Annotated in this window: 106 protein-coding genes (2 of these 106 cut by a window edge); 67 read left to right on the top strand and 39 right to left on the bottom strand. The window is 45.3% G+C overall.

Going from position 1 to position 115,343, the window contains the following annotated elements:
* Window positions 1-1,052 carry the 3' end of an ABC transporter permease gene (locus GV030_RS01890; protein ID WP_159579247.1) on the top strand. It extends 1,576 nt beyond the left edge of the window, so the window shows 1,052 of its 2,628 coding nt (coding positions 1,577-2,628); its start codon lies off the left edge, out of view; the stop codon is at window positions 1,050-1,052.
* 18 nt (window positions 1,053-1,070) lie between these two features.
* Here the strand turns inward: GV030_RS01890 and GV030_RS01885 are convergent, their stop codons facing one another.
* The 10 genes from GV030_RS01885 to GV030_RS01840 form a co-directional block, all read right to left on the bottom strand.
* Window positions 1,071-2,213: an alpha/beta hydrolase-fold protein gene (locus tag GV030_RS01885; RefSeq protein ID WP_159579245.1), complete on the bottom strand. Its 1,143-nt coding sequence runs from the start codon at window positions 2,211-2,213 to the stop codon at window positions 1,071-1,073.
* A 14-nt stretch (window positions 2,214-2,227) separates the two neighbouring features.
* A complete protein-coding gene (hisB, locus tag GV030_RS01880) occupies window positions 2,228-3,322 on the bottom strand; it encodes a bifunctional histidinol-phosphatase/imidazoleglycerol-phosphate dehydratase HisB (RefSeq protein WP_159579243.1) in 1,095 nt (364 codons plus the stop codon).
* A gap of 68 nt (window positions 3,323-3,390) precedes the next feature.
* Window positions 3,391-4,437, bottom strand: coding sequence for a histidinol-phosphate transaminase (gene hisC, locus GV030_RS01875; RefSeq protein ID WP_159579241.1), 1,047 nt, complete (start codon window positions 4,435-4,437; stop codon window positions 3,391-3,393).
* Window positions 4,367-5,722: a histidinol dehydrogenase gene (hisD, locus tag GV030_RS01870; RefSeq protein ID WP_255465462.1), complete on the bottom strand. Its 1,356-nt coding sequence runs from the start codon at window positions 5,720-5,722 to the stop codon at window positions 4,367-4,369. Before hisD ends, hisC begins: the two co-directional genes overlap by 71 nt.
* Window positions 5,722-6,579: an ATP phosphoribosyltransferase gene (gene hisG / locus GV030_RS01865; RefSeq protein WP_159579237.1), complete on the bottom strand. Its 858-nt coding sequence runs from the start codon at window positions 6,577-6,579 to the stop codon at window positions 5,722-5,724. The genes hisD and hisG overlap by 1 nt, the downstream gene beginning before the upstream one ends.
* A gap of 201 nt (window positions 6,580-6,780) precedes the next feature.
* Entirely contained in the window at window positions 6,781-7,632 is an 852-nt protein-coding gene (locus tag GV030_RS01860; RefSeq protein WP_159579235.1) for a universal stress protein, read from the bottom strand.
* Between the two features lie 76 nt (window positions 7,633-7,708).
* Entirely contained in the window at window positions 7,709-8,614 is a 906-nt protein-coding gene (locus GV030_RS01855; protein WP_159579233.1) for a 1,4-dihydroxy-2-naphthoate polyprenyltransferase, read from the bottom strand.
* Window positions 8,615-8,630: 16 nt separating this feature from the next.
* Window positions 8,631-10,418: an arginine--tRNA ligase gene (gene argS, locus GV030_RS01850; protein WP_159579231.1), complete on the bottom strand. Its 1,788-nt coding sequence runs from the start codon at window positions 10,416-10,418 to the stop codon at window positions 8,631-8,633.
* Between the two features lie 9 nt (window positions 10,419-10,427).
* Window positions 10,428-11,363 (bottom strand): citrulline utilization hydrolase CtlX, encoded by a 936-nt coding sequence (gene ctlX, locus GV030_RS01845; RefSeq protein WP_221413269.1) that lies wholly within the window; start codon window positions 11,361-11,363, stop codon window positions 10,428-10,430.
* Entirely contained in the window at window positions 11,360-12,274 is a 915-nt protein-coding gene (locus tag GV030_RS01840; RefSeq protein ID WP_159579229.1) for a dimethylarginine dimethylaminohydrolase family protein, read from the bottom strand. Before GV030_RS01840 ends, ctlX begins: the two co-directional genes overlap by 4 nt.
* A gap of 144 nt (window positions 12,275-12,418) precedes the next feature.
* Here GV030_RS01840 and GV030_RS01835 point away from each other — a divergent pair, with 144 nt between their 5' ends.
* Both GV030_RS01835 and GV030_RS01830 read left to right on the top strand, forming a co-directional pair.
* Complete coding sequence (locus GV030_RS01835) at window positions 12,419-13,813, top strand: arginine decarboxylase (RefSeq protein WP_159579227.1); 1,395 nt, start codon at window positions 12,419-12,421, stop codon at window positions 13,811-13,813.
* Between the two features lie 96 nt (window positions 13,814-13,909).
* Window positions 13,910-14,659 carry a polyprenol monophosphomannose synthase gene (locus GV030_RS01830; protein ID WP_159579225.1) on the top strand — a complete coding sequence of 250 codons (750 nt, stop codon included), beginning with the start codon at window positions 13,910-13,912 and terminating at the stop codon, window positions 14,657-14,659.
* A 4-nt stretch (window positions 14,660-14,663) separates the two neighbouring features.
* Here GV030_RS01830 and GV030_RS01825 read toward each other — a convergent pair whose 3' ends face one another.
* On the bottom strand, window positions 14,664-15,881 hold the full coding sequence (locus tag GV030_RS01825; protein WP_159579223.1) for an FtsX-like permease family protein: 1,218 nt from the start codon (window positions 15,879-15,881) through the stop codon (window positions 14,664-14,666).
* Between the two features lie 39 nt (window positions 15,882-15,920).
* Between GV030_RS01825 and GV030_RS01820 the strand changes: the two genes are divergently transcribed.
* Window positions 15,921-17,081, top strand: a complete 1,161-nt coding sequence (locus GV030_RS01820; protein WP_159579221.1) for an exo-beta-N-acetylmuramidase NamZ domain-containing protein — start codon at window positions 15,921-15,923, stop codon at window positions 17,079-17,081.
* A gap of 3 nt (window positions 17,082-17,084) precedes the next feature.
* On the opposite strand, the gene GV030_RS01815 is transcribed toward GV030_RS01820, so the two are convergent.
* From GV030_RS01815 to GV030_RS01805, 3 genes are read right to left on the bottom strand one after another with little or no spacing between them, the layout of a single operon-like run.
* Window positions 17,085-17,708: a hypothetical protein gene (locus GV030_RS01815; protein WP_159579219.1), complete on the bottom strand. Its 624-nt coding sequence runs from the start codon at window positions 17,706-17,708 to the stop codon at window positions 17,085-17,087.
* Window positions 17,705-18,316 (bottom strand): hypothetical protein, encoded by a 612-nt coding sequence (locus GV030_RS01810; RefSeq protein ID WP_159579217.1) that lies wholly within the window; start codon window positions 18,314-18,316, stop codon window positions 17,705-17,707. The genes GV030_RS01815 and GV030_RS01810 overlap by 4 nt, the downstream gene beginning before the upstream one ends.
* Window positions 18,313-18,660, bottom strand: a complete 348-nt coding sequence (locus GV030_RS01805) for a PadR family transcriptional regulator (protein WP_159579215.1) — start codon at window positions 18,658-18,660, stop codon at window positions 18,313-18,315. Before GV030_RS01805 ends, GV030_RS01810 begins: the two co-directional genes overlap by 4 nt.
* A 78-nt stretch (window positions 18,661-18,738) precedes the next feature.
* Here GV030_RS01805 and fmt point away from each other — a divergent pair, with 78 nt between their 5' ends.
* The 6 genes from fmt (at window position 18,739) to GV030_RS01775 (ending at window position 26,906) form a co-directional block, all read left to right on the top strand.
* A complete protein-coding gene (gene fmt / locus GV030_RS01800) occupies window positions 18,739-19,677 on the top strand; it encodes a methionyl-tRNA formyltransferase (protein WP_185155822.1) in 939 nt (312 codons plus the stop codon).
* Between the two features lie 96 nt (window positions 19,678-19,773).
* Window positions 19,774-20,274 carry a dihydrofolate reductase gene (locus tag GV030_RS01795; protein WP_159579213.1) on the top strand — a complete coding sequence of 167 codons (501 nt, stop codon included), beginning with the start codon at window positions 19,774-19,776 and terminating at the stop codon, window positions 20,272-20,274.
* A gap of 4 nt (window positions 20,275-20,278) precedes the next feature.
* Window positions 20,279-20,659: a hypothetical protein gene (locus tag GV030_RS01790; protein WP_221413268.1), complete on the top strand. Its 381-nt coding sequence runs from the start codon at window positions 20,279-20,281 to the stop codon at window positions 20,657-20,659.
* The gene (locus tag GV030_RS01785) at window positions 20,656-21,453 is read left to right on the top strand and encodes an SDR family oxidoreductase (protein WP_159579209.1); all 798 of its coding nucleotides are present in this window, start codon (window positions 20,656-20,658) and stop codon (window positions 21,451-21,453) included. Before GV030_RS01790 ends, GV030_RS01785 begins: the two co-directional genes overlap by 4 nt.
* 166 nt (window positions 21,454-21,619) lie before the next feature.
* The gene (locus tag GV030_RS01780) at window positions 21,620-25,606 is read left to right on the top strand and encodes a S8 family serine peptidase (RefSeq protein ID WP_159579207.1); all 3,987 of its coding nucleotides are present in this window, start codon (window positions 21,620-21,622) and stop codon (window positions 25,604-25,606) included.
* A 127-nt stretch (window positions 25,607-25,733) separates the two neighbouring features.
* Window positions 25,734-26,906, top strand: a complete 1,173-nt coding sequence (locus GV030_RS01775; protein WP_159579205.1) for a T9SS type A sorting domain-containing protein — start codon at window positions 25,734-25,736, stop codon at window positions 26,904-26,906.
* Window positions 26,907-26,916: 10 nt separating this feature from the next.
* Here GV030_RS01775 and GV030_RS01770 read toward each other — a convergent pair whose 3' ends face one another.
* Window positions 26,917-28,008 carry a T9SS type A sorting domain-containing protein gene (locus GV030_RS01770; protein ID WP_159579203.1) on the bottom strand — a complete coding sequence of 364 codons (1,092 nt, stop codon included), beginning with the start codon at window positions 28,006-28,008 and terminating at the stop codon, window positions 26,917-26,919.
* A 296-nt stretch (window positions 28,009-28,304) separates the two neighbouring features.
* Between GV030_RS01770 and GV030_RS01765 the strand changes: the two genes are divergently transcribed.
* Window positions 28,305-29,330 carry an MBL fold metallo-hydrolase gene (locus GV030_RS01765; RefSeq protein ID WP_255465030.1) on the top strand — a complete coding sequence of 342 codons (1,026 nt, stop codon included), beginning with the start codon at window positions 28,305-28,307 and terminating at the stop codon, window positions 29,328-29,330.
* Here GV030_RS01765 and GV030_RS01760 read toward each other — a convergent pair.
* Together GV030_RS01760 and GV030_RS01755 are read right to left on the bottom strand one after the other, a co-directional pair.
* Entirely contained in the window at window positions 29,327-29,899 is a 573-nt protein-coding gene (locus GV030_RS01760) for an EF-hand domain-containing protein (protein WP_159579201.1), read from the bottom strand. The two genes, GV030_RS01765 and GV030_RS01760, sit on opposite strands and share 4 nt — an antisense overlap.
* Window positions 29,900-29,912: 13 nt before the next feature.
* Complete coding sequence (locus GV030_RS01755) at window positions 29,913-30,620, bottom strand: DUF4197 domain-containing protein (RefSeq protein ID WP_159579199.1); 708 nt, start codon at window positions 30,618-30,620, stop codon at window positions 29,913-29,915.
* A 76-nt stretch (window positions 30,621-30,696) separates the two neighbouring features.
* Between GV030_RS01755 and GV030_RS01750 the strand changes: the two genes are divergently transcribed.
* From GV030_RS01750 to GV030_RS01740, 3 genes are all read left to right on the top strand, one after another.
* Window positions 30,697-31,944 (top strand): competence/damage-inducible protein A, encoded by a 1,248-nt coding sequence (locus GV030_RS01750; RefSeq protein WP_159579197.1) that lies wholly within the window; start codon window positions 30,697-30,699, stop codon window positions 31,942-31,944.
* Window positions 31,945-31,997: 53 nt separating this feature from the next.
* Entirely contained in the window at window positions 31,998-33,308 is a 1,311-nt protein-coding gene (locus tag GV030_RS01745) for a dihydrolipoamide acetyltransferase family protein (protein ID WP_159579195.1), read from the top strand.
* Window positions 33,309-33,473: 165 nt separating this feature from the next.
* Complete coding sequence (locus GV030_RS01740) at window positions 33,474-34,397, top strand: acyl-CoA desaturase (RefSeq protein ID WP_159579193.1); 924 nt, start codon at window positions 33,474-33,476, stop codon at window positions 34,395-34,397.
* A gap of 104 nt (window positions 34,398-34,501) precedes the next feature.
* On the opposite strand, the gene GV030_RS01735 is transcribed toward GV030_RS01740, so the two are convergent.
* Entirely contained in the window at window positions 34,502-35,239 is a 738-nt protein-coding gene (locus tag GV030_RS01735; RefSeq protein ID WP_159579191.1) for a DUF4493 domain-containing protein, read from the bottom strand.
* A gap of 163 nt (window positions 35,240-35,402) precedes the next feature.
* Here GV030_RS01735 and GV030_RS01730 point away from each other — a divergent pair, with 163 nt between their 5' ends.
* The 6 genes from GV030_RS01730 (at window position 35,403) to GV030_RS01705 (ending at window position 45,121) form a co-directional block, all read left to right on the top strand.
* Window positions 35,403-36,287, top strand: a complete 885-nt coding sequence (locus GV030_RS01730) for a cation diffusion facilitator family transporter (RefSeq protein WP_159579189.1) — start codon at window positions 35,403-35,405, stop codon at window positions 36,285-36,287.
* Window positions 36,288-36,420: 133 nt separating this feature from the next.
* Window positions 36,421-37,629, top strand: a complete 1,209-nt coding sequence (locus GV030_RS01725) for an oxygenase MpaB family protein (protein WP_159579187.1) — start codon at window positions 36,421-36,423, stop codon at window positions 37,627-37,629.
* Window positions 37,630-37,642: 13 nt separating this feature from the next.
* Entirely contained in the window at window positions 37,643-38,305 is a 663-nt protein-coding gene (locus tag GV030_RS01720; protein ID WP_159579185.1) for a hypothetical protein, read from the top strand.
* 9 nt (window positions 38,306-38,314) lie between these two features.
* The gene (locus GV030_RS01715; protein WP_159579183.1) at window positions 38,315-43,567 is read left to right on the top strand and encodes an ATP-binding sensor histidine kinase; all 5,253 of its coding nucleotides are present in this window, start codon (window positions 38,315-38,317) and stop codon (window positions 43,565-43,567) included.
* 163 nt (window positions 43,568-43,730) lie between these two features.
* A complete protein-coding gene (locus GV030_RS01710) occupies window positions 43,731-44,336 on the top strand; it encodes a YkgJ family cysteine cluster protein (RefSeq protein WP_159579181.1) in 606 nt (201 codons plus the stop codon).
* Window positions 44,337-44,419: 83 nt separating this feature from the next.
* Complete coding sequence (locus tag GV030_RS01705) at window positions 44,420-45,121, top strand: hypothetical protein (protein ID WP_159579179.1); 702 nt, start codon at window positions 44,420-44,422, stop codon at window positions 45,119-45,121.
* A 26-nt stretch (window positions 45,122-45,147) separates the two neighbouring features.
* On the opposite strand, the gene GV030_RS01700 is transcribed toward GV030_RS01705, so the two are convergent.
* The gene (locus GV030_RS01700) at window positions 45,148-47,751 is read right to left on the bottom strand and encodes a T9SS type A sorting domain-containing protein (RefSeq protein WP_159579177.1); all 2,604 of its coding nucleotides are present in this window, start codon (window positions 47,749-47,751) and stop codon (window positions 45,148-45,150) included.
* A 515-nt stretch (window positions 47,752-48,266) separates the two neighbouring features.
* Between GV030_RS01700 and GV030_RS01695 the strand changes: the two genes are divergently transcribed.
* Entirely contained in the window at window positions 48,267-49,250 is a 984-nt protein-coding gene (locus tag GV030_RS01695) for an aldo/keto reductase (RefSeq protein WP_159579175.1), read from the top strand.
* Window positions 49,251-49,297: 47 nt separating this feature from the next.
* Here GV030_RS01695 and GV030_RS01690 read toward each other — a convergent pair whose 3' ends face one another.
* Complete coding sequence (locus GV030_RS01690; protein ID WP_221413267.1) at window positions 49,298-49,957, bottom strand: metalloregulator ArsR/SmtB family transcription factor; 660 nt, start codon at window positions 49,955-49,957, stop codon at window positions 49,298-49,300.
* A 120-nt stretch (window positions 49,958-50,077) separates the two neighbouring features.
* Here GV030_RS01690 and GV030_RS01685 point away from each other — a divergent pair, with 120 nt between their 5' ends.
* From GV030_RS01685 to GV030_RS01675, 3 genes are all read left to right on the top strand, one after another.
* On the top strand, window positions 50,078-50,689 hold the full coding sequence (locus GV030_RS01685) for a superoxide dismutase (protein ID WP_221413266.1): 612 nt from the start codon (window positions 50,078-50,080) through the stop codon (window positions 50,687-50,689).
* 130 nt (window positions 50,690-50,819) lie between these two features.
* A complete protein-coding gene (locus tag GV030_RS01680; protein ID WP_159579173.1) occupies window positions 50,820-51,377 on the top strand; it encodes an NADPH-dependent FMN reductase in 558 nt (185 codons plus the stop codon).
* A gap of 152 nt (window positions 51,378-51,529) precedes the next feature.
* Window positions 51,530-52,003, top strand: coding sequence for a hypothetical protein (locus GV030_RS01675; protein ID WP_159579171.1), 474 nt, complete (start codon window positions 51,530-51,532; stop codon window positions 52,001-52,003).
* A 112-nt stretch (window positions 52,004-52,115) separates the two neighbouring features.
* On the opposite strand, the gene GV030_RS01670 is transcribed toward GV030_RS01675, so the two are convergent.
* Window positions 52,116-53,489, bottom strand: coding sequence for a TlpA family protein disulfide reductase (locus tag GV030_RS01670; RefSeq protein WP_159579169.1), 1,374 nt, complete (start codon window positions 53,487-53,489; stop codon window positions 52,116-52,118).
* 358 nt (window positions 53,490-53,847) lie between these two features.
* Here GV030_RS01670 and gltB point away from each other — a divergent pair, with 358 nt between their 5' ends.
* Together gltB and GV030_RS01660 are read left to right on the top strand one after the other, a co-directional pair.
* Window positions 53,848-58,326 carry a glutamate synthase large subunit gene (gltB, locus tag GV030_RS01665; protein WP_159579167.1) on the top strand — a complete coding sequence of 1,493 codons (4,479 nt, stop codon included), beginning with the start codon at window positions 53,848-53,850 and terminating at the stop codon, window positions 58,324-58,326.
* Window positions 58,326-59,801 carry a glutamate synthase subunit beta gene (locus tag GV030_RS01660; RefSeq protein ID WP_159579165.1) on the top strand — a complete coding sequence of 492 codons (1,476 nt, stop codon included), beginning with the start codon at window positions 58,326-58,328 and terminating at the stop codon, window positions 59,799-59,801. Before gltB ends, GV030_RS01660 begins: the two co-directional genes overlap by 1 nt.
* Here GV030_RS01660 and GV030_RS01655 read toward each other — a convergent pair.
* The gene (locus tag GV030_RS01655) at window positions 59,793-59,999 is read right to left on the bottom strand and encodes a hypothetical protein (protein ID WP_159579163.1); all 207 of its coding nucleotides are present in this window, start codon (window positions 59,997-59,999) and stop codon (window positions 59,793-59,795) included. The two genes, GV030_RS01660 and GV030_RS01655, sit on opposite strands and share 9 nt — an antisense overlap.
* 112 nt (window positions 60,000-60,111) lie before the next feature.
* Here GV030_RS01655 and GV030_RS01650 point away from each other — a divergent pair, with 112 nt between their 5' ends.
* The 3 genes from GV030_RS01650 (at window position 60,112) to GV030_RS01640 (ending at window position 64,880) form a co-directional block, all read left to right on the top strand.
* Window positions 60,112-61,017 carry a hypothetical protein gene (locus tag GV030_RS01650; RefSeq protein WP_159579161.1) on the top strand — a complete coding sequence of 302 codons (906 nt, stop codon included), beginning with the start codon at window positions 60,112-60,114 and terminating at the stop codon, window positions 61,015-61,017.
* Window positions 61,018-61,110: 93 nt separating this feature from the next.
* Entirely contained in the window at window positions 61,111-64,107 is a 2,997-nt protein-coding gene (locus GV030_RS01645) for an ATP-binding cassette domain-containing protein (protein ID WP_159579159.1), read from the top strand.
* Window positions 64,108-64,112: 5 nt separating this feature from the next.
* Window positions 64,113-64,880, top strand: a complete 768-nt coding sequence (locus tag GV030_RS01640; protein ID WP_159579157.1) for a YdcF family protein — start codon at window positions 64,113-64,115, stop codon at window positions 64,878-64,880.
* 63 nt (window positions 64,881-64,943) lie between these two features.
* Here the strand turns inward: GV030_RS01640 and GV030_RS21465 are convergent, their stop codons facing one another.
* Window positions 64,944-65,258: a hypothetical protein gene (locus GV030_RS21465; RefSeq protein ID WP_185155828.1), complete on the bottom strand. Its 315-nt coding sequence runs from the start codon at window positions 65,256-65,258 to the stop codon at window positions 64,944-64,946.
* 68 nt (window positions 65,259-65,326) lie between these two features.
* Between GV030_RS21465 and hisS the strand changes: the two genes are divergently transcribed.
* Genes hisS through GV030_RS01615 form a run of 4 tightly spaced genes read left to right on the top strand, consistent with a single transcriptional unit; the run spans window position 65,327 to window position 69,694 of the window.
* Window positions 65,327-66,691, top strand: a complete 1,365-nt coding sequence (gene hisS / locus GV030_RS01630; RefSeq protein WP_159579155.1) for a histidine--tRNA ligase — start codon at window positions 65,327-65,329, stop codon at window positions 66,689-66,691.
* Window positions 66,692-66,731: 40 nt separating this feature from the next.
* Window positions 66,732-68,345, top strand: a complete 1,614-nt coding sequence (locus tag GV030_RS01625; RefSeq protein WP_159579153.1) for a gliding motility-associated C-terminal domain-containing protein — start codon at window positions 66,732-66,734, stop codon at window positions 68,343-68,345.
* Window positions 68,346-68,357: 12 nt separating this feature from the next.
* Window positions 68,358-68,690: a YbaB/EbfC family nucleoid-associated protein gene (locus GV030_RS01620; protein ID WP_159579151.1), complete on the top strand. Its 333-nt coding sequence runs from the start codon at window positions 68,358-68,360 to the stop codon at window positions 68,688-68,690.
* Window positions 68,690-69,694 carry a glycosyltransferase family 2 protein gene (locus GV030_RS01615; RefSeq protein WP_159579149.1) on the top strand — a complete coding sequence of 335 codons (1,005 nt, stop codon included), beginning with the start codon at window positions 68,690-68,692 and terminating at the stop codon, window positions 69,692-69,694. The genes GV030_RS01620 and GV030_RS01615 overlap by 1 nt, the downstream gene beginning before the upstream one ends.
* Here the strand turns inward: GV030_RS01615 and GV030_RS01610 are convergent.
* Window positions 69,678-69,887 (bottom strand): PspC domain-containing protein, encoded by a 210-nt coding sequence (locus GV030_RS01610; RefSeq protein WP_159579147.1) that lies wholly within the window; start codon window positions 69,885-69,887, stop codon window positions 69,678-69,680. The genes GV030_RS01615 and GV030_RS01610 overlap by 17 nt on opposite strands.
* Window positions 69,888-70,037: 150 nt before the next feature.
* Here GV030_RS01610 and GV030_RS01605 point away from each other — a divergent pair, with 150 nt between their 5' ends.
* Both GV030_RS01605 and GV030_RS01600 read left to right on the top strand, forming a co-directional pair.
* The gene (locus GV030_RS01605) at window positions 70,038-71,828 is read left to right on the top strand and encodes a hypothetical protein (RefSeq protein ID WP_159579145.1); all 1,791 of its coding nucleotides are present in this window, start codon (window positions 70,038-70,040) and stop codon (window positions 71,826-71,828) included.
* 105 nt (window positions 71,829-71,933) lie between these two features.
* On the top strand, window positions 71,934-72,911 hold the full coding sequence (locus tag GV030_RS01600) for a pyruvate dehydrogenase complex E1 component subunit beta (protein WP_159579143.1): 978 nt from the start codon (window positions 71,934-71,936) through the stop codon (window positions 72,909-72,911).
* A 79-nt stretch (window positions 72,912-72,990) separates the two neighbouring features.
* Here the strand turns inward: GV030_RS01600 and ffh are convergent, their stop codons facing one another.
* Entirely contained in the window at window positions 72,991-74,310 is a 1,320-nt protein-coding gene (gene ffh / locus GV030_RS01595) for a signal recognition particle protein (RefSeq protein ID WP_159579141.1), read from the bottom strand.
* Between the two features lie 122 nt (window positions 74,311-74,432).
* On the opposite strand from ffh, the gene GV030_RS01590 reads away from it, so the two are divergent.
* On the top strand, window positions 74,433-74,912 hold the full coding sequence (locus tag GV030_RS01590; protein ID WP_159579139.1) for a hypothetical protein: 480 nt from the start codon (window positions 74,433-74,435) through the stop codon (window positions 74,910-74,912).
* 136 nt (window positions 74,913-75,048) lie between these two features.
* On the opposite strand, the gene GV030_RS21550 is transcribed toward GV030_RS01590, so the two are convergent.
* From GV030_RS21550 to GV030_RS01560, 7 genes are all read right to left on the bottom strand, one after another.
* Window positions 75,049-75,171 carry a hypothetical protein gene (locus GV030_RS21550; protein ID WP_255465029.1) on the bottom strand — a complete coding sequence of 41 codons (123 nt, stop codon included), beginning with the start codon at window positions 75,169-75,171 and terminating at the stop codon, window positions 75,049-75,051.
* Window positions 75,161-75,634 (bottom strand): nucleoside triphosphate pyrophosphohydrolase family protein, encoded by a 474-nt coding sequence (locus GV030_RS01585; protein ID WP_159579137.1) that lies wholly within the window; start codon window positions 75,632-75,634, stop codon window positions 75,161-75,163. Before GV030_RS01585 ends, GV030_RS21550 begins: the two co-directional genes overlap by 11 nt.
* Complete coding sequence (locus GV030_RS01580; protein WP_255465461.1) at window positions 75,634-75,714, bottom strand: hypothetical protein; 81 nt, start codon at window positions 75,712-75,714, stop codon at window positions 75,634-75,636. The genes GV030_RS01585 and GV030_RS01580 overlap by 1 nt, the downstream gene beginning before the upstream one ends.
* Before the next feature lie 20 nt (window positions 75,715-75,734).
* Window positions 75,735-77,240 (bottom strand): sodium-dependent transporter, encoded by a 1,506-nt coding sequence (locus GV030_RS01575; protein ID WP_159579133.1) that lies wholly within the window; start codon window positions 77,238-77,240, stop codon window positions 75,735-75,737.
* A complete protein-coding gene (locus tag GV030_RS01570) occupies window positions 77,237-79,213 on the bottom strand; it encodes an OPT family oligopeptide transporter (RefSeq protein ID WP_159579131.1) in 1,977 nt (658 codons plus the stop codon). The genes GV030_RS01575 and GV030_RS01570 overlap by 4 nt, the downstream gene beginning before the upstream one ends.
* A gap of 146 nt (window positions 79,214-79,359) precedes the next feature.
* A complete protein-coding gene (locus GV030_RS01565; RefSeq protein ID WP_159579129.1) occupies window positions 79,360-80,271 on the bottom strand; it encodes a DUF4097 family beta strand repeat-containing protein in 912 nt (303 codons plus the stop codon).
* A 50-nt stretch (window positions 80,272-80,321) separates the two neighbouring features.
* Entirely contained in the window at window positions 80,322-82,388 is a 2,067-nt protein-coding gene (locus GV030_RS01560) for a carboxy terminal-processing peptidase (RefSeq protein WP_159579127.1), read from the bottom strand.
* A gap of 358 nt (window positions 82,389-82,746) precedes the next feature.
* Here GV030_RS01560 and can point away from each other — a divergent pair, with 358 nt between their 5' ends.
* The gene (can, locus tag GV030_RS01555; RefSeq protein ID WP_159579125.1) at window positions 82,747-83,379 is read left to right on the top strand and encodes a carbonate dehydratase; all 633 of its coding nucleotides are present in this window, start codon (window positions 82,747-82,749) and stop codon (window positions 83,377-83,379) included.
* Window positions 83,380-83,471: 92 nt separating this feature from the next.
* On the opposite strand, the gene GV030_RS01550 is transcribed toward can, so the two are convergent.
* Complete coding sequence (locus GV030_RS01550; RefSeq protein ID WP_159579123.1) at window positions 83,472-84,434, bottom strand: ROK family protein; 963 nt, start codon at window positions 84,432-84,434, stop codon at window positions 83,472-83,474.
* Between the two features lie 173 nt (window positions 84,435-84,607).
* Between GV030_RS01550 and GV030_RS01545 the strand changes: the two genes are divergently transcribed.
* From GV030_RS01545 to trxA, 6 genes are all read left to right on the top strand, one after another.
* A complete protein-coding gene (locus tag GV030_RS01545) occupies window positions 84,608-84,862 on the top strand; it encodes a hypothetical protein (RefSeq protein ID WP_159579121.1) in 255 nt (84 codons plus the stop codon).
* On the top strand, window positions 84,859-85,116 hold the full coding sequence (locus tag GV030_RS01540; protein ID WP_159579119.1) for a hypothetical protein: 258 nt from the start codon (window positions 84,859-84,861) through the stop codon (window positions 85,114-85,116). The genes GV030_RS01545 and GV030_RS01540 overlap by 4 nt, the downstream gene beginning before the upstream one ends.
* Complete coding sequence (locus GV030_RS01535; protein WP_159579117.1) at window positions 85,113-85,499, top strand: gamma-glutamylcyclotransferase; 387 nt, start codon at window positions 85,113-85,115, stop codon at window positions 85,497-85,499. The genes GV030_RS01540 and GV030_RS01535 overlap by 4 nt, the downstream gene beginning before the upstream one ends.
* A gap of 86 nt (window positions 85,500-85,585) precedes the next feature.
* A complete protein-coding gene (locus GV030_RS01530; protein ID WP_159579115.1) occupies window positions 85,586-86,011 on the top strand; it encodes a VOC family protein in 426 nt (141 codons plus the stop codon).
* 70 nt (window positions 86,012-86,081) lie between these two features.
* Complete coding sequence (locus GV030_RS01525; RefSeq protein ID WP_159579113.1) at window positions 86,082-86,429, top strand: hypothetical protein; 348 nt, start codon at window positions 86,082-86,084, stop codon at window positions 86,427-86,429.
* A 43-nt stretch (window positions 86,430-86,472) separates the two neighbouring features.
* Complete coding sequence (trxA, locus tag GV030_RS01520; protein WP_159579111.1) at window positions 86,473-86,769, top strand: thioredoxin; 297 nt, start codon at window positions 86,473-86,475, stop codon at window positions 86,767-86,769.
* Here the strand turns inward: trxA and GV030_RS01515 are convergent, their stop codons facing one another.
* Window positions 86,770-88,827, bottom strand: coding sequence for a penicillin acylase family protein (locus GV030_RS01515; protein ID WP_159579109.1), 2,058 nt, complete (start codon window positions 88,825-88,827; stop codon window positions 86,770-86,772).
* A gap of 21 nt (window positions 88,828-88,848) precedes the next feature.
* Here GV030_RS01515 and GV030_RS01510 point away from each other — a divergent pair, with 21 nt between their 5' ends.
* Genes GV030_RS01510 through GV030_RS01500 form a run of 3 tightly spaced genes read left to right on the top strand, consistent with a single transcriptional unit; the run spans window position 88,849 to window position 90,195 of the window.
* Window positions 88,849-89,295 (top strand): patatin-like phospholipase family protein, encoded by a 447-nt coding sequence (locus tag GV030_RS01510; RefSeq protein WP_159579107.1) that lies wholly within the window; start codon window positions 88,849-88,851, stop codon window positions 89,293-89,295.
* On the top strand, window positions 89,292-89,621 hold the full coding sequence (locus tag GV030_RS01505) for a patatin-like phospholipase family protein (protein ID WP_159579105.1): 330 nt from the start codon (window positions 89,292-89,294) through the stop codon (window positions 89,619-89,621). Before GV030_RS01510 ends, GV030_RS01505 begins: the two co-directional genes overlap by 4 nt.
* A 43-nt stretch (window positions 89,622-89,664) precedes the next feature.
* Complete coding sequence (locus tag GV030_RS01500; RefSeq protein ID WP_185155802.1) at window positions 89,665-90,195, top strand: inorganic diphosphatase; 531 nt, start codon at window positions 89,665-89,667, stop codon at window positions 90,193-90,195.
* Here GV030_RS01500 and GV030_RS01495 read toward each other — a convergent pair.
* Together GV030_RS01495 and GV030_RS01490 are read right to left on the bottom strand one after the other, a co-directional pair.
* Window positions 90,192-90,518, bottom strand: a complete 327-nt coding sequence (locus tag GV030_RS01495) for a hypothetical protein (RefSeq protein WP_159579103.1) — start codon at window positions 90,516-90,518, stop codon at window positions 90,192-90,194. The genes GV030_RS01500 and GV030_RS01495 overlap by 4 nt on opposite strands.
* Complete coding sequence (locus GV030_RS01490; RefSeq protein ID WP_159579101.1) at window positions 90,515-91,066, bottom strand: RNA polymerase sigma factor; 552 nt, start codon at window positions 91,064-91,066, stop codon at window positions 90,515-90,517. The genes GV030_RS01495 and GV030_RS01490 overlap by 4 nt, the downstream gene beginning before the upstream one ends.
* A gap of 141 nt (window positions 91,067-91,207) precedes the next feature.
* On the opposite strand from GV030_RS01490, the gene GV030_RS01485 reads away from it, so the two are divergent.
* Both GV030_RS01485 and GV030_RS01480 read left to right on the top strand, forming a co-directional pair.
* Entirely contained in the window at window positions 91,208-91,564 is a 357-nt protein-coding gene (locus tag GV030_RS01485) for a DUF6249 domain-containing protein (RefSeq protein WP_159579099.1), read from the top strand.
* A 7-nt stretch (window positions 91,565-91,571) separates the two neighbouring features.
* Window positions 91,572-94,007 (top strand): ABC transporter permease, encoded by a 2,436-nt coding sequence (locus tag GV030_RS01480; protein WP_159579097.1) that lies wholly within the window; start codon window positions 91,572-91,574, stop codon window positions 94,005-94,007.
* On the opposite strand, the gene GV030_RS01475 is transcribed toward GV030_RS01480, so the two are convergent.
* A complete protein-coding gene (locus GV030_RS01475) occupies window positions 94,008-94,331 on the bottom strand; it encodes a DUF2614 family zinc ribbon-containing protein (protein ID WP_159579095.1) in 324 nt (107 codons plus the stop codon).
* A 55-nt stretch (window positions 94,332-94,386) separates the two neighbouring features.
* Between GV030_RS01475 and GV030_RS01470 the strand changes: the two genes are divergently transcribed.
* From GV030_RS01470 to GV030_RS01460, 3 genes are all read left to right on the top strand, one after another.
* Window positions 94,387-95,337 carry a hypothetical protein gene (locus tag GV030_RS01470; RefSeq protein WP_159579093.1) on the top strand — a complete coding sequence of 317 codons (951 nt, stop codon included), beginning with the start codon at window positions 94,387-94,389 and terminating at the stop codon, window positions 95,335-95,337.
* Window positions 95,338-95,505: 168 nt separating this feature from the next.
* On the top strand, window positions 95,506-95,961 hold the full coding sequence (locus tag GV030_RS01465) for a GNAT family N-acetyltransferase (RefSeq protein WP_159579091.1): 456 nt from the start codon (window positions 95,506-95,508) through the stop codon (window positions 95,959-95,961).
* 120 nt (window positions 95,962-96,081) lie between these two features.
* Window positions 96,082-96,945: a protein-glutamine glutaminase family protein gene (locus GV030_RS01460; protein ID WP_159579089.1), complete on the top strand. Its 864-nt coding sequence runs from the start codon at window positions 96,082-96,084 to the stop codon at window positions 96,943-96,945.
* A gap of 6 nt (window positions 96,946-96,951) precedes the next feature.
* Here GV030_RS01460 and GV030_RS01455 read toward each other — a convergent pair whose 3' ends face one another.
* Window positions 96,952-97,947, bottom strand: coding sequence for a hypothetical protein (locus GV030_RS01455; protein WP_159579087.1), 996 nt, complete (start codon window positions 97,945-97,947; stop codon window positions 96,952-96,954).
* A 141-nt stretch (window positions 97,948-98,088) separates the two neighbouring features.
* On the opposite strand from GV030_RS01455, the gene GV030_RS01450 reads away from it, so the two are divergent.
* The 14 genes from GV030_RS01450 (at window position 98,089) to GV030_RS01385 (ending at window position 112,767) form a co-directional block, all read left to right on the top strand.
* The gene (locus GV030_RS01450; protein WP_159579085.1) at window positions 98,089-100,275 is read left to right on the top strand and encodes a radical SAM protein; all 2,187 of its coding nucleotides are present in this window, start codon (window positions 98,089-98,091) and stop codon (window positions 100,273-100,275) included.
* A 235-nt stretch (window positions 100,276-100,510) separates the two neighbouring features.
* Window positions 100,511-101,431, top strand: a complete 921-nt coding sequence (locus tag GV030_RS01445; RefSeq protein ID WP_159579083.1) for a hypothetical protein — start codon at window positions 100,511-100,513, stop codon at window positions 101,429-101,431.
* Between the two features lie 112 nt (window positions 101,432-101,543).
* Window positions 101,544-102,602, top strand: a complete 1,059-nt coding sequence (locus GV030_RS01440) for a hypothetical protein (RefSeq protein WP_159579081.1) — start codon at window positions 101,544-101,546, stop codon at window positions 102,600-102,602.
* 154 nt (window positions 102,603-102,756) lie between these two features.
* Window positions 102,757-103,923: a hypothetical protein gene (locus GV030_RS01435; RefSeq protein WP_159579079.1), complete on the top strand. Its 1,167-nt coding sequence runs from the start codon at window positions 102,757-102,759 to the stop codon at window positions 103,921-103,923.
* Window positions 103,924-104,522: 599 nt separating this feature from the next.
* The gene (locus tag GV030_RS01430; protein ID WP_159579077.1) at window positions 104,523-105,344 is read left to right on the top strand and encodes a hypothetical protein; all 822 of its coding nucleotides are present in this window, start codon (window positions 104,523-104,525) and stop codon (window positions 105,342-105,344) included.
* Between the two features lie 370 nt (window positions 105,345-105,714).
* Window positions 105,715-106,656, top strand: coding sequence for a hypothetical protein (locus GV030_RS01425; RefSeq protein ID WP_159579075.1), 942 nt, complete (start codon window positions 105,715-105,717; stop codon window positions 106,654-106,656).
* 94 nt (window positions 106,657-106,750) lie between these two features.
* Window positions 106,751-107,620: a hypothetical protein gene (locus tag GV030_RS01420; RefSeq protein WP_159579073.1), complete on the top strand. Its 870-nt coding sequence runs from the start codon at window positions 106,751-106,753 to the stop codon at window positions 107,618-107,620.
* Between the two features lie 131 nt (window positions 107,621-107,751).
* On the top strand, window positions 107,752-108,318 hold the full coding sequence (locus tag GV030_RS01415) for a hypothetical protein (RefSeq protein ID WP_159579071.1): 567 nt from the start codon (window positions 107,752-107,754) through the stop codon (window positions 108,316-108,318).
* Window positions 108,319-108,872: 554 nt separating this feature from the next.
* Window positions 108,873-109,313: a hypothetical protein gene (locus GV030_RS01410; RefSeq protein WP_159579069.1), complete on the top strand. Its 441-nt coding sequence runs from the start codon at window positions 108,873-108,875 to the stop codon at window positions 109,311-109,313.
* Window positions 109,314-109,589: 276 nt separating this feature from the next.
* Entirely contained in the window at window positions 109,590-110,324 is a 735-nt protein-coding gene (locus tag GV030_RS01405) for a hypothetical protein (protein ID WP_159579067.1), read from the top strand.
* Window positions 110,325-110,600: 276 nt separating this feature from the next.
* Window positions 110,601-111,206: a hypothetical protein gene (locus GV030_RS01400; RefSeq protein WP_221413265.1), complete on the top strand. Its 606-nt coding sequence runs from the start codon at window positions 110,601-110,603 to the stop codon at window positions 111,204-111,206.
* Window positions 111,207-111,307: 101 nt separating this feature from the next.
* The gene (locus GV030_RS01395; RefSeq protein ID WP_159579063.1) at window positions 111,308-111,688 is read left to right on the top strand and encodes a glyoxalase; all 381 of its coding nucleotides are present in this window, start codon (window positions 111,308-111,310) and stop codon (window positions 111,686-111,688) included.
* A gap of 24 nt (window positions 111,689-111,712) precedes the next feature.
* A complete protein-coding gene (locus tag GV030_RS01390; RefSeq protein ID WP_159579061.1) occupies window positions 111,713-112,153 on the top strand; it encodes a DinB family protein in 441 nt (146 codons plus the stop codon).
* Between the two features lie 185 nt (window positions 112,154-112,338).
* Window positions 112,339-112,767, top strand: coding sequence for a VOC family protein (locus tag GV030_RS01385; RefSeq protein ID WP_159579059.1), 429 nt, complete (start codon window positions 112,339-112,341; stop codon window positions 112,765-112,767).
* A gap of 55 nt (window positions 112,768-112,822) precedes the next feature.
* Here GV030_RS01385 and GV030_RS01380 read toward each other — a convergent pair whose 3' ends face one another.
* Window positions 112,823-113,692 carry a hypothetical protein gene (locus GV030_RS01380; protein ID WP_159579057.1) on the bottom strand — a complete coding sequence of 290 codons (870 nt, stop codon included), beginning with the start codon at window positions 113,690-113,692 and terminating at the stop codon, window positions 112,823-112,825.
* A 190-nt stretch (window positions 113,693-113,882) separates the two neighbouring features.
* Here GV030_RS01380 and GV030_RS01375 point away from each other — a divergent pair, with 190 nt between their 5' ends.
* A complete protein-coding gene (locus GV030_RS01375) occupies window positions 113,883-114,827 on the top strand; it encodes a hypothetical protein (RefSeq protein ID WP_159579055.1) in 945 nt (314 codons plus the stop codon).
* Window positions 114,828-115,343, top strand: the 5' end (the start) of a protein-coding gene (locus GV030_RS01370; protein WP_159579053.1) for a CHAT domain-containing protein. 2,169 nt of this gene lie beyond the right edge of the window; 516 of the gene's 2,685 nt are visible here — the first part of the coding sequence; it begins with the start codon at window positions 114,828-114,830; the stop codon falls past the right edge of the window. It abuts the gene before it with no gap.

Below are 115,343 nucleotides of genomic sequence, written 5' to 3'. Positions count from 1 at the left end.
TGGGTGCCATTACTAAGCAATATGCCTATGTCCTCAACTACAACCACGGGTTTCAGTCAGACAACATTTTGGCGGTCCCTTTTCAAAACATTGACAAACAAGTGGTCATCAATGAGTTCAAAACTCACCCGGATGTAAAGGCGGTTACTGCTGCCTCCAACCTACCCGGACTCCCACTCCCCATCATGGTGGACATCACACCTAATGAAATAGACACCCTCACCGTCCATCAGGTATTCATAGGTGAGGATTTTATTGAGAATATGGGCATGACCCTCACATGGGGAGAAAGTGGCAACCAACAACGGTCTACTCGAAACGAGGAGCTGGTGCTGGTGAATGAGCAGTTTCTCAGGTCCATGGCCGTGTTTGGTGCTCAGCAAGATTCACTTGTTTTTTCCCTGGGTGATGGCACCAGGTGCCGCATTGTAGGGGTGCTCAAAGATTTCAATTTTGAACCGCTGAATGAACTCATTCAACCTCTGGTTTTCCTATATTCACTCGCAGAAAGCAACTTCGCTCTCCTTACTGTTCACTCCAAAGACATCAAGAAAACAATCAATGACCTGGACGCCATCTGGACGGGCATCGACCAAAAAGTCTCATTTGAGGCCTCCTTTCTGGATGACAAAATTGAACAGGCCTACTACTTTCTGGTCATCCAGATCAAAATTTTTGGGTTTCTAAGCGCTTTAGCCATCGTCATTTCCTGCCTGGGCCTACTGGGGATGGTCTCCTACACTACCGAGAACCGTACCAAGGAGATTGCCATCAGGAAAATCATGGGTGCTTCCAATAACAGCCTCTACTACACCCTGACAAAAGATTTCGTGAAACTCATCCTGATCGCCGCAGTGATCGCTATTCCCTTCTCCTACTTCTTTTATGACATGGTCTTACTAAGAGTCTTTTTGAGCTATAGTGATGGGTTGGGCCTACCGGAAATGGTGCTCAGCATCGCTTTCCTTTTCCTAGTTGGTTTTGCGGCTATCTACTGGCAAACCTTTCGGGTAACCAGGGAAAATCCTGCATCCAATCTGAGGCATGAGTAGGTGTTTGAAATCGCAACTTTAATTCGAATTGTCCATCAACCACCTCACCATCTCTGCAACAATCGACTGCCAGTAGGATTCGTTGTGCTGCATATCGGGGTGCACCGCGGTATGAATCTGATCCTTTGGGAAGTCCCGCGAAACGAGCTGATCAGCTATCCTGGTCATATTGGTGGCTGTGGAAGCCTCCTCAGCTCCTCCAGCCGAGAGGTATAGTCGGGTCTTGGGATGAAGTGCTACCGTATCTGTAAAATCAAAAATCTCCGGATTAAACCAAAAAGCTGGTGATGGAGCTCCTACCCTGCCAAATACTTCCGGATATTTCATGCCGGCATAGTAGGAAATCAATCCACCCAATGAGCTCCCCACAATGGCCGTATGAGCAGCCTCCGGCCTTGTTCTGTAATGATCATCTATAAGTGGCTTGAGTGTTTTTATCAGAAAATCGACATAAGCTACACCTTCTCCACCTCCATAATCTGCGTTGGACCATGGGGCGTATTCATCAATTCTTTTGTCACCACCATTGTCTACAGCCACCACCATCGCTGTGAAACCTTCCTGCTCATAAAGTTCATTGAGCGCTTCATCCACACCCCATTCCCCGGAGAAGGAACTCGCCGCGTCAAAAACGTTTTGTCCATCGTGCATGTAGATAACCGGATACCGATCATCGCTCTCTGTATAATCCGGGGGTAAGTAAATCCAAATCCTTCTGGACCTATTGAGCTGAGGTATTTCAAACTGGTCAATAGTCGTCACATTTGACGCACGTGTAGAACTCACTGGATTGGCTGTGCCTGACAAGTCTTCCCATGAGGCAATACTCACGATGACGGTATCAGGCAACCCGGTAAAGGAATAACTCCGATTTTCGATCTTCTCACCAGATGCATTCCCCTCTACGGTTGCCCAGCTTCCCCTTGTAAACTTAAATGCAATGGGAGCATCGCCATCGAGGGTGATGTAGGGTTGGTCACCTTTCTGCAATAAGAAATCACCGTCCGCCGGATTCCACCCATTGAACGAACCCGCTATATAAATAGAATCCCCTTCGGGATGATTATCCGGCAGGCTTTCAATGAGAAACGTTACCTGTCCCGAGCTTGCAAAACTCACAGTCAGGGCAATCAGGAATAGCGCGCATTTTACCAGCATCATTTCAAGTGACATGTTCAAAGCACTCCTTTAGTACTTGGGAGGCTGCTCATCTCATCCGGGTTCCGCTTAATGGCCATTTTGATGGCCTTAGCCCATGCCTTGAAGATCCCTTCGATTTTATGGTGTTCGTTGTCTCCCTCAGCTTTGATGTTGAGGTTACATTTGGCGGTATCTGAGAAGGATTTGAAAAAATGCATGAACATCTCAGTAGGCATCTCTCCTATTTTTTCTCTTTTGAACTCCGGCTCCCATACGAGCCAGGGACGACCGCCAAAATCAATGGCTACCTGAGCCAACACATCGTCCATGGGCAGTAAAAACCCATACCGGTTGATTCCCTTTTTATCACCCAGGGCCTTCAAAAAGCATTCACCCAGCGCAAGCGCCGTATCTTCTATGGTGTGGTGCTCATCTATGTGCAAATCACCCTTTACCTTCACAGTCAGGTCAATGCCGCCATGCTTACCCAGCTGATCCAGCATGTGATCAAAAAAACCAAGCCCGGTCTCTATGGAAGTATTCCCGGCACCATCCAAATTCACCGCTATGGCGATATCAGTCTCTTTGGTGGTTCGCTGTACCGAAGCTTTTCTGGGATGCAAAATCAAATATTCATAGATCTCCTTCCAACTGGCGGTGGTCAACTCAGCATCGGTTACGGCCTCTTCAGCTATGTGGATGGCTTTACACCCCAGGTTTCTTGCCAGCTGCACATCAGTGGCCCTATCTCCCAGGACATAGCTGTTTTTGAGATCAAAAGTACCATCCTGATATTGCGTGAGCATGCCCGTACCCGGTTTCCTATTGGGGTGGTTGTCCTTTGGGAAATGTTCGTCTATGTGCACAGAATCAAACTTGATCCCCTCACTCTCCAGGGTCCTCATGATCAGATTATGCACCGGCCAGAAGGTATCCTCAGGAAAAGCATCTGTACCAAGACCATCCTGATTGGTGACCATAGCTAACACATAGTTGGATTCAGCCTGAATTTTTCTCAGGTAAAAAAACACATCGGGTAGGAAATTGAGCTTGTCAATGTGATCGATTTGTTCGTCTGCTGTCTCGGCATTGATAGTGCCGTCACGGTCTATAAAAAGGATTGGTCTCATGGATACAAATTAAATGAACTAAACTAAAACTACCGTGAGGCAGTGCTTTTCAATAAGTGAAATAGCTTTTACTCAAAAGAATGAAGCAAGCCCACGAGCCTGCTGTTTTCAGCTGGTGTGCCTACAGTAATCCTCAGGCAACCTTTGCAATGCAATTCTTTGGTTCGATTTCTCACAATGACCTTGTGCCCTATCAGGTAGTCAAAGAGTTCGTCAGACCTTTCAAATCGCACGAGCAGGAAATTGGCATGACTTGACACCACTTCCTGTACCAGCAATAGGTCAGCCAGCACTGCTTTTAGTTTGTCCCGCTCCTCCAGCAATATCTTTACCTGATCTATTTTCTTCGTCTCATGCGACAAAGCCTCCAGCGCCAGGGTCTGATTGGCCAAACTGAGGTTATAAGGTGGTTTGATTTTTTCAAGCATACTGATCACGAAAGGATCACCCATGGCCACCCCCACTCTGATACCCGCCATTCCCCACGCCTTGCTCAAAGTTTGGAGAACCACCAGGTTTCGGTAATGCTCCAGCTCGGCAATCCAGCTTGGTTCAGAAGAAAAGTCGATATAGGCTTCATCCACCACCACTATCCCCGGGAAGCTCTTAAGGATATCCAGAATAATTTCTCTGGAAAGCAGATTTCCGGTGGGGTTATTGGGCGAACACAAAAACAAGAGCTTGGAGCTACCGTTCCAAACCTCTTTGAGTTCCTTAAAGTCAATGCGAAAATCGGGCGTAAGTGGCACCAATACGTTCTCTACAGCATTGATAGCCGCACTCACACTGTACATCCCATACGTAGGAGGCATGGTGATAATGTGATCTTGTCTGGGCTCACAAAATAGTCTAATCAATAAATCAATCGGCTCATCACTGCCATTTCCAAAAAATATCCGATCCGTGCTGATGCCTTTGATTTCAGACCATCGCTGCTTCAGCGCCTTATGGTGTGGATCTGGGTAGCGATTGTACAGCACTTCGGTGGCGGAGCCCAATGAATTCTCATTGGCATCCAGGAAGACCTCAGCTTCCCCTTCAAATTCATCTCTTGCCGAAGAGTAAGCTTTCACCTCCTTCAGGTGATCCCTTATCAGGTTTTCCGGTGATCCCATCTTCTCTTAATTTGTTTAGTCTGACAGTAACTGCATTTTTGTGTGCATCGAGCAGTTCGGCTTCCGCCATGCGCTCAATGGTGGGGCCTAAAAGTAAAAGTCCCTCTTTGGTAATCCGCTGGTATGTAATGTTTTTCACAAAACTATCCAGAGACACCCCGCTAAATGACCTGGCCCACCCATTGGTAGGCAAGGTGTGATTGGTCCCTGAGGCATAATCCCCTGCCGACTCTGGGGTGTATTCTCCCACAAATACAGAGCCTGCATTCACCACTTTTTCGGCCATTTTTTCGGCCTTTTCAATACTTATGATCAAATGCTCAGGGCCATAATCATTCACAATCTTCAACGCCTCCTTCTTGCCTTCCACCACAATAATGGCACTCTTGGACAAGGCCTTCTCCGCAATTTTCTTCCTGCTCAAACCTGCCAACTGCCTGACCACCTCATTATTGATTTCCTCTGCTTTCTTCAGGCTGGTCGACACCAAAATCACCTGACTATCAGGGCCATGCTCTGCCTGTGCCAATAGGTCGGACGCCGCGTATACAGCATCTGAGTTCTTATCCACTACCACCATGACCTCTGAAGGACCGGCGGGCATGTCAATGGCTACATCCTGCTTGGCCAGCATTTGTTTGGCTACCGTCACATACTGGTTTCCCGGGCCAAATATCTTATCTACCTTAGGAACAGAGGCAGTACCATACCCCATCGCTGCGATGGCCTGGGCACCTCCAAGCTTCAGCACCTTACTCACCCCTACCAGCTGTGCCGTATAGAGCACCACCGGATTAATCTTACCCAATCTGTTGGTCGGAGAGGAAATGATAATCTCTTCGCATCCTGCTATTTTCGCAGGAATGGCCAACATGAGCACCGTAGAAAACAAAGGTGCTGATCCGCCGGGTACATAGAGCCCTACTTTCTGAATGGGAACAGAACGACGGCTGCACACCACCCCCGGCATCACCTCCATCACCAACTGCTGCTGGCGTTGGGCTTCATGAAATTTCTTCACATTCTGATAAGCAATCTGAATGGCTTCCTTGAGGGTGGCGGGCACTTCGTCAGCGGCAGAGGCAAACTCCTCCTCCGAAATCCAAAGATCCTCCAACTCTACGTGATCATACTCCAGAGCCAGTTTTCGCAGGGCTTTGTCGCCACCTCGCTTTACCTTTTCGAGAATAGGTTCGACCACCTTTTCTATTTTAGAAAAATCATAGGAAGGTCGCTGAAGTATTTCTACCAACTGCTCGCCTTCCGGGTTTTCGTAAACGGGGATCATTTGATCATTTTTTCAATTGGAACGACTAATATACCTTCGGCTCCTGCCTCCCGGAGCTTCTCTATGTTTTCCCAAAAATCATCCTCATTGATCACCGAATGAATGCTGCTCCAACCCTCCTGTGCCAACGGCAAAACGGTCGGGCTCCGCATTCCAGGCAGCAGACTAATGATTTTGTCCAGTGAATCATTGGGCGCATTGAGCAAAACATACTTATTGTTTTTCCCTTCCAGTACCGAGTTGATTCTGAAAATGAGCTGATTCAGCAACACTCTTTTTTCGTCGCTCAGCTTGCTATCGGCTACCATCACGGCCTCCGATTTCATCACGGTCTCCACTTCTTTGAGCCCATTGCTGAGTAAGGTACTGCCGGAACTCACAATATCGCAGATTCCTTCTGCCAACCCAATGCCCGGTGCGATCTCCACTGATCCGCTGATCTGATGGATCTCAGCGGTGATCCCTTTCGTATCCAAAAACTTCTTGAGGATATTAGGATAGGAAGTAGCGATATTTTTGCCTTCAAAAAATGAAATATCACTGTATTTCTCCTCTCTGGGTACAGCCAAAGAAAGACGGCACCTGGAGAACCCCAGATGTTTGACCACCTCTATCTGCTTCTGATACTCTTCATGAACATTCTGACCAACAATACCAATATCGGCGATTCCATCCTCTACATACCCCGGAATATCATCATCCCTGAGGAAAAGGAATTCGATGGGAAAATTGGAAGATTGTGCCTTCAGCTTTTTGGCACCATTGTTAAACTTAATACCACATTCTTTGAAGAGCCTCAATGAGTCTTCGCTTAGTCTGCCAGATTTTTGAATGGCTACTTTTAGATTCGACATAAGGGAAATTATGAAATGAAATGAGATTTGTATGAGAGATATATGCGCAATTGATCTTATTTACTCAGAGAGAGTATGCCTTAAGAGCAATGATGGGGGTGATGATGCAGCGCGTATGTCATGTCAGCAAATGTATAACTGAAATCTTGATAAAATCAATAGTATATAAAAAAACCCCGTCGATGCGGGGTTATTTTTTTGTTATGCGTTGTCCAATCCAAAGGTCCAAACTGGCACCTGAGAGTGATTGACCACATCTTCAGCAATACTTCCTGCCAGAAAATGCCCCACTCCTCTTCTTTGCTTGGTTCCAATAGCAATCAGATCTGCCCCGATATCCTCTGCATAAGCGATCACTCCATCTTCTTCATTAGAGAAGTTGTAGCTCTCGTGAGTATAGTTTTCAATTCCAAACTTGGAGATAAACTCTTCCATCTGTTTGCGGTCGTGGCGAGTAGATGTAAAACTCGCCGGAGTATTGATTTTTACCATTCTCAGTTTTGCTCCGAATATTTTCTGCAGCTTCTTCACATGCTCCACAAAGGAAGTTGGCACATCATGATAGTTGGATGCCAACACGATATCCTTCACATCGCTCGCACTGGTAGCCTTGGCTATGGTGATCACGGGACATTTGGAATAACGTACCATCCGCTCAGCATTGGATCCTACCAAAAACTCTTCAGCGCCAGAAGAACCAGATGTACCCATTACTACCAATTCGATACCAGAAGTTTTTATTTCTTCAGAGATCTCCTTGAAAGGCTGACCAAGGACTATCTTATATTTCAACGTAATGTCCTTATAGCTGGAATCTGCCATGATGGCCTCCATTTTTCCCTTTGCGGTATCAATCAGCATTTTGATGTAAAGGCTCTGCATTGGGTCGTGCCCCACGATCCCCATGGTCTTGATGGTGTCAGGAGTGGGTTGTTCTATGACATTGATCAGTGTGACCTTGCAATCACTACCCTTTCGGGCAAGATCTGTAGCGAAGTTAAGTGCATGGTGAGCTACATCTGAAAAGTCATATGGTACTAGAATATTCTTCATGGCCTTTTGATTATTTTAAAATTTTGGATTTGATTCTAAGTTAATCAAATCTGTGTGTTTTACAATTTGATATTTGTCAGCCAAACAGCACCTGACCTATACCAAATAGTATGACAAAAATCAGTGTAGTCAAAGCCAACTGCTTCAAAAACGGGTCAAGGCCCTCAGATGTTTTCTTTATTTTGACTGCCCGTGCATTGGAAAAGAGCATAGGAAGCACCACAAGGAAAAGAAAGGAAAACCCTCTGGGATTCACAATAGACACATAAACACAGCTGGATACCATGGCCAGACTCAGCAAAATCCAATGGTATACAATGGCATTGACCCTGCCTATCCTTACAGGGATGCTGTGCTTGCCTGCCAGCTTATCAGATTCAATGTCGCGGATGTTGTTCACATTGAGAACGCCCACGGCCAGCAGACCACAGCTCAATGCCGGCAGCAATATCAAAAGGTTCAACGTATGGGCATACAGATAATAACTACCTCCCACGCCCACCAATCCGAAGAAAATGAGCACAAACAAATCCCCAAACCCCGCATATCCATAGGGCCGCTTACCCACAGTATATTTGATGGCCGCAACGATGGCGCCTAATCCCAGAACCAGGAAAACAATGATTTCAGTCCATCTGTCTCCAAAAGACAGAAAGATCAACCACAGACCCGAACACAACGAAAGCAGAGAGAAGACAATCAAAGCCTTCTTCATAGCACTCTGAGAGATGAGGCCCGCTGATACCGTACGTTTCGGGCCGGTACGATGCTCCCCGTCCACACCGGATGTAGCATCACCATAATCATTGGCCAGATTGGAAAGTACCTGAAGAAACAATGTGGTAACAAGACTCCATATGAGAATAGGCCAGTTGAAAAAGCCATTGGACGCGGCAAGGAAAGCCCCCATGAAAATACAGGAAAATGCCAACGGCAAGGTTCGGAATCTGAATGCCTGTATCCAGGCTTTAATCTTTTTCATGCTGGGTACAAATTCATCACATGCGATCAGGTACGGCGATACCCAGGAGCCCCATGGATCGTTTGATCACCTGAGCCACCGCTTTAGACAGTGCTATCCTCAGTCCGACCACCTCTTTTTGTTCTTCATTGAAAATAGGCACCTCCTGATAAAACCCATTATACTCCTTGGCCAGGTCATACACATACTGAGCTACCAGTGCGGGAGAATAGTCCCTCGCGGCGGCTGCAATGGTCTTGGGAAAGTCGGTGAGTTTGTGAATAAGTTCTAGCTCTCTGGGGTGCAGCGTAATACCTGTAGTATCAAACTCTGCTGGCACCTCAAGTGTCCGGGCCCGGCGTAAGATCGCAGATATACGCGCATGTGTGTATTGAATAAAAGGGCCCGTGTTTCCCTGAAACTCGATAGACTCCTGTGGATCAAACAGCATTCGCTTTTTCGGGTCTACTTTCAACAGGAAGTATTTGATCGCTCCCAACCCTAGGGTACGGTAAAGCGCTTCGGCTTCTTCCTCTGTGAGTCCTTCTATTTTGCCCAATTCGCGGGTTTGGCGCTCAGCAGTATCAAACATCTCCTGCATGATATCGTCAGCATCCACCACGGTGCCTTCGCGGGATTTCATTTTGCCCGATGGCAGGTCCACCATTCCGTATGACAGGTGGTAGAGTCCGTCTGCATAAGGTCTTCCCAGCTTCTTCATGATGTTAAAAAGCACCTTGAAGTGATAATCCTGCTCATTACCCACTACATAAACAGATTTTTCGAAAGGAAAATCATCATGCTTGAGCTCACAGGTACCAATGTCCTGAGTGATGTACACAGAAGTACCATCTCCCCGTTGTACGAGCTTTTCATCCAGCTTTTCGGCCGTCAGGTCCACCCACACAGAGCCGTCTTCCTTTTCAAAAAAGACCCCCTTTTCCAGGCCTTCCTGGATGATATCCTTGCCCAGCAGGTAGGTTTGTGACTCATGATATATCTTATCAAACGTGATGCCCATGGTCTGATACGAAGCATCAAAACCTTCAAACACCCAGTCATTCAGTTTCTGCCAAAGCGCAACGGTCTTCTCCTCTCCATCTTCCCACTTTTTGAGCATCTCCTGAGCTTCCAGAATCAGTGGCGCCTGTTTTTTGGCCTCCTCAGGATCCATACCCTGATGTACCAACCCCTCTATTTCCTTTTTGTATTCTTTATCAAAAAGCACATAATACTTACCTATGAGGTGGTCCCCCTTCAATCCCGAGCTGGCCGGTGTCTCTCCATTGCCAAACTTCTCATAAGCCAACATGGACTTACAAATGTGGATTCCCCGATCGTTCACCAGATTCACCTTCATCACCTCACACCCACTGGCTTCCAGTATTTTAGCCACAGAGTCTCCCAGGAAGTTGTTTCTCAGGTGCCCCAGGTGGAGCGGCTTGTTGGTATTGGGTGAGCTGAATTCCACCATCACCTTTTGCCCGTTTCGGGAGAACGTACCAAAGTGCTCATCCTGATGAATCTTATCGAAAGCCGACAGCCAGGTGGAATCTGAAATGGACAGGTTCAGAAACCCTTTCACCACATTGTAATCACTTACAAGCGAAGTATGGCTTTTGAGGTACTCACCGATCAACTGACCAGATTCTTCAGGTCCTTTTTTAGTCTGTTTCAGATAAGAAAAAGTGACCAAAGTGTGTGTTCCTTCAAATTCCTTCCGGGTTGGCTGCAATGAAAAACTATCGGCGTCCAACTCGAAATCAAATAAGCTTTTAAATGCTGCTACGATTTCCTGCTTTAATTCCTTCTCAATTAACTCCATGCTTATGTTTTATTTCTTAGGCAAAAAAACCTCTGCCATCATACATCTGGCACTACCACCACCCAGACACTCAATGGTATCCAGAGAGCTATACAGCAGTTTACCATGTTTGCTCAACTGATCTTTTTGGGCTTCGTCCAGAGACTTAAAAGCGGACTCTGACATGACGATGTACCGTTCATTTTTATCATTTAATACCTGCAGCATGTTTCCGGCGAAGCGCTCCTTTTGCTCCTCAGTGATAAAAATGACTTCCTTCCCAGTGTTTTCAAAAGAACGGATCACCGCACTTTTTTCCAACTCATCATCTATACTCTGAGCGCATATAAGGGCAAACTCCTCTCCCAGGCACATCATCACATTGGTATGGTAAATCGGCAATCGCTCACCATTAACAGTTTGATTGGCCTGAAACGACACAATATCAAATCCGGTGTGTTTCTGAAACTCCTTCAGCACCTCCGGATGGGTGCGCTCAGAAAGGGCCGCATAGGCGATTTTATGCTGTCGGTCGAGAATTAAACTTCCCGTCCCTTCCAAAAATTTGTTTTTAGCCTCCCAGTCCACATAGCCTGAGATGGTCGTGATATTAAAGTTTTTACCAAGATCAGCCAGCAGGTCATCCCGGCGCTCTAGTCGCCGATTCTCTGCATACATAGGGTAAAGAATTACCTCACCTGACTCATGAAAGCTCACCCAGTTGTTGGGAAAGATAGAATCGGGAGTTTCAGGCTCCAGCGTATCATCAAAGACCAGCACCTCCACACCTTCTGCACGGAGCTTTTTAACAAAGCCATCAAACTCCGACAGGGCATTCTCCTGAATCTCCTCCTTTGACAGTCCGGCTATGGTTTTTTGATAATAATTATTCACCGCTGTCTGCTCATTCATATGAAAGGCAACCGGTCGTATCATCATCAGGGTATTTGTGATCTGCTTGCTCATTTTCTTCTCAGGGGTAAAGTAGAACATCTCAACAGCCCTTCCTGCTTGGCGATCTCGGCATAGGGTATCTCCTCCACCGTGATCCCATGACTTCTCAGCCACTCATTGAGTCGGGTGAAATTTCGCTCCGACACCACCACATCCGGGGCGATCGAGAACACATTGCTCATCATATGGTACATCTCACGCTTGGTGATGTGAAAGAGATTTTCCATGCCAAACAAATCTACCAAATACTGATAGTCGGATTCCTGTCGGAAACCTTCTTTGTGGATAATAGCCTTGTCCTTCCCTACGGGCTGAAAACAGCAATCCAGATGCAGGGCGTTGTCCTCTGCAATGGTATTAGACTTATTCAAATCAAATTCCCTGACGGTCTTCTGAGGGAAAAAATCCTTTAGAAACTGAACACCTTCCATGTTGGTGCGAGCTGTGATGAAGCCGGGGTAATCCGGCCCCTTGTAAGTACCTACAAATAGATAATCACCATGAACCATCACATCTCCTCCCTCCACATGTACCTGGTCTGGAGGTTTGATGACCTTATCGGGGTCCATCTGGCTGATTACGTAATCAATGGCTTCCAACTCAGGCTCCCTGTCGGGAAGGATGTTGGATTTGAAAAAATAGTCATCAATCACAAACGCGATATCTCGTGCAAAAATCTGATTGAGATCGGTTCGTAATTCAGGGCGGTAAACCTGCACATCGTACTTTTCAAATACGCGGTTAAAGGCCTCCATCTCAGGGATCATATCAGACTCCTTTGGATAGGTACCTGCCTTGATATGCTCTGCAGACTTGGGGTCATATGCGTCTGCTAAATCTGGGGTGCCGCCGAAACTATCTGCTATGCCTAATATCACAGCTTCAAGGGGTGAAGTTTCGTCTTTAATGTTTAGCTTGATCATTTGGTCATGTTGTTAAACAAGACGGCAAAGCTAAATGATCGAAAACATATTCGGCAGACATCAATTATTAATATTGTAAGGGGTGAGAATTGTGATTTTTTTGTGATCATTGTGCCTCTTTGTAACAGACTGAATTAATCCGAAATGAAAAGCTACTCTGATCTAATTGAGCAAACCTTCTATTTTCCCACCAAAGAATTTCGTGTGGAAAATAATCTACTTTGGTTTCATGATGTAAACCTCATGGAGATCATCAAAGAATATGGCACGCCTCTGAAGCTGTCATACCTTCCTAAGATCAGTGAGAACATTCAGTTCGCAAAGAAGATCTTTACTGATGCCATTCAGAAAAATAGCTACGATGGTACCTATCGCTATTGTTACTGTACCAAATCTTCCCATTTTCAGTTTGTATTGGAGGAAGCACTGAAAAACGACATTCACATTGAGACCTCCAGTGCCTATGACATTCCGATCGTCCGAAACCTCAATAAGTCAGGGCTCCTGAGTAAGGATAGAATGATCGTTTGCAATGGATTTAAGAGACCACTTTATCTGCAGTACATTTCCGACCTGATCAATGATGGTTTTACAAACACCATCCCTGTACTAGACAACCTCAATGAACTGGCTCATTATCATCAAAATATCAAGGGAGATTTCAAGGTGGGCATACGCATTGCAGCGGATGAAGAGCCCAACTTTGCTTTTTATACCTCCCGACTGGGCATCAGGTATCACGACATTGTGCCACACTATAAGGAAATGATTGCCGGGTCAAAGGCCAAGCTGAAGATGCTGCATTTTTTCATTAATACCGGCATCAAGGACAGTGCTTACTACTGGAGTGAACTCAGCAGGTTTATTTACAAATACTGCGAACTGAAAAAGATTTGTCCTGACCTGGATACTGTGGATATCGGTGGGGGCTTTCCGATCAAAAACTCACTTGGTTTCGAATTTGACTATGCCTACATGGCTGATCAGATTGTGGCCAACATCAAATGGATTTGCCAGAAAAATCATGTGCCGGTACCCAACATCGTGACGGAATTTGGCTCATTTACCGTGGGCGAGAGTGGAGCTACCCTCTACTCCATCCTCGATCAGAAACTTCAGAACGACAAAGAGCTCTGGTATATGATGGATGGCTCCTTCATCACGCATATGCCTGATGTGTGGGGACTGAATGAAAAATTCATCATGCTCCCAATCAACCATTGGGATAACCCTCATCATCGGGTAAACATCGGCGGGCTCACCTGCGATAGCCAGGACTACTACGATTCTGAAGCTCATATCGGTGAAGTCTTCCTCCCACGCATTGATGATGAGGAGACGCTGCATTTTGGTTTTTTCCACACTGGAGCCTACCAGGAGTCTCTGGGTGGCTATGGTGGTATCCAGCACTGTCTGATTCCTGCTCCAAAACATGTCATCATCAGAAAGGATGCTAATGGACAAGTCAGTTCGGAGCTCTTCGCACCAGAGCAGGAAAGTGAATCTATGATGAAAATTTTAGGGTACACGAAGGGGTAGTTCCTCTATATTTTGTTTTATTTGAGTAAAGTGTTTTTGCCTCAATGCATTTATTGAGACATGGCGCTATGTTGTCCCCTCTAATCAATTCGTAACGTGCACAAGAATCTGGTCATTATACCAACCTACAATGAGAAAGATAACATCCGTGAAATCACTGCTGCAGTGATGGGTTTGGCTGTTCCTTTTGATTTGTTGATTATTGATGACGGATCACCGGATGGCACTGCGGAGATTGTGAAGGAACTACAGACACAGTGGCCTGAAAAACTACATCTGATAGAGCGTGCAGGGAAACTGGGGCTTGGTACTGCCTACATCAGGGGGTTTCAGTACGCTTTGGAACATGGTTACGACTATGTCTTTGAGATGGATGCAGACTTCTCACACAACCCTCAGGATCTCATCTCCCTGTACCAGACCTGTGCAGATGAGGGTGCCGACTTGGCCATAGGTTCGCGATACATCAAAGGAGTGAATGTGGTCAACTGGCCTATGGGCAGGGTACTGATGTCGTATTTTGCCAGCATCTATGTACGCCTGGTCACCGGTATACCTATCATGGATACCACCGCCGGATTTAAATGTTACCATCGGTCTGTCCTGGAAACCATCGACCCTGAGAAAATCAGCTTTATAGGCTACGCCTTTCAGATAGAAATGAAGTTTACGGCCTGGAAGCATGGCTTCAAAATAGTGGAGGTGCCCATCATCTTTACCGAACGAGCCAAAGGCAGCTCAAAAATGTCAAAAGGAATCTTTAAGGAAGCCGTTTTCGGGGTACTGGAAATGAAAATCAGAAGTCTTTTCAGAAAGTACGAGCCACATCAAAGCTTAATCCGGTAGTTTCTCAGTCGAATCGAATGGATTTGATCGGATTGATCCTTGAAATCACCGAAAGTGGAATGAACAAGGCTATGGCTGTCATCACAATCACAAATAGGTTAAGCAAAATCACCGCTGTAGGGTCAAACTGAATAGGGACATGATTCATGTAGTAATTAGCAGGATCCAATGGAATGAGTTTGTATCGATCCTGTATCCAGCAAAACGAGAGTCCAAGTAAATTCCCCCAAAACACTCCCCTCACAATCAGACCAAGCCCATTGACGAAGAATATTCGTCGGAGCAAGCCATTAGCTGCGCCCAGGGACTTCAGAACACCTATCATCTGGGTGCGCTCCATAATGAGGATCAGAAGGATAGACACCATGTTGAAGGCGGCCACAAACAGCACCAGGCTGAAAAATATGACCACATTCCTGTTGAGCAATCTCAGCCAGTCAAATATCTGCACATACTTATCACTGACTTTATCTACATACAGGTCAGAACTTGTCGCCTCAAAAACCATCGTTTCAGCTTCGTCCATGGTCTCTGGATCATTCAGAAAAACCTCAATCCCTCCAATGGTATTTTCTCCCCACCCATTGATCCGACGGACCAGGTTAATATCACCCAGGATCACCTTTTCATCAAAATCCTCGAGCCCGGTCTCATAGATACCGGTGATTTTCAGGTTGCGGTAGCGGGGTGGATTTTGAATGAAGAACACCAGCACCTCATCGCCCACTTTTAAACTTAAATAATTAGCGATTTTAGTACTCAGCGCCACCTCTGTGCCGTAGCCCTCCTCAGGAAATTTAGGAAAATGCCCATCCACCATGTGCATTGCAAATGCAGTGGTATCAAAGCTCTGGTCGAGCCCTTTCAGGATCACTCCCTGTACCTCATCGTTGGTCTTGAGTAGACCCGCCTTATATGCATAGGTCTGGAGATAATCCACTCCCGGAAGCGCCCTCAGTCCATTCATCAAGGAATCTTCCACCACTATCGACGAGTTTTCAAAAGAAGTGGAAAGTGTGTATTTGCTGATAATCAAATGTCCGCTGAAGCTGTAAATCTTCTGCTTGATGGTATCCTCAAACCCTTTCAAAATCATAAAGGTGCAGATCAACGCTGCCAGAGCCACTGCAATACTCACCACAGCTATCTTATTGATCACCGTGGAGAAGGATCCGGTCTTATTTTTGGAGATACGTCGGGATATGAAATACGGAAGACTCAAAGATGACTATTTTTGACTGTGCAATATTACAAGATATCTATGGTCAAGCAGTTTTTGATACCGATCTTTTTACTTTTCTTCCTTTCATGCGAAACAAAGTCACAAGAGAACGTACAGATTCTGCCCGGAGCCAGTCAGTTGGATCAATACCTACCGCAGCTTAAGGGCAAAAAAATTGGCCTTTTTGCGAACCACACCTCATTGGTTGGTCAGACACATCTTGCAGATACGCTCCTTTCTCTGGGTATTCAAATCAGCACAGCCTTCAGTCCGGAGCATGGTTTTTTGGGCAACAAACCCGATGGTGAAAAAATCGAGGGTGAATACACCGAACGTTTCAAACTAATCTCGCTTTATGGGGCACATCGCAAGCCTACCCCAGAACAAGTAGCATCGTTGGATCTGCTGGTAGTGGACATTCAGGACGTGGGTGCACGATTTTATACCTATGCCAGCACCATGACTTACCTGATGGAAGCCTGTGCCCGGGAAAAGGTGCCTGTACTCATTCTGGACAGACCCAATCCCAATGGAAGCTACATCGATGGTCCTGTGCTGGATATCGCGTTTACTTCTTTCGTGGGGGCTCACCCCATCCCTATTGTGCATGGTCTCACCCTGGGAGAATTGGCCGGTATGATTAATGGTGAAGGCTGGCTAGGCAATGGACTCCAATGCGATCTGAGTATCATTCCGGTAGCCAACTGGGATCACAGCATGCCCTACACTCTTCCTGTCAGACCGTCCCCTAACCTCCCCAATGAATTGGCTGTGGCGCTTTATCCTTCGTTGGCCCTATTTGAAGGCACAGTGGTTTCTGTCGGTAGAGGCACCGATTTTCCATTTCAAATCATTGGGCACCCACTCTATAGTGACTCCAGCTTCTCTTTCACACCCACTCCCAACGAAGGTTCCAAATACCCTCCACTGGAAGGGGAGCGATGCTTTGGACTCGACCTGACCCATCAGCCAATCAACTATGGGTTTACTTTGAAATACCTGATCCAGTTTTATCAGGACCTGAAGGGAAAAACCGAAAACTCTTTCTTTAATGACTACTTTCTGAAGCTGGCAGGAACGGGTTCGCTTCAAGAACAAATAGAAGCAGGCTGGTCTGAACAGGAGATAAAGGCCAGTTGGGAGAAAGATCTGGAGGCCTACAGGAAGCTTAGAAAAAACTATCTCCTGTATGCCGAGTGAGCGCTAGTGATAGCGCTCCCATGTTTTGTCACGTATGGCCACTCCATGGCCATCAATCAGATCCAGCCAGTATTTATCCGCATCCACACGCTGAGCAATAGACAAGGCCTTTTCAGAAGCCTGGAGTGATTCGTCCGCCCGCTCATCCAGATAAAGCATCCAACTATACTTGTCCCAAGTGATGAAATCCGTGCTCTGCTCAACACTGTACTTGAGGTTAAGAATGAAATAGCGATCGCTTCTATCCACACCAAACCTGAAAAACACCGTGAAAGCAAGTGCCAAAAGCGAAACGTAGTGGATGGCATTTAATTTCACCTTCTTACCAACGAGCAAATACACCGTCCATAAAAAGGCCAAAGCAGCAAGCAGGAGCATATAATCATTGACCGGAAAAAACTTGATTACACATAGCAGCGCTGCTAATGACAGTATAACAGATAGCCTGGTAACCGGACGCTTTTGGGCACCTTCTCCTCCCATCAACGCACCCATCAACGACAACAAAAGACACAACAGGCCTAATAGCATCAGGACGGCATTGTGAGGTATGTGGAAGAACTTCAAACCAAATCCCAGCGAAAACATCAAAATACCGGGTACCTCCATTCGCATCAGAATCATCATGGCTTTTCAATTGAAGCTTTGTACATTCTAAAAAAAAGAAAAGGGAGAAACCCAAAACCAAACACGAAGAAGCTCAACCCCAGCATCACTCCTGCGCCCATCAGGTGGGTCAGTTTCATCCAGGAAGCCACCATAAAGAGCACAAAGGAGAGCACCCCAAAAATCCACTTCAATCGCTCAGAGAGCACCTGAACGGCGAGCTGTTTGTATCGAAGCACAATGAGCATAGGCAGAAATACGAATAGTATACCGCACATCCCTATCGCCAGCAAAGCAGGTGCCCCAGGGAAATGCAACAGTTTTAAAAAAACTCCAGCAGTCAGAGACAGTGTAAAAGTAAACCCCGAAATGTAAGTGAGTCGTTTCATGTTCATGATTTTGTTATAGTTAAGTAAAAAGACAGTTTCTTGTTGTATCTCTCCATAGCCATTAGGCGAGGTTTGATGGTAGGCACGCTGGTAAGCCTCATCAAAAGGCACCCCCCGATCCATGTCAATCTCCACCAGGCAGCACATATGATCAATCAAATCATCACGCAATGCTTCGTTTTTCACGTTCGCCTTTCTGATTTCCTCTGCGATAAAATCTACTTGTTCATCACTGATCATGGTACTAGTCCCGGGTTAAATTCATTAAAAATTACTTTCTGGATGGTCAGAATGAAATCCTTCATCTCAGCCATCAAAACATCCTTCTCCTTTTTTCCCTTGCTGGTGAGGAAATAGTACTTGCGCACCCGCTTCCCTATACGCTGCTCCTCGTATCCGAGTATTCCATCCTTGAGGAGCTTGTGCAGCGCCGGATACAATGAACCATCCTTGAGGAGGATTTTACCATCCGTCAGCGCCTTTACCCGCTGAGAAATTTCATACCCATACATCCGGTCATTTTCTTCGAGCAACTTCAATACCATCACCCCTATTGTTCCTTTCAGCAATTCTTTTGAATACATAGAGCTAATATACATAGATATATGATGTATCAAAACATGATTTATAAAGATTTAATGAATCCACTAGCTTTGCCAGCAATGAAGGAAAAGTTGAGAATTGTATTCATGGGTACGCCGGAGTTTGCCGTACCCTGCCTGAAAAGGCTCGTTGAAGAAGGCTGCGAAGTGGTGGCGGTGGTCACCGCACCTGACAAACCTCAGGGAAGAGGCAAAAAACTGGGCACTTCTCCCGTTAAAGACTATGCCGTCAGTCAGGGGATCCCATTGCTGCAGCCTACCAATCTCAAGGATCAGACCTTTCAGGAGGAGTTAAAGCACTACAATGCCGATATACAAATAGTGGTAGCCTTCAGAATGCTTCCTGAAACCGTGTGGAGTATGCCCCCTCTGGGCTCCTACAACCTACATGCATCGCTCCTCCCCGATTATCGTGGTGCTGCTCCTATCAACTGGGCCATTATCAATGGAGAAACCGAGACTGGTGTGACCACCTTCAAACTCCAGCACGAAATAGATACCGGAAACATCCTTTTCCAGGTGAAAGAACCCATCCATCAAGAGGATAATGTGGGCACACTCTACGAACGCCTGATGAACATTGGCGCTGAGTTAGTGGTAAAAACAGTACGCGCACTTGAAACAGGTGATTACCAGCTGGCAGCACAAAAGACTCCCACAGAAGCCAAGCATGCACCCAAAATCTTCAGGGAACATTGTGAAATTGACTGGAACAGACCAACTGAGCAGGTTCGAAACTTCATTCGGGGACTGAGCCCATACCCCGCCGCTTGGACCACGTTGGATGGACTGACGTTCAAAGTATATGGTGCGGAGAAATCGCCAAGGAACCATCAATCCTCACCTGGGACTTTTCATTCCGATGGCAAAACCTACCTGGATGTGGGTACTGCCAATGGCTCTCTCAACCTTACCGAAGTACAGCTACAGGGGAAAAAGCGCATGACGGTGGGTGAGTTCCTGAGGGGCTACCACTGGAATCCTCCGGCTGTCCAATAATCTCAACGAGCAATTCCAACAAACCGTCGATAAGAAGTGCGGTTATCCCTGGGTTTACTTTTCTTTGAAGCTGAGTCACACAACATTAAGTTATTTATGATCATATCCATGATAGCCGCCATGGGCACCAACAGAGCAATAGGGAAAGACAATGACATTCCCTGGCACCTGCCGGATGATTTTCAGTATTTCAAACAAACCACTGAAGGTCATCATGTGATCATGGGCCGGAAGAATTTCGAATCCCTTCCGCCAAGGTTTCGCCCCTTACCCAACCGGCCAAATGTTGTAATCACAAGGAAAGATTTTTTTGATGCTGAAGGATCTCAGGTAGTCAACAGCCTGGAAGCAGCACTGCAGATAGCCAGGGAAAACAACGAACCTGAAGCATTCATCATTGGAGGAGGTCAGATCTATCAGATGGGGCTTGAGGTAGCCGATAAGATCTACCTTACGGAGATCGACGGTACCTTTGACGGTGATACTTTTTTTCCTGAGTTTGATCATCAACTCTGGAAAGAAACATCCAGACTACATCATCCGGTGGACGAAAAGCACAAGTTTGCTTTCGATTTTGTAATTTATGAGAAAAAGTAACGTCATGGACGCACACAAAAGACTACTCGCCATCCTTCACATCATATATGGAACTTTCCACATTCTCATCTTTACGTTTATTAGCCTATTGGCCAATACCCTCCTGCCTTTCATCATGGCAGAGATAGAAGACAACAGTGATGAAACAATGCTTTTGGTGAAAGGGATTATGCTGATCATTAGGAGCGTGATGTTTGTACTCTTTGTGATCGTACCACTACCCTCCATCATAGGTGGTATAGCACAACTCAACAACAAGAAATGGGGATTGACGACTATGATGGTTTCCGGTTGTCTTTCACTATTCAACATCCCCATCGGAACTACCCTTGGGGTATACACCATCTGGGTATATCTGGAAAACAAAAAGCCTAAAACGGAATGACCAAAATAGCGGACAAGGTAATCATGATCACCGGAGCTTCCTCTGGTATTGGTGAGGCATTGGCCTATCAAATGGCAGAGGCGGGCGCCAGGCTGATCCTTTCTGCCCGAAGAAAAGAAGAGCTGGATCGTGTAAAATCTGCATGTAGCCATCAGGAAAACATCCGCATTCTACCCTTGGATCTGGCCGATGCATTTGCCATCTCCCAAAAGGCCAAAGAGGCAGAATCTTTTTTCGATCGGGTCGATATTCTGGTCAGTTGCGGTGGGATCAGCCAGCGTGACAAAGTCATCCACACCAAGATGGAAGTAGACCGCCAAATCATGGAGGTCAATTACTTTGGGACCATAGCCCTGACGAAAGCACTGCTACCCGGAATGGTCAAAAGAAAGTCAGGCCATCAGGTGGTTATCACCTCGGCCGTTGGGATCGTCAGTACTCCTTTTCGATCATCATATGCCGCTTCCAAACATGCACTACATGGTTTTTATGATGCCCTCAGGGCGGAACACCATGCAGACGGGCTCAAAGTGAGCATCATTTTGCCTGGTTATGTGAAAACCAAAATCAGCTTCAATGCATTGATGGGTGACGGTAGCAAACAAGATAAAATGGACAATGCTCAGGACAATGGCCTGTCACCAGAGGAATGTGCTGCCAAAATAATCAGAGCCGTAGAGCGCGACAAGGAAGAAGTCTATATTGGTGGCTTCCGGGAGGTCACCGGCATTTACCTGAAACGCTTTGTACCAGGGCTTTTCTCTAAAATCATCAGGAAAACTGCCGTCACTTAATACTTTGATAAAACGCCCTACATACTGGTTAACGCTTCTCCTTATCCTGATTTCCACCTACGGTCAGGCTCAGGATAGTCATGTATTGCCGGGGGTCTTGTATGTCAAAATAAAGTCCAGCCCGTCAACAGCTGACGCATCCACGGAGCTATTTCAGTTTTCTGAAATGGAAAATCTCAAATCTTATACTCCACTGAGAAAAAACGCAAACGGGAATCGTCAAAAAGCCTCTGTGTTGGATGGACTCTTCAAGGTGGTGGTGGACCCATCCACGGACATAGCGGCATTATGTGCATCACTTCACAAGTACGCAAACGTGAGCTATGCCGAACCTATTTACGCAGCGCAACTCCTGTATGTCCCCGATGATCCTGAATCCACCACTCCCAATCAGGAATATCTGAGTGTAATCAGGGCGTTTGAAGCCTGGGACGTCACCAAGGGATCGTCAGATATCGTGATTGGCATCTCAGACACCGGACTTAACCTGACCCATGATGACATCAAAAGCAAGCTCTACACCAATACCAATGACCCGATGAACGGTCTGGATGATGACGAAAATGGCTATGTTGATGATTTTCAGGGCTACGATTTCGCTGACAATGATAGCTTACCGAAATGTGATGACAGCTTCCATGGCAACCGAGTGGGAGGCCTGGCTGGCGCTGCCACCGACAATGGATTTGGGATGGCCGGAGTAGGTTTCAATACCATGATAAGTCCTCTTAAGGTCTACAGTACAGCTTTAAAGTTCATCAATTCTGGCTATGAGTCCATTCTATATGCTGCTGATAATGGCTATGATGTCATTAATCTTTCATGGGGTGGCCCCAATAGCTACAGTCAGGCCAATCAGGACATCATCACTTACGCTGCAGTGGAAAAAAATGTGGTTATTGTAGCCGCCGCAGGCAATACCCCGGAAGACATTCGCTTCTACCCTGCCAGTTATGATCATGTATTATCAGTCGCTGCCAGCAATCTCAATGACACCAAAGCTTCCTTTTCAACTTACAATTATGATGTAGACCTGATGGCCCCAGGCAACACCATCTATTCCACCGATAGTGGCAATGGTTTTGCAAAAGACAATGGCACTTCCTATAGTGCACCTATGGTGGCGGGTGCTGCAGCTTTGGTTAAGAGTGTTTTTCCTGATTTGAACTCCCTTCAGATCATGCAGCAACTCAGAGTAACCTCAGATCCCGTTTACACTACTGGCACCAATCAAACCTATGAAGGCAAGTTGGGATATGGTCGACTGAACGTCAGCAACGCGGTGCGCGAGGACAGCGCCAAATCCATCAGGCTCGAGAATTTAGTATACGACAATGGAAATGGGAATTATGCCTTCTACGGTGACACTATAGTCCTTAGCTTTGAGGCCAAAAATTACCTTTTCCCTACGGATAGCGCTACCCTCTCATTTACTTCTGCATCTTCACATGTAGAAATTATTCGGGAAACCATTTATCTGGGAGCGATGAATACCCTTGAATCAGACTCTATTCAAGAAAAGATTTTTGTGATCGCTAAAGACACTCCTCCGGGCACAGACCTGGAAATTAAGGTCAGCATTACAGATGGAAGCTATATCGATTTTCAATACATTGAATTAACAACCGACCCGGATCGCCTTGACCTGAATAATGACCAATTTTCCATTACCCTCAGCGGTAATGGTGATCTTGGTTTTATCTCAGATGGCTATTACAATGGTGTGGGGTTTCAGTGGGATGACCAACTGATCGCCGCAAAAATGGGCGTTGCGGTATCTCTGGATAGAAGTCACGTTTCTGATAACTTCCCTGACAGCATCTACACCAACACCAAAGCGAGTGATTTCGTGGCCATAAGCCCGATAAGGTTTGCCCACCATACAACTCCCGATTTACACGCCACCAGCGTATTCAGGGATGATTCTGCCGCTACTCCACTGGAGATCGTCATGGAGCAAAACACCCTAACCAATAGGGGCGCCAATTTTCTGATTCAGGAGTATCGGCTCATGAATAATGCAACTGAATCAAGGGAAGGACTGGCCTGTAGTTTCTATCTGGACTGGGAAATATTTAATACCATGCAAAACCGATCCTTTTATGATACTGAGTCCAAAACCCTCATTACGTATAATCTGGATAGCTCAGTGGTAGTTGGCCTCCTTACCTATTACGATAGCTTACCCCGGGCTCAATCTCTGGATTTGGATGTCTATAATGGGAACGAGCAAGATGTACAGATGCATTACACCGATAGTGTAAAATATGCTTTGGCCAGAGAGGTTCGCTTTGACAGTGCCGGATGGCAGGGCAATGGAAACAATGTCTCGGTGATGCTCACACATGACTCCATAGCACTCGCTCCTTCCAAAAGTCGCAGAGTGGCCTACTTTATGGGGCTCTCACATAGTTTTGAGGGCTTGGCTGCTGTCATGGATAGTGCCAGACAAGTCTATGAAGAATATCTAAATCTACCAGTGCTCTTGGAGCGATATGTGAGTTGCCAGGGGGCTTCGGTGTCTATTGCTCCAGCATCTGGTGAGGTCTTTCGCTTTTTCAGTGATCCCCTTGGGGAAAACATCATTGGAGAGGGGGACACCCTCAAAACCGGCGCCATTGTTAGTGACACCACTTTTTATGTTGCCAACCTGGATTCAGGCTATGAAGGAAGCATTCAGCGAATAGAAATTGCTCTTCTGGCTCAAATCGCTGACTTTCAGATGTCTACCGACACGCTTTTTCTTGACAACTCCGTCAACTCCGTCACCTTTACAGATTTGAGCTTCGACCCTGCCTCCTGGTATTGGGATTTTGACAATGGAAGCCAGATCACAACACAAAATGCTACAGTCTATTTCAGGGACCCCGGTGTATATACTATTTCGCTAACCATTGAGACCAACTCTGGTTGTACGCAAACCATCACCAAAGAATTGCTGGTGGCCAATAGACCTCCGTTACCTGACATTGAAGATCAGCAGGTTTGCGCTGATCAGGATTTCACGGTAAGTGCTCCAAATGCAGATAGCATTGCCGTATACCTTGACGGCAGCAGCCCTACTCCTTTGCAGGAGGGCCCATCTATCACCCTGGAAGGAATTTCTTCAGACACCGCCTACTATTTCACCAACACCTCAGGCCCTTTTGAAAGTTTAAGAAAGCGAGTGTATTTCAGTATTAACCACGCCAATGCAACATTTGAGTATCTTCCGGATACCCTGAATGAAGCAACCGGTGTCCTCTTCATCAACACCTCACCGGAATCTGCCTCAGCTCAATGGTATGTGGATGGCCTGCTGAAATCTGAGTTAGACACTTTTTATATGGAAGTACGAAAAGCCAGTTATGAAATAACGCTGAGTATCACCAATACTACGGGTTGTGCGAACGCTACCACACAGTCTGTCACCTTTGCCACTTCTCCCCTGCCTATGGCAGAAAATCAGTTGATCTGTACAGGAAGTAATCTTCTATTGGAGCCCAATAACGGAGAATGGTTTGCGTTTTACGCAAACGAAGCACTTTCCCATTTGATCAAAAAAGGTCGAAATCTGACGATTGCGGAGCTTAAGAAAGACACAACGATTTACGTTACCGGTCTGGACAGCATACTTCCCTCAGCAGCGATCCCGGTGGAAATAACTGTAGCCCTTCCTCAGTTTAGTATTGTTGCTACTCCTGACACGCTATACCTTTCTGAGCAAAGTACCACCTCATTTAGCACCAACAATGATGAATTGATCGGTTGGGATTGGTACATCGACAATACCCCAACTGAAACCACAAGTCACCCCATACTGTATTTCGACACTGAGGGTGTTTATGATATCGTATTAAATGCAACAGGCCCTATGGGATGTACCAATAGCGATACGCTGAAGTATCCGGTATATCAATCCAGGCCAGAAGTCCTTCTCGGTGTGGACGACTCCCAGCAGGTGATCTACCCTAACCCTACAACAGGAGATCTTTTTATAGTGGTGACCGCTCCTACCGAGGTAACGATCAGTGATGTCTCAGGAAGGATTATGCAAAAGATCTACCTGGAAGAAAGTGCCCTGATTGACTTAAATCACCTCCCAAAGGATATTTACCTCCTAACACTCAAATCACAAAAAGAGATAAGTAACCATCGAGTGATCTTTAAATAATCATATTAAATATGATTAAAGTATTAAAAATAACCACTCAGCGAGCGGAGCAACTCACTCATCGAGTTTAGCCCCCTTCTCACCTACTATTTCATTTTCCGGCTCTTAGATAGAGGATATTTGTTCTATGAAAAGACATATTCTCAGCATTCTGATCATCATTTTAGTTTCCTTTACTGCTTTGGCACAAACCCGCACAATCACCGGATCGGGTGACTGGAGTGACATTACCAACTGGAATGGATTGCTGGTAGGTGGAGCTATAGATGATAATGATGATGTGGTAATGAACGACAACATCGACATCACGATAAAAAATGGTGAGTCTTATACGATTGCTTCATTAGATGTTTCTAAAGATGGGTCATTGACCATTGAAGTTGGCGGTATACTCATTGTCACGGGAACTGTGAACGTAGACAAGGATTTTACGATCAATGTTCTTGGAGATTTCACTATTGAGAATGACCTGATCGTTGCCAAAGATCTGGTGATGAATGTGGGAACCGATAGCAACTTCAATGTAGGGGGTGATGTTACTCTGGATAAGGATGCAACATTGGACATTCTAGGGGAAATGTCCGTGGCGGGGAGTCTTAGCTCCGCAAAAGATGCTACCATCAATGTTGGATCATCTGGAGTTTTAGGAGTGGCCGAAGAACTCAACCTGGGTGCTGGATCTGTAATTACAGGAGCTGGACCGGTGATCGCTGGTAGTTGCACCGGAGCTGCTTGTGAGGATGGTCAGCTAAACCAACCTGTCTTACCTATCACTCTAGGCGCTTTTGAGCTGGAAGTTCAGAACACCTCCATATTACTCACCTGGACTACACTGAGCGAACTCAACTTTGAATATTTCGAAATTCAGCGGGCAGACGCATCCGGAACATTTGAGACCATCGACGAGGTGAACGGACATGGAGATTCCAAAGTGGCCATTGACTACCACTGGGTGGATGAAAATCCTCAAATAGGGATCAATTACTACCGGTTAGTCTCTAAGGATTATGATGGATATACCGAAGTATTCCCTGCTAGCCAAACTATTTTTGAACATGCCTATCAGGATTTGTCTATTTACCCTAACCCTGCAAGAGCGGGTGAACAAATTAACATATCAGGAATATCAACGGAGCTCGTCAACGTGAAGCTCTACAGCTCTACCGGAAACATGATCAAGGAAATATCAACTAACGCGGGATCTTTCGAAACCCCCACCGATGTGAAATCTGGAATATATCTTGTTAATCTCGAGGTGAATGGTCTTCAGAAAAGAATGAGGCTTATCATTAGACAGTAGGTCTCAGCCCCTACTTTACCACAAATCTACTGGTAAAGGTTTCTCCTTCAGTCGTCTGAACCTTCAGTACATATAAACCTGAAGCCAATTGATCTACAGCAAGCGAATAAGCATTGTCAGTGCTTCTCTGGGAGTTACCTACAGATATCATGTCCCCACCCTTCATACTATACACAGACAGGTCATGGATATAAAGAGACTGATCCGAAACAATGTTCAATTGACCATTTTCAACAACAGATGGGTACAATGAGATCTTATGCTTAGGCATAACACTGGAAGTTTCCACCCGGATTGGCTGAAAGGTTTCTGAAACACCATCAAAGTCCACCTGCTTTAATCTATAATACTCTACCACGGACTGTGGTTTCTCATCAATGAATTCATATTCCAATAGCCCATCATAAGTACCATTTCCCATGAGAGTAGCTATTTGGTAAAAATCGATGCCATTTTCTGATCGCTCAACAGAAAAATAATCATTGTCAATTTCGGAAGCCGTAGCCCAACGCAGGGTTACAAATGAAGAAACTTCTGCTCTGAAGTACAGCAACTTTACAGGAAGAGGCACGTCTTTGTCTCCATTCACATATTTAGCCACTTCTTCAAACTGAGTGCTATTTTGAAGCGCAGTGAGGTCTCCACTCTCACCTGAGTTATTTCCGGTCATATTACTGGTTCCAGAAGTGAATACACTACCAGGTCCAGTGATTACTCCATTGTTACCATCCGCTGTGATGTTTCCGGTAACGACCAAAACACCCCCTGTACCAACATCTACCCCTGCATTGTTCTTACCCATTTCCAGGTCTCCAAAAATGATCAGAACCTTTCCTGCCCCGATAGTCACAGCAGCATTGTTTTTGGTTATATTGAAAGTAACATCTCCGAACACGATCAGAGTATCATTCACAGTCAGCGTTCTCCCATTGGAATTGGCGAAAGTCAAACTCTGATTAGCAGCATCGGACCCCACGGTCACGTATGAGTTAATAATAGGATTATTTAGGCCTGTAAACCCCGGGGAAGACCCACCCCAGGTAGCTCCATTTCCCCATGGACCGTCTGCCACACTGGTTTGGGCAAACGCGGTGTTGAACATTGCAAAACTGATGCATATGCAACAGATGTAGTATCTCATAACAGTCGGTGGACTAGTGCTTTCCCTAGGTGATTCACTTAGGCATCACTAAGTGATACTCGCAAAACGTCTAGGTACTTCACGCAATCTACGATTAAAACGGTCTTCCTGGATTTTCTTGATTAATATTTTCGACGAAAACCTCTATTTAGGGTACAGAATAACAGAAATTCTCAAAAATCACATACCAATTTAGAATTCAATTCTATAAATTAACAAGTTATTCACTTTCAAGCCTAAACAAATCGCCATCATAAATGCTCTTTTGGATCTTCCCTGCCCTCATGGTCTTCGTCATCTTTGCCTTGAGTCTTGGCAAAGTCATAAGCGCTCCTGGTCACTCAGGTCCTCAAACCAAACACTTCAATGGTAAGAAATTTTTAAACACCTCAGGGTCACAAGCCAAAGGCGTTACAGAAGCCCTCAAATGGATCGCTCGCAGAGATCAGGGTCCATGGGCCAAAAACTATGAAACTGAAGTAGGACCAAAGCCATCCAATTCCTCAGAAAGCTTGCTGATTACGTTTGTCAACCACAGTACCTTTTTGATACAATGGAACCACCTGAATATCCTCACTGACCCCATCTGGAGTGAGCGGTGCAGCCCGTTTTCCTTTGTGGGGCCCCAGCGTATGCGCCCTCCCGGTATTGACTTTGAGGAGTTACCCCATATAGATGCCGTTCTGATCAGTCACAATCACTATGATCACCTCGACATTCCTACCATTAGACAAATTGAAGCGAAATGGTCCCCCGTATTCATTGTTCCACTTGGGGTAAAGGCCTATTTGGATCAGTTGGGAATACAAAATACGATAGAGCTTGATTGGTGGAATGAAACCAACATGGGTATCACCATACGCTCCTTACCGGCACAGCATTTTAGTGGACGAGGTATGTTCGATCGTGACCGAACACTTTGGGCCGGGTATCTGCTGGAGCACGGTGGTAAAAAAGTCTACTTTGCGGGAGATTCGGGATATGGTGACCTCTTTAAGGAAATTGGAAAAAAAGTGGGTCCGGTGGATGTATCTCTGATACCTATAGGTGCTTACCTCCCTAAATGGTTTATGTCACCGATACACATTTCTCCTGCAGAAGCTGTAAAAGTGCATCAGGATGTGAAATCGGCAGTGAGCGTCGGAATGCACTTTGGTACCTTCCCGCTTGCCGACGAAGGGCAAGGAAAAGCCGAAGAAGACCTGATCCTTGCACTAGAAGCGGCTGGAGTCAAACAGGGAGCTTTCATCATCCCAGAAGAGGGCAAAGCAATGCGCTTTTAATCTTCCTTGAGATAGGTTTCCCAAAAACCAAAGAGCCAGTTTCCTGCAGCTTCCCTGTCATCGCTTCTAAAAAACTCCTTGATCCCACTGAGTAATTCATCTCTGCTGATCAGATCATCCTGATTGAGGTCAAGTTTAGTGAAGGCTCTGGCCGAATAGCGAATCTCAATCCGGTAGGCCATAAAAAGATCGATGTATTCGTTCAGAGAAATGTAGCCATCTCCATCCAGATCAAAAAGATTGAAAATCTCACGCATCACCTTATTGACATGCTTTTCGTAGAGTTCTTCGTCACCATTCACCACTATCTGATCCGCAAACTGAATCCATTCTTCAATGGTGGCATGGCTCTCATCAGACTTTCCAATGAAATTGCGAAATCCAGCCCAGGTACCCCGGCACCGATCAATACTCGCCTCATATTCCGGAGTACCTTCCTTGAAACCCCATAGGATACTGAGGTTTTCTCCAATATTGAGAAAATCTGCCTTTTCGAGTGTGCCACTTTTATCAAAGTCCAACACGTTGAAATAGTGCAGCAATTTCTTTTTCTGCAGGGGGGTGAGCATAGCTGTTTCTTTTTTAATCTTGTTGAGCAAAAACTTTTTTCAGGAGCTCCGTAGTTCTGGCTCGCGGATTTGCCCGAATCTCTCTTTCCTCTTCGGCCACCAGGGTAAACAGACCTTCCAATGCCAAAGAAGTGGCATATGATTCCAGATCCGGGTTTACTTTATCCACAAATGGTATTTTGTTATAAGTACTGATGATATCACCATAATACTTAGTTGCGCTGGTTTTGTCCAAAGCTTGCTTAATGACAGGTTGGAACTTAGCGGTTAACTGGGCGGATGTTTTGGCCTTTAGGTATTGTGTAGCTTCATTGTCTGTTCCTTTCAAAATGCCCCAGGCATCCTGCACGGTCATCCCTTTTATCGCTTCCACAAAAATGGGCTTGGCTTCTTTAGCCGCTTCTTCTGCGCCCCTATTTAGTGTCTCCACAAATTTATCAACCTCACCGCCGAGCCCAATACTCCTCAACTTATCCTCCACTCGCTGCACATCAGGAGGAAAGGGAATTTTTATTTTGGGGTTGCCAAAATAGCCATTGAGACTGGAAGCTTTGCTCGTGCCGGTGGTTACTCCTTTTACCAAGGCTTCCTTCAGACCTGCTGTCACCTGCTCTGTAGTCAGCTCGTCTGTCTCCAAATAATCCCCCAGTGTCTGCTGGATCTGCTGGACGGTACATCCCGCCAGAAAAATAAATACGATGTATAAACAAACAAGTCTCATTGATCAAAGATTATATATTTTGCGTCCTTAAAAGTAACTGAATAAGCCACAATATATTGGTACAAAACGATTCCCTATGTCAAAATATGCAGAAATCATCTCAATCGGTGATGAAATCCTCTACGGCCAGACGTTAGATACCAATTCACACTGGATCAGCGGGCGCCTGGATGAAATCGGCATTAAAGTAAGAAGGAAAATCACCATCGGTGACGAACGCGAAGAAATTCTCAACACGCTGAAAGAATCAACAGAAAGGGCTGACATCATTTTGATCACAGGTGGTCTGGGGCCAACACGGGATGATCTCACCAAACCCCTGCTGGCAGAGTACTTCGGAGTAGGTCTCAAGATGAATGATGAAGCTTTCGAGCATATACGGACTATTTTCGAAAAAAGAGGCCGGGAAGTCACAGAACTCAATAGAATGCAAGCTGAGTTGCCTGAAAATTGCATCAAAATAGACAATAAACTTGGCACAGCCCCGGGCATGTGGTTTGAAGAGAATGAGACGGTCTATGTCTCCATGCCAGGTGTCCCTTATGAAATGGAAGGGATGATGAACGATATCATCTTACCCAAACTCAAAGAAAAATTTACAGGTGGGGTCATTTATCACAAAATTGTGAAGACCGTGGGGATCGGTGAATCAGCTCTGGCTGAGAAAATCACAGATTGGGAAGATCACCTACCCAAAAGTATCAAACTGGCTTATCTACCTACTTTTGGACAAGTAAAACTGAGACTGACGGCTCTTGGTGATGACAGGGCTCACCTTGAAAAAGAGGTGGGCAAAGAAGTTGAAAAATTGATCCCTCAGATTGCTTCATACGTTTACGGGTATGACAATGATGAACTTGAAAAGGTGGTGGGCGATATTCTACTGAAACACAATAAGAGTATTGCATTTGCAGAAAGCTGTACGGGAGGCTATATCTCCCATCTGATGACCAAAGTACCCGGCAGCTCTCAATATTATAAAGGCAGCATTGTTTCGTATGACTATGATGTGAAAGTGAATTCACTGGATGTAGATCGAAAGGTAATGGAGGAAAAAGGTGCGGTGAGTGAGGAAGTCGTTTTGCAGATGGCCAGAAGTGTGAGATCAAAGCTGGGAGCCGACGTTGGAATCTCCGTAAGTGGCATCGCAGGACCCGATGGAGGCACCGAAGAAAAACCTGTAGGAACGGTCTGGATAGGATACTCTGACGAGCAAAAAACGGTCGCTAAAAAATTTAATTTCTCCAAGGACCGAAACGTCAATATAAAATTAAGTGCCTTATGTGCCCTAAATATGTTCAGAATTAACTTTCTGGGGAATTAACGGAATTATTTAACTTTGTATCACCCAAAAATGAACAACAAACAAAATATTCTATGGCGCTAGTAGAAATGGTTATGCCCAAGATGGGCGAAAGTGTAATGGAAGGCACCGTCCTGTCCTGGCTCAAAAGTGTAGGTGACCCCATCGAAGAGGATGAGTCTATACTGGAGGTGGCTACTGACAAGGTAGATACCGAGATTCCATCTACCCACGCGGGGGTACTAAAGGAAATTCTTGCACAGGAAGGAGACGTGATAGAAGTGGGCAAACCAATAGCCCTGATAGAAACAGAAGCAGGTGCTGCCAATACCCCTACGGCCTCAGCTCCTTCTGAAGAGACACCTATTGTCAAGGAAGCAGAAAAAATCATGGAGTCTGCCATGGCTACCGCCTCCGCAGCAGATATACCCGCAAAATCCGGCGACAAATTTTATTCCCCACTGGTAAGAAGCATCGCTAAAGAAGAGGGTATCTCTCTGAGTGAACTAGAGCGTGTGAATGGTACTGGCAAAGATGGTCGAATCACCAAACAGGACATCCTATCTTATGTCTCCACCAAACAAGCTGGTAAAGCCCCCGCCCCCAACACAAATGGTCAGAGTAAACCGAGTGTTTCCCGACCGGCCCCTCAGCCCATGCCTGTGACGGTTAGTGGCGAGGATGAAATCATTCAGATGGATCGCATGCGCAAAATGATTGCAGATCGTATGCTGGCTTCCAAACAGATAGCCCCACACGTTACTTCATTTGTGGAAGCCGATGTGACCGATATGGTCTTTTGGAGAAACAGGATGAAGAATATCTTCAAAGAGCGTGATGGACAGACCCTTACCTTTACTCCTATTATCATTGAAGCCATCGTAAAAGCCATCAAGGACTATCCGATGATCAACATACAGGTGGATGGTGATAAGATCATTAAAAAGAAAAATGTAAACATAGGAATGGCCGTGGCTCTGCCATCTGGTAACCTTATTGTGCCGGTCATCCACAATGCCGACCAACTCAACCTGGTGGGCATCACCAAGAAAGTGAATGACCTGGCCCGAAGAGCCAGAGAAAATCAACTAAAACCTGATGACCTGCAGGGCGGTACTTACACGGTATCCAATGTGGGCTCCTTCGGTAATGTGATGGGTACCCCCATTATCATGCAGCCGCAGGTGGGTATATTAGCACTAGGTGCCATTCAGAAAAAACCTGCAGTTATAGAAACTCCTCAGGGAGATTTCATCGGCATCCGACATAAAATGTTCCTGTCTCACAGCTACGATCACCGGGTGGTAGATGGTGCACTCGGGGGCATGTTTGTTCGAAGGGTAGCTGATTACCTTGAGGGGTTTGATAAGGATAGGACTATTTAAAAAACCGGGTGCTGATGTAAAAAATCAGACGCCCTGCTTTATATTTTGAATGAGCTCAATTTATGCTCACCTTGCCTGGAATTTTCATTGTTCATCTCCCAGTGGTGACGGACTAAAAATGAACCTTCTGCGTTTTTATTGAATTATAATTGAAAGGAAAAGAAAATGTCAACAGCATCAAGCGAACCAAGAGTTTTAAATAAGCCAAAGATCAAAAAGGAGATCAGCTTTACGCTTATGCATTTTATTCCGTTTGCAGCACTCCTTACCGGTGTTACACTTTTTGACTGGATGATTTGCATCTTCTTGTATTTTTTCAGAATGTTCTGGATCACAGGTGGTTACCATCGGTATTTCGCTCACAGATCTTATAAAACATCGCGTTGGTTTCAGTTTGTGATCGCCTTTATGGCGCAGACCTCCGCTCAGAAGGGCGCTCTTTGGTGGGCCGGGCATCATCGGGTACACCACCGAACCAGCGACACCTACGACGATCCTCATTCCATGAAGCACTATGGTTTCTGGTACTCGCATGTAGGTTGGATCATCGGACCAGATTACAAGGAAACGGATTACAAAATCATTGGTGATTATGCCAAATACCCCGAACTAGTGTGGCTCAATAAGTATTATCTGGTGCCTCCTGTGGTGCTTGCCCTGACAGTGATGGCCCTAGGGGGGATAGTCAATGGCGGCGGCATTGAGATGATGTTTACCTCTGCAGGATTTTCCACCTTGTTTATCGGATTTTTTCTAAGTACTGTGGTTCTTTATCACGGCACATTCAGTATCAACTCTATCATGCACAAGTTTGGCAAGCAGCGATACAAGTCCAATGACGAGTCGAAAAACAGCTTGTGGCTGGCCCTCCTGACCATGGGCGAAGGCTGGCACAACAATCATCACTACTATGAAACAGCAGCTCGCCAGGGCTTTTTCTGGTGGGAAATCGATATCACCTACTATATCCTGCGAATTTTCGGTTTTCTGGGATTGATTTGGGACATCAGAGAGGTGCCTGATCACATCAAATACTCGAAAGACAAGGAAGAAGCCAAAGAACTGGCTAAGAAAGCAAAGGCAGCCTGATAATCAGGAAGCAGATTTAAATCAAAAAAGGGTGGCCATTTAAGCCACCCTTTTTTATTTGGTTAAGAATTACAACGATCAATATTACCTATATTGAATCCGCTTTAAAAAACGATATCTATTTCTCTGACATTTAGGGAGTCAAGATTAAAATCGAAAATAGCCTCACCAAATTCGAGATCTCCATCCACAGTAATAATGAGGAAGTCATTTTTAACCCCATCTACACTGACCATTTTCTCTATAGAAGTGCTATCACTACTGCTATTAACGTAATGCAGAACGGCATGAATGGTCAGCTCACATGGTATGAAGTATCCCTTTCTTGTCTCATTTTTTCCAAAATACAATGAGCCGGAATGTTCATCAAAAACTTCCACATGATAATCATAGAAGAGAGTCTGCACATTTTCAGAATAGTTCACTTCTACTTTAACAGAATTAAGTCCCAGGTCAACCTCGACATGAGTCAAAGAATCATCTCCGATTGGAAACCATTCAGAATTACCCACATAAGATGCAGCATCAAATGCCGGTAATGGAATGCTATCAGTATAGGCATGAACGTAATAGTTTCCTACTTCGAGCTCAACACTATCCGGTACATCGCCAATACTCGCATATTCAACATTCTCCCCACCACTGAGAGAAATAATAGAAACATGGGCATCAGTGTAGTCCTCTGTTTGTCGACCATGGGATACATCAATGTCTGGTTCCCCAATCGTGATAGCTAATAATCCATGATTAGCTTCCTGAATAACAGGCTCAACCCTGTCAGATTTGGCGCAAGATTGCCACAGCAACCCACACACCACCAAAAAGAATGTGTATTTTTTCATTAGTTTAAAAATTAGGCGTTTGAATAGTTAAAGATAGGGCTTAACCGTTAAAAAAAAACGCTCAGTTTGGAATGACCTCTCGAGTTAATACCTCTCTGGAATTCATAACTAAAAACATCGGGCCTTTTCATAACTTTATCCCTTCCTATGCATTAAAAGAAGTATGGCACACGATCATCACCACGCTCACGGCGACCACTCTACCAGCAAAATCCGAATTGCCTTCTTCATCAATTTAGGGTTCTCTGTGATTGAACTCATTGGTGGGCTCTATACCAGCAGCGTGGCCATTCTCTCAGATGCACTGCATGATTTAGGCGATAGTATGAGTCTCGGGGTATCCTGGTACTTTCAGAAAGTAGCCAGAAAAGGGCGGGATAAAGAATTTAGCTACGGATATCGGCGCTTTTCGGTACTTGGAGCGGTAATCAACTCCCTGGTACTTGTCGTAGGCTCCATTCTCATCCTCACAGAAGCTATCCCCAGACTCTTCGACCCTACTACACCCGATGCTCAGGGTATGATTTATTTGGCCATCGGTGGAATCCTGGCCAATGGACTTGCCGCCTACAAACTCCATGGAGGACATTCTCTGAACGAACGAGCAGTGTACCTGCACCTCCTGGAAGATGTGCTGGGTTGGGTAGCTACGCTGATTGCGGCACTCATCATGCTCTATCAAGACTGGCCGATTGTGGATTCACTCCTGGCCATTTTCATCTCACTGTTCATTCTTTTCAATGTATACAAAAACCTCAAAAAGGCCCTTAAAATCATCCTTCAGGGAACTCCTGAGGAGATTAACCCCAAGCGCATCGATGAACTACTCAGGGCGATACCCAAGGTAATAAGTACCCATGACTGTCACATCTGGTCTATGGATGGTCAATATCACATCTTATCCATTCATTTAGTGGTAGAAAAATACAATGAGCTTCAAGAGCTCTCTGAGATTAAACAAAAGGCCAAAGATCTCCTCAAAAAGGAACACATCGATCACGCCACGATCGAGTTTGAAACGGAAGACGAAAAATGCGACCCTTGTTAGCTTTCCTTACTGCAACACAAACAGTTCTTTGATAAATACTATCTCTCAAAGTAATTGGTTCTAAGGTTTCGGATTCCCACTCATTTCGCACTATTTTAGGCGGTCAACCTTAAACTTTCGACTTCAGAATCTTATGTTTTCAACCCATGCCCTAACTGAATCTTTTCTGACCGCCAAAAGACATGAAACAGACCCACTCGCAGACCAGGTAGTCGCCACCATTATAGATGAAGGTTTCGAAGAAAGAATCAACGAGATCTTCTATACCCTGGCCAGAAATGACAGCTATACACCTGAGTTACTAAGTCACTTCCCCGAGAATATTCAGAAGGTGGTTGGAGATTACTTCACTCAATCTGCCAAACTCCCTTCCTGGGCCAATGATCAACTCATCAGCAAAGGGCAGGACGTCTTTGGGATGTACGGACCAGAGGTTTTCATGCTTTTGAATGTGAAGTCTCTGCCTATGTGCTATACCTGTGCGAACGGTGCCCAGGTACTGTTTGATACCGGTAGGCTGATAGAGAAAAAAGGAAATATCGACCCGCTGGTAAGACGCCTGATGGAGACTGCTCAGATGGTGGTCAATGTGCTGCAACCCGGAGGCCTCACCCCTGGGGGAAAGGGTATCGTAACCGTGCAGAAAGTACGGCTGATTCATGCCTCTATCCGACACTTTATAAAGTCAGAAAAGTACAATCCAAAAGGATGGGACACCTCACGTCTTGGTGAACCCATCAATCAGGAAGACCTGGCGGGAACCCTGATGTCCTTTTCGCCAATTATATTGAGTGGGCTGAAATCACTCAATATCAACCTGACCGATGAGCAGATTGCCAGCTATACCCACTGCTGGAAGGTCATAGGCCACATGATGGGCCTGAACGATGATCTGCTGGCTGATACTTTCGAAGACAACTGGATTCTGGCCTGTAAAATACTTAGTCATCAGTCGGAAGCTTCCCCACAGGGAAAAGCACTGGCCGACTCCTGCATGGCATTCATCCAACACATGATCCCGGGCACCTTATTTGATGACGTGCCAGCCTACATGATTTGGTACTTTTTTCAGGATGTGGAAAAGGCCGTAGGTAAGCCACTTTCAAGCATGATTGGCATTCCTGATCACGCTGACCTGAAAGACCATCTGGTCATGAGAATTTCTCAGATCATTACGGGTGGAATCAGCAAAGCCGAACATTCACCCATCATAAGCAAACTGACAGAGTCCTTTAACAAACTCCTGCTACAGGGCTACCTGAAGCATTACAATGAAGGTAAGAACGTCCGATTTTTCATCCCACCCTCACTCCAGGAAAACTGGGGAGTGAACGAACTATAAAAAACAACACGAAATGATCACAACTAATAAAAAACTTACCTGGTTCATTGTAATCACTCAGTCCGTTTTGATGATCTGGTCCATAGGCAGTTCGATACTCGAATCCGGGCCATTGTCGGCGGCTATCATCTCATATGGTCTTTTTGGGGTATACATCCTATATGCGTTCATTACCAGAGACAGCACATTGAGTCGGCTCATCCTCTTCGGGTTGGCTGCCGGAATGATGGAATTATTTACGGATCACTATCTGGTAGACACCATCAACAGCCTGGTGTATCCGGGTAAAGAAGCCATGATCTGGAGCTCCCCTGCTTACATGCCTTTCGCATGGGCCAATGTACTCATCCAGCTGGGTTATTACGGGTTGCTCCTTTCCAAATGGAAGGGATGGCCAATGGCAGCCATCATTCTAGGGCTTGCGGGGGCCATGTACATCCCTCTCTATGAGCACCTGGCAAAAGATGCCGGATGGTGGTGGTATCATCCAAATGCCCCGATGATTTTCAATGCTCCGGTTTACGTGATCATCTGCGAGGGGCTCATCTCCCTGTCCTTACCTCTCCTATTGACCCGTTCATCGAATAAAGGAGCAATCTCCGCCACGGTTCTAGGGATCATTTGCGGGCTGTGGATATATTTGAGTGCCCTCATTGCTTACTGGATAGGAGGATAAAGCCCCATCATGAAGATTTTAGAAAGAGCATCCAAAATAGCCGAAGGATTTAATTCCTCAATTTACCAATTGAGTGATGATACCTATGGTCGGGAGGTCATTCTAAAAGTGATGAAGGAGGACTTTAATTACCATCCGCATTCCTCACAGCTCTACAATGAAGACAAGTACCTTCGGGGTGTCAGTACCAGGGGTGTAAGAGGCTCCATTGATCTGATAGAAGATAGCCAGTCTCCCATTTTGGTGCTTGAGTACTTTGACGGAATTTCGCTAAAAAGCTGGGTTAATGAAAAGCCCCGCACATTTATCGATTGCCTAAAGGTGGCCATTCAAATTTGTGAAGCCCTGCATGAGGTGCATAGTCAGTATAACCTTATTCACAGAGACATTAGTGCCCATAATATTTTGATCAACGATCAGATGATGACCAACATCATCGATTTTGGATTGGCGATCAATGTGGACACTAAGTTGAATATCAAGGGAATGAGTGATCAGCTGCTCGGCACCCTCCCTTACATCTCGCCTGAGCAGACAGGTCGGGTCAATCATGCTGTTGATTACCGCTCAGACTTGTATTCATTAGGTGTGGTTCTCTATGAACTTTTCACTGGTCAGCTCCCATTCAATGCGGCTGATCCTCTGGAACTCATTCATGCTCATCTTGCTATAACTCCTCAACCCCTTTCTAGTATCAATCATGAGATTCCCACAGTCTTTTCGGACATCATTCTCAAGCTACTATCAAAAGATGTAGAAAAACGATATCAGTCGGCCAGGGGCTTGTTGGAGGATCTGAAAAAATGCATGAACCAGGCCGCACTCAGGGTGGAAATACAACATTTTGAACTGGCACAAAATGATGAGTCTGGGAGGTTCCTCATCCCCTCCAAAATATATGGACGAGAGGAGCAAATCAGCCAGCTACTCAGTGCTGTTGAAAACATAGGCTCTGGGCAGAAGGAAGTTACCCTGGTCTCTGGCAAATCCGGTACCGGTAAGACCTCTTTGCTCTATGAAATTCACAAACCCATCACTGGCAAGAAGGGATATTTCATCAAAGGAAAACACCAGCAATTTCAAAAAGACAGACCCTATCAGGCCATCAGTCAGGCCATCAGCTCATTTATTTCTCTCATTTTGTCCGAAAATGAGCAACGCCTGGCCCATTGGAGGGGGCGCCTGCAGGAGGCGCTTAAAGACCAGGGAAAACTAATTACCGATTTCATTCCGAACCTGGAATTGATTGTAGGAAAGCAGGATAACCTTCCCATACTTGGTATCAATGAAGCTCAAAATCGCTTCAATTATGTTTTCACACAGTTTATCAAAGTACTGGCCACAAAGGAACACCCACTGGTACTCTTTATAGATGATTTACAATGGGCAGACAATGCTTCTCTGAAGCTGATCCGAAACCTGATCATTGATAATGAACTGACTCACTTCTATTTTATAGGGGCATACCGGGACAACGAGATCGATTCAAAACATCCCTTCAATGTGGTCTTCAGTGAACTGCCCAAGCAGGGAGTAACCATCCAGCAAATCCATCTGGAAGACCTGTCTTTTACCGATACTCAGTCCATGATCATGGATACTTTTTCTTGTAATGAGCGAAAGGCCAGAGAACTCACCCATATCGTACAGACCAAGACCGCCGGGAACCCGTTTTTCGTGAATCAATTTTTAAAATCAATCTACGAGAAAGGATTGATCACATATCAGCACGGCACAACAGCCGGAACGGGGAGCTGGGAATGGGACATTGAGCAATTGGAAAGCACCAATTACACTGAAAATGTGGTGGACTTTATGGTGGATAAGCTCCGCAAAATGAACCCGGGAACTCAGCAACAACTCACCCTGGGGGCTTGTATCGGAGATCGGTTTCATCTGAAAACACTCAGCTACATACAGGAACCCGGAACCAGAGACCTCATGAGTGACCTGTGGCAGGCTGTAATAGAACAGTTGCTTTTTGTAGAAGAAAGCCACGGAGATGTAGCACACATCGCTCAACTCAAAAATCCTGAGGCTGACACCATGCTGACTTATCGTTTTGCTCATGACAGAATCAGACAGGCAGCGTATGAGCTGATACCAGACAAGGAGAAAGCAAAGGTACATCAGCGCATCGGCGAGCTGCTTCTTCACAATATTGACCTGGAAAAACACAGTGACCAGGTGTTTGAGGTAGTCAATCAACTCAATAGAGGAATTGGCAAAGCCGATGATGGCTATAGAATACGGCTGTGTGAACTGAATTATATGGCTGGCAGCAAAGCTAAAGCTTCATCTGCCTATGAGTCAGCCATCGACTATTTCGAAGCTGCCCTCCGCACGCTGGAAGACTCAGACTGGATGACGAATCATTCGCTTCTCCAGGCACTGCATCTGACTACTATGGAGACTTACTATATCCTGGGGAAATATGATCAGATGAAAAGTATCGGAGACTTGCTTCTCAGGAAAGCTACTTCCAAAATGGAGTATCTCCAGCCCCATAATGTCTTCATTCAATCCTACATTGCGAGGAGCAAGCATCTGGACTTAATCACTTACGGGCTCTCTATTCTGAAAGAGGTTGGCATCAAACTCCCCTCCCGTCCGAGTGATACCGATATACTGGTAGGTTTGGTTCAAACCAAACTCAAACTGATTGGAAAAAAGACCGGGTATTTTGAGTCGCTACCTGATATGGAGGATGAGCACATGGCATTAGCCATCAACATGATGACAAGCATCAGTACGGCATCATACCACAACTTTCCCAAACTCTTCCCCATCGTTATTTTAAAATCCATTCGGTTGTCTATCCAATACGGCAACTCCATTGATTCCATTCCCTTTTATGGTGGCTACGGTACTATTTTGTGCGGAGTACTGAGGGACTACTCCACTGGCTATGAGTTTGGTCAATTATCACTGAGGCTTCTGCAAAAATCGTCACGGTACAAGGCTGTCGTGCCCAAAACTTTGGTAATCTTTTATGGCTTTATCAATCACTGGAAAGATCCTTTGAGAACCGCATTGGACCCATACGAAGAGGCCTATCTGGCCGCCATGGAAATTGGGGACAATCAGTATGCCGCGAGTGCAGCATTTCTCAAGGCCTGTACCGGCTTTCTCTCAGGACTGAGACTAGACGAGCTTGTCCCGGAAATAGAACATTCGCTGGAGCGTATGCCCTCGCTTAAACAGGAGAGCTATCATCAGTATATGAAGATCGTCTATCAAGGAATTCACAACCTCTCTTCTGGATCAGAACTTCCCTGGGAGCTGGAAGGCAGTGTTTTTAGTCAGAGGGCATTTGAATCTGATGATTATAAAAAAGAACTCCGAGAGGACGATACAGCGCTGTTCCATATTTCCTTCTATCAGCTTTATCTCAATTTCCTATTCGGGAGATATGAAGAAGCCTTTCAGGGCATGATTTCCACGAAAAAGTATCTCGAGGTAGTCTTGAGCACAGCATACATTCCGCTAGTTAATTTTTATGACTCGCTAGTAAGGCTCAAACTTTACGCAACCGCCTCTTCTTCCCAGCGAAAAAAGCACCTGGGGCAAGTGAAAGCCAACCAGAAGAAAATGAAGCGCTGGTCAGAGCATTCCCCTACCAACTACCTGCACAAATATCTATTGGTGGAAGCAGAGACTTTGTCCGTCATACGTGCTGATCAATCCGTCAAAGGAGCTTATGATCAATGTATCAAAGCTGCAGAAACCAATGAATACCTGAATGAGCTGGCCCTCTGCTATGAGCTGGCAGGAAGACACCATGGACAGAGCGGTAACGAAGAACTTCAAAGCTACTATATGGGTAAAGCATTGAAGACCTATCGGAAATGGGGCGCCAGGGCAAAAGCCAACCAACTGAAGGATGAATTTCCCTATTTGGAAGAACGAAAAGACCGGTCCATCCACACCTCCTTCAGTGGAGGTTCCTTTTCATATGGCTCTCTTAGTGGAAATAATCTGCTGGATCTGGCTTCAGTATTGAAAGCGGCCACCACCATTTCCAGCGAAATTAAACTCAGTAGGGCCATCCCTACTCTTCTGGATATACTCACCGAAAATGCTGGTGCACAGTCTGGTGCCTTCGTTTTTTTGAACAACGATGTATTGGAGCTCTATGCCAGAAGTTCTGTGAACGAAGAGGCTAAAATGGTGCCCGCCAGGGAAATATCGGAAGTTTCTGATTTACCCGTTTCGGTCATACAATATGTTCGGAGAACCCAGGATACTGTACTCCTCGACCATGCCGAAAAAGATGAGCGCTTTCATCAGGATCAGTACCTTCAGACCCATTCGATAGCGAGCATTTTGTGCATGCCTGTCATCCATCAACAAGCCTTATTGGGGATCATTTACCTAGAAAATAGGTTGACCAAAGGGAGTTTTACCGCGGAGCGTACCGACCTCCTTTCTCTACTTTCTGGTCAAATAGCCATTACCCTGCACAATGCGCTGCTCTATGACCAATTGGAACAGCGAGTGGAAGAACGTACCCGTGAAATCGAAAAGCAAAAAAATAAACTGAACCACCAAAACCTACAACTAACAGAGTTGAATGAAGAAAAGGACTTTCTGATCAGTGTGGTCTCTCATGACCTCCGAAATCCTTTGCACCTCATTAAAGGGTATACCAATCTGGCTTTAAAGAATAAAGATCCTAAGGAAGCTGAAGAGTTTCTGGGCTATGTGATCGAATCCAGCAATCGCATGGAAGGGTTTATCAGTCGCATCCTCAATGTAAGTGCCATCAATTCAAGGGAAATCAACCTCAACTACAGTGAAGTGGACATGGTAAACTTGCTGAATGAAGAGGTGAAAGCCTTTGAGGCTATGGCCAAAGAAAAGGACATTAACTACTCCTTCCAAAGCGATGAAGCACAACTGCCCACAGCCATTGATCCGGGATATTTTAATCAGATCATCAGTAACCTCATAACCAACGCCATCAAATACACCCAACCCGGGGGTCAAATACAGGTTCGGCTCGAACTCATCGCCGGGGGTGACTATTATCGCATTTCCGTAGAAGACAACGGACAGGGGATCAGCACCCGTGACCAAAAGTTGCTTTTTAGTAAGTTTCAAACCCTGAGCGCTAAACCTACAGGTGGCGAAGAATCAACAGGGCTTGGGTTGGCCATTGTGAAAAAGTATGTAGAAGCCATGGACGGGCGCATCTGGTGCAAAAGTGAATACGAGGAAGGATCACAGTTCTTTGTGGAGTTTCCCATAGATCGAAATTAAATTTCGGCAAACCCATTCGATTCTCTGTTTCTTAAAGCCCCCTATTTTATGGTGTCTCCATAGGATGCTTCAACATACCATCACTTCGGTCTGCTGACTCCCGGCAGCTCGAAAAATAACTCACACAAATCAATGCGGCAAGCGTATATTTGCGTCTCGTTCTATGTCTATTGTACGCAAGGTGAGAGCGGTCGAACGGTTGTTCGGGCGCCTCGATGAGGAGATTAGCCAGTTTCGTGGTGCTACCGGGGTGCATTGTATCTCAGGCTGTGGGAAATGCTGTACCAAACCTGACATTGAAGCCAGTCCGCTTGAATTTCTGCCGCTGGCCTTCCATCTATTCCTTACCGGAAAGGCAGAAGCTACACTGGAGCAAATCACACTTGAACAATCTTCGATTTGCCTGATCTACTCACCTCTATCAGTTATTGACAACACCAAAGGCAGCTGTGGAAACTACGCCTATCGTGGCCTGATCTGTAGACTCTTTGGCTATGGCTCCTCCAGGGACAAGTTTGGAGAACTCAAAATGGTCACCTGCAAGCTCATTAAGGAGCAGCAGGTGGAAAGCTATGAAAAAGCCGTAGCCATGCTCACAAGGCATGAATATGTACCCGTGTTTTCTGATTACTACAAAAAACTCATGCAAATTGACTTTCAGCTTGGCAATCAAATCCTGCCGATCAACGAGGCAATCAAAGCAGCCATAGAAACGGTGCTCCACCACTACGCCTACCGACCATTCCCAAGGATCAAGGGAGCGGCTTAAAAACTCCACGCACAGCGGAAATATTCTCATATCATTTGTAATAACTCTGTCCATAGGGTAGTTTCACACTAAAAAATACTCGCGTGAAACACTTTATACCCTCTTTTTTCCTGACCGCCCTCACCCTGGTGCTAGCTCACACCAACTCTGTTGCCCAATACAGCTCGTCTTCTTCCGTCAAAATAAGTGTAGGTACGGTGTATGACAGAGAAAGTGGAAGGCTCTTGAGTGAAGAGGAATTGACACAGTTGATAACCAATGGAAATCCGGCTTTTGAGCCTCAAATGGATCAATATGGGCAAGCATCCACATTTGTAATAGATACATCCAATCCCTATGCTCCGATAAATATGAGGGATATCTCTCGGCGCCCTCAGGTTGGAGAAATTGTACCTACATTTATCATGAAGTCATTAAATGGGGACCTGCTCAACTTAGAAAAGCTAAGCGGTTATTACGTTCTACTCCACTTTCAACTCACCGTCAAGCCTCCGATCTTCAATCTATCAAGATTCGATTCATTTGATTCTGAGGTCGGAGTTCTTAAAAAGAACATCCCTCTGAAGACAATCACTATTTTTCAGGGTGTTCAAAGGGAAATAGAATCTATTCTGGAGCCAAGTCAATACCAAACCCAAATAGTTCCTGATGGCAGGGGGTTTTCCATGCGGTATCAGATCGTTGATTATCCATCTTTTATGCTTATTGACCAGCAGGGGCGGCTGATCGGTTATTATAAACAGGATGAATGGGAAAAGTTAAAATCAGATTTAAGCAAAAATTAAGTTCTTCCGCCCCTCCCCAAAAGGAATTATCGCACTACCAACTTAGAACTATACACTTTTCCTCCAACAGTCCACGAGAGTAAATAAACCCCTGAAGGGAGTGCATCAGGAAGGATAAAGTATCCTTCATTGTTCTGATCAATCACACGAATAATGCCCCCACGGATGCTTCGGAGCATAACAGTACCCGGGATTTCTCCGCCTTGATGGTCAATAAAACACACTTCGCCACCTGCTCTTGCCGGATTGGGATATAAGTTCAAAGCACTCGCGGAATTCCGCTCATCCCTGGTGTAGTACAATGTGCCAAGTCGTTCCATTTTCCCGTCAAAGTCAAACTGGGTCAGACGATAGTACGTCCCTACACTGGGAGCCTTTGTTTCCAGCATATAATCGTGCTGTATATCAGAGGTGCCATGCCCCGGCACTTGTGCCAGCATTAGCCAGTCTCTACCGTTCAGGCTTTGCTCCAATTCAAAGTAATCATTGTCCAGCTCGGAGGCCGTAGACCAACTCAGCGCCAGTGCATTTCCCTTTTGGAGCATTTTAAAATAAAGCAACTCCACAGGCAGGCTATTATCGGTCTGGTCACCCCCCACGCCATACTCACCGAATCCCGACATGCCCGTGCGCTGTAAAACGGGCGCAGCATTCGAACCGGTGGTGGTTTGATGGGTGCCATTGAGTGCCCAATTGGAAGCAGAATTGGTTCGGTAAAGCAGGTGCAACTTGGTATAATCATCCACACCCACAAAGTTGGTGGCTGTAAAATCAGCCGTATAGAGTCCGCCACTCAGGGTAGTAGCCGATATGCCCCATACTCCTGTCACCCCTATCCTGTCGATATTGCCCCCTGACTCTGAAAGCGGAAGACCGGCATTTCCCGGGTGTCCTTCCACAAACTGTACGGTCAGCTTACCTCCGGTACCCGGAGCTGAGGTGAAGTTGATCCTGGCAGGTCGGTAATCGGTGGATGTGCCTATGGGAAACAGGCCTGTGGTACCGGCGTTGGTGGCATTGGTAAACCACCTGGTAAAAGAACCCGTCACAATCCCGGAAGTCCAGTTAAGTGTCCCTCTGGAAGAAGTAGAAGTGCCCAGTGTCAAAGCATTGGCTCCATTGAGGATGTTTCCTGAGGTCATTGTCAGTGTGGTATTGATCGTCAGTGGAGTAGACAGTGTTACATCTCCCGAAGTGCGGTTTAAAGTGAAATGATTAACAGACTGAGCTCCGGAAGTGAAGCTGAGCGTTCCCAATGATCCGGTTCCGGTAATATTCAGCGTGGAGCTGGCTCCACCTGTCAAAGTGCCACCGGTCACCTGAGTATTTCCGGAGAGATTTAGCGTATTGGCACCTATGGAAAGTGCTCCGGAGGTCAAATATAAGGTGCCCGAAACGGTTGTGCTCGTCGTGAGGGTCACTCCGGACGTATTATCGATCTCCAAATGACCATAGACTCCCGCTGAGCCCAGGAGGGTCTGGCTGGCAGTGCCGTTCATAATGATCACCCCATCGGTCAGGCTCTGGTGGATGCCCGAATTCTCAATATTTCCATCGATGGTAAAAATGTATCCGCCATCAGAAAAAGTACTACCACTACCAATGGTCAGTTTCCCCTCTGCCCCCGCTGTGCCAGTCAGCGTTTTAGTACCAGAGCCCGATATGGTCAGGTGATGAAACGCTCTGCCATCAATACTCTGGCTACCCGAAGCTCCGAAGACCACCGTGGAGGCACCACCGTTGCTACCACGGGATATGGTCCCAAATGTAGGTACCGTCAAGTGGTTAATCGTGATCGTGGCGTTATTGGACACGTCCACCATCCCAGAGTAAGCAAACGTAGCAGGAATGGTGAAATTGATAGCATTCGTACCGTCTCCATTCACCAGCTTGCTGCCAGCTCCGCTTATGGTCAGGTTGCCTGTAAGAGCAGCGGTGGTCCTGTTTCTCAAATTAAACACCTGCCCGTCTGCAGTGAAACTGGACGGAGCAGTCCCTGTTCCATTGGTGTTGGTCCCCCAAGTGGCCAGCGTATGAAGGTCACCCGTGGACTTAGAGTAATAAGATATCTGATTATAAGTAACTGTAATCCGAACATATTCCACCCGGGGAGCGGCCGTTCCATTCCGGGATTTTGCCACTATATCTATTCCGAAAGCCGTATTATTGAGTTCACTATGGGTCCAGGTTGTTCCCCAAAGGTCCGATGATCCACCAAATCGGATATACCTCGGATTCTTTTTTGGCCATGCCGAATTCTTGCGCGCCTTGTTGGTCCCGACGGGGCCTGTGGACTTCCTGAGTTGGATAGTCTGGTCTTGTGTTTTTCCGTTAGCTCCCTGCATGCGGATCTCTACCAAAATCCCATTGATGGTAGCCCCCACGGGAATGCTAAAACCAAAATTGGTCAGGCGCAAGGTATTGGTCATATTCCCGGCTCCAACGATGGATGCCGTAGCGGCACTCGTGTTGTCAAAAGTTGCATTGGAGGGATTGGACCAATTGTAGGAGGTACTACCTGAGGTGGTAGACGTACCGGGGCCATTTGGTCCCTGTTGACTGGCTAAACCTTTTGTTTCCGCTAATAATACCAGCGAAACCATAAGTAAAACCCGAATCTTATCGTTCATTGAACTTATCGAATACCCGGTTTTATGAAAGTCTCCTCCGGATAAATTGGCTCAATATACGATGGATTCAGTGAGATGTTGTGCGTTTTATGATCTGAATAAAAATAAGTTTTCCTGCTCCCAATCAACCATTAAGTGGGATAAGCTCTAAAACTGGGCAGTCATCTATCTCTTCATTTTTCCTTTAAAAAAATATTGGCCTGACCTGAGTTTGGTATTAATCACAATACTTTCTTGTTTGGATAAAGACTATAGATTTTGCCTTTGTTCCCGATATTGACAACTCCCTTCAAATTAGCGTTGTTGAATACACTTAATCATTCTGGAAACCCCCATAAATCAGCATTGGAAATCATCAAAAACTTTAAGGAGGGGTAGAAATGGCTCAAGTCAGAATCTTATGTTAATATTAGGTACTGATTAAGGTCAAAATCCAAACCTTTTGAAAGGGCTATTGTTGAGAAACAAAGCCCGCCCCAAACCAGATTTTAATCAAACGCTAACATTTTCAAAAAATGCAATACAGAAAGCTAGGAGACAGTGACCTCAACGTATCAGTAATCACTTTTGGCGCCTGGGCCGCCGGAGGATGGATGTGGGGCAAAACAGAGCGTAGCCAGGCTGTGGCTGCCATACGATCCGCATATGATCAGGGAGTCACCTCCATAGACACCGCTCCCATCTACGGACAAGGTACCAGTGAAGAGATTGTGGGAGAAGCCATCAAAGACATTCCCAGGGATCAAGTACAAATCCTGACCAAATTTGGAATGAGATGGGATACCTCCAGGGGCGACTTCTTTTTTGCCAGCAAAGACAATAGTGGTAAAGACATAGATATCTATAAATATGCAGGGAAGGAAAGTGTAATCAAAGAATGTGAAGACAGCTTGAAACGCTTGAAAACCGATTACATTGACTTATACCAGATCCACTGGAACGACTCCACCACCCCTATCATAGAAACCTTTGAAGCCGTGGCCAGGCTGATAGAGCAGGGTAAAGTCAGGCATGCGGGAGTATGCAACTACACCGCTGCTCAGATGGCGGAGGCCGAAAAAGCCGTAAAGCTGGTTTCGAATCAGATTCCCTTCAGCATGGTCAACAAAAAAGTAGAAGATAAAACCGTACCCTACTGCATAGTCAATAACAAATCTGTACTGGCCTATAGTCCTCTGGAACGAGGACTACTTACGGGGAAAATCAAACCGGGTCAGAAATTTCAGGAGGGTGATCACCGCTCTACCAATAGATTCTTCACCGAAGAAAGTATTCTGAAAACCAATGCATTCCTGGAGAAAATCAAGCCCCTGGCTGATGAGAAAGGTGCTACACTGGCTCAGCTGGTGCTCAAGTGGACAATAGAACGCCCGGGAATCACCATCGCTCTGGCGGGAGCGAGAGATGCCACTCAGTCTGTACAAAATGCAGGCGCAGCGGCCCTGAACCTCTCCACGGAGGAGATTTCCTTCATCAACTCAGCGCTTTCCGAAATCTGAAAATCAATGAAACTAAAGGAGCCGCCAACCGGTAGCTCCTTTGGTTTTCACTTATCTAATGTCGTGATTTGATAGGCGCAACGTCTGGCCCCTTGTACGATATGCTCCACCCGCTCCACCTTCACGCCTTCACCAAGGGTTTGCCTGAAGTTCTGAAGTTCAGCTTGACAAAAGCCCTGGCACCGGGTAGCTGCAGCACAGATGGGACAATGGTTCTCCACCAAAAAATAGAGATCTCCGTCCTGATACCACTCAGCCATATAGCCCTCCGCTGAGCGAATGCTTACCAGATAGTCCAGACGATCCTCCAGACGGCCCATTCCCTCCACTCCCGATTGGTATTGCTTCAAAGTTTCCTGCTCCCTCGACTGGATGAGCCGATCCAATCCCTCCTGTCCAAACAACGCCTTCACCGAAGTGAGCAACTGTAGCGTGAGTTCGGCATGAGCATCAGGAAAAAGCCCAAAACCAGCAGCTGTGATTTTATACAGAATAATCGGCCTCCCCACCCCCTTCGACTGACTTTCGGAGGAGATCCATCCCTCTTCCATCATCCGCATGAGGTGCTGTCGGGCACCCTCGTTGGTCAGTCCCATCTCACCGGCTAAAACAGCCGCGGGTTGTGCGCCATGCATTTTCAAATACATGAGCATTCGCTTCTGCGTTTGATTCAAAGAGACAAAACCAAGGGCTGAATATTTTTCCAAGTTTTTACTTGTTTTATTATGCAAATAAAATACTTTTGCCACGTGACAGCAAGGGATCAGCCAAAAAGTGTCACAAAACTTTCTTTTAAAATCATTTCAAAATCATAAAACACTGAAATTATGTCTTTCGAACTACCTGCATTACCCTATGCATACAATGCACTGGATGCCCATATCGATACAGCTACCATGGAGATTCACCACACCAAGCACCATCAGGCTTATGTGAACAAGCTGAATGATGCCATCAAGGGCACTGAGGCAGAAGGAAAATCCCTGGAAGAAATCATTAAAAACATCAGCAAGTTTGGAGCCGGAGTGCGTAACAATGGCGGAGGTCATTACAACCACTCACTTTTCTGGACCATTCTTTCGCCCAGCCCTGCCAAAGCCCCTGAAGGTGCGCTCAAGGCAGCCATTGATAAGAAATGGGGAAGTTTAGCGGATTTCAAAACACAATTCGAACAAGCAGCGGCTACCCGCTTTGGGTCTGGCTGGGCATGGCTCTACGTCACTGCCGATGGCGAGGTGGCCATTGCCTCCACGCCCAATCAGGACAATCCTTTGATGGATGTGAATCCTGAGAATGGTACGCCTATTCTTGGATTGGATGTTTGGGAACATGCCTATTACCTGAAGTACCAAAACAAACGACCGGATTACATCACTGCTTTTTGGAATGTGCTGGACTGGAAAGCTGTAGAGGCCAATTATGCCAAAGTGGTAGGCTAAGCCTAACTCCATAAATCTCTCTCACAAAGGTACATAATGGGTATGCTCGATAAAATCGCCTCCCATTCTGTACCTTTGTCGTTTTTATAAAAAATCAAAACTGTCCAGCAGACCAAAAGACCCACAAAGAATGAACATCCTCATTTTCAATGGTTCATTAGAAAGCCAATCCAACACAACACCTACCCGCATTGCCCGGGCCTTTACAAATCATCTGGAGCAGCGTGGAGCTACGGTTACCACGTTTCACCTATCCGAGGCTGGCATTCCGCTCTTCGATTTTAGTTTTGAAGAAACTCCATCATCAGTTGTGGACATGGTGAGTACTTTCAGAGCCGCAGATATGCACATTTGGCTCACTCCACTCTATCATGGCAGTATGACTGGTGCCATGAAAAACTGCCTTGATTGGTTAGAAATCAGCGCACGTGAAGAAGTTCCTTATCTGACCAATAAGATCATCGGGCTTGTCTGTTGGGCCGATGGTGCCCAGGCTATGCAGGGCATTAATGCAATGGATGCTGTAGCAAAGGCGTTGCGGGCATGGGTGCTTCCTTACAGCATTCCCATCGTTCGCGGCAATCTTTTTGTAGCCGATAATCAGGAAATGAGCCCCGACTACCTTGAAAAAATCGAATTAATGTCTACGTTGCTCAGTGATCGACTGCCAAGCAATTTTACTGTTTAGCGTCACCAAGGCATAGGATTTCAGTACCCATATAGAGTGATTTTCAGAGGTTGAATGGGAGTTTTTTCATAAGTCTTTAAAAAATATCAGTCTCAACACGTATCTTTATGGCGACAAGCCACTTTAATCCTTTAACTAATCTTTTTAAAGAAATGAAAAAAGTAAAACAAACCCTGCTATTGATCGCTGTTGCGTCCATGTCTGCTTTTATGAGCTGTGGACCTGATGATGATGGCGACAAAACTGAGAAGGAAGTATTGACAGAAGCACTCGTGTCCACTACATGGACGGCTGATGCCTCAGTAACTGATGTTTCAGGAGTCAATGGCACGTTCGACATTGGGACCTTCACAGTTAAGTTTACTGAAACAGCTGATGGTCTGGCGTTTACATTAGGTGGCGACATCAGCAGCTATATTACTGGCGGAACTTTTTCTGTGAGTGAGGCTGGTGATATCTCGAATATTCTTGTTAATTCAGCATCAGCTGAATTATCTGCTTCAGTTACCAGTTTTGTGGTAAATGCAGCTAGAACCTCTGTTTCTCTCAACATTAATGTGACAGAAGCAGGTGCAAGAGTTGGTGGCATTGGTCAGTATGTACTGGTATTTAGTGCCGGTTCTTAATCAGATTTAGAAAATTCAAACTATAAAAAGCTGTCCATAACGGACAGCTTTTTTTATGCCTGAGAAAGTTGTTTGGCTGTGTCTAAGGAATCTACCCAAACTGAGCAACCAATCAAAGACCCTCTTTCATTCGCTCCACCACATCCAGGAACTGATCAATTTCCAATCGCTTAGCCAGAATTCTCTTATCCGCATCCAGCAGGTAGATTCTGGGGGTGCTCCGCACATCATAGGAAACCCTGAAATAACTCTTGCCTGTAGGGTCTATCAGGTGAACCCACATGGGGTTGTGACTTGCTACAAATTTCTTCCAACGGCTCACATCAGTGGTGGTACAAAGGGCTACCACTGTAATGTCCAGCTCAGCCATCCGGCCGTCCACTTCTTCCAGTTTTTTCACTGATTTCTTACAATGCCCACAGTCAGGGTCGTAAATAAATAGCAGAGTGTACCCGGTTTGAATGTCTGAAAATGAAAAAGCCTGCATCAGCGTATCCACCGCATTGATCGGTGGTGCCTGTTTGCCAATGAGATTCGGCTTCACATAGGCTACTTCCTCTCTGAGGGTCTTCTCGTACTCCTCTGAAATCCACGATGCCCTACCTGTCAGGTAGAAGTTTTCAATCATGTGAACCATCACAGCATCCATCCCCATCACCTTAGACTCGGCATATTTCTTAAATAGGGTCACCAACCAATACCTGAAAGATTCCTCGTCATGCTTGATCTGACCAAAAAACCAATCCAACTCTCTGATCAGGCTGTCCGGCTGCTGAATCACCACCTCATCAAAATACTTGGTCACCTTAGGGTAAAGCAGTGGAGTTCTCAGCAGGCGACCATCCTGTAGCTGCCCCTCCTCAAAGAAATGACTCTTGTAGTAAGTATAGCGCTGCATTTTCCGCTGTGATTCATCGCTAATGCTATCCAGAGACGGCACATCAGGGTCCCGCATCAGTCGCAAAAAAGCCGCCACAAATGACTGGTCGTTCTCCGAAATGAGCTTTTTCCTCACATCCTCCATTTGCACATTCACCTCACGAATATCCTTCATGATCCGCACCGAATCTTCACCAGTCGCTTCCTTGAGGCGTTCCACAAAAGACCTTTGCTTCTTTTGCAACCCACCTATCTCCACCTGAAAACTCCTAAAAAGCTCATTCTCCTTAGAACCACTCACTTTGAGCTGATCATAACCTCCGGACACACTGGTTTCCAATCCAAATGACTTCCCATCCATTACGAACTCAAAATAATAGCTCGGTGTATATATAAAGTATATCCCCTGCTTAGGTTGATTTACCTTCATCGAAAACCGATCTTCACTAACGGGCAGCGTATCCATCAGGTATTTCTGATGACCAAAGTGATAACCTATGTAGGCAATTGAGTCTTTGAAATCCTTTATTCTGAAATTGATCTCTGCGGACTGACCCTGGCTTAAATATGGAGCAATCCAAAGGATCATCAGGACGATTTTTCTCATCGCAAGCAAGTTGTTTTTGAAATAATGAAGACAGGCCGCCATTGCACCTCTTGACGACCACAATGTTCGCCATAAATTTAGAAATTCCTGAAGTCAATCGAACACGAAAACAGACCAATATCCAGTGATTTTATGATCGAAAATGTGGATTTTTCAATAGAGTTTTAATTACTTTGAAAAATCATCAATTTATATAGCCTATTTTTTTTGTTATTTGCATTTATTCAATGGTTAATAGGATAAATTGTTAATATTGAAATAATGTTTGGTGAAACGAGTGTTTTCTAGTTTTTCATTTTATTTGAAGAGACAAATTCAGTATTTTTAAGGTTGGTTTAACAATAACATATTTCTATAAATGGTAAATAAAGGACTGTATACCAAAGAGTTGGAGCATGATTCTTGTGGTGTGGGGTGTGTTGCAGACATCAACAACAGAGAATCACACAAAAATGTGAAGGATGCGCTGACCATGCTAAAGAACATGGAGCACAGGGGTGCAACCGGTAGTGATGAAAATACAGGAGATGGAGCTGGTATTTTAGTTCAGATTCCACACGCCTTTTTCAAAAAGGAACTAGAGAATTTCGGCATCACCCTGCCCTCAAAAGGATCTTATGGTGTGGGAATGATCTTCTTCCCTAAAAACTATCAGGTAAGGGAAAAATGTCGGCAAGTATTTAACAAATGCCTCAAGGACCTTGGTCTTAACCTCATAGGATACAGACTTGTGCCGGTGGACTCTCAGGTGCCCGGACATGAATCCAAAGCAGCCGAACCATACGTAGAGCAAATTTTTATTGGCATCAACGAAAAACTCACGGAAGAAGAACTCGAAAGAAAACTTTTTGTGCTGAGTAACTACGCCACCCACGAAATCAAAAATCAGGTTGAAGGACAGAATGGTGACTTCTATGTGTGTAGCCTGTCAGCCCACACTGTGATATACAAAGGTCAGTTGAAGACTGACCAGCTGGAAGATTACTACCATGATCTGACCAACAAGGATTTTAAAAGCGTTTTTGCTATCGTGCATTCACGCTTCTCTACCAACACCTTCCCTAACTGGAAGCTTGCCCAGCCTTTCAGATACCTGGCCCACAATGGTGAAATCAACACCATACGTGGTAACGTGAATAAAATGAAATCAAAGGAAGCGAATATGTCTTCCCCTCTTTTCACCGAAAAGGAACTGCAGTGGCTTCTTCCTGTGACCGATCCTGCTAATTCGGATTCGGCCAATCTGGACGCACTTATAGAGCTACTCGTGCTTGGTGGACGCAGCCTGCCTCACGTCATGATGATGCTCGTGCCAGAAGCATGGCAGGACAACTCGCAAATGGAGGTAATGAAGAAGGCCTTCTACAAGTACCATGCATCCATCATGGAGCCCTGGGATGGACCAGCCGCCTTGTTTTTTACCAACGGAAAGCAACTCGGTGCCACTCTGGACAGAAATGGATTGCGCCCGGTTCGCTACTGTGTTACCAAAGACAACAGGCTTATCATGGCTTCAGAAACCGGGGCCATTCCGGTGAAGCCCGAAAATGTATTGGAAAACGGTCGTTTACAGCCAGGAAAAATGCTTTGGCTGGATCTTCCCAACAAAAAGCTCTTCTATGATGAAGAAATCAAAAACGAGGTAGTCAAAGACAAGCCCTATTTTGATTGGATCAAGAAGGAAAGAATCAAACTCAGACTCCTACCGGATCCTGAGATAAAAGAGGAAAAAATCGAAAAAGAACTTCTGAGAAAGCAGTTGAAAGCCTACGGCTATACTCAGGAAGATGTAAAACTGACGGTAGGCCCACTGGCAGAGCTGGGAAAAGAGCCGTTGGGCTCCATGGGAGCAGATGCTCCTCTGGCCGTATTGTCCAGACAAAGTCAGCACATCTCTAATTACTTCAAGCAGTTTTTTGCTCAGGTAAGTAACCCGCCAATCGATCCTATCAGAGAAAGACTGGTGATGTCCCTCTATACCCGGGTGGGTGAATCCCTGAATATATTGGATGAGTCCGCTCTGCACACCAAGCAAATTCACATTTCGCAACCAGTACTTTCCAGAGCTGACTTCCAAAAGCTAATTAGTCAAAAGGAAATAGGATTTGACTATGGCAGCATCGATGGCACTTACGATCCTTCAGAGATCAATCTGAAAGAAGCACTGGATCGAGTCTGCGCAGAAGCTCAGGCTGAAGTAGAAAAAGGTAAGAAAATCCTCGTACTCTCCAATCGCAACATCAGTGAGACCAGGGTGCCTATTCCTTCACTACTCACTATAGGTGCAGTGCATCAGCACCTGGTGAAAGAAAACATCCGTACAAAGACAGGTCTGATCGCAGAGGCCGGTGACATCTGGGAAACTCACCATTTTGCCACCGCTGTAGGTTACGGTGTGAGTGCCGTATATCCATTCAAAGCTTATGACTGTATTGCAGACCTTTATGCAGATGGCAAGCTCGATCAGGGAACTTCATTGAATACCTATTATGAAAATTTTGCCCATGGTATAGGCAGTGGTCTCTTGAAGATCCTTTCCAAAATGGGTATCTCTACCCTCCAGTCTTATCAATCTGCTCAGATTTTTGAGTGTGTGGGATTGGGATCTGAAGTAGTCAACAAATGCTTCAAGGGCACCGTCAGCAGATTGGACGGCCTCACCTTTGAGGATCTGGAGAAAGAATGCCTGATCAAACATGCATCTGGATTTGATACAGATAATAAACTACTGGAAGTGGGAGGATATTTCCAATGGAAAAGAAATGGTGAGGCCCACCTTCTGAATCCGGAAACCATCCATTTGCTACAAAAATCAACCTCTCTAGGGGATTACGAACTGTTCAAAAAGTACGCAGCAAGTGTACATAACTATCAGGACAGCACCATCACCCTGAGAAGTTTGTTTGATTTCAAAAAACGAACATCCGTACCACTGGAGGAAGTAGAGCCCGCCAGTAGTATCATGAAGAGATTTGCCACGGGTGCCATGTCTTTCGGATCTATATCTCACGAAGCACACTCCACATTAGCCATTGCCATGAACAGAATTGGTGGCAAAAGTAACAGTGGTGAAGGTGGAGAAGACGAGATTAGGTTTGCTAAAAAGCCCAATGGTGACTGGGAGAGATCTTCAATCAAGCAGGTAGCGTCCGGTAGGTTTGGAGTGACCAGTAATTACCTGAAGGAAGCGACCGAACTTCAAATAAAAATAGCACAGGGTGCAAAGCCCGGAGAGGGCGGTCAATTGCCAGGACATAAAGTGGACGAGTGGATTGCCAAAGTGCGACACTCTACACCAGGTGTTGGGCTCATTTCACCCCCACCACACCACGACATCTATTCTATAGAAGACCTTAAGCAGCTTATCTATGATCTGAAAAATGCGAATAGACATGCCCGGATTAATGTAAAACTGGTATCTGAAGCAGGTGTCGGCACTATTGCTTCCGGTGTGGCTAAGGCCAAAGCAGATGTTATATTGATCTCAGGTGCGGATGGAGGTACTGGTGCCTCACCACTTAGCTCCATCAGACACGCCGGACTCCCATGGGAGATTGGGCTGGCCGAAGCGCATCAGACCCTCCTGAGAAATAACCTGAGAAGCCGGGTCGTGTTGCAAACAGATGGTAAGCTTATGACAGGGCGTGATGTGGCCATTGCAGCATTGTTGGGAGCCGAAGAATTTGGATTTAGCACCACAGCGCTCATTGTTGAGGGTTGTATCATGATGAGAAAATGCCACCTCAACACTTGTCCTGTAGGGATCGCCACACAGAAACCTGAGTTGAGAAAGCTATTCACCGGTAACCCGGATCATGTGGTCAACTTCTTTACATTCATCACAGAACAGCTCAGAGAAGTGATGGCCGAACTTGGTTTCCGTACCATCAACGAAATGGTCGGTCAATCCAACGTGCTCAAAGTGCGCAGCGATCTTGATCATTGGAAACTAAAAAACATAGACTTCTCTCCTATCCTTCATCAGGAAAGTGTGCCTGCCTCTTTTGGTAAGCATCACCAAATAGACCAGGATCATGGACTGGAGAAGGTGCTAGATAGAAAATTGATTCGTGATTACCTCAATAAAGGTGAGAACAACAAAACCTACAAAATCATCAACATCGATCGGTCCGTAGGCGCCATGCTCTCGCATGAGGTATCCAAGGCATATGGCAGTGCCGGGTTGAAGATGAGTCCAATTAAAATCGGATTCACAGGGTCTGCCGGACAAAGTTTCGGAGCATTCCTTGCTCCGGGCATTGAGTTTTGTCTGGAAGGTGAATCTAACGACTACCTTGGAAAAGGACTTTCAGGAGGTAAAATCGTAGTGAAGGTACCTCAAAAGGCCACATTCAAGCCGGAGAAGAACATCATCATTGGTAACGTAGCGTTCTACGGAGCCACTTCAGGAAAAGCCTACATCCATGGCAACGCCGGAGAGCGTTTCTGTGTGAGAAACTCAGGTGTAGAGGCTGTAGTGGAAGGTGTAGGTGACCATGGTTGTGAATACATGACCGGAGGAAAAGTAATTATCCTGGGTGAAACAGGTAAAAACTTCGCCGCCGGAATGAGCGGTGGTATCGCCTACGTTTTAGACACCGATGAAACCTTCCGAGATAAGGTGAACATGGAAATGGTAGGCCTGGAACAACCCGGAAGTGATGATTTGGCCTACCTCAAGGAGGAAATCGGCGCACACGTTACCAATACAGGTAGCCAGCATGCCGCCAATATCCTCGACGACTGGGATCACATGCAGCAGTACTTCGTCAAAGTGATGCCACACGATTTAAAAAGAGTTTTAGAAGAGAATAAAATACAAGAAAAAGTAGCATAATGGGAGCAGTAGACGGATTTTTAAAATACAACAGAGAACTTCCTGAAGTAAGGGACCCGAAGAGCAGGATTGCAGATTACAACGAAATCTATGTTCCATTCGCAGAGGAGAAAACCAACAAACAGGCCGCCCGATGTATGGACTGTGGAATTCCCTTTTGTCATAATGGCTGTCCACTGGGCAACCACATTCCAGACTTCAATGATGCCGTTTTCAACAAGGATTGGGAGACTGCCTTTAAGATTCTTTCATCGACAAACAATTTCCCGGAATTCACTGGACGCATCTGCCCTGCTCCATGCGAAGGCTCTTGCGTTTTGGGGATTAACAAGGATCCTGTAGCGATCGAATTGATCGAAAAATCAATTGCGGAAGAAGCCTTTGAAAGAGGGTTGGTAAAAGCCAATCCTCCTAAAACAAGAACTGGGAAATCCGTAGCGGTAATAGGATCAGGACCAGCAGGGCTGGCAGCGGCTACACAACTAAATCAGGCAGGTCACAATGTGACAGTGTTTGAAAGAGCTGATCAGATCGGCGGGCTCCTGCGATATGGCATCCCGGATTTTAAGCTGGAAAAATGGACCATCGACAGAAGGCTCAAAGTAATGGAAGAGGAAGGAATCACATTCAAAACCAACGCCAATATAGGGGTGAACATTCCTGTGAGCGAATTGGAAGAGAAATTTAACGCGATTGTACTTTGTGGAGGCTCTACAGTGCCGAGAGATTTACCTTTGCCCGGTCGTAGCCTGAAAGGCATTCATTTCGCGATGGATTTCCTGAGTCAGCAAAATAAGCGTGTTTCCAATAGAGAAAATGTTCTGATCAACCACCAGGGAGTAGATACCAAAGAGGACATTTTCGCCACAGGCAAAAACGTAATCGTAATTGGTGGTGGTGACACTGGATCTGACTGTGTGGGTACCTCCAACCGACACAAAGCAAAATCGGTCACTCAGATAGAGCTCCTATCCAAGCCACCTGAATCCAGAACTCAACTGAACCCATGGCCTGAATGGCCAATGACCCTCAAAACCTCATCATCGCATGATGAAGGATGTGAGCGGGCCTGGGCCATCCTCACCAAGGAATTTATTGGGAATGACAAAGGGGAACTCACCGGCCTGAGACTGGTGGACATCAACTGGGGAAAGAACGGCATGGAAGAAGTTCCGGGCACCGACAGGGTGATCCCATGTGAACTGGCGCTTCTGGCCGCAGGGTTTGTGCATCCTCAGAAAGAGGGAATGATCGAACAACTGGGACTCGAGCTTGATGAAAGAGGAAACGTAAGAGCTGAGAATTATGCCACCAGCAAGAGTGGCGTGTTTACAGCAGGTGATATGCGCAGAGGCCAGTCTTTGGTGGTCTGGGCTATCTCTGAAGGCAGAGAGGCTGCCCGTGCAGTAGATGAATTTCTGGAAGGAGCTTCTAAGCTGCCTTCAAAATCAAAATCATTCTATCAGTTAGCCTAGATCCCTGATCTCAAAATCATCACCCTTTCCATACCTGGTGATCTCTGACATCAGGTATAATTCCAGGGTATTGACATCTTTAAGTTTGAAGTCCTGGGGGGATAAAACCTCCAGGATTTCAAATTCATACCTGTCGCCATAATTCACCAGCCAATACCGCTTTCCTGCCCTCAAACTACTATAGCTTAGTCCCTTCATATTGTATTCTCAGGGGGATGTGAAATCCTTAAGCGAAATTATCTACACTAAATTTCAATCCAAGCCAAAAAAGCATTAAAATTGGATGTTGATAACCTAACCGACATATAAAATGAAAATTTCGATTCGATACGCTTTCACTCTACTCATAGGATCTGCATTCGCTTTGGCCCTGGTAGGCTGTGGTGGCAGCTCCAACGAAAAGTCTGCCAAGGAGGCCGCATTTGAGGAAGCAGAGAAGAAAATATCTTCCGACCTGGATCAGGTCATACATGACCTCCCCTCACCTACTGAAGTTCCTTATATGCTCCAGGCTACAGGTTCGGACTTTAATGGTACGCTTATCAATGGACTGGAAAATCTTTCCAAATATGAGACAAACGAAGAGGAAGCTAGTCTCAATCTGGGAGTGTACGCCACGGATATGGGCTACCTGCTTTCCTACGAGAAGGTGTCAGAGTCCAGACAATATATGGAAGCATGTCAGAAGTTGGCAGAAACCTTAGGGGTCGCTTCAGTATTTGATGTTAAGACCATGGAGGAATTTCAGGGTAACCTGAACAACCCGGATTCCTTAAGCAAAATTCTAAGCCGTGCCATTGTAGAAGCAGAAACCAGACTGGAAAGCTCAGACAGGGTATCTGTAGCGGCGCTCATCCTTACAGGTAGCTTCTTAGAAGGCCTGTACCTTGCAGTGAAGGTCATTGAGACCTACCCTTCGGATATACTGGATGAAACCAATAGAAACCTCATTCTGGAGCCATTGGTAAAAGTGGTTCTGGATCAGAAAAAACCTTTGCTTGATGTGATCGCCATGCTCAAGGATCTGCCTCAGAATGATGCCATTGCTAAAATGATCACTGAACTCAGTATCCTTCGAATCCTATATGACGGAGATTTGGCTGACATTCAAGCCAAAATCGCTTCGAATGAAGGTAATTTCATTCTCACCCAAGACATGTTGATTGATATTACTACCGAAGTAAAAAGAGTAAGGAACGATATTGTAGCCTTCTAAAAAATTAGCTAAAACATTACCTAACCTGAAGAAAAAGCATTGGGATCCCAATGCTTTTTGTATTTTTAGGCATTCCTTCAAATCACACGCCCTATGAGTGAAGAGATTCTCAATGCCATACTCCAACTCCTTGCTATTGTAGCTAAAGAAGATGATGTAACATCAGCTGAGAAAGCTTCCGTTGAAAACTTTCTGGTCAGCAAACTGACTGCTGAACGTGCCAAAAAATACCTGCTTTTCTTCGATGAGCTTACTAAGAAGCAGCACTATTCGGACAGTGACGAAACTCAAATAGCGGAGATCTGTGCCAAAATCAATAAAGAACAAACCGCTCAGCAGAAAATCATCATCATCCTTGATTTGATTATTCTCATTGCTGCGGACGGTAAAGTCTCCAACCGAGAAAGAGAGCTCCTATACCTGATCTCTGAGAGCATCAACATTTCAAAAGCCATTACTGATCTGATCAAAGCTTTTGTGATTTTTCAGGAGCGAAGCAAGATCAGCTCAAGACATGTACTGATCATAGATGATGGCACCCATGAAGTGCCGGACAAATGCAAGCGCCTGATCCGACAGGGCCTCGATGGATTTATCCTCGTTTTGAGTGTTCCAGAGATCGACATTTACCTGGCTAAATACATTGGTGAGCGACCTGTAGTCCTGAACGAAGGGCCTATGCGCATCAATCACATCTATAATTTTGCCAGTGGGAGCGCTATCAAATTTGAAAACGCCGAGCCCATATACCATAGCGAGGTAGTCAATAGTTTCAGATCCATCGCATCTGACCATCACCTTACCTTTGCGGCCAGAGAAGTCACCTTTAAGTTTAAAAATGGAAAAGTTGGCCTACGTAACATTAACATTGAAGAGGAATCAGGAAGGCTGATAGCGCTGATGGGTGGAAGTGGTGCAGGAAAGTCCACCCTGCTGAATGTACTCAACGGCAATGAGCGCCCCTCTGAGGGTACCGTACGCATTAATGGCGTGGACATTCACAAAAACAGACGTAAAATAGAGGGCGTCATAGGATACGTACCACAGGACGACCTGTTGATCGAGGAGCTCTCCGTCTTTGACAACCTCTACTATGCGGCCAAGTTGTGTTTCAAAAAACTCAATGAAGAAGAGTTACAACAATTAGTCAACAAGACACTTGAGTCCCTCGGACTATACGAAACCCGCAAACTACGGGTCGGCTCACCTCTGGACAAGACCATTTCCGGTGGACAGCGAAAGCGCCTGAATATAGGCCTGGAGTTACTTAGAGAGCCTTCTGTACTCTTTGTAGACGAACCTACCAGCGGGCTTTCTTCCAGGGACTCCGAGAACATTATGGATTTGCTCAAAGAGCTTTCACTCAAAGGAAAAATGATCTTTGTGGTGATTCATCAGCCTTCGGAGGACATTTTCAAAATGTTCGACAAACTGATTGTGCTCGATGTTGGTGGTTATCAGGTCTACTATGGTAATCCCATTGATGGCATAGCCTACTTCAAGGACATTGTGAAGATGGTGGATCAATCAAAAGCTGCCAATCCTGAGCAAATCTTCAACATCATTGAAACCAAGGTGGTCAATGAGTTTGGAAACTTCACAAAAGAAAGAAAGATCACGCCTTACCAGTGGTATCAGTACTTCAAGGAGCGAATAAATATCCCGCCGGTAGAGGAAACTCCCGTGATCCCACACAAAACACTGGATATTCCCAACAAATTCAAGCAGCTAAAGATATTCTCCATCCGGGATTTCAAATCAAAGTTGAGCAATACGCAGTACCTCACGATCAACCTTCTGGAAGCACCGGTCCTGGCCCTTTTGCTCGCTTTCATCGTCAGATATCTACCAGAGGACACTTCCTTTTATCAGTTCAGAGAAAATCTTAACATTCCTGTCTTCTTTTTCATGAGTGTGATTGTCTCACTTTTTATGGGGCTCACAGTCAGTGCTGAGGAAATCATCAAAGATCGGAAAATACTGAAACGAGAAGCTTTTCTCAACCTTAGCAGGTTCAGCTATCTTGTTTCCAAGCTTATCATTCTCTTTGGCATCTCGGCCTTTCAGACAATGACCTACACCCTTATCGGCAACTGGATTCTGGGCATACAGGGCATGTTTTTCCCTTTTTGGTTGGTCCTTTTCTCCATATCGTGTTTTGCCAATGTACTGGGACTCAATGTCTCTTCGGCTTTTAAGTCAGCCATAACCGTCTATATTCTCATCCCATTGCTGGTCATTCCCCAGCTCATTCTCAGCGGTGTGGTGGTCAATTTCGACAAACTCAACCCCGCTATCACTACAGAGGATAAAGTGCCGATGATAGGGGAAATCATGGCTTCACGATGGGCCTTCGAGGCAATGGCAGTACATCAGTTTAAGGAGAACGAATATGAAAAGTACTTTTATGAGGATGACAAAGTCATGGCTCAATCAGAGTTCAAGACCGCTTATTTATTTCCCAGAATAGAAGAAGACCTCAAACAAATCCATCACAACATGGGCGCAGCCAGTGAGGAGGAAAAAGAGGAATATGCGTACCAACTCAAAACCATCCAAAACGAACTTAAAAAAGAGCTCTCTGAAATCGGTTATGATAAGTTTCCCGAAGTGGATCAACTCAATGTAGATCAATGGAGTGAGTCTCTTTTTCATGAGACGATGGTTTTTGTAGAGAAGCTGATCAAGTATTATAACCTGCAATACAAGGATGCCAATTCAAGCAAACAGGCGCTTTTGGCTGATCTCAACTCTACTCCGGAAAAACAAGCACGTTTTGAAAGTTTGAAAAATGAAAATGCCAATGTAGCCGTTGGGGTGATGGTCAAGAACATTACCACGGAGCATCGCATATTGGAGCATAACAATCATTACATTCAAAAGCTCTACCCTATTTACAACGATCCGTCATTTCCTGATCATGCACTCGACTTCAGGGCACAGTTTTATCAGCCTACCAAACATTTCGGTGGTTTGTGGATAGACACTCTCATATTCAATGTCATCATCATATGGATGATGAGTCTTGGGTTGTTTGTTACGCTGTATTTTGATTGGTTTAGGAGAATCATTGCGTTCATTAGTAGATAACAGCCTTGTTTTTCATAGCCTCAAAAGCACTATTCTTCCTCATCAGTCCGCTTAGCTGGATCGTTACACTCTTGCTGCTTGCGGTATTTGCTCGTAAGGAGGGGTTGAAGAAATATTCGCTTTGGGGCAGCTTGCTGCTACTTCTGGTCTTTACCAACCCCATGCTCAGCAACTACGCCATGGTGGAATGGGAGCATGCCGCCACTCCAAAAGACCAACTCCCCTATGTGGAAACGGCGGTAGTATTGGGAGGCATGCTGGAACCAGGCAAAGAACCTATTGATCAATATCATTTCAATGGAAGTGCCGACAGGATCAATGAAGCCCTGATTCTATTTAAGGAAGGTATCGTACAAAAACTCATTCTCTCGGGAGGATCAGGTTCTCTGATGGATCAGACGCTACGCGAAGCACATTTTCTTGGTGCCTACAGCCAAACACTCATAGAAGCTCATGATGATCAGATATTTATGGAAGCAAACTCCAGAAATACCTATGAAAATGCAGTAGAAACGGCCAGAATATTAGACTCACTGGGTTTAAAAGAACAGAAAGTGCTTTTGATCACCTCCGCTTCACATATGGCTCGGGCACTTAGGTGCTTCAAAAAGCAAGGAATCATAGTCATTCCTTTTTCGGTAGATTTCAGAGGACAGCAAGGCAATTGGAGTCCATTTTGGATACTTCCCTCCCACACGGCCCTGGAGGACTGGAACATCCTGATCAAGGAATGGGTGGGATTATTGACTTATCGCCTGACTGGGTATGCATAAAATAGCCCGCTCCGATTTTATCGGAGCGGGCTATTTTTTATGACACAGATAATTAAGGGACGATTAGTCCTCTTTCTTATCCTTAGTATCTTTTTTCTTAGCTGGGGCTTTCTTAGGCTTTGCTTCTTTTGCTTCAGCTTTAGGTACAGCAGCTTTTTTCTCTTTTGCAGGAGCTTCAGCTTTCACTTCAGGAGCTTCCTCTTTTTTCGCTTCTGCCTTTTTTGCAGGTTTTGGAGCGGTCTCAAAGCTTTTCTTAATTTCCTCTATGTCCACATTCTTGATGGTAGGCATAGCATTAAGTTGCTTGATTTTACTCACGCGATTTTTAGCTCTTGATTTATTTCTCTTACCCTTTCTTTCTAATCTTGTAACGGCCATTGTCTGATCATTTCTTTTTAACGAGGTGCAAATTTAGAGGATTAGTTAGTTTTGTCCAAAATAAATCTATGGCAACTTCAAAACCATCCATACCCAAAGGAACACGCGATTTCGGACCACTTCAATCAGCAAGAAGGTCCTATATTATAGAAATCATCAAGAAAAACTTTGGAAAGTACGGCTTCAACCAGATCGAAACACCTGCTATGGAGCAGCTCTCTGTGCTCACAGGCAAGTACGGAGATGAAGGTGATCAGCTATTATTTAAGATACTAAATTCGGGTGACTACCTGAAGAAAACGAGCGTAGAGGATTACACGAAAGGCAGTCCTCACATGCTCAATCAGATTTCAGAGAAAGGACTGAGGTACGATCTTACTGTACCCTTTGCCCGGTTTGTGGTGCAAAATCAGCATGACATCACTTTCCCCTTCAAACGCTTTCAGATACAGCCTGTTTGGCGCGCCGACAGACCCCAAAAAGGCCGATACCGTGAGTTTTACCAATGTGATGCGGACATAGTAGGTTCAGACTCTCTTTGGAATGAAGCTGAACTCACCCTGCTCATCCATGATGTATACAAGGAATTGAAATACGATGGATTTGTATTGAAAATCAATCACCGAGAGCTCTTGAATGAGCTGGCGAGATATGTCGGCCTGGCAGGTAAAGAAATGCCATTTTGCATCACCATTGACAAACTGGATAAAATTGGCTCTGACAAAGTTCAGGATGAGCTCCTGGCCCTGGGTGCAAATGGCACAAAGCTTCGCTCGGTTATTGATCTGTTTGAGCAAAGTGCAGATAACACCACTAAAATCGAGCTATTCAAGAAGCTGATAGGTGAAAACAAAGGCACCACTGAGTTGCTCGCATATTTTGATTACCTGACCCGCACAGGCACCAAAAATCTAAAAATTGAGCTGGACCTTAGCCTGGCAAGGGGCCTCACCTATTACACCGGGATCATCTTTGAAGTGAAGGCCACGGATGTGCAGATAGGAAGCATCACCGGTGGTGGGCGGTATGATAACCTTACGGGTGTTTTTGGACTTCAGGGAATCTCTGGAGTAGGCATTTCCTTTGGTCTGGACAGGATCTATGACGTATTGGAAGAAAAGAATCTTTTCCCGGAGTCTCTGACCAAATCAGCAGATGTACTCATCGCTCACTTTGATCAGGAATGCTTCCTACACGGCATTGGGCTACTCAATCAACTCAGAAGCGCTGGCATCAGGGCAGAGATTTTTCCCGATGCGGCTAAGATCAAGAAGCAGTTTAACTATGCCGACAAAAACGCCATCCCCTACGTGCTGGTGGTGGGTACAGAGGAAATAGACAAAAAAGAATATACCTTCAAAAACATGAGGGACGGTAATCAGGAGATGCTTTCGATAGAAAGTGTGGTAGCAAGACTTGAGTCGAAAATTTAATCAGGACTCCCTCGTTAGTTTAAATATTAGTAATGACTATTTGAGAGTACTCCTATTCATACTGAACTTCATCTGCTTTGCCGGCATAGGGCAGCATACAAGTAATTTTGGAAGATTTTCTATTGCTTACCCTCAGGGGTGTGCGCCTGTTACCATTCACATCAGTGAGCATGACAACCTGGGCACGATCAGCAGACAGTATTTTTATGAAGAGGGGGCAATAGAAACCACTGATACCTTTCATACCTATACTGAACCGGGAAGATACGAAGTGGTTCAATTTCTGGGAGAGGACATCCAGCCCAAAACAGATACCCTGATATTTGAAGTACTGGAGGCCATCCCTCCGGCGCTCAGTATTTTTCAGTGTTCAGAAACCGAGATTACCGTTGGATTCTCTGACGAATACTACGACTATTACCGGGTATGGTTCTCAGAAACAGATTCGGTCACCTACGTACCTGGTGATGGGCTACCCACCTATGATTATGGTCAATCAAACGGAATGATTCAGGCAGTAGGCTATTTTAACAATGCTTTTGCCTCTTGTCCGGATATAAGCCAGTCGTTTAATCTTCAAAGTCTTCAACCCCTCAACATCAACTCCGCTGAGATTACAGAGGCATGCCTCGATGACCTCTATCTGCAGCTCTCACTTTGGCCAAGCCCAGACCCACTCACCCTCTACTCGGTAGAGTTGCAAACAAATGGAGCCACTTTTGAAACCATCCATCAGGGTAAGTTAACTACCTCCACTCCCTCTTTTCACCTGGGCACTGACCTGCAGATCGATGAATTCTGCACCCGGATTAATATATTCAACCCCTGCACTGAGACCATTTTATTTACGCAGGAAAGCTGCGATTCGGCTGGATCTACAACGAAAAACCTACTTGAGTCCTACGCCACCTATAGCGGTGATGACATTTTGATTCACATTGATTCCTCTTCTTCCAAAGAAGTTGAAATCAAAAGAAAATATGGAGATGGCGCCTTCTCATTGGTGGCCACCACCCAGGGAGACTACACCGACGATGTGCCTCCCGGCGCACGCCCCTTCCAATACCGTCTGATTCAGCAGGACAGCTGTGGTAATGCCATTGACTCCATTGTCGTAGCACCTCCACACATCAAACTCACGGACCGTAGCTACTCCGAAAACCGCATACAAATAAGTCTCAGTCCGCCCCAAAATGCTTTGGGTAGCTACACTCAATCCCTCCTGTTTTACAATGACGACAGTAGCAGGGTTATAGAGACCAATTTCGACACTAACATCCTCTTACCCGGTGGCCTGGGGACCAGCATTCACCTTCGGGTTAGGTACAGCTACGATAACGACCTATTTATCCTGTCCAATGCTTTGACAGAAGCTTATGAAATTACGGTGTTTATCCCTTCAGGATTTACCCCAAATGGAGATGGACTCAATGACTATTTGGAGCTTTTTGGGCTCCCTACCAGTGATTTTGACATAATCATCTATGACCGGTGGGGTGCCCCCATTCATCAGTCTAATACTAATCCTGTATGGCATGGAGAAATAGGCAAACACGATGCTGATGAGGGAACTTACCTTTACCGGCTCACCTTCCGACTGGAAAACGGTGAACTTAAAACTCAAGTTGGTACTTTTACACTTTTAAGGAATTAACACATCAGTGCTATGTTAGATATGATGAAAATGATGGGCAAACTGAAGGAGGTTCAGGAAAATATGAAAGCAGCACAGGCCGGATTGAAAAACATCACTGCATCTGCAGAATCTGGTGCCGGTATGGTAAAGGCCACTGTAAATGGAAATAAAGAGGTCACAGCACTGGAGATCGATGAGTCCATTATCTCCAAAGAAGACGCTGACATGATGAAGGATTTGATCATCGCTGCCATCAACAAAGCAATGGTGGAAGTGGACGCTGCATCGAAAGAGCATATGAAGAAAGCCACAGAAGGAATGATTCCAAACATCCCCGGATTCGACCTAAACAACATGATTTAATGCACAAAGTTGCTGTTGTCATCCTGAACTATAACGGCCGGGATCACCTGCTCCACTTTTTACCAACGCTCATAACGCATTCGCCTGATGCTGAAGTCATTGTAGCTGACAATTGCTCTACAGACGACTCTCTGGCAGTGCTTCAGCAGTTTCCCTCGGTTCGCACCATACTCCTGGACCAAAACTATGGTTATGCCGGGGGCTATAACGAAGCCCTCAACCAGGTCAATGCCGATTATTACCTTTTGGTCAACTCTGATGTGGAAGTCTCCCCTAACTGGATTGCTCCGCTCTCCCATTTCCTGAACGAAAACAAGGATTACGCTGCGGTTCAGCCGAAAATCCTCGATTTTAATCAAAAAGATTATTTCGAATACGCAGGAGCAGCAGGAGGATTTATCGATCTGCTGGGATATCCCTATTGCAGGGGGCGTGTTTTCAATACATTGGAGCAAGATACGGGTCAGTATGACTCCAACGCTGACATTTTCTGGGCAAGCGGCGCATGCTTTATGATTAGGTCTGAGGTGTTCAAACAAGCCGGCGGATTCGATGCTGATTTTTTCGCGCACATGGAAGAGATTGACCTTTGTTGGCGGGTCAAAAGTCTGGGATTGAAAATTGCTTTTGTCCCAAACAGTGTGATCTACCATGTGGGGGGAGGTACATTGAACAAAACTAGCCCCCGCAAAACCTACCTCAATTTCAGAAACGGGATCAGCCTTTTGATAAAGAATTTACCTATCCCAATGCTGTTAGTGGCGCTTCCTGTAAGGCTGATTCTTGACTGGATGGCCGCTTTTCTCTTCTGGAAGAATGAGTCCTTTTCACATTTCGCAGCGGTATTTAAAGCTCATGCAGGCGCTATGAGGGCTTTTCCCAGTCAAATCAAACTAACCATCCGATCAGGCACACGGCTGAAAAATCAGAAAAAAGCAATTCTCCCCGTTGCTTACTACGTTCTGAGAAAAAGAAACTATGAAGCGATCAATAATACCAAATAGAATTGTCCCTTCTACGCAGCATTTTGCGGAAATTCATAATAAATGCTAACGCCAAATAAAGAATAACAGGCGACCCGAAAGTCAAAAATGAAGCATAAATAAAGAACAATCTTATGCCTGATGTAGGGATTCTTAGCTTCTCCCCCAACCTTGTACAAACACCAAACGCGTATTTTTCAAAAAAATCTTGCATAAATCATATTCAATATAGCAACAAAGATAACAAAAGGCCCTTAGATTTGTTGAAATTGAGTTACTAAGAAAGTTTAAATTTCCGTATTATTGCAGTTCAATAATCGGAATTGACCATTATTACAATTGAAAATTCAAAAAAATGATCCACATGAGAAAATTTAACTTTGCTATGGCGTTTGTCGCCGGAGCAATCATTTTTTCTGGTTGTACGCTCGGCAAGATGATCAAGCTAGCTGCAAACCAGGATTTGCAGGTAACCCCTAATCCACTTGAAGTTCATGGTGGTGCGGTTCCGTTCCAGATGTCAGCGGTTTTACCTCCAAAAATGCTCCCTACAGGAAAAGTTTACACCATAAACACTATCTATCAGTACGGTGATCAGGAAATAGCTGTTGGATCTATAGAGTTCAAAGCTGAAGACTTCCCTAACAGTAGTTCTTCTACTTCTCGCAAGAGCGGTGATTTCTCTATCCCTTATCAGGATGGAATGAATCCTGGAACACTCTACGTAGAAGGTGTGGCTAAAGATCCAAGATCAGGAAAGTCAAAGACTTCTCCAAGAATGGCTGTAGCCCAAGGTTTGGTAATGACCAGTTCTTTTGCGAAGCCTGTAACTTTCAGCTCTTATGCTGACCATGGTTACAACGACAAAGAAGAGCTTGTGCCGACAAAAGTGGATTTCTTTTTCGCTCAGGGTGTAGCGACACTTAATCCTTCTTTGAGCTTTGATGGTAGCTCAAACCGTTCAAAAAGTAACGACCTTGCTGCTTTCATCGCAGAGAAAAACGTTACCAGAACTGTAACAATCACTGGTACTCACTCTCCAGAAGGTACTGAAAGAATCAACAGTGGTCTTTCTGAAAACAGAGCTAAGGCAATCGAAAGCTTCTACAGAAAGCAAATGAAGCGTTATGACTACAAAGGCATGGCGGATTCAATCAAATTCATCCTTAAGCCTGTCGTTGAAGACTGGTCTGGTTTGAAAGTGGCCTTGGTATCTTACACAGGTATCTCTGACGATCAAAAAGCAGCCATCTCAAGAATCATCAACGGAACTGGTTCTTTCGAAGAGAAAGAAAAAGAATTGCAGAAACTTCCTGCATACAAAACTCTTTTGGACAAAGTTTACCCAGGTTTGAGAACTGCTAAGACTGAAATCCTTACAGTGAAACCTAAAAAATCAAATGCTCAAATCGCTGTATTGGCTAAGCAAATTGCCAACGGAAGCATTTCAGCTGATACCCTTACTACTTCAGAGCTATTGTTTGCTGCTACCCTCACTCCTTCTTTGGATGAGAAAGCTGCCATCTACAAAGCTGCTACCAAAAGTGGTGCATGGGAAGCTCACAACAACTTGGGTGCTGTATACCTGGAGCAAGCTGCAAAAGCAGAAGGTGCTGACAAAACCAAATTGGTGCAGGATGCTATCACTCAGCTTGAAATTGCAAAAAACAAAAGCAAGTCTGCGAAAGTATCAGCTAACATGGCTGCTGCTTACGTGATGCAAGGCGAATATGCTCAGGCATTGACCTCTATAGGTGATGCTGAGGCTGCTTCTCCTTCTAATACTACAGCTAGCAACATCAAAGGAATGAAAGGTGCTATTCAGGTAATGAATGGTCAGTACGAAGAAGCTAATGCTTCATTTGCTTCTTCTGCAAAGAGCGCTACTGTAACTTTCGATTCAGGTCTTTCACAACTTCTAAGTGGAAACTACGATGGAGCGAAGAGCACATTGGGTGAAATAGCTACCAACGAAAAACTTGGTGCAGAGGCTAATTACCTGATCGCTGTAGCATCAGCCAGACAAAACAACGCCGCTGACGTGGCTAGCAGTCTGAAAGCCGCAGTGTCTAAAGATCCTGCATTGAAAGACAAAGCACTTAACGATCTTGAATTCACCAATTACGCTGACGCAGTTGCTCAGGCAGTGAAGTAAGAATTCTGAAATTTATATTTGAAAGCTCTCCATTTTGGAGAGCTTTTTTTATTTATATCGAGCTAATATTTTAATTTAGCAGCTTTCTTAATCAACAATCAAATCATGCGAGAAATACAATTCAGACAAGCGCTTGGCGAAGCAATGAGTGAAGAAATGAGAAGGGACCCCAAGGTCTTCCTTATGGGTGAAGAAGTTGCAGAGTACAATGGTGCTTATAAGGTAAGCCAGGGTATGCTCGATGAGTTCGGACCAGATCGTGTGATTGATACGCCTATTGCGGAGCTTGGTTTTGCAGGAGTGGGTGTTGGGGCAGCCATGAACGGCCTTAGACCGATCATTGAATTCATGACTTTCAATTTCTCTTTGGTGGCCATTGACCAGATCATCAACGGAGCAGCGAAAATAAAGTCAATGTCAGGAGGACAGTTTGACTCCCCTATCGTGTTCAGAGGCCCTACCGGAAACGCCGGACAACTCAGCTCTCAGCACTCTCAAAACTTTGAAAACTGGTATGCCAATACTCCGGGACTGAAAGTGGTCGTGCCTTCTAATCCTTACGATGCTAAAGGCTTGCTCAAGGCATCCATCAGAGACGATAATCCTATTATCTTCATGGAATCTGAGCTGATGTACGGAGACAAAGGTGAAGTGCCGGAAGAGGAATATCTATTAAACCTTGGAGAGGCCCATACCGTGAAATCAGGAACTGACGTAACACTCGTCTCCTTTGGTAAAATGATGAAAGTGGCTATTGAAGCTGCAGATCTGATGGCCAAGGAAGGTGTGAGTGTAGAAGTCATTGACCTGAGAACGGTAAGACCCATCGATTATAAGGCGATAGTGGAATCAGTAAAGAAAACTAACAGACTGGTAATTGTGGAAGAAGCATGGCCATTGGCCTCTATTTCTGCAGACATTAGTCATCATGTGCAAAGACATGCATTTGACTATCTGGATGCACCTATCCATCGAGTGAATAGCATGGACCTTCCTCTGCCGTATGCACCTACGCTCATCGAGGAAATACTTCCTAACGTTAAACGAACTTTGGACGCCATTAATGCGGTTTCATACAGATAATTCATAGATACCAAATAATAAAAAAGGGATCAAGTGTACACTTGATCCCTTTTTTATATCCTGCCAAAATTACCGTGACTTACGACATCAAATTGGACAAAGCCTTTGCTCCCCCCATCTTGTTCATGGTTTTCATCATTTTACGCATCTGCTCAAATTGCTTCAGCAATTGATTTACCTGATTTACTGAAGTACCACTTCCATTGGCAATTCGCTGCCTGCGGCTCCCATTGATAAGGTTTGGATTCTCACGCTCCAATGGAGTCATAGAACGTATGATGGCCTCTATAGGCTTTAATGAGTCATCATCTATATCAATGTCCTTGATGGCCTTGCCCACACCTGGCACCATGCCGAGTAGGTCCTTGATGTTACCCATCTTTTTGATCTGCTCCATCTGAGAGAGAAAATCATCAAATCCAAACTGGTTCTTCTTGATTTTCTTATTGATTCGTCGGGCTTCTTCCTCATCAAAAGTCTGTTGCGCCTTTTCCACCAGGGAGAGCACATCACCCATACCCAGGATTCGCTTGGCCATACGGTCAGGGTGAAACAGATCGATGGCATCCATCTTCTCCCCAGTACTAATATACTTAATGGGTTTGCTGACCTCTTTCCTTACGGAAAGCGCCGCTCCACCCCTTGTATCTCCATCCAGCTTGGTGAGTACCACTCCATCAAAATCAAGTCGCTGATTGAACGCTGCTGCTGTATTCACAGCATCCTGTCCAGTCATGGCATCCACCACGAAAAGTGTCTCAGAGGGCTGTATTTCTTTCTTAATGCCTGCTATTTCATCCATCATGGCTTCATCTACCGCCAATCTACCCGCTGTATCAATGATCAATGACTTCTTGCCATGCTCCTTTGCGTATTTCACAGCATTCTTAGCAATCTTCAAAGGATTCTTCTCATCGGGCTCCGTGTACACTTCCACCCCTATTTGCTCGCCCAGCACCTTTAGCTGATCAATGGCAGCCGGTCTGTACACATCACATGCGGCCAGTAACACTGTTCTTCCCTGCTTCTTAAACTGATTAGCGAGCTTCCCACTAAAAGTGGTCTTACCTGACCCCTGTAGACCTGATATAAGAATAATATTGGGATTGCCTGTCAGGTTGATCGGCACATTGGTCTCTCCCATCAGTATGGTAAGCTCCTCCGCCACGATCTTAGTCAGCAATTGACCTGGAGATACAGCTATCAACACATCACGCCCAAGGGCCTTTTCCTTAATGGAATCGGTCACTTCCTTAGCTACCTTATAATTAACGTCAGCATCGATAAGTGCTCTTCTGATCTCCTTAACGGTAGCAGCAACATTGATCTCCGTAATATTACCCTGCCCCTTAAGCGTCTTAAAGGCTCTATCTAACTTAACACTAAGATTATCAAACATTATCTTCCAATTTTATCTACCGCAAAGCTAATAAACATCTGTTTATCGTAACCCATAGACGCCATATTCAGTATTATACTTTACGTAGTACCTTGTAATACATAATAACGAAATATATAAACATGAAAAAGCTAAGCCTAACCATTTTCGCACTACTATTGATTGCACTCACCTACCAGGCAGAGGCTCAAAGCAAAGTAGTCGCCAAAGACCTTATCGGATCGTGGAAACTGGTCATCGATGTAGATGAAGAGTTTGAAGAAGCCAAAAGAGAAGTCGATGAAGAGGACTCATTCCTTGGGAAAATCATCCTTAATTCTGTCTCTGGCATTGTTTCCGGTATACTTGAAGAAATCGACATCTACATGGAATTTAAGCCGGGAGGTGAAGTAAAAGTCATAGTAGAGGCATTCGACGAGCGGGAGATTGAATATTCAGAATGGCAAATAGACAAAAAAGGTCGCTTGTATATTTCTGACACTGAAAACTTCTCCACAGGAGATTCTGATTACTGGTTAATGGAAAAAGGTGTTTTGATCCTGTTCGAAGACGATAACGAGCGCAGTGATAACGTCTACTTAGTGAATATGGATAGCAATTAAATACCACTTTAAGGGTATTGCCACCCTAACAAATTCTGTTTTATTTTGAAACTATTATTAGTTTTTAAAGTTTCTTGAACTAATTTTACAAAATAACTCAGGATTTGTTATGAAAAACAAAACAGCTATAAAACTTTTATCCTCCATCACTGCCTATCTGATCCTTATGTTCGGTCTCGGTTGTGACGAAAAGATCATACGTAATTTCTTTGATCTGCAGAGTAGCCTGGTTTCGACCATCTCCTTTGTCATCCCTCACTTATAATTTTTTTGAGATTGGCGGGGGAATAGTTAATTGACTTCAAGGTTTTATTGTCCTCCTTACGGTAAACCAAAAACTTACCCTCCTTCTCTACAAAGTACGCTTCTGTTCCTTTTTCATTCTGATAGTAATCTACGGTTTGCTGCGCCTCTTCCTGAGACACGCACGCTTTGCTCATATTGGAGCGCTGAACCTCATTGAATAGGGTAACAAATTTATCTCCCAAACCAAACTCCAGCACGGCACCAGAAAGCACATATTGGATATCACAGAGTGCATCTGCCACCTCCACGATATCCTTATCCTGGATAGCTTGTTGCAGTTCATTAAGCTCCTCCTGAATAAGGGACACCCTGAGAGCGCATCGCTCTGCGGAGGGAATCTGAGGTGTCTCCAACACCGGGTGTTTAAACGTTTTATGAAATTCTGAAACCTGATTTAAAGAATCTATTTTATCCATTATTTATCTTTTTCGTTTTTCAATGCTTTAATCAAAAAATACACAAAGCCGCCTACCACCACACCGACAATCAAAATCATACTCACTATCGCAGAACCACTCATACTGTTACTTTACAAAATCGGTGATACAAAAATTTATTAATGACAATACCCACCAAAATTACCGTGCCCCACTGCGTAACGATAGAGGCGTTACTATAAACGTCCATCCAGTTCCAACTGCCCTGGGCATCAAACCATGGGAATGTGCTGTACCCCTGTGACATCCACCAATAAATGAGAAACACGCCCAGCAGGATATTGACATAGATAGCGTATTTGAAATAGGCATTTGAAATGGTAAAGTCAGAATCCTTGTCGATCAGCTCTTTTTTGAATTTGACAGGATCATATAAGGCTGTGGCTACGGAGATGAAGATTCCACTCACTATAAGACCAAGCCCCCACACCCAATCCTGATTACTGAAGAAGTCCAGTGAATAGGCCGATGGTAACCCAAAAACAGTAAACGCCACCAAAAGTATCACTGCAATCATACCTTCAGATACACCAATGGTTGAGAGATTACTTTTGAGGAGCTCAAGCATGGGCAAAAAGGAGCTAAAGGCAGCTAATGTAAGTGCCAAAAAGAAAATCAAAGTCATAAAACCACCACCGGGAATGGTAGCAAATAGCTTTGGTATGATTGTAAACGTGAGCGACTGACTACCGGACTGCAGGAAAGCGGTGGCCTCCTGATCACTGGCAGAAAGTGCGAATACAGCAGGCAGTATAGCTATGCCAGCCAGTATAGAAGCGGTATTGTTTCCAAAGGCTCCAATGAACGTATTCAAGGTCACATCCTCTTTAGCACGGGTATAGGATGAAATAGTAATCATCAAACCCCAACCTGCTCCGGTAGACCATGCCGACTGTGAGAGGGCCTCTATCCAGATGGTAGGGTTGCTGAAATTATCCCATTTGATCGCAAACATATACTCCAGGCCTTTTGTGCCGTTCTCCATAGTGAGCGCCGAGGCGGCTACAATCACCAACAGCACGAACAAACTTGGAATCAGAATGCGGTTGGCCTTCTCCAGACCATTCTTCACCCCTCTGCGCACCACAATCACACCCAGAACAATCACCAGTATATACAACCCGATGGTCACCATGCTGCCATTCGAAAGGGAATCCCACTGGTCCAACAAGTAATTAGGATTGCTTGCTAATTTATCCGTAAGGGTATTTCCCATAAAGCCATCATACAAATTGATCACCGAGATGGACAGGTATTCAATGGACCAGGCGGTCACTACTGAGTAATAGAAAGCTATCCCAAGCGTGCAGAAGGTAATGAAAAACCCCATCCAGGTAAGCCTTTTGCCGGCCAGTTTACCAAAAGACCCAATTACCCCACTTTTATACTTTTTACCGATGGAAAACTCGGCCAACAATAAGGGGATGGACCATACAAAAAGGAAAAGAATCCAGAGTAATATGAAGCTACCCCCATACTGCCCCGCCAAACGGGGGAAACGCCACAAATTACCTGCGCCAATGGCCATTCCCAGTGAAGCGAGAATGATCCCCCATCGATTACTAAACTCCTCGCCCTTACTCATAATTTGTCTTTGGAAGCCTTCACCACAGATCTATACAAGTAGACAAGAATGAGGAACAGCAAGCCGGGGCCAAGCAGGCTCCCACCAAATGTGCCGTCACTCAATTCCAAATCAAGACCGAAAGTAGCGATGAGCGCAATCATTATGCCCATCAGCGCCTCTCCGGTGATTAAACCAGAGGCAATCAGCAAGCCGGCATTGGAAGCCCTGTCAGCGCTCTCTGAGGATATATTATTTCTTTTAAAACTCCTATCCAGCATCCAGGCAATCACCCCACCAACAAAAATGGAAGAGTCCAGCTCAAAGGGAAGATAAAGTCCAACAGCAACCGCCAAAACAGGCATTCTGAAGTTGGAACCAATTTTCTTAAGGTATTGATCAGCGATTATGATGAGGGCACCGATACCCCCACCCACTGAAATGATGGTCCAGGGAAGCTTACCTCCAAAAATTCCGGTAGCCACACTCATCATCAGAGTGGCTTGTGGAGCAGCCAATGGATTAGGATGTTCGGCCGTAGGGTTTCCAATTCCCTTGGAAGCGAGTAGCAGATTCAATACCGGAGCGATCAGCAGGGCACCGGCTACCACCCCAATCATTTGCATCACCTGTTGATTTCTAGGTGTAGCACCCAACACATATCCGGCCTTAAGGTCCTGCATGTTATCTCCGGCGATGGCCGCCGCACAACATACCACAGCTCCAACCAAAATTGCTCCAGCTGCTCCCCTTGAAGGATCAGAAGAGCCCATGAGCAAAAGCAACAGCAAAGCAGTACTTAAAATGGTGGCGATAGTGACCCCTGAAATGGGATTATTGGAACTCCCAACGAGTCCGGCCATGTAACCCGCTACAGCCGAAAACAGGAAGCCCGCAAGTACCATTATCAAGGCCATGAAAAGCGTAACAGGCACGTCCTGAATAATAGTGAGGTAAATGAAGAAAACAGGAACGATCATGATTCCAATGCCCATTAGTACCCAGGACATTGGAGTATCCAGTTCTGTTCTTAACGTCTCTGAGACATTCTGAGCGCCTGCCTTAAAGGCCTTCACTCCAGAGGTGAAAGCTGTGGTAAGCGCACTCTTTAGGCTAATGAGCGCCCACAAACCACCCACGATCATAGCTCCCACTCCAAGGTATCTCATTTTGGCGCTCCAGAGGGCTCCACCGAGGGCTTCCGGACTAATACCATCCACGCTCACGAACTTCCCGGCCTCTACCAGCTCGGCAGCCACCTGAGCATATCCATTGAAACTCAAATAAGCAGGCATAGCTACCCACCAGGTGATCACTCCACCCAAGAATACCAATGTGGCAATATTTAATCCCACAATATAACCCACCGCCACAAGGGCCGGAGAAAGGTTCAAACTGAAATATAAATAGGCCTTTTGGTTAACAAGGGCAGCCTTCTCATACACACCGCCCCAAAGCTTGAGCGCTTCGGTACCTAATTTGAAAAGACCGCCGATCAAACTTCCGTAAATCAGATATTTCACAGACTTGCCCCCGGTTTGACCGGTTTTCAATACCTCAGCGGTAGCGACACCTTCAGGAAACATTAGCTTTTCTTTGACGATTAGGGCATTTCGCAAAGGAATGGTGAATAAGACACCCAAAACCCCTCCACAAATGGAAATGAGTGTGGTCTCTATATAATTAAACTCCTCCCAGTATCCCATAATCACCAGAGCCGGAATGGTGAAGATAACCCCTGCTGCCAGTGATTCCCCTGCCGATGCAGCGGTCTGCACCATGTTATTCTCCAGAATGTTCGAATTTTTAAAGGCCTTGAGAATGGCCATGGAGATCACTGCTGCGGGAATTGAAGCTGAGACGGTAAGTCCCGAGAACAATCCAAAGTAAGCATTGGCTGCTCCTAAAACGACTGACAAGAGTGCTCCGATAATAATCGACCTGAAAGTGAGCTCGTTGAGCTTGGTTTCAGGACTAATGTAAGGTTTGTGCATGTAATTTGGGTTTTGGGGTGTTTTGACTGCCGACAAAAATGCCTATTTAAGTCGCAAACCCAAAAAGTACACGATATCTTTTTATCTCTTACTACCGTCGATGGAAAAAACTTTGTAACTGATCCGATCAGCCAATCTTCTAAAGGTTAGTTTTTGTACACCTGATCGCCGCTGGTGCTTTCCCCGGCAATCGTATATTGCCCCCGATCCATGTATAGCCGATCTTCGGACCTGGAGCTACCTACACACAGATCACCAGAAGTAGCCCTCAGATCAAAGCCGAGTGATTCAATCTCATTTTCAAAAACAAAATAAATATCTCCGGAAGTAGATTTGAATCGACTGTCGCCCGTGATGCGAACATAATCTCCGGTAATATTGCCAGACGTGGTGCCCGCCTCAATGGCTCCCTCTATTCCATCGAAATCCAGGTCACCGCTTGTAGCAAAGGCCTTCACATTTCCTTTAATCTTATCGCATTCAATATTGCCAGAGGTCGCCTGTGTCTCTAAATTTCCACGGATTTCAAAATACTCCTGATCCCCGCTGGTAGACCTCATTTTTATATCTCCGGTAACATTTCTTGCTCGCAGGTCTCCCGAAGTGGCTTTTAGCCAGCAATCTGAATTGATATTCTTCAGCACTATATCTCCACTCGTAGTGGAAGCCTCCAGCTCTCCTGTAAAATCTGATACGTTGATATCACCTGAAGTATTTGTGATTTTAAGCTCTATGTGCTCCGGCAGGGTAAGAGCGAGCTTGCCAAGCTCAATATTGGACCAACCTCTGTTTCGCTCTTGTTTACGTTCCACCCTAAAAACAACAGTTGAACCTGTCTGTATGCTGGCAATCAGGTAATCCCCCGATTTTCCACTCCCTTTGATGATCCCATCGAACACCAGACTAGAACCCGGGGTGACGAATACATCACAAAAAGCACCATCTATAACCACCTTTTTTACATCGGATGATTCAAAATGGTGCTCAGCCAATGTGCTCTGGGCAAAGGAAGCAAATGAAATAATTAGACAACAAATGAGGGTAGTGGTTCTTTTCATGACTAAAGTGTTTTAATCAACAGATGCCCCTCCACTCTCAAAGGTTGCACCTAGCCTACTTTTATTTTCGAAAGCTCGGCCAGAAGTCGCAATCCCTCTTTCAAATAAGGGTCTTCGGAAAGTTTTTTGGCATTCTCATCTGTGAAAACCTCGCCCTGGTCCAGCGTAGTAGACAGGTTATCTTCTATTTCTTCGTCTTCCTGCTGCAAAAGTCGGCGCTCCTCCAGGTTGAGCGACACGGCAGTCTGTTTTCTCAGTTCTTTGGCCCTTTCTATTTCCTTCACCAAATCCTGCAGGTCTTTATCCTCCTCTAAGTGATTCTGATAAAGCGCCTCCAGCTTACTGATTAATTTGGGTGAAATCTGATTGGTCATTTTAAAATTGGAAGAAGAAATCTCGTCCCATGGAAGTGCATTGGGGCGCCCACTCTCTCCGAAAATCTCATCATCATATGGAGATGGAAAAGCAATATCGGGTGCTACCCCCAGCTTCTGCGTACTGCTGCCTGTTACTCTATAAAATTTGGCAAGGGTCATTTTGAGCTGCCCCAGTTCCACATCTGATTGACGCATATAGCGTCCTATATCAATGAGATTCTGAACAGTGCCTTTGCCAAACGTATTCTCGCCTACTATAATACCTCTCTTGTAATCCTGAATGGCACCTGAGAAAATCTCAGAAGCCGAAGCACTGTATCGATTAGTCAAAACAGCCAAAGGCCCATCATAATACACCTTACCATTGTCTTCATCCTCCATAATATCAACACTGTTGTCTGTGTTGCGTACCTGAACTACTGGCCCCTTTGGGATGAACAAACCTGTCAGCTCAATGGCTTCCTGCAATGAGCCTCCACCATTGTATCTTAGATCAATCATCAATCCGTCAACTCCCTTTTGATTCAGGCTGTCAATCAATTTCTTGACATCACGTGTGGTACTGCGGTAATCTTTCACCCCGCTGTTCATTTCTTCGAAATTCAGATAGAAACTTGGGATATTGATAACCCCCAGGCTAAACGTCTGATTTCCTTCGGTGATGGGGATGATTTCCGCTTTTGCGGCTGATTTCTCCAACTTGATTTTATCCCTGACCAGCCTGATGGTATCCGGCAGGCCATTGATGTCTTTGTTATGTTTGATCACCTGCAGTCTCACTACTGATCCCTTAGGTCCCCTGATTTTCTGTACCACCTCATCCAGCCTCCAGCCTACTACATCCACAAACTCAGCATCATCTCCCTGCGCTACTCCAATGATTTTATCATCCTTCTGAAGCCTCTGGCTCTTATATGCAGGGCCTCCGGGTATAATGTCGGCTATTTTGGTATAATCAAGCTGTTGGGTGAGTTGCGCACCAATCCCCTCTAATGAAAGGCTCATGTCTATCTGAAAATTCTCCTTGGCGATAGGTGAGAAATAATCTGTATGTGGGTCATAGGCACTCGTAAGGGCGTTCATATATGCCTGATACACATCCTCACTATTGTACTGATACAGTGCTTTCTCTACTCGCTTGTATCTTTTGCCCAGGGCTTCCGCAATATCCTTCCACTCTTTGCCAGCCAGCTTATAACTCAATGCCTGACTTTTAATGATTTTTGCCCACACTTCATTCTGCTCTATCTTATTCTCTGGCCATGGAAGGGCCTCCCTATCTGTTTCAAAGTACTCTTTTTGATCAAAATCAGGCTCCGTTTTCAGTAATTCGTGCACATAGTCCATTCTGTCCAGTGATCGCTCACGGTAAATACTAAATACCTGATAGGCAAAATCAAGATTCCCTTCGGGCAGATCATTATCTATTCTGTATCTGTACTTTTCGAAATAATCCAGATCCCCTTTAAGAAAATAGGATTTATTCGGATCGAGTGATTCAAAGTAGTTGTCGAAAACCACAGAAGAAAGTGAATCATTCAATGTGGCCTTCCGGTAATGATATCGATTCAGTAGGTTGATAATGACGAAAGTCTCGCTGGAATGCTCCGGTTTTGGTTCCAAGACCTTTAAAGAATCGGATACCAATTGGTCCTGAGAGGAAGTCTGAACCAGGTGTTCGGAACCATCAGAAAACCCAAGGCTCAATACCAACAAGAGAATCAACAGAAGATTGTTCATATATTTAAGATTTTTGAATCGATTTGACTTTCACACCTTACTCCGCAAAACGGACTTCTTCAAAAACGAAAGAATTTCTTTATGGTTCGAATCTACAGCGTGCTAAATCAATGATAATTAAGTTTTACGAAAAGTGATTACCCAAAGACATATTCCATACCAAACTCCCGAAAAATTCTGAATATTTTTCCTGCGATGATAAAAATGCTCTTCCGCTATCCCTGGACTCTAACGATTTAAATTTCGGATATAATACTGGTTACAACAATTTAACCAAATTGGTAGTTTGCTTTAAATGTAATAAATCCATTATTTTCGGGATATACTTGTTGAGTAAAAACTAAAACCTATAGAGAAGATGTCAGAGTTGTACAAAGAGCTGTTAGCCGGAAATCAAAATTGGGTAAGGAATACCCTGAAGCTGAACCCTAATTTTTTTGATAGTCTGGCCGAAGCTCAAAACCCTCAGTTTCTTTGGATTGGCTGCTCAGATAGTCGCGTACCCGCTACGGAGATTACCAACACCCTTCCTGGCTCCATTTTTGTGCACAGAAACATTGCCAATGTAGTAGTGCACACAGATTCAAATCTGCTCAGTGTGGTCAATTATGCTGTGGAGGTGCTCAAAGTAAAACACATCATTGTGTGTGGTCACTACGGGTGTGGAGGTGTGAAAGCTGCCATGAGCAATGAAGACTTTGGCTACCTCAACAACTGGCTACTGCACATCAAAGATGTGTACAGACTTCACCAAAAAGAACTGGATGCCATTGAAGACACCCACAAGCGGTTTGATCGGTTTGTGGAAGTGAATGTACAGGAACAGGTTCATGACCTTTCGAAAGTCTCTTTCATCCAGGAAAAATGGAAAACCGGCGAATTCCCTTACATCCATGGCTGGGTATATAGTCTAAAAGATGGGCTACTCAGAGATTTGAATGTAACCATCAACAGTCAGGAAACGCTGGACAAAGTATTCAGATACGATTAAAGCTACCCCGTTCCTTTTTATATAAGATTCAAAAAAGCCCGCGGCACCGATATCGGTGCCGCGGGCTTTTGATTTTTTCGAAGTAGATGAGTCTACTCTTGTAAGTGGTTCCACACCAAGGCAGCCGCTCCGAGGACTGCCGCATTTTTTTTCATCATACCTGATGGAAGTAGCTTTACCTTCCCTTTGTAAAAGGGCAGCAGGTTTTCTTCCAGGTGCTTTCGGGTGGGATCAAAAATCCATTTTCCAGCCTTAGCCAGACCTCCTAGTAGAAAAAATGCCTCCGGATGTGAAAATGCCGTAAAGTTAGCCAGTTGTTCGCCGAGGATTTTACCCGTCATTTCAAAAGCAGCCTTAGCGATGGGGTCGCCATCCTCGGCCGCTTTAGTGATGATCTCTCCATGCAGCTCATTGTATGAGTAATCGCGCAACACACTATCATCCATCATATCTGAGAGCAGGTAGAAGACCGTTCGCTTGATCCCTGTGCTGGACACATAAGCTTCCAGGCCGCCCCGGATTCCCAATCCGGTCAGGCGCCCATTGTCCACTATCTTGACATGTCCAAGCTCACCTGCCTGCGAATCATACCCATAAATGAGTTGACCATTGCTCACGATCCCACTTCCCAGGCCGGTACCCAGCGTGATGACCATAAAATCCTTCATGTCAGCCGCATTGCCATAGATCATTTCTCCAATAGCCGCAGCGTTGGCATCATTGGTAATATAGATAGGCAGATCATATCGAGTCTTGAGTTCATCTGTGAAAGGTACAATTCCTTTCCAGAGCAGATTGGCCGCATGCTCTATCGTCCCGCGGTAATAGTTGGCATTGGGAGCACCCACTCCTATTCCCATCACTTCGTGCTCAAAATCTATCTGGCTACGCAGGCCCTCAATTTGCTTCTTCAATTCATCCAGGTAGTCACCAAAGCCCTTATGCATAGTAGTAGAAAAATCCATGTGGGCATACAGATTACCTTCTCTGTCCACAATACCAAGTTTGGTGAGTGTGCCCCCTATATCCACTCCAATCGCTACTTTCTTCAACATTATCCGAAAATGTGTGTTATAAAATTTTTTAAATCGTGATAAGCTCCAAATATATACAGATCAGGTAAAAGGATTCTCCAAAAATTAAAGAGGATAGGGATTAATTAATAAGCACAGACCAAGCAGTATATCTCATTTTTTTGTATTATTGATATAATAAAAATCACTTAGCCATGAAAAAAATTTTAATGCACGGTATTTACATCGTCATCATTGCCTTCTTTGTGGTCTTCGCAAATATCAAAGCCAGTGAGGCGCAAAAGTCCGTGCAAACAGCAGAAGAAGCTCTATCGAAGGTAGAAGTGGCTCAAGCAGATGCAGTGAAACAAGCCAAAATTTCAGAGGATCTGGCAACTGAAAAGATCAAAGCTTTATATAGCGCCCAGAAGATCAAGGATGAACTGGAAGCATGTAAAGGAAAAAAATGAAAAAGTACGGAATCCACTTTATATACGTTCTCATCATTGTGACACTGGCTGTACTCAGTCGCATCAAAACCAGTGGTTTAGAAGCGGAGTGCCTCAACGCAAGAGAGAGCGCAGAACAGAACGCAATGATGGCAAAGGAAGCGCGCCAACAAGCCATCGAACAAGCCGAAGTGGCAAAAATGGAAGCCTACAGGGCGCTGGAAGCAGCAGAGCAAGCGCGCAAGATGTTAGAAGAATGTCAACAACGTAAATGACCACATACCTATTTGCATACGGATTTCTAAAGACCCGTTTTCACGGAAACAGAAAGACAGAAACACCAGAAATAAAAGCAGAATTAATCACCAATGGATTCTATCCGGGCAAGATGTTCCGTGTAAACGTGTATCCCGGGGTGGTGTATGACCCTGAATGCGGTCAGAAAGTCAAAGGTGAAATCTTTAAACTAGAAAATGCTGAGGAAATGCTCCACGTGCTGGATCGCTATGAAAATGCGCTGCCTTTGGTGCTGCTGGATCCGGACTATGAGCGCCGCATGCGCACCATAGAAACCCCCTCCGGTCCTCTTGACTGCTGGGTATATGAGTACCTCAAGGCGGTCAATCCTGCCACCGAAATCAAATCGGGTGAGTTTTAGTCATACTTTTGGGTGATTTGTCTACTCACGCTTGAAAGGGATTAATATTTTGTCCTTCTTTGGGTCTCATCAAAACCAAAACGAACATGGAAAAAGAGCCCAAAGTAACCGGCATAGGTGGTATATTTTTCAAAACCTCAGACCCCAATGCCACCAAAGACTGGTACCGACAAAACCTGGGCTTGGTCACTGATCAGTATGGATCTTCCTTCGAATTTAGGAACACCAATAATCCAGATGAAATCAATTACCTCCAGTGGAGTCCCTTCACCAATGACACCACCTACTTTCAGCCTTCCCCCAAAGAGTTTATGATCAACTACAGAGTGCAGAATCTCGAAGGCCTCCTTGTCAAACTTAAAGCCGCGGGAGTCACCATTTGTGATGAGATAGAGGAGTTTGAATATGGCAAATTCGTACACATCATGGACCTGGATGGCAACAAGCTGGAGCTTTGGGAACCTGTGGATCATGTTTTCACAGAGATGCTCGATGGTAAAACCACCAAGTAATCACTTCCTTTTGATAAAAAATCATGAAATATGACTATTTTGATCGGTAGAACCGTTCTTAAAGATAGTCATGACCAAGATCCTACTCACCAAACTTCAATGCATCGTCAATGATGAAATAGACGAGGACGAAGTTTTCCTTAAGTACAAAGGCGAAAAAATATGGCCTGATTCTGGGCTCTATAGAGGCATCGATACTTCCGAAACATTTGACGTCAATGTGACCATCGAGAATGAAAGCCCGGAGGAACCCATGGTAGTGGAGTTATGGGACTTTGATTTTCTCAGTGCCAACGATTTTCTCGGCACCTTCACCATGAAAATAGGATCAGATACCGAAGGGAGTTTCAGTACCAGCATGGCACTCAAAGAAGAAGGGAGTACCGCATCGTACATACTTTACTGGGAAATTTTATAAAAGCAGGCAACCAAATTAGTCGATTGTCTGTTTACCTGCTGATATGTCAAATTTCCACGAGTTAATCAACCGAAACACCCCCACCCTGGTAGACTTTTACGCCGACTGGTGTGGGCCGTGCAAACTTATGCCCCCCATCCTCAATGAGGTGAAATCAAACCTGGGTGGAGCAGTCAACATCATCAAGGTAGATGTAGACAAAAACAACAAAGCTGCACATAAATACGGGATACGCAGCATTCCCACGCTTATCCTTTTTAAGAATGGTAAAATCCTCTGGCGCAAAACAGGCGTGGCCCAGGTAGCTGAAATTCAGCAGGCTGTCAGGAAAATTGCCTGATCATCGGGGATGATAGACGGAGGTGGCTGTTTTCCTTACCTCCTCTATATCCAGTGTCATTGGCTTTCGCTGTTGTTTCACAAACTTCAGCATCTGATCTGCATAGTGTGGACTATCGGGTTGATTGCTGGCACCATATACATTGATGGTTTCTATGATGGGTAATCCCTCTTCGGGATACCGCACCAGCATGATCAATGATTCGCCCTGCGATGCGCGGACGCGACCATCCCTGTAGGGCACAGCATCCATGGCCGTGATCACATCCATGATCCCGTTCACTGGCATTTCGTACGGCCCCCTCACCAGCAATTGATAATCACCCAAGCGGATGTCCAGCCTTTTGAAATGTTTCTTCAGATAGGCATGTGTGTAAGCCACCGCTTCCCAGGCTTCGGCTTCCGATAGCGGATATGGAACCCCGGTATACTTCGATCGATACTTGTCTACTAAGTGCCGATACAGAATCATGAATTGCGCTGCTCCAAGGTTATTGAAGTGCGCCGATCGGTCCCACTCATGGAGGATCTTTATGAGCTCGGCATACTTTCGGTGCTTCATACTATCCAGCTCAAACAGGGCACTCAGATCGGCCGGATAAGCCAGCTGCTGGGGTAAAGTGTCATCATATTTTACAGCCAGGAAATCCTCCCAACTCAGTACATCATATTGATCCATCAACTCTCTGAACCGGGTGCTCCGGTTGTTCTCAAACTCCCGGTAACCCATGGTGGGATCGTAGTCCTCCGGGTTGGGGTTGTCCTCTATTGCCGTGCAACTGAATGCTGAGTTGTTGGTGTTAAAAACATAGCCCGATTCCGGATTCAAAACCTGAGGTAAATCCTCTAGTGGATGAAACTCACCAGACAGGGTTTTACTGGTATTTCCAGGCAGGGTTTTGGACCAATCGAACTGAGGATCCCGTCGTGGGATTTTGGCATTGCCGAGGTAAAAGATGTTATCATCCCGGTCGGCATAGACAATGTTAAATCCCGGAATAGCCACCATCTCCAATGCCGATTTGAACGATTTCAAGTCGGTGGCTTTGTTCATCCGGTACCACTGCTCCGGCGCCCGCAAGTCATGAAGCGCACCCAGATTAAAGGCAAAGAAACCTTGCTCATTTTTCACGACTGGTCCGTAAACACTCCTGAAAACGAGCTTTTTTACCTTGATTTTAATGCCAAATATTATTCTGATTGATAATTTAATCTCTTCTGAATCAAGGGTTTTCCATTCATCATCAAACCTATACTTTAATCCATTTTCAGAATCCATCTCCAGCTGAAACACATCAATCTTGTCGGGATAGTTGACGGTATGTGCCCATCCCAAATTTTCATTGGTCCCATGAAAAATCGTGGCCCCTCCGGGGAACAGTCCGCCCAGCGCATTCCAACCTTCATCACTCACCAGGTGAGCCTCATACCAGCTGGTAGGCCCTTCCAAAGGTTGGTGTGAATTGATGTTGAGATAGACATAATCATCGGCCGTTTTCTTTCGGGCAAAGGCAAAAGCATTGGACCCTTTTCCGGAGAGGTCAGGAGCCTCCGCCACATTCCCTTTGACAAGGTTTCCAATCACCTGATCAGCCCCAGAGATCACCGCCAGAGAGAGTACATAAGCTGAGAGTACTTCCTTCACAGTGATGGGAAAAGACCCTTCCACCAGTACCTTCTCTGGATACCTCGCTGCATAGGCATTGAGCCCATCGGTATAGGCGGTAATGAGGGCTACATAGGCAGGCGACAAAGTCTCCCATTGAGTGTCCACCACTTGCCTGCATCCCAGCAGGGCCACCACATAATCGGCCGCTGCTCCCTGCTTCCCCAGGTGCAGACCGAGCATCTGTTTCCCGGCCAGCATGGTCAGCTGAATGGTCTGAAAATCATCCTCAGCATGTGCCCATGCCAGCCCGTAGGCTACTCCAGGGTCCGTAGGCGCATAGATGTGAGGCACTCCATAGGCATCACGCATGATTTCTACCTCCTCCGGCTGCACCTGCCCATTGGCAAAAAAGACACAAAGGACACCAATAATTGCGCTAAAGATTTTCATATTGCATTCAGGAAATTAACTATGCCACAAGATAAAAAATATAACATTGGATTGGTGCTGAGTGGTGGCGGTGCCCGTGGTTTTGCACATTTGGGAGCGCTGCAGGCATTGCATGAAGCCAAAATCTATCCCGATGTGATCTCAGGAGTAAGCGCGGGCGCCATTGCAGGAGCCTTCTATGCCCATGGTATGGCACCTGAAGATATTTTCGAGCTCCTCAAAGAAAAAGGGGTGCTGGAGTATTCCAAGTTCGGGTTCCCGATCAATGGACTGCTTTCGCTGGACGGGCTGGTGAGTGAGATCAAAGAAAACATCCCGTGTGAGGACGTCAGTGAGCTGTCAAAGCCCGCCTTTTTTGCGGCTACCAATCTGAACACTGGAAAGGTAGAGTACTTCAGCAAGGGAAATCTATGCAAGGTAGTGGCTGCTTCGGCCTGTATCCGATCCTCTTCAGCCCTATCAAAATGAATGGTTATCAATACATAGACGGGGGCACCTTTGATAACTTTCCTGTAAAGCCCATTCTGAACAAATGTGAGAAAATCATTGGGATCAATATCAGCCCTGTCAATGAAATTGAAGAGTTGAAGTCATTATCGGCCATTGCTGCCCGGGTGTTTCAACTAAGCGTGAATGCCACTGCTCATAACAGCCTGAGAGAATGTGATTTACTGATAGAGCCTAAAGAACTTTTTAAGTACACCATACTGGACAGCAGTGCCGCCAATGAGGTCTACCAAATCGGCTATGAGGCTACGAAGAAAGAATTAGAAGAGAACCCCTTGGAAGACTGAAAGCACCTGACTATTTTGTGGCCTCAATTAAAATACGAGCATCATGATGAACCCGTGGCATAACGTACGAATAGGAAAAGAATCTCCTGAGGTGGTAAATGGAATCATCGAAATTCCGCAAGGCAGCCGGGCCAAATATGAATTGGATAAGGACTCCGGGCTTCTTATTCTGGACCGGGTGATTTACTCTTCTATGTACTACCCTGCCAACTACGGTTTCATCCCGCGTACCTACTGCGATGATGGTGACCCACTGGATATCCTCGTACTTTCACAGATCGTCATAGACCCACTATGCATCGTACCTGCCAAGGTGATCGGGGTAATGCAAATGTTGGATCAGGGTGAGAAGGATGACAAGATTATTGCCGTGGCACAGGGAGACATGAGCGTCAACCACATGAACGATATTGGTGACTTGCCTCCTCACTTTGTGAAAGAGCTCAGAAACTTCTTTGAAGACTACAAGAAGCTGGAGAAGAAGACGGTGGTCATCGAGGATTTTCAGGACCGGGATACAGCGGTCGACATTGTCAAAAAAGCAGTGGAAGACTACACCAAAAAGTTTGGCTAAATCAGCTGCGTTTTTTTCCTGACAAGTTTGTGATCGAGCCACTGAAAGACCATCACCATCACACCGATCAATAGTCCCCACAAACCCATCTCAGGCAGGAGTGCAAGCGAATCTTTGTCTGCAAAAATGACCAGGCATATCAGTCCGGAAAGCAGGAAGCCAGACATAGCCAGGCCATAGACCCATTTCATGCTGCTGTCCATAGCTGCTTCTCTTTGATGAATTTTGGTAAGTACACGATCAGAAAAGCCCGCTGGCATGGAAACCTCCAAAGGTCTTTTCAAGGCCTCTTCAAGTTTTTGATCTATTTCATCTTGTCTCATAAGTCATGTATTTCTTTCCCTATATATGGCTCCGACAGTGTTTTTAGCTTCTGCTTAGCTCTGAACAGGTAGTTTTTCACCGTGCCTTCCGGCATTTCCGTCACCTGTACAATTTCAGGATAACTAAATCCCTCCAGGTAATAAAGCGTGAGCACTGTCCGATAGTTCAAAGGCATCTGAGCAATCAATGAATGGATAAATGTAGCATAGTCTGCCGTTTCTACCGAAAGATCCTCATGCCCTACGCTGAAATGAACCGTCTCCAGGTCTTGCTCTTCCACTTTTCGGTTGCGCTTCCGCAGGTGATTCACCGCCATCCGATAGGCAATGGTCGCTATCCATGTGGAGAGTTTGGCATCAAACTTAAAGGCACTCAGGCTTTCGTAAACCTTCACAAACACATCCTGACAGAGCTCCTCTCTGTCCCGGTCATCATCTACCAGCCTAGTCACCATATGCACCACCAGCCGCTGATACTTATCGATCAGCCGCCTGAAAGCCCATTGGTCCCCCTTCAGGACATCTAACACCAGTGCTCTATCCTCCATTCAAGTATCATTAGACAACATCGGGTTCGCGGATGTTGCAGCCATCCTTAATTTATTTCTTTTTAAAAAAATCTACCCTACCCTGCAACATTTACCTGATCATCTGATGTCTAACCTTCCAAATCTTAAAAACAAAAAATCATGGATCATCATTTACAATCAGTGCTCATGCCCATAGCGGTACTCGGCACACTTTCAGTAGGTATAGTTCTGATCATCAAAACCCTCACCGAGTATTTTCTCCGAAAGAAAATGGTAGAAAAAGGCCTGGTAGGCGATGATGCCGGCGAGCTCTTGAGAAAACAGGTAGAGAATAAATATGCAGCGCTCAAATGGGGCCTGATCATTCTCTTTGGCGGGTTGGGACTCATGATCATCGAGATGATTCCTTTTGATAGCTCCTCCACACTCCCTTACGGTGTATTGGCTACCAGCCTCAGCCTGGGCTTCCTCCTCTACTTTGGATTGGTACAAAAAATGAACAAGGACGGTAATTAATAGCGCCATGTGGAGAAACTATTTAATCGTTAGCTGGCGAAACATCAAAAAACACAAGGCCTTCACCGCGATCAATGTGGTGGGTCTTTCGCTTAGCATGTCCGTCTGTCTGTTATTGATCTTGCTCGTCTATGATCATTACTCCTACGATACCGTTCATCCGCATGGAGACCGGACCTATAGGGTACTCACCTACCAAAAAGGAGCACGGGGTATCTTCTCCAATGGCTATGCTACCTCACCGCTCCCCATCGGGGAGACACTGAGTAGTGGATATACCATTGCTGACACTTACACCAACCTCAATCATGGGCTGCACGGCGAAATACGCTCAGCGCACAAAGTGATCAATCCTGAGTCAGAATTTGACGGTCGCTCGTTATTTGCTGATCACAACTTCTTCAAGGTATTTGGATTTGATCTTAAAGAAGGAGATCCACTCACCGCCCTGAATGAACCCTACTCCATGGTACTAACCACTCAGATGGCCAATCTACTTTTCCCACAGAAAAGTGCCCTGGGTGAAGAAGTGATCATGGAAGGCATGGGCAGATATAAAGTGACCGGAATATTGACTGAGGAATTACCCAAGAGTCATATCAAGTTCAAACTGCTGGCAAGCTTCTCCACCATCCCACTGCTGGTCAAAGAGAACCATATGACCAATGAGTATAAGGAATGGGAAACTATCTGGATGAATTATAACTACATCGTGCTCAATGAGAAAACCTCCAAAGCAGAAGCTCAGGCCCTGATCAACCAGATCACTTCTGAAAAAATGGAAATTAAGGAGGATCACCCCGGCTATGAATTTGAACTTCAGGCGATCTCGGAGATCGTGCCTGGAAGGCTTCTCAGCAACGAAATTTCCTTTACCCTGCCTAAAATCGTGCTATTATTCTTCGGACTCCTTGGGCTGGTGGTCATTATCACAGCCAGCATCAACTACGCCAACCTTTCCATTGCCAAATCGCTGACCAGAACCCGGGAGATTGGTATCAGGAAGGCTAATGGAGCTTCCAAGGCACAGATCATCATACAATTTCTGGTGGAATCGGTACTCATCTCCACCCTATCTCTGGTGGTGGCCATTGGTATCTACTGGTTCCTGATCGATCAGTTCAATGCACTGTGGATCTTCAATCAGGTAGGCATCACCCTTGAAGACACCGTGTTCGCTTATGGTTTCTTTCTCCTATTCAGCCTTCTTCTCGGGATTATTTCCGGCGTAGGCCCATCGTATTTCGTCTCCAGACTAGACACCATTCGGTCTTTGAAGGGCAGCGGAGCCTTTTCCAATACCATCAAGAGTGGTTTTATCTCCAAAATATCCGGTAAAAAAATTCTATTGAGCGTCCAGTTTGGTCTTTCCATAGTCATGCTGGTGAGCATCTTTCTGATCAGGGATCAGGCCAATTTCCTGACCAGGAGTAGTTTTGGGTTCGACGATGAGCACATCTACTTTGTTCGGCTACAGGGACATGACCCCAAAGTGATCGAAACGGAATTTGCAAATACCCCGGGGATTGAAAACGTCACCTTCACCTCACATCACCCCGCAGTGGGTAGATCGCACGGTGCCAATATGAAACTCAATGAAGCGGACGAATTCATCACTATTTATCACTTCTCTGTGGAGGAAAGGTATGTGAGTGTCATGGGCCTTGAGCTGATCGCAGGTACGGATTTCCCAAGGGCTGCTAATCAGGAGCAGGAAAAGTTCATAGTAGTGAATGAGCTGGCTACGAAGCGTTTGGGTTTTGAATCCCCGGCTGCTGCGGTGGGTGAGCTGGTTTATATCGAAAATGACACAAGGGTGAAAATCGTCGGGGTGGTCAGGGACTACCACTGGGAACCGCTGATGAAATCGATAGAACCTCTGGCCCTCCGAATCAAACCCGGGGATTATCAGTTTGCTTACTTCAAAATAGGGGTAAATGATCCCGGCGCTTTTGGCAAGGGGATGGAGCAAAAATGGAATCAGTATGACCAGTCCAGAACCTTCCAAGGGGGATTCCTCAACGAAGAAACAGACCTTTTTTACCAGTTCTTTTATGACCTTGGCGGAATTCTCACCTTCATCTCCTTGATAGCCATAGCCATTACAGCATTGGGTTTCCTGGGCATGGTAAGTTTTCACCTGAAAACCAGAACGAAGGAAATCGGAATCAGAAAGGTATTGGGTGCCAGTTTTGGGCAGATCACCCTGGCTATGACAGGTGGTTTCATGGTAATGCTGGCCTCCACAGCACTCGTCATGGTGCCTGTAGCGGTCTTCGCCAACGGGCTCTGGATCAACCAAATGGCTGTGCATTCCCCTATCAGCATTTTCAACCTGGGACCTGCCATACTCATTGTAGTACTGTTATCTGGGGCTACCATCCTCGCACAGGTATGGAGAAACACCTCTGAAAATCCAGTCAATGCATTGAGGTCAGAATGATCACTTGGGGATACCCGCCTTATTGGCCATACCACACGCCGTACAGGTGAGTATCCCCATAAAGTTTTTCTCCTGGCAAGCCATGCATTCGTAATAGGTAATCTCTTTGAGGGGGTCTCCCTGCTCATCGAAAAAAGCTACCGGAGTGTCACACTTCTCACAAACATAATTGCGCAGTTTCTCCAGCCGCTGATCCTTCTCACAGTGTGGGCAGCGCACTGTCACCCCCTTTTTGCGCTTATTGATAGAAGATACCCGCATCCAAAAAAACAGCGGAATCACCACAATCATCAAAGCAATCACCCAAATATTTTCAATTTCCATCGGTTTCAAGTTACTTAGAAGAATCAAATTCTCCGTTAACTAGCCGATTAACTAAATGAAATTCAGATTATCCATTGGGTTGTCCCTCCTTTGGTATGCTACATTCGCACAATCTCCGCTGCATTCCACGCTTCAAAACAGTCCCCTGGGGTATACCCTAATCACCCCTCCCGGCACGGCCAAAGGACTGATTGTTTTTATTCCGGGTTTCGCACAAACTGCCGATCAACTTCTTCAGGAAACTGAATTTGAAAAGTTGGCCTATCTGTATGGAATCACCACCATAGTGGTACCCTGCGGACGCAAGATGTATGCCGACGGCCAGGTGGTGAAGCTACTGAATGAAGCCATCATCGCTACATTGAGTGACTACAACATAGCGCCTAATAAGGTGGTGATGGGCGGATTCTCAGCGGGCGGCACCATTGCATTGAAATACACCCAATACTGTCTGAAATACCCTGAAAGCTACCCCATCAAACCTAAAGCAGTCTTTGCAGTGGACTCGCCTGTAGACCTGAAAGAAATCTACAGCTATATGGAGCGTGAGCTGGAAAAGCAATACTCAGAGGCCGGAGTAAGTGAAGCATATGTGATCAAGGCCCTCATGGAGCGCGAACTGGGCGGAACTCCCACAGAGGTACCTGTCCGATATCAGGAACTGAGCCCCTTCACCAAAGGGGCCAAACTAGGTGGAGAAGCAGAAGTTCTCAAATCATTTCCTATCAGACTATACCACGATGCAGACATTCAATGGCAACTAAAAAACCGCAGAAGGAGTTTCTATGACATGAATATAGCTCCAGCCTCTGAGATGATCAACCAGCTGATGCTCTTGGGCAACACCCGGGCTGAGCTCATGATGACTGTGGGTAAGGGAGTGCGCAGCAATGGTGAAAGACATCCACACTCCATGTCCATCGTGGACGAACAGGAGCTGATGATCTGGATTCTGAAACATCTGGAAGTAGACACCAACCCTGCTCATAAAAAAGCGAGTAATTAAACCAAAACATTTCATCATTTCTAAAAAAAGAAAAACTCAAAATCTTCTTGCCTTTTCACTTTTATCAGGTTTACTGGCCTGAGATTTGATCACCAAACTTGTGATCACTTTATGATGAACTAAAAAATTTTTTTTTGAACCCTCAATCCAACCAAGAGTCGCCAAGTCATGACCACACTTTTTCGCACCAACGCCCAACATGCTGATTTCATAGAACTTGTCAGCCAGCTGGATGCCGACCTGGCCGTCAGAGACGGACGGGACCATGCGTTTTACCATCAGTTCAATCAAATAGATCAGATCAAATATGCCGTGGTGGCTTATCTGGATGATCAGCCATGTGGGTGTGGCGCCATCAAACAACTGGACCCGAAAACCATGGAAGTGAAGCGCATGTTTGTGAAGCCGCAACACCGTGGAAAGAAAATGGCGTTTCAGATCCTCAATGAGCTGGAGCAGTGGGCTGCCGAACTGGGCTTTGATCGCTGTGTATTGGAAACCGGCTATAAACAGCCTGAGGCCATTTCTCTTTATGAAAAAAGCGGCTACCAGATCATTCCCAACTATGGCCAATATGCCGGTATAGCCAATAGTGTCTGCTTTGAAAAGCGGCTCAAAGAATAAGCCCTTTATGATCATCACCTCATAAAAATAAAAGGAGGATTCGGTCTCAGGAAAGCGTAGCTTTGCAGTCATCAAGCTAATCCTCATGACCACAAGTTTTACACCTTCTTTCCGTTTCGCATGATCCCTTCTGTTCATGCTCCGCTCATCAGTCCTGAAGACTACGAACTCCTGCTCGGTGCCAAACCACCTACCCCAGAGCTTACTCCCATTTCTTTTGCCGAAAGGGAGGAACTTCTGGACCTTGTGATTGCTGAAAACATAGAATACCGATACATCAATGGATCGTGTGAAGACCGGGCGCATTACATCTCCCTGCTCCTGAAAAAACATCAGGTGACTGCTGGTAAAATCTGGAATTTCGCACCTGCCAGGTATTCCCTCTCCTCGGATGAGCTCTTCAATATGACCGACCCGTTGGGAATTTCTGAAAATACCACCTGGGGCTACCACGTAGCACCTTTCCTCACGGCCTACAATGAACAAGGGGAAATAGAAACACTGGTGATCGATCAGTCACTGAGTGCAGATGCGCTCCTGACTATAGACGAGTGGCTTGCCCTCATGAACTGTCCCCGGTCTATTTACCTGCTCACAGATGCAGACAGCTACCTGTTTTTTTCGCTCAACAACTACCTGATGCAGGACGAGTCAGCTCCTGCGGATGAGTGGCCGGCCTTTCTCCCCTCTATTATCACCGGCAACTTCTGGAACCTGGCCCCTGGTGATGATTACGTACAAAAAGGACTCTCCATCAATGACCTGGCCCTGGAGATCTTTAGCATCAAAAATCAGTTGCCAGCGCACGAAGAGGCTTATCTGCATGAACTCCTGAAAAACATTGATGATGTCATCCGGCTCACCGAAGTGGCAAAGCCTGCTGAACTGTCATCCAAGACCTATCGAAGCTTGATCAGCTACTACGACCAGCGCTATGCGCACTGGAACGACCGTGTGGCGCATACCCAGGCGTGCCTCAACTAGCTGAATTCAATCTACTGCGTAACTTTTGAAATGTCGCTCTTTGATGCGGGTTCTGTAATCTGTGATGAGCGCACTGTAGCTCCCCACTCCCAGTCCGGGTGTCACGTAGTAGTAGATCTTTCCATCGGAGGCATCTGCGATAACATGCGTGTCAATGCTCCCGCGCTCACCCGGTGTACTCACGATCTGTAGATAGGCATAGCTGGCATCCCTGGCCAAAATAGCCTCACGGATCACAGATGGATCGACTAGCTGCACAGGATATGGATATACCTCAGCGAGCTCTTCAGCGGTTACCTTCGGGTCCACGTCATTCTGATCGATGAGGAGAATCTTATCCTTCAGCTTCGGGTTATTCGCCTCTATCTGTTTGGGCATTTTGCTCATCTTGTTTTCACCATCAGCGGCCAGGTACCTCAGGAGGTACTGGATCTGCTGTACACCATAGACCGCACCCGACAATGAAGGATAAACAGAAGGAAGAAACACACTGACCAGCGGTTTGGTATCAGAAATCTCCAGCGTGGTAATTTCCCTGGATAGCACCGTATATTTTGAGGTGTGATTATAGGTCAGTTCTCCAGTGGAGGAAGTGCGCCACCCGGCCGGGTCGCCATCGGAGCCACTCACCAGTCCTATTCGCTCATACTCCAGGTACTGACCAAAACTGATTAGCAGGTATTGATCGGGATTTTTCTCTATGAGGTCGAAGGCTGTGGACTCCGGGTGAAACTCTACCTTCTCGGTCAAATCCCAAAAGTTCTCCAACGCATATCTGAGGGCAAAATTGCGCCCCGCTATTTGGTTTTGATAATCCTCCAGTGCTTTGGGATACTTCTTACTGAGCTTGGATACTATTTTGGGATCGGGCTCCTCCAGCACGAGCAGCAGTGTGGAGTTCTTAATCTTCTCGACATCTTTCTGGTCGGTATTGAGAAATTGGGCGTTGGCTGCTACGGAAAGTACATACAGCAGACATACAGACCCTAGTAATCTGGTCATAGGCGAATCATTATTTTAGGCACATCGAAGGTAGAAAAATATCCGCATCAGTCATAAGCAATTGATTGATAATGGAAGAATGCTGAGTATTTCTTACCGATCCAACTCTTTCAAGTAGTTTTGTAAGCGATCCCTACGGCCTTGAAAGACATTCTCCTCATCACTCCCCCATTCACTCAGCTCAATACGCCCTATCCGGCTACTCCCTACCTGAAAGGCTTCCTCAACACGATCGGACTAGAAGCATACCAGATGGACCTGGGCATGGAGGTGATTCTGGCGCTTTTCTCTAAGGATGGCCTGCAAAATCTATTCGCCGAAGCGGAAAATGACCAGACTGACTGGTCTGAAAACGCCCTCAGGATTTTTGCTCTACAAGAAGACTACCAGCATACCATCACGGACACCATGGCTTTCCTGCAAGGGAAAAATCCATCCTTCGCCAGGCAGATCTGCTCCGGGCAGTACCTCCCCCAAGCCAGCAGGTTTGACCAGCCCGATGAACTCGACTGGGCCTTTGGCTCCATGGGCTTTCAGGACAAAGCCAAACACCTGGCCACCCTGTACCTGGAGGACCTTTCAGACTTCATAGTGGAGTGCGTGGATGAAAACTTTGGATTTAGCCGCTATGCCGAGCGGCTGGGACGAAGTGCCAACTCCTTTGATGAACTCTATGCGCACCTGCAGCAGCCGCCAACTTTTATAGACCAACTTACCATACAGCTCCTGAAAGAGCTACTGGAGCCGCATACGCCTCAGCTCATTTGTTTTTCCGTCCCCTTTCCGGGAAATCTGTACAGTGCTTTCAGGTGTGCGCAGTGGATCAAAAGCCATTATCCCCATACCAAAATCGCCATGGGTGGCGGCTTTCCCAATACCGAACTAAGAAGCCTCTCCGATCCGCGGGTCTTCAGCTTCTTTGACTACATCACCCTGGACGATGGGGAGCTGCCCATAGAGCTGATCGCTGAGCAAACGCTCCATCCTGACCGGAGTGTTTTACTGAAAAGAACCTTCCTTTTGGAAAACGGGAAAGTAGTCTACCAGAACTCCTCTCCCCGGCCCGACTACAAGCAAACGGCAGTAGGCACCCCGGACTATTCTGACCTGCCACTCTCAGAGTACATCTCTGTGATAGAAATGGCCAACCCCATGCATAGCCTGTGGAGTGATGGCCGCTGGAACAAACTCACCATGGCCCATGGGTGCTACTGGGGTAAATGCACCTTTTGTGACATCTCTCTGGACTACATCCGCCTGTACGAACCCATCGCCGCACGCACGCTGGTAGACCGTATGGAGGCCATGATCGCTCAGACAGGCGAAAAGGGCTTTCATTTTGTGGATGAGGCCGCACCGCCAGCGCTGATGCGCGAAGTGGCCCTGGAGCTCATCCGCAGAAAACTCAGTGTCACCTGGTGGACCAACATCCGGTTTGAGAAGAGCTTTACCCACGACCTGTGTGTACTCCTGAAGGCCTCCGGATGCATAGCGGTATCAGGCGGACTGGAAGTAGCCTCCGACCGGCTGCTACAGCTCATAGACAAAGGCGTGACCGTGGAGCAAGTGGCCAGGGTGACCAGCCACTTCACCGATGCGGGCATGATGGTACATGCCTACCTCATGTATGGCTACCCTACCCAAACCGTACAGGAGACCATCGACAGCCTGGAGATGGTACGCCAGCTCTTCGAACTTGGCGTGATGCAGTCGGGCTTCTGGCATCAGTTTGCACTCACCGCCCACAGCCCGGTAGGGCTCAACCCGGATGCCTACGGTATCCAGCCAGTGCACAACGACATCTCCTTTGCCAACAACGACATTCAGTTTAGTGATCGCACGGGTATAGACCATGGTCAGTTTAGCTTTGGGTTGAAAAAATCCCTGTACAACTACATGCACGGTATCGGGTTTGAGCTGCCCCTGCAGGAGTGGTTTGATTTCAAAATCCCACGGACTTCCGTCAAAAGGGATTTCATAGAAAACTGCCTGGAGACCGACACAGAGTACCTGATCCGACCTACTGCCAGGATCCTCTGGCTGGGCGGAACGCCGGCGATCAGCTACTCCTCCCGAACCAAGAAAGGGAAAACCAAAGAAATGATGCACCTGACCATCCAGACCCGAACGGATGCCCTGCAGGTGAACCTGGAAAAACCGAAAGGACAGTGGCTGCTGGCGCAACTGGCGCAGCTCACTCCGAACCACCCTGCCCGCACCCTGGCACAGCTGAAGGCCGGCTATGACGCGGAGTTTGGAGCGTTTGAGCAGTTTTGGTACTCCAAGCCCATCGACCTGCTGCGAGACCATGGCCTGCTGGCGTTGTAAGGCAAAGGAATAAATTCCTGTTCGTGCCCAAACCAAGAAGTCGACAAAAAAGGAAGAACAACTCAACACGGAAGATCGACCCCAAAGCAATCGCCACGCCCTATAGCTAACAATGGTTTGTTCAGGTAGTAAAAATTGGTAGATTTGGGATAAGGCGGCTTGCAGCTATAGGAGGTTGAGAGTCGGTTGTTTGATCAGTACTGAATATCAAAATCACCATTTTAAACAAAGGATTATGGAAAAAATATTATTCCTAATTATAGCAATCATGATTACTTATGCCTCGCAAGCACAGCATGATGAAACTATAAATGGAACAACATTTAAGACAAATGGGAATGTAGGTATTGGAACATCAAACCCAAGCGGGCAATGGGGTGAAAAACTTCATGTTTTTTCTTCCAACTCTAACAACGGAATTAAGATAGAGCGAGGCGATGGAGCTTCGGGTTCATTTTTAGCCTATCAAAATGCTGTGTATCTAGGTTCAGGGTCTAGTCATAATTTGGGATTTTTAATAGGCGGTACTACCAAGGTACTTCTAAATACAAACGGAATTCTAGGAATTGGTACAACTACTCCATCTACCCAGTGGGGTGAAAAGCTACACGTACATTCAAATAACTCAAACACTGGCATAAAAATAGGACGTGGTGACGGGGCGTGGGGATCATTCCTTGCCTATGAAGATGGAGTTTATCTAGGATCTGGTTCAGTCCACAAACTCGGTTTTCTAATTGGTGGACAGACAAAATTACTAATCAATCAAACAGGAGATGTAGGTATCGGAACGACCTCACCAGATGCCAAACTTGCAGTAAATGGCACGATTCATACAAAAGAGGTCAGAGTTGATTTAAATGGTTGGTCAGATTTTGTTTTTGAAAAAGATTACGAACTTCTAACCCTTGAAGAAGTCGAACAACATATAAACGAAAATGGTCATCTCCCTGAAATCCCAAGTGAGGCCGAAGTAACTGAGAATGGGATCAACTTAGGTGAAATGAACGCAAAACTGCTTCAGAAGATTGAGGAATTGACACTTCACCTTATCCAGGAGCACAAAAACACCCAAGAACTTTCTAAGAAGATAGAAAGGTTAGAAAATGAACTCACCACTCTGAAAAATGAGCAAAAGGCCAAAACAAGCGATTAATTAAAAAGGGGCTTTCATCATTGAAACTGAATACAAAACAGAAAGCCAATAGCTTCTTACCGGTATGAGTATTTGAATTGTGTAATGCTCGCCAATCAAAATCTTCCAAATTATGAAAAAAACAATTCTACTTCTAATACCCATTGCCCTTAGTCATTTCGCGCATGCTCAGTGGGTAAATGATGAAAATAATTACACCTCCGGTCAGTTGGCGATCGGATCATCAGCAACATGGGCTCCTCTTACCATTAACAGTGTTTCTGGAGCTAATGGTAACGTTGGAGTTTCATTGGCTTTCGATGGTACAATTCATCCCGAAATTGGGTATAGGTTTAAAGCAAATGGTTCAAATTACTATCAAGTATTATACAATGGTAGCCATATCATGTGGAAGCATTATGAAAGTAGTAATTATGTACCTAAAATGTCACTCTCTAATGAGGGCAATTTAGGTTTAGGAGTTGCTAGCCCATCAAGTTCACTTGACATTTTGACTAAATCGGTTAGTGGTGGTGAACATCTAATTAAATTGAAAGTATCAGATGCTACTACTGACTATTTAACAATTCAAAACAACACCGGAACGGGTGGACAATTCATTCCAGCCATAGTGGGTTTCCATGAGTCGGATAACAGACTAGCACTGAGATTAACTGCATCAACCTCCTCATCAACTGATAACGGAAGCAATGCATTAATGATTTTTGACTCTAGACAAATCAATGGGAGTTCTCATTCAGCAATATCTGCCCGACCTCTTTTTCAATGGTCCAATTTCACTGATGCAAAAATGACCATGCTTGCAAATGGGAATTTAGGTTTGGGGACTGAATCTCCTGATTCCAAACTTGCAGTAAATGGTACAATTCATACGAAGGAGGTCAGAGTTGATTTAAATGGTTGGTCAGACTTTGTCTTTGCAAATGATTATAAATTACCAACTCTGAAAGAAGTAGAAACATACATCTCAGAAAACAAACATCTTCCAGAAATCCCAAGTGAAGCGGAGGTATCTGAGAACGGGATAAATCTCGGAGAAATGAACGCCAAACTGCTTCAGAAGATAGAAGAGATTACGCTTTACCTTATCGACCAGAGCAAGCAAATTCAAGCTCAGCAAACTGAGATTGAAGCTTTAAAAAACGAAATAGATCAACTCAAAACCGAATAAAAGATCATAACAAAAAATATAAAGTGAACGTACTTGTGAGCTATTTTCAACTGCTTCTGCAATTAATACTTTCGACCTCTTGAAAAACATAAGTGCACACATCATAAATCTCTATATCAGTATCCTAAATGAAATTCTAACAAAAAATTAAGACATGAAAAACAGTTTCTCCGCGCTTATCATTTTCCTATTCGTCAATCAAGCATTTGGGCAGTGGACTTCAACAGGAGACAATGCTACTCAAGGCTCCATAAAGGTTAAGAATTACTTGCTTTTTGATGCTGATGGAGATTTCTCTGGAGCAAATTATTTTACTATACAAGATGATGCATCGGGTGACTTTCTAAGAATAGGTCGAGGTTTCGATCATAACTTAGTAATAACCAGTAATGGATATATCGGCATAGGTAAAACAAATCCAACTGAACCACTTCATATTTTAGATGTTTCCGGATCATTTACTTTTGGTCGACCAGGGAGTGAAATGAACAATCGATTTACCATTGATGCCGCCTCTGGATATGAAAATCAAATATATTTCAGATCAAGACCCGGAAGGATATTTACCTCCTCAGGACAAAACCTAACCCTTGGCAATTCATCAACAGCAAATAATCTTGTTATTTCAGGGAGTACAGGAAATATTGGAATTGGGACAATTTCTCCGGATTTCAAACTTGACGTTAACGGTTCTTTGAGGCTTGGTATAGACGATAATTCAGGGATGAGCATTTCTAGATTCACTTCTGCATTGACTGATGTCCCGGGTAGCACTGGTGGTATTCTCTTTAAAGGACCAGTTCACTCACATATCGTTTTTGATGTGCAAGGGAATGATCCACATGATGGGTTTTACATTCGTGTCCCTGATGTGCTTCAGGTGAATCCTACTGTTAACACGACGGCATTTGTAGTTAAGGCTAATGGGAATGTTGGTATTGGCACTGACCCAAGTGAAAAACTGACTGTAGATGGTAAAATCAGAAGTGAGGAGATAAAGGTTGAGATTGTTAATGGCCCTGACTATGTTTTCGAATCGGATTATGAACTAAGAACTCTTAAAGACACCAAGGAATATATAATCGCAAATAAGCACTTACCTGAAATTCCATCCGCCAAGGAAATGGAGACCGAAGGAGTCGATCTGGGAGACATGAACATGAAGCTTTTGAGGAAGATCGAAGAACTAACACTTTATCAGATTGAGCTGCTAGAAAAACTGGAACAGCAGAGTGCCAGAATGGCTGAACTGGAAACTTCGAATATCCGAATCAATGAACTGGAGAAGAAAATGCTTGAATTGATGAGTACGCAAGAATGAGCTAAGAGAAATATAACAAGCACTTCTCTCTTTATTGAAATTGCTTCCAACCAGATAAGCCGACGAGGTTAATCTCCTCCCCAATGGAATCAGAAACCCGCGCTGAATGGCCATTATTTTATAACCGTTCACCCCCGATGAGATTCCCGCATACGCTGACGCCCCCCTGAATGATGGCCAGTTCGTTATTGCGAGTGCCCGATGCCTCGAGTCAAGCAATCTTCCACCAGGCCTCCTATGTGTCGGTCGTTACTATCATTTTATCCTTCGACACGGAAGTTTGCAACCGCCGGCTCAGGATGACAACCAACCGTTCATAACCGCCTATCGGGATATAGGCCACAAGTGGACATGCGTTGGCTTTGTAACCCTGCTCCGTCGAAGGGTAAGACAAAGCCCTGATCTTATGGAGATGCCCCCAACAAACCCATCTGATAATTAACAGCAAATTCCTCGTCTTCCGGATAACCTCCCCTATAGCCAATAATGGTTTGTTCAGATCTTAAAATCCGCTAGATTTGGTATAAGACCGCTCACAGCTATAGGAGGCTATTAGTCGGTTGTTATGATCAATTTCTGAACCTCAAAACTACAACAATATGAAAAAACTGTTATTCATTTTACTCTTACTACCTGTCACTGTTTTTGGTCAACGATATAAAGAACAGATAAACTTCAATGCCGCAGGCGATCAACAAGTGGCTCTTGGAAAGTTCATAATTGGAGCAGCAATACGCGTTGAGTGCCAGATTTCTGGTGGATGGGCTGAAGATGGAGGAATCTACCATATTGCAGCTGACTGGGGCAATCAACCTAAAGTTGTTTACAGAGGCGAAAGCTCGATCTCAACTCGACTTAAATTTCATGGTTATGTTGATCCCTCCTCAAATTCATTTGTATATCTCTTTGCAAGTTGGGATAACCAATCACCAAGTGAAAGCTCGGCTAACAATTTAAAGCTAACAATTTACTCTGAAGGATTCTTCGATACAAATGCTATAGGAACTTTCAGTAATGCTCAAGAGTTAGAAAACGTCTTAATTGTTCAATCAAACACCGGTAATGTTGGAATTGGGACAACTAGCCCTGACTCCAAACTCTCTGTGAACGGAACAGTTCACACCAAAGAGGTGAAAGTTGACCTCATTGGATGGTCAGACTTTGTTTTTGAGAAGGAGTATGAACTTCTAACCCTTGAAGAAGTCGAACAACATATAAACGAAAATGGTCATCTCCCTGAAATCCCAAGTGAAGCAGAAGTAACTGAAAACGGGATAAATCTCGGAGAAATGGATGCCAAACTGCTTCAGAAGATCGAAGAACTAACGCTTTACATGATAGACATAAACAAGCAGGTTCAACAATTAACGTTGGAAAATCAAGAACTGAAAGAAAAGGTTCAGAGCCTTGAAAACCAATAAAGATCATAATCGAGTAGATGAGCGATTATGCCAACCGGTGCGACAGGTTTGACTATATCAACTACAATAACCAGGCATCCCTCAAACTGGACCTCCTGCAAAGGCACTTGGCACTCCCTATCCTGTGGACGTTGGTTGGTGTGCTCCCTCACCCGACTGTTACAGCCTCAGTATCCAGTTCCTGTTCCTTTGAACCAAGGGTTAAAGTCTCACTTCATTTGGGCATTACCTCATGTGATCCAACCTTGAGACTTACAAGTGACTAGGGACACGACACCCGCTCACAAGGGACTTTAACTCTATGGAATAATTGGTATCTTAGACACCAAATACATGATGGCAGACATGCCAAATTTTAAATTCTAGAGCTATGAAATATGGAAGCATTTTACTTGTCACAATTCTGTGTATGCTATCAGTGCAGTCTATTGCGCAAGACAACCAAACAATAAATGGGATATTGACGGTGAATACCTCAGGAACATCAAATACCATTAGAGTTGAAAATGATATAGCCGGTGAAGAAGCAACAATTAGATTTAGAAGCAAACCTAGCAATGGTTCGGGGTGGCTACATTCAGACATTTCATCTTTCGCTACAGGTTATAATACTGGGTTTTTGGGATTTAAAGTGCCTCACAACAATACATTTGGATCAGGTTTCGACATGATAATTAATCACTCTGGGAATGTTGGAATTGGAACAATCACACCATCAGATAAGCTCCATTTAGTGGGTTCAAATCCTACACTTAGGCTTTCTAGTTCTACTTATTATGGAGGAACAGGAAACGATCTTAATGCCGTTATAAGCACAATAAAATTCAGCAACAGGGACGACAATCACAATTACAGGGCAGAAATCAGAGGATTACTGACCGGAGGCTGGGCTACTAGTGTCGGCTTGGCTTTCACAACACATTCTGGTGGGGAACAAGTAGAGCGCATGAGAATAAATCATGATGGCACTGTGGGGATTGGAACAGCTAATACTTTTGGCTATCAACTTGCCGTTAACGGGACTATCGGTTCAACAGAAGTGAAAGTAGAAAACACGAGCGCTTGGCCTGATTTTGTTTTTGATAATGGTTATGACCTCTTGACTCTCGAAGAAGTGGAGCAATATATTTATGATAAAGGTCATCTCCCTGAAATCCCAAGTGAGGCCGAAGTAACTGAGAACGGGATAAATCTAGGGGAGATGAACGCAAAACTGCTTCAGAAGATTGAGGAATTGACACTTTATCTCATTGAACAGAATAAAGAAATCAAAGAACTTAAAGAAAAGGTTAATCGCCTTGAAAACGAATAAAAAATCAGAACAAAACCAATCGGCACCTGCCAAACTCCTAGCGCATACCTACTAGCTTGTTATCATGCTTCAAAATTCGAAAATCACTATCAGAATGAAACAATTATTAACACTAATTCTCACCTTAGGCGTTGTTTATATTGCCCAAGCACAATTTACGGAAGATCTATCAGGCACATTAAACACAACTGACAAGGTCAATATAAAAAGTGGACGATTAAACGTATTTAGAGATTCGGATAATTGGGGGATAATATACTCTAAGCATTTCGATAGTCCTGCTAATCAATCATTACATTTAAACTATTACGGAACGGGACCTACAATTATAGGAACTGGAGGAGGTGATCTCTATGTCCAGAACAATGCAATATTTAACGGAAACATTTTAATCAAAAACAATCAATTTATTAGAGGAGAAAGGTCTGGAGGAGGAGTAAGTAACTTAATTGGATATAACCCTGTTGAATCAGGAAATCATATATTGGCTTTCTCTGAATATTCAAGTGTACCTAGTGAAGTTAGGATTTACACCCCAACCGATCAAAACCAGGGTGTCAGTATATATAGTGACAAAAGATTAGTTTTCTTTAGAAATGATGGCAATGTTGGAATAGGTGTGGATAGCCCGAATAACAAGCTTTCGGTAAACGGAACTATTTGGGCAAAAGAAGTTAAAGTATCCATGACAGATGCAGCAGACTGGGTGTTCGAAGATGGTTATGAATTGAAATCTTTAGACGAAGTAGAAAAATTCGTGAGACTAAACAAGCACCTTCCAGATTTGCCCTCAGCTGATGAATTTCGTGAGAATGACTTAAATGTAGCCGATATGGATAATAAACTGCTTCAAAAAATCGAGGAACTAACGCTGTATATGATCGATATGAACAAGCGTATGAATCAACTCGAAATTGAAAATTCAGAGCTCAAAGGGAAAGTTCAACTTCTTGAAAATAAATGACATAATAAGACGAAACCAAGGCTTGAAAATTTCAAAGTACTTGTGTCCTTGGAGCTATAACCCGCAATGGATAGTGTGGGTCTGATACGTTGTGAGCTCCTTTTCCGGCGCAGCAAATTCATTAATTTAGTGTGTTAGCCAGGGGCGCACTCAGTCCCTTACATGGGCGATATGATCAACAATATGACCTCAGATTAGTATTTGTTTTAGCAACCCTTACCAACTTTCAAATCGCTCTTGCATGTGACTGTAAGGAACAAGGTGGCTTAAAAGAAGCTCAAAAAAGCAATTATGAAGATAGCGAACTCATCTTCATGGGGCGCGTAATCGAACTGAATGATGATGGAACTTTCAAATTCGAGATTCTGGAAACCTTTAAAGGGTCTGAGCGGAAATATATTGAGCTTAAACAGACTCATTTATGTTCAATATTACCCAGCGAAGATGAAGAATACTGGCTAGTATATATTGACGACCTTAAGAACAAAGAATCAGCAATAACATCTTCATGCGGGCTATCTAGAAGTTTTAGATATCCTTATCTAATGAACGTTAACGACCTCCCCCCGCCACCACCATCCACAGATGCTTTTCTTCAACTCGAATCTGAAATTATGATGTCCGAACACCGAACTAAATCGCTAGAAATTCTCAAGGGTGAAATTGAGCAACTGAGAAAATGGAAAAGCGGAAAATGAGCGTATCGGGTAGGCGGCCAAGTCACCCCGATGAGATTCCCGCATACGCGGGAATGACTTTCCCCCCCGAATGACGACCATTTCGTCCATGCAGGTGCCCGATGCCTATCGGGGTGAAGCAATCCTCCGCCAGACCCCCTATTTGTCGGTCGTTGCTTCACTTTATCCTTCGACACGGCAGTTTGCAACTGCCTGCTCAGGATGACAAGCGGCACGGCAGTCGGTAACTGTCTGCTCAGAGGACAAGCAACCCTTCATAAACGTGAATTCGGGATATAGGCCCATAAGTGGACATCCGCTGGCTTTGTCACCCTGAGCTCCGTCGAAGGGTAAGACAAAGCCCTGATCTTATGGAGATGTATCCAACAAACCCATCTGATAATTAACAGCAAATCCCTCATCTTCCGGATAACCTCCCCTATAGCTAACAATGGTTTGTTCAGGTGCTAAAAATTGGTAGATTTGGTAGAAGGCTAACAATCAGGGGTGGTTGTTAGTCGGTTGTTACATGGCATTCGCGAACGAGCAAGTGAATCAATCAAACCCAAGGCAAAATGAAATATTTCTTAAAACCTTCAGTAATCGGAATTCTCTTTGTTGCACTTTTTTTCGGGAACTGTTCAGAACCGAAGAAGAAACAGGAAACAACAAAACCAGTTGTAAAGACTGAACCAGAACCTGCTGGCCTAACGGATGAACAAAAGACCTTCATTAAAGAACGGTTTCAACAATATGCTGAGGTGAAGGCGAAATTTGACAAAACCAAAAAATCCGATGGCGTTCAAATTGGCGAACTCAACAGATCATTAAGAGAACTTGGTGAATTTCCAAGCTGGTTTTCGAAGAACACTCCTGAAATTCGTTATTTAAAATTGGTCAAGTCCTTTGTAACTGACATGGGAAATGCACTAGCAACGAGGAACGACCAACTTCTGGAAATAGCTCGGAACGATTACGACAAATACTCGAAAGACCTTCAAAACATGCTGGAATAGACGCCATGTAACAGACGCTGATCGGTTATATGTCTCCCGATAGCTCTCGGGAGTGCCTTCTGAAGGTGCATCGGGACTCGCCCGCTACACCGCCCATTCTGACACATCATCGCCTGTCCCGCCTTCCTTCTTTCTGGACTTAGACTTGCAGAGCGCAGTGCTTTCTGATACTTTGAATGCACCCCTTTGCCAGGCGCGGCAGGTTTCACTACTTTAGTACCATTAACCAAGCTCGTGCCACAAAGCATTTTACCTGATCGGATACAGATTATACACATGAAGCCACTACATTTCATTTTCACATTCATGGCTCTCCTCGCTTTTTCCTGCGAACGAACATCCAACTTCAATGATAAACTTCTTAAACAACTGGCCGAGCTCAACTCTAACAGAATCAATAACTTCATTGAAACAACTGAACAAATGGGAGTCCCATATGCCGGTGTTAAACGAATGGATCTATTCCTTAGTGATTGGCATAAAGTCATTAAGGAGCACCTGAGCTTGGATTCAATTCCAACCGCAACAATCAACGACCATATTAATAGACTTGAAAAACAAAGGTGGGATGATGATGCAGATGTTCTTATCGACCTATTTAAGCGGAATTTGGACAAATCTGATGTTACATCAGTTGTCCTAAATGAAATTGAACTTTTGGACAGATCACTTGAACTTTTAAACTCAAACTTCCGACTTTTCGACATTGCCTTACCTGTTGTTGTTGGAGACCGAAACTTAAAACTAAACCAGACCGATACTCTAAAATTTGTCTTTCAGGGAGTATCAAGGTATTTACGGAACATTGTCTATTTTGGGAAAATAGACGAGCTCATGGAGTCAACTGAAGGGATAGAAGAGGCTACAGAGTTTTCAAACAAACTCTTCGCAAACTATCATGTGATCAAAGCAACTGAACGTGGACAACACGAACTGACAGGAGTAATGGTTATGTTTGATAGGGGCGAAGAACTCAAGCTACCATTTAGATACGTTTATACAGTAGAATAACGATCTGTAAGTGCCTTCTGGCCGATTTCAGTGCAACCTACTCTGCCCATTCTGGAAGTTCACCGCTCGTCTGAGGTTCTGGATCTAGACTTTCACAACACAGTATTTCAAAGAAACAGTTGTGTGGGTGGCGCAGCTTTGCTAGTTTAGTTTTCCATCAGCTGATCTCGGAACATCCACACTTTTGCTGATCGAGTTTATATGCGAATACTGCTCATTGTCCTCCTTCAGTTTACACTATGTGCGCTTGCCAATGCTCAGGAACTTCATATTATAATGTCAAAAAAGGCATTCCTTTATGACATAAGGATTAAAAAGAGAGACGTACTTAGATACTCTGATAAAGTTTTAATTAAACGGCACGGCTTTCTCACCGTCAGTGGGGCATCCTCAAAACCAATGAAACTCGATGAGGGAATGTATGAGATAGGTGTGGAGTATCAAAAGCATCTTGAAAGATATCAAGAACATGATCGCATATTGAATCAATTAAAGTCATTGGGACTTGAGGACTGCCAATTTCCCTATGAGATCGTCCCAGTAAGTCATAATGCCCATAAACTATCGGGCAGAATAGAAATTGAAAAGGATTCAACAGTTAGTGAAACGTATAACAATACATTTTCCGTTGTTAACACAAACGAACGGAAATCAGTACAGGTCAACTGGACAAATCCTGATGAGAAATACCAAGAGAAATACTATATACTAGTTGAAGATCTTTTTGGAGATTTCTATGAACTCATTGAGACTGATGAAGACAATTTTCACTTCGATTTGTCCAACTATATCTCAGAATCTATTCCAATCTTATTCTTCACAATAATTGCAGAAGATTGCCGGGAAAGTTATCCAACAGCAGTAAGGTTAAGAATGGAATAACAACCAAGTCCGGCATTTGAAAAACTCAGCTATTTTAGACAACTTTAAAAACACGACAAGTCTCACACATGAACCGCACCCCGTAACCTCCATTCAATAACATGACCTACCAGGCCAAATCCATCCGCGCTTTTATAGGGGCCCGGGTCTTTGAAGAATCCAGACAATTTTATTCCCTCCTGGGCTTTGAGGAGGTGGTGATTGATGCTAGCATGAGCCTGTTCAAAGTCAACGACAAGCTGGCATTTTACCTGCAGGACTACTATGCCAAAGAGTGGATCAACAACTCCATGCTCTTTCTGGAAGTGGACGACCTGGACCGGTGCCGGGAGACGCTCCTGAAGAAAAACCTGCCTGCGAAGTTTCACTCGGTGCGGTTTTCTGAGATCAGAAATGAGGTCTGGGGTCGGGAGCTCTTTATGCACGACCCTTCAGGGGTACTCTGGCACTTTGGAGAGTTTAAGGAAGCCCCCAACTCATGATCCCCGCTTGTCGTACAAAGAGCCATGAAAGCTTTCTTCAAAGACATCTTTGAGTACCACCACCATTTCAATCAGCAACTGGTGGACCTACTCATCAGGGAGCAGGAGCGAATCAGTGCCCGAACCACCCCCCTCTTTTCGCATGTGATCAACGCCCACCAGATATGGAATGCCAGAGTAGTGCCTGAAAAACCTCTGGGAGTACATGAGCTCCACTCTTTGGAAACGTGCAAGGCCTATGACCAGTCCAACCACCTGCGCACTTTGCAAATCATTGCCGATGCTGACCTAAGCAAAGCCATCTCCTACCGCAACTCCAGCGGCAGCGAATTTGAGAATACCATTCAGGAAATACTGTTTCACGTGAGCAATCACACCACCCATCACAGGGGTCAGATCATCTCCGACCTCCGGCAGCAAGGCATAGAACCCATCGTTACCGATTACATCTTTTACAAGCGATGATGGGATGATCATCGAAACAGGAAAACCGCACCCAAACAATCAGTGACCTGTAAATAGAGAAAAATGAAAAACCTGTCTCTCTGTATGACCTCTGATAAGAGGACACTGATTCGCACCGTTCTTGGTTCATAAGTCTAAAAATTTGGAGAATGTGGAAAAAATGGCTCCCTTTAAAATAAAAAAAGATGGCCACCACAAACACTTACCTAAACTTTAACGGGACTTGCGAAGAAGCTTTCAATTTTTATAAATCAGTCTTTGGAGGAGAGTTCAACTACATAGGCCGGTTTGGGGAAATGCCCGAAAGCGATGATTACAGCGTTCCTGAGGGAGATAAAAACAAGATCATGCACGTTAGCTTGCCTATAGGCACTTCCATTCTCATGGGAAGTGACATAGGTGGGGACTGGGCACCCACGTTTATTCAGGGAAATAATTTCTCTGTCTCAATTACCCCTGAAAGTAAGCAGGAGGCTGATACTCTATTTAATGCACTCTCTAAAGGCGGGCAGGTAACTACGCCAATCCATCACTCCTTTTGGGGCGCATATTTTGGAATGTTCACGGACAAATTTGGCATCAACTGGATGGTCAACTTCGAGGAAAAAAAATAGGGGCCGCATCCCAGACGCGACCCCACCTACCTGATAAAAAACTCAACGCTAACAATTACCCTCTTTTGTGAGGTCGTCTTCTGCCCCGGGGTTCTACCTCTATGGTTTCGGTTTCACCATTGGTGGTCACCTCCGCCAGGTTATCACATTCACCATCACCATAGTCAATCACCACTGTGTTATCTCCTGACACGATCTCCAGCACACCCGCCACCGGGATGTGTACACCAGTTGCTTTGCAGCCTCTTTTGAAGATCAGGTCCTCCATGATGGTGGAGCTGTAGGTATTTCCATTTTGAAGGGTACCGCTGGCACTGCCAGATAGTGAAGCGTAGTTATCTTCTCTTTCTTCGCCTACATATAGCGTTCGCAGGTGCTCCGCTTCGCGGGTGATGGTGCTCCCATCAGGAAAGGTCAGTTTACCTCCCACCAATGATGTTTCAAAAGCAATCCCTGTACCGGAAGTATCCGTCACGTTGGTAATGGTACGTGTACCCTCCACCTGCACACTGTCCAGAAAGAAGTCTTCAAAAGTGACAATTCGATAAGCGCCGGGTACATACTTCCGCTCATTGTACTCAATCACGATTTTACCACTTCTCCAGGTTCCAAACCGGTCTTCACAGCCATCTCCAAAATCTATGGTGATCACATGGCTGGCGGTATCGTGTGCTATCTCAGCACACTCCAGCAAATGATCCCTAAGTCCCCGTCCAGAAGTAGCAAACAACTCCATCCCGGCATCAGCCAGTAGATCCACATCCTCCATACTGGAGGCCACCGCAGCCTCTGAGGTTACACTCACCGAAGCAGTCTCCGAAAGGGTGCTACTTTCCATTGCCCCTGAATCGTCCTGGCAGGCAGTAAAGAGCAGGGCAAAAAACAAGGCTGACAAAACGCTCACTAAAAATGATAACTTCTTCATGATACTATTCTTTTGATTTCTAAATTGATTTCGTACCCTTTGACAGCACATGGGAAGGATGGTTTAACGGGCTATGAAAAAAAATTAAAAAATTCTAACTTTGGCTTGCACTTTTTTAAGCCCTGTTTTAGATACATTCGTCATACAGGGTTTGCTTCGGAAGGTTGTTTTTCCCACAAACAAATAAATTATGCGCCATTTCATCACCGCCTTAATCATCTTTAGCGCCTACCTCTCTCATGCCCAGGGATGCAGCGATGCGGGATTCTGTACCATGGGAGCCATGAAGCCAGACCAGGCCTATAGCAAAAAGGTCAACTTCAAACTGAGGTCGCTGGAGCTGAACTACTACCGAGGTACCTCCCTCCTCACCCCTGTCATCACGGTCTTTACCTCAGACATGACCTTTGGGATCAACGACTACTACGCCATACAGGTGAAAGTGCCCTACCAGATGGTGACCGGTAGCCTGGGAGAGACTCAGGGACTGGGCGACCTCTCCATCAGTGCCTCCAGGTCCATCCGCCTGGCCAATGGCAGCACTGTAGGCATTACCCTTGGCGGGAAAATCCCCTCGGGAAAATCAGATATCGAAAACAATCATTCAGAATTTGGCAGCGGTGACCTGCCCATGTACTATCAGGTCAGTCTGGGATCTTACGACGCTGTGGCCGGAGCTTCCTATATCAATGAAAAGTGGCTGTTCGCCACCGGAATCCAGCGTCCGCTCATTCATCAAAACGAAAATGACTTCAGGTGGGGGAAATGGCCAGACTACCCGGATCCTAGCTATATCCGAAAATACAACCTCGCCAACGACCTCAAAAGAGGCACCGATGTGATGCTGAGAGCCGAAAGAAACTTCAGGTTTATCAACTTCAATTTTGGGATCGGGGCATTGGCTATCTACCGGATCACCAAAGATGAGGTCTACAACTTCAATGAAGATAAGCGCGAAAAACTGAACGGAACCACCGGTTTGGCTTTCAATATGCTGGCCAATGTTGGTTACCAGTTCAATATCAATAACAGCGTAAAATTGATCTACGGACAGAAATTCATGGATCGCGAGGTAAACCCGGATGGGCTCACCAGACACAATGTATTCAGCTTCAGCTACGTCTATCGATTTTAAATGATGAAAAGAATCCTAACCGTCACTTTCCTCCTGACCACACTGCTCACTGCGGCTCAGCAAGACCTTTTTCTATCAGGAGAAAACTATTTCCAACAGGGGCAATACATCCGGGCTTTTGAAAGCTACCAGGCAGCAAGTGTTGGATTTCAGCAGCAGCAAACCCTGGACCAATACGCCTTGTGCAACCTCAAGATGGCCGAATGTCACCTGGAAACAGGAGCGCTCAACCAATGCATGAGTCAGGCCCGAAACACACTGGAGTACATCACAGACGTATTGCCACAGGAGAAGGTACTTCAGCTACGGGCACAACTACTGCTGGGCGAGGCCTATCTCAAAGCGGGGCGCAATGACCTGGCCATGGAAACACTGACCGGTGCAGAACAGTCTCTGCCAGATCCTACTGACCTTTCCGCCGCAGAATGCTACAACGATCTCGGGGTGGTCTACTGGAACAACAAGAACAAGGAAACCGCCAAAAGCTACCACGAAAGGGCACTGAAAATCAGAAAA

This window comes from Marinoscillum sp. 108 (assembly GCF_902506655.1).
GTDB lineage: Bacteria > Bacteroidota > Bacteroidia > Cytophagales > Cyclobacteriaceae > Marinoscillum > Marinoscillum luteum.
The sequence above is the reverse complement of the archived record's forward strand: the minus strand, read 5'-3'. Positions and strand labels throughout refer to the sequence as shown.

Excerpts from the sequence above, each read along its gene's own strand:
- GV030_RS01885 (WP_159579245.1), bottom strand. The coding sequence starts at position 2,213 with ATGATGCTGGTAAAATGCGCGCTATTCCTGATTGCCCTGACTGTGAGT.
- hisB (WP_159579243.1), bottom strand. The coding sequence starts at position 3,322 with ATGAGACCAATCCTTTTTATAGACCGTGACGGCACTATCAATGCCGAG.
- hisC (WP_159579241.1), bottom strand. The coding sequence starts at position 4,437 with ATGGGATCACCGGAAAACCTGATAAGGGATCACCTGAAGGAGGTGAAA.
- hisG (WP_159579237.1), bottom strand. The coding sequence starts at position 6,579 with ATGTCGAATCTAAAAGTAGCCATTCAAAAATCTGGCAGACTAAGCGAA.
- GV030_RS01860 (WP_159579235.1), bottom strand. The coding sequence starts at position 7,632 with ATGAAGAATATTCTAGTACCATATGACTTTTCAGATGTAGCTCACCAT.
- GV030_RS01855 (WP_159579233.1), bottom strand. The coding sequence starts at position 8,614 with ATGAAAAAGATTAAAGCCTGGATACAGGCATTCAGATTCCGAACCTTG.
- argS (WP_159579231.1), bottom strand. The coding sequence starts at position 10,418 with ATGGAGTTAATTGAGAAGGAATTAAAGCAGGAAATCGTAGCAGCATTT.
- ctlX (WP_221413269.1), bottom strand. The coding sequence starts at position 11,363 with ATGAGCAAGCAGATCACAAATACCCTGATGATGATACGACCGGTTGCC.
- GV030_RS01840 (WP_159579229.1), bottom strand. The coding sequence starts at position 12,274 with ATGATCAAGCTAAACATTAAAGACGAAACTTCACCCCTTGAAGCTGTG.
- GV030_RS01835 (WP_159579227.1), top strand. The coding sequence starts at position 12,419 with ATGAAAAGCTACTCTGATCTAATTGAGCAAACCTTCTATTTTCCCACC.
- GV030_RS01820 (WP_159579221.1), top strand. The coding sequence starts at position 15,921 with ATGGTCAAGCAGTTTTTGATACCGATCTTTTTACTTTTCTTCCTTTCA.
- GV030_RS01815 (WP_159579219.1), bottom strand. The coding sequence starts at position 17,708 with ATGATGATTCTGATGCGAATGGAGGTACCCGGTATTTTGATGTTTTCG.
- GV030_RS01810 (WP_159579217.1), bottom strand. The coding sequence starts at position 18,316 with ATGATCAGTGATGAACAAGTAGATTTTATCGCAGAGGAAATCAGAAAG.
- GV030_RS01805 (WP_159579215.1), bottom strand. The coding sequence starts at position 18,660 with ATGTATTCAAAAGAATTGCTGAAAGGAACAATAGGGGTGATGGTATTG.
- fmt (WP_185155822.1), top strand. The coding sequence starts at position 18,739 with ATGAAGGAAAAGTTGAGAATTGTATTCATGGGTACGCCGGAGTTTGCC.
- GV030_RS01795 (WP_159579213.1), top strand. The coding sequence starts at position 19,774 with ATGATCATATCCATGATAGCCGCCATGGGCACCAACAGAGCAATAGGG.
- GV030_RS01790 (WP_221413268.1), top strand. The coding sequence starts at position 20,279 with ATGGACGCACACAAAAGACTACTCGCCATCCTTCACATCATATATGGA.
- GV030_RS01785 (WP_159579209.1), top strand. The coding sequence starts at position 20,656 with ATGACCAAAATAGCGGACAAGGTAATCATGATCACCGGAGCTTCCTCT.
- GV030_RS01780 (WP_159579207.1), top strand. The coding sequence starts at position 21,620 with ATGGAAAATCTCAAATCTTATACTCCACTGAGAAAAAACGCAAACGGG.
- GV030_RS01775 (WP_159579205.1), top strand. The coding sequence starts at position 25,734 with ATGAAAAGACATATTCTCAGCATTCTGATCATCATTTTAGTTTCCTTT.
- GV030_RS01770 (WP_159579203.1), bottom strand. The coding sequence starts at position 28,008 with ATGTTCAACACCGCGTTTGCCCAAACCAGTGTGGCAGACGGTCCATGG.
- GV030_RS01765 (WP_255465030.1), top strand. The coding sequence starts at position 28,305 with ATGCTCTTTTGGATCTTCCCTGCCCTCATGGTCTTCGTCATCTTTGCC.
- GV030_RS01760 (WP_159579201.1), bottom strand. The coding sequence starts at position 29,899 with ATGCTCACCCCCCTGCAGAAAAAGAAATTGCTGCACTATTTCAACGTG.
- GV030_RS01755 (WP_159579199.1), bottom strand. The coding sequence starts at position 30,620 with ATGAGACTTGTTTGTTTATACATCGTATTTATTTTTCTGGCGGGATGT.
- GV030_RS01750 (WP_159579197.1), top strand. The coding sequence starts at position 30,697 with ATGTCAAAATATGCAGAAATCATCTCAATCGGTGATGAAATCCTCTAC.
- GV030_RS01745 (WP_159579195.1), top strand. The coding sequence starts at position 31,998 with ATGGCGCTAGTAGAAATGGTTATGCCCAAGATGGGCGAAAGTGTAATG.
- GV030_RS01740 (WP_159579193.1), top strand. The coding sequence starts at position 33,474 with ATGTCAACAGCATCAAGCGAACCAAGAGTTTTAAATAAGCCAAAGATC.
- GV030_RS01735 (WP_159579191.1), bottom strand. The coding sequence starts at position 35,239 with ATGAAAAAATACACATTCTTTTTGGTGGTGTGTGGGTTGCTGTGGCAA.
- GV030_RS01730 (WP_159579189.1), top strand. The coding sequence starts at position 35,403 with ATGGCACACGATCATCACCACGCTCACGGCGACCACTCTACCAGCAAA.
- GV030_RS01725 (WP_159579187.1), top strand. The coding sequence starts at position 36,421 with ATGTTTTCAACCCATGCCCTAACTGAATCTTTTCTGACCGCCAAAAGA.
- GV030_RS01720 (WP_159579185.1), top strand. The coding sequence starts at position 37,643 with ATGATCACAACTAATAAAAAACTTACCTGGTTCATTGTAATCACTCAG.
- GV030_RS01715 (WP_159579183.1), top strand. The coding sequence starts at position 38,315 with ATGAAGATTTTAGAAAGAGCATCCAAAATAGCCGAAGGATTTAATTCC.
- GV030_RS01710 (WP_159579181.1), top strand. The coding sequence starts at position 43,731 with ATGTCTATTGTACGCAAGGTGAGAGCGGTCGAACGGTTGTTCGGGCGC.
- GV030_RS01700 (WP_159579177.1), bottom strand. The coding sequence starts at position 47,751 with ATGAACGATAAGATTCGGGTTTTACTTATGGTTTCGCTGGTATTATTA.
- GV030_RS01695 (WP_159579175.1), top strand. The coding sequence starts at position 48,267 with ATGCAATACAGAAAGCTAGGAGACAGTGACCTCAACGTATCAGTAATC.
- GV030_RS01685 (WP_221413266.1), top strand. The coding sequence starts at position 50,078 with ATGTCTTTCGAACTACCTGCATTACCCTATGCATACAATGCACTGGAT.
- GV030_RS01680 (WP_159579173.1), top strand. The coding sequence starts at position 50,820 with ATGAACATCCTCATTTTCAATGGTTCATTAGAAAGCCAATCCAACACA.
- GV030_RS01675 (WP_159579171.1), top strand. The coding sequence starts at position 51,530 with ATGAAAAAAGTAAAACAAACCCTGCTATTGATCGCTGTTGCGTCCATG.
- GV030_RS01670 (WP_159579169.1), bottom strand. The coding sequence starts at position 53,489 with ATGAGAAAAATCGTCCTGATGATCCTTTGGATTGCTCCATATTTAAGC.
- gltB (WP_159579167.1), top strand. The coding sequence starts at position 53,848 with ATGGTAAATAAAGGACTGTATACCAAAGAGTTGGAGCATGATTCTTGT.
- GV030_RS01660 (WP_159579165.1), top strand. The coding sequence starts at position 58,326 with ATGGGAGCAGTAGACGGATTTTTAAAATACAACAGAGAACTTCCTGAA.
- GV030_RS01655 (WP_159579163.1), bottom strand. The coding sequence starts at position 59,999 with ATGAAGGGACTAAGCTATAGTAGTTTGAGGGCAGGAAAGCGGTATTGG.
- GV030_RS01650 (WP_159579161.1), top strand. The coding sequence starts at position 60,112 with ATGAAAATTTCGATTCGATACGCTTTCACTCTACTCATAGGATCTGCA.
- GV030_RS01645 (WP_159579159.1), top strand. The coding sequence starts at position 61,111 with ATGAGTGAAGAGATTCTCAATGCCATACTCCAACTCCTTGCTATTGTA.
- GV030_RS21465 (WP_185155828.1), bottom strand. The coding sequence starts at position 65,258 with ATGGCCGTTACAAGATTAGAAAGAAAGGGTAAGAGAAATAAATCAAGA.
- hisS (WP_159579155.1), top strand. The coding sequence starts at position 65,327 with ATGGCAACTTCAAAACCATCCATACCCAAAGGAACACGCGATTTCGGA.
- GV030_RS01620 (WP_159579151.1), top strand. The coding sequence starts at position 68,358 with ATGTTAGATATGATGAAAATGATGGGCAAACTGAAGGAGGTTCAGGAA.
- GV030_RS01615 (WP_159579149.1), top strand. The coding sequence starts at position 68,690 with ATGCACAAAGTTGCTGTTGTCATCCTGAACTATAACGGCCGGGATCAC.
- GV030_RS01610 (WP_159579147.1), bottom strand. The coding sequence starts at position 69,887 with ATGCAAGATTTTTTTGAAAAATACGCGTTTGGTGTTTGTACAAGGTTG.
- GV030_RS01605 (WP_159579145.1), top strand. The coding sequence starts at position 70,038 with ATGAGAAAATTTAACTTTGCTATGGCGTTTGTCGCCGGAGCAATCATT.
- GV030_RS01600 (WP_159579143.1), top strand. The coding sequence starts at position 71,934 with ATGCGAGAAATACAATTCAGACAAGCGCTTGGCGAAGCAATGAGTGAA.
- ffh (WP_159579141.1), bottom strand. The coding sequence starts at position 74,310 with ATGTTTGATAATCTTAGTGTTAAGTTAGATAGAGCCTTTAAGACGCTT.
- GV030_RS01590 (WP_159579139.1), top strand. The coding sequence starts at position 74,433 with ATGAAAAAGCTAAGCCTAACCATTTTCGCACTACTATTGATTGCACTC.
- GV030_RS01585 (WP_159579137.1), bottom strand. The coding sequence starts at position 75,634 with ATGGATAAAATAGATTCTTTAAATCAGGTTTCAGAATTTCATAAAACG.
- GV030_RS01580 (WP_255465461.1), bottom strand. The coding sequence starts at position 75,714 with ATGATTTTGATTGTCGGTGTGGTGGTAGGCGGCTTTGTGTATTTTTTG.
- GV030_RS01575 (WP_159579133.1), bottom strand. The coding sequence starts at position 77,240 with ATGAGTAAGGGCGAGGAGTTTAGTAATCGATGGGGGATCATTCTCGCT.
- GV030_RS01570 (WP_159579131.1), bottom strand. The coding sequence starts at position 79,213 with ATGCACAAACCTTACATTAGTCCTGAAACCAAGCTCAACGAGCTCACT.
- GV030_RS01565 (WP_159579129.1), bottom strand. The coding sequence starts at position 80,271 with ATGAAAAGAACCACTACCCTCATTTGTTGTCTAATTATTTCATTTGCT.
- GV030_RS01560 (WP_159579127.1), bottom strand. The coding sequence starts at position 82,388 with ATGAACAATCTTCTGTTGATTCTCTTGTTGGTATTGAGCCTTGGGTTT.
- can (WP_159579125.1), top strand. The coding sequence starts at position 82,747 with ATGTCAGAGTTGTACAAAGAGCTGTTAGCCGGAAATCAAAATTGGGTA.
- GV030_RS01550 (WP_159579123.1), bottom strand. The coding sequence starts at position 84,434 with ATGTTGAAGAAAGTAGCGATTGGAGTGGATATAGGGGGCACACTCACC.
- GV030_RS01545 (WP_159579121.1), top strand. The coding sequence starts at position 84,608 with ATGAAAAAAATTTTAATGCACGGTATTTACATCGTCATCATTGCCTTC.
- GV030_RS01540 (WP_159579119.1), top strand. The coding sequence starts at position 84,859 with ATGAAAAAGTACGGAATCCACTTTATATACGTTCTCATCATTGTGACA.
- GV030_RS01535 (WP_159579117.1), top strand. The coding sequence starts at position 85,113 with ATGACCACATACCTATTTGCATACGGATTTCTAAAGACCCGTTTTCAC.
- GV030_RS01530 (WP_159579115.1), top strand. The coding sequence starts at position 85,586 with ATGGAAAAAGAGCCCAAAGTAACCGGCATAGGTGGTATATTTTTCAAA.
- GV030_RS01525 (WP_159579113.1), top strand. The coding sequence starts at position 86,082 with ATGACCAAGATCCTACTCACCAAACTTCAATGCATCGTCAATGATGAA.
- trxA (WP_159579111.1), top strand. The coding sequence starts at position 86,473 with ATGTCAAATTTCCACGAGTTAATCAACCGAAACACCCCCACCCTGGTA.
- GV030_RS01515 (WP_159579109.1), bottom strand. The coding sequence starts at position 88,827 with ATGAAAATCTTTAGCGCAATTATTGGTGTCCTTTGTGTCTTTTTTGCC.
- GV030_RS01510 (WP_159579107.1), top strand. The coding sequence starts at position 88,849 with ATGCCACAAGATAAAAAATATAACATTGGATTGGTGCTGAGTGGTGGC.
- GV030_RS01505 (WP_159579105.1), top strand. The coding sequence starts at position 89,292 with ATGAATGGTTATCAATACATAGACGGGGGCACCTTTGATAACTTTCCT.
- GV030_RS01500 (WP_185155802.1), top strand. The coding sequence starts at position 89,665 with ATGATGAACCCGTGGCATAACGTACGAATAGGAAAAGAATCTCCTGAG.
- GV030_RS01495 (WP_159579103.1), bottom strand. The coding sequence starts at position 90,518 with ATGAGACAAGATGAAATAGATCAAAAACTTGAAGAGGCCTTGAAAAGA.
- GV030_RS01490 (WP_159579101.1), bottom strand. The coding sequence starts at position 91,066 with ATGGAGGATAGAGCACTGGTGTTAGATGTCCTGAAGGGGGACCAATGG.
- GV030_RS01485 (WP_159579099.1), top strand. The coding sequence starts at position 91,208 with ATGGATCATCATTTACAATCAGTGCTCATGCCCATAGCGGTACTCGGC.
- GV030_RS01480 (WP_159579097.1), top strand. The coding sequence starts at position 91,572 with ATGTGGAGAAACTATTTAATCGTTAGCTGGCGAAACATCAAAAAACAC.
- GV030_RS01475 (WP_159579095.1), bottom strand. The coding sequence starts at position 94,331 with ATGGAAATTGAAAATATTTGGGTGATTGCTTTGATGATTGTGGTGATT.
- GV030_RS01470 (WP_159579093.1), top strand. The coding sequence starts at position 94,387 with ATGAAATTCAGATTATCCATTGGGTTGTCCCTCCTTTGGTATGCTACA.
- GV030_RS01465 (WP_159579091.1), top strand. The coding sequence starts at position 95,506 with ATGACCACACTTTTTCGCACCAACGCCCAACATGCTGATTTCATAGAA.
- GV030_RS01460 (WP_159579089.1), top strand. The coding sequence starts at position 96,082 with ATGATCCCTTCTGTTCATGCTCCGCTCATCAGTCCTGAAGACTACGAA.
- GV030_RS01455 (WP_159579087.1), bottom strand. The coding sequence starts at position 97,947 with ATGACCAGATTACTAGGGTCTGTATGTCTGCTGTATGTACTTTCCGTA.
- GV030_RS01445 (WP_159579083.1), top strand. The coding sequence starts at position 100,511 with ATGGAAAAAATATTATTCCTAATTATAGCAATCATGATTACTTATGCC.
- GV030_RS01440 (WP_159579081.1), top strand. The coding sequence starts at position 101,544 with ATGAAAAAAACAATTCTACTTCTAATACCCATTGCCCTTAGTCATTTC.
- GV030_RS01435 (WP_159579079.1), top strand. The coding sequence starts at position 102,757 with ATGAAAAACAGTTTCTCCGCGCTTATCATTTTCCTATTCGTCAATCAA.
- GV030_RS01430 (WP_159579077.1), top strand. The coding sequence starts at position 104,523 with ATGAAAAAACTGTTATTCATTTTACTCTTACTACCTGTCACTGTTTTT.
- GV030_RS01425 (WP_159579075.1), top strand. The coding sequence starts at position 105,715 with ATGAAATATGGAAGCATTTTACTTGTCACAATTCTGTGTATGCTATCA.
- GV030_RS01420 (WP_159579073.1), top strand. The coding sequence starts at position 106,751 with ATGAAACAATTATTAACACTAATTCTCACCTTAGGCGTTGTTTATATT.
- GV030_RS01410 (WP_159579069.1), top strand. The coding sequence starts at position 108,873 with ATGAAATATTTCTTAAAACCTTCAGTAATCGGAATTCTCTTTGTTGCA.
- GV030_RS01405 (WP_159579067.1), top strand. The coding sequence starts at position 109,590 with ATGAAGCCACTACATTTCATTTTCACATTCATGGCTCTCCTCGCTTTT.
- GV030_RS01400 (WP_221413265.1), top strand. The coding sequence starts at position 110,601 with ATGTCAAAAAAGGCATTCCTTTATGACATAAGGATTAAAAAGAGAGAC.
- GV030_RS01395 (WP_159579063.1), top strand. The coding sequence starts at position 111,308 with ATGACCTACCAGGCCAAATCCATCCGCGCTTTTATAGGGGCCCGGGTC.
- GV030_RS01390 (WP_159579061.1), top strand. The coding sequence starts at position 111,713 with ATGAAAGCTTTCTTCAAAGACATCTTTGAGTACCACCACCATTTCAAT.
- GV030_RS01385 (WP_159579059.1), top strand. The coding sequence starts at position 112,339 with ATGGCCACCACAAACACTTACCTAAACTTTAACGGGACTTGCGAAGAA.
- GV030_RS01380 (WP_159579057.1), bottom strand. The coding sequence starts at position 113,692 with ATGAAGAAGTTATCATTTTTAGTGAGCGTTTTGTCAGCCTTGTTTTTT.
- GV030_RS01375 (WP_159579055.1), top strand. The coding sequence starts at position 113,883 with ATGCGCCATTTCATCACCGCCTTAATCATCTTTAGCGCCTACCTCTCT.